The organism is Cupriavidus sp. MPR-AND1C (assembly GCF_058809705.1).
On sequence record NZ_JBXASU010000003.1, the window covers coordinates 1 to 113,324 of the forward strand.

The 113,324-nt window shown below is 61.4% G+C and carries 106 protein-coding genes and 5 pseudogenes (1 of these 111 running past the window's edge); 45 read left to right on the forward strand and 66 right to left on the reverse strand.

The annotated features are described in order from the left end of the window. Positions 1 to 132 precede the first annotated feature (132 nt). Positions 133 to 1,470 (forward strand): annotated as a pseudogene (locus tag AC1RWI_RS02485) (MFS transporter); the annotation flags it as partial. Positions 1,471 to 1,694: 224 nt separating this feature from the next. Here the strand turns inward: AC1RWI_RS02485 and AC1RWI_RS02490 are convergent. Then, positions 1,695 to 2,942: an MFS transporter gene (locus AC1RWI_RS02490; protein ID WP_492864361.1), complete on the reverse strand. Its 1,248-nt coding sequence runs from the start codon at positions 2,940 to 2,942 to the stop codon at positions 1,695 to 1,697. Positions 2,943 to 3,067: 125 nt separating this feature from the next. Here AC1RWI_RS02490 and AC1RWI_RS02495 point away from each other — a divergent pair, with 125 nt between their 5' ends. Next, complete coding sequence (locus AC1RWI_RS02495; protein WP_492864363.1) at positions 3,068 to 4,039, forward strand: LysR family transcriptional regulator; 972 nt, start codon at positions 3,068 to 3,070, stop codon at positions 4,037 to 4,039. A gap of 114 nt (positions 4,040 to 4,153) precedes the next feature. Here AC1RWI_RS02495 and AC1RWI_RS02500 read toward each other — a convergent pair whose 3' ends face one another. Continuing rightward, positions 4,154 to 6,217 carry an NAD(+) synthase gene (locus AC1RWI_RS02500; protein ID WP_492864365.1) on the reverse strand — a complete coding sequence of 688 codons (2,064 nt, stop codon included), beginning with the start codon at positions 6,215 to 6,217 and terminating at the stop codon, positions 4,154 to 4,156. Between the two features lie 56 nt (positions 6,218 to 6,273). Between AC1RWI_RS02500 and AC1RWI_RS02505 the strand changes: the two are divergent. Continuing rightward, positions 6,274 to 6,475: pseudogene (locus tag AC1RWI_RS02505) on the forward strand (tripartite tricarboxylate transporter substrate-binding protein); the annotation flags it as partial. Between the two features lie 143 nt (positions 6,476 to 6,618). Here the strand turns inward: AC1RWI_RS02505 and AC1RWI_RS02510 are convergent. The 7 genes from AC1RWI_RS02510 to AC1RWI_RS02540 form a co-directional block, all read right to left on the reverse strand. Then, positions 6,619 to 6,888 (reverse strand): hypothetical protein, encoded by a 270-nt coding sequence (locus tag AC1RWI_RS02510; protein WP_043356837.1) that lies wholly within the window; start codon positions 6,886 to 6,888, stop codon positions 6,619 to 6,621. 185 nt (positions 6,889 to 7,073) lie between these two features. Further along, positions 7,074 to 7,388 (reverse strand): hypothetical protein, encoded by a 315-nt coding sequence (locus AC1RWI_RS02515; RefSeq protein WP_043356839.1) that lies wholly within the window; start codon positions 7,386 to 7,388, stop codon positions 7,074 to 7,076. A 46-nt stretch (positions 7,389 to 7,434) separates the two neighbouring features. Then, the gene (locus tag AC1RWI_RS02520; protein ID WP_492864368.1) at positions 7,435 to 8,511 is read right to left on the reverse strand and encodes a LacI family DNA-binding transcriptional regulator; all 1,077 of its coding nucleotides are present in this window, start codon (positions 8,509 to 8,511) and stop codon (positions 7,435 to 7,437) included. 10 nt (positions 8,512 to 8,521) lie between these two features. After that, complete coding sequence (locus AC1RWI_RS02525; protein WP_492864370.1) at positions 8,522 to 8,716, reverse strand: hypothetical protein; 195 nt, start codon at positions 8,714 to 8,716, stop codon at positions 8,522 to 8,524. Positions 8,717 to 9,040: 324 nt separating this feature from the next. Continuing rightward, entirely contained in the window at positions 9,041 to 9,844 is an 804-nt protein-coding gene (dkgB, locus tag AC1RWI_RS02530; protein WP_043356844.1) for a 2,5-didehydrogluconate reductase DkgB, read from the reverse strand. Between the two features lie 84 nt (positions 9,845 to 9,928). Continuing rightward, entirely contained in the window at positions 9,929 to 10,831 is a 903-nt protein-coding gene (locus AC1RWI_RS02535; RefSeq protein WP_492864372.1) for an NAD-dependent epimerase/dehydratase family protein, read from the reverse strand. 262 nt (positions 10,832 to 11,093) lie between these two features. Next, the gene (locus tag AC1RWI_RS02540) at positions 11,094 to 11,663 is read right to left on the reverse strand and encodes a Rid family hydrolase (RefSeq protein WP_419188900.1); all 570 of its coding nucleotides are present in this window, start codon (positions 11,661 to 11,663) and stop codon (positions 11,094 to 11,096) included. Between the two features lie 134 nt (positions 11,664 to 11,797). Between AC1RWI_RS02540 and AC1RWI_RS02545 the strand changes: the two genes are divergently transcribed. Further along, a complete protein-coding gene (locus AC1RWI_RS02545; protein ID WP_043356847.1) occupies positions 11,798 to 13,027 on the forward strand; it encodes a TetR/AcrR family transcriptional regulator in 1,230 nt (409 codons plus the stop codon). 71 nt (positions 13,028 to 13,098) lie between these two features. Here AC1RWI_RS02545 and AC1RWI_RS02550 read toward each other — a convergent pair whose 3' ends face one another. From AC1RWI_RS02550 to AC1RWI_RS02580, 7 genes are all read right to left on the reverse strand, one after another. Next, entirely contained in the window at positions 13,099 to 14,139 is a 1,041-nt protein-coding gene (locus AC1RWI_RS02550; RefSeq protein ID WP_492864585.1) for an ABC transporter ATP-binding protein, read from the reverse strand. Continuing rightward, positions 14,126 to 15,109 (reverse strand): ABC transporter ATP-binding protein, encoded by a 984-nt coding sequence (locus AC1RWI_RS02555; protein ID WP_492864375.1) that lies wholly within the window; start codon positions 15,107 to 15,109, stop codon positions 14,126 to 14,128. The genes AC1RWI_RS02550 and AC1RWI_RS02555 overlap by 14 nt, the downstream gene beginning before the upstream one ends. 61 nt (positions 15,110 to 15,170) lie before the next feature. Further along, positions 15,171 to 16,868 carry an ABC transporter substrate-binding protein gene (locus AC1RWI_RS02560; RefSeq protein ID WP_492864377.1) on the reverse strand — a complete coding sequence of 566 codons (1,698 nt, stop codon included), beginning with the start codon at positions 16,866 to 16,868 and terminating at the stop codon, positions 15,171 to 15,173. Between the two features lie 34 nt (positions 16,869 to 16,902). Beyond that, complete coding sequence (locus tag AC1RWI_RS02565) at positions 16,903 to 17,838, reverse strand: ABC transporter permease (protein ID WP_043356854.1); 936 nt, start codon at positions 17,836 to 17,838, stop codon at positions 16,903 to 16,905. Next, positions 17,838 to 18,794, reverse strand: a complete 957-nt coding sequence (locus AC1RWI_RS02570; RefSeq protein ID WP_492864379.1) for an ABC transporter permease — start codon at positions 18,792 to 18,794, stop codon at positions 17,838 to 17,840. Before AC1RWI_RS02570 ends, AC1RWI_RS02565 begins: the two co-directional genes overlap by 1 nt. Before the next feature lie 445 nt (positions 18,795 to 19,239). Beyond that, the gene (locus AC1RWI_RS02575; RefSeq protein WP_492864381.1) at positions 19,240 to 20,379 is read right to left on the reverse strand and encodes an acyl-CoA dehydrogenase family protein; all 1,140 of its coding nucleotides are present in this window, start codon (positions 20,377 to 20,379) and stop codon (positions 19,240 to 19,242) included. A gap of 38 nt (positions 20,380 to 20,417) precedes the next feature. Beyond that, positions 20,418 to 21,602 carry an acyl-CoA dehydrogenase family protein gene (locus tag AC1RWI_RS02580; protein ID WP_492864383.1) on the reverse strand — a complete coding sequence of 395 codons (1,185 nt, stop codon included), beginning with the start codon at positions 21,600 to 21,602 and terminating at the stop codon, positions 20,418 to 20,420. 245 nt (positions 21,603 to 21,847) lie between these two features. Between AC1RWI_RS02580 and AC1RWI_RS02585 the strand changes: the two genes are divergently transcribed. From AC1RWI_RS02585 to AC1RWI_RS02605, 5 genes are read left to right on the forward strand one after another with little or no spacing between them, the layout of a single operon-like run. Further along, the gene (locus AC1RWI_RS02585) at positions 21,848 to 22,783 is read left to right on the forward strand and encodes an alpha/beta fold hydrolase (RefSeq protein ID WP_492864385.1); all 936 of its coding nucleotides are present in this window, start codon (positions 21,848 to 21,850) and stop codon (positions 22,781 to 22,783) included. After that, positions 22,780 to 23,454, forward strand: coding sequence for an alpha/beta fold hydrolase (locus AC1RWI_RS02590; RefSeq protein WP_043356863.1), 675 nt, complete (start codon positions 22,780 to 22,782; stop codon positions 23,452 to 23,454). The genes AC1RWI_RS02585 and AC1RWI_RS02590 overlap by 4 nt, the downstream gene beginning before the upstream one ends. Next, entirely contained in the window at positions 23,451 to 24,788 is a 1,338-nt protein-coding gene (locus tag AC1RWI_RS02595) for an MFS transporter (RefSeq protein ID WP_492864388.1), read from the forward strand. The genes AC1RWI_RS02590 and AC1RWI_RS02595 overlap by 4 nt, the downstream gene beginning before the upstream one ends. Before the next feature lie 54 nt (positions 24,789 to 24,842). After that, positions 24,843 to 26,609 carry an AMP-binding protein gene (locus AC1RWI_RS02600; RefSeq protein WP_492864390.1) on the forward strand — a complete coding sequence of 589 codons (1,767 nt, stop codon included), beginning with the start codon at positions 24,843 to 24,845 and terminating at the stop codon, positions 26,607 to 26,609. Next, on the forward strand, positions 26,606 to 28,687 hold the full coding sequence (locus AC1RWI_RS02605) for a 3-hydroxyacyl-CoA dehydrogenase NAD-binding domain-containing protein (RefSeq protein WP_492864392.1): 2,082 nt from the start codon (positions 26,606 to 26,608) through the stop codon (positions 28,685 to 28,687). Before AC1RWI_RS02600 ends, AC1RWI_RS02605 begins: the two co-directional genes overlap by 4 nt. Here AC1RWI_RS02605 and AC1RWI_RS02610 read toward each other — a convergent pair. The 7 genes from AC1RWI_RS02610 to AC1RWI_RS02640 all read right to left on the reverse strand — a co-directional run bounded on the left by AC1RWI_RS02610 (position 28,671) and on the right by AC1RWI_RS02640 (position 36,471). Beyond that, positions 28,671 to 29,717 carry a lysylphosphatidylglycerol synthase domain-containing protein gene (locus tag AC1RWI_RS02610; RefSeq protein ID WP_492864394.1) on the reverse strand — a complete coding sequence of 349 codons (1,047 nt, stop codon included), beginning with the start codon at positions 29,715 to 29,717 and terminating at the stop codon, positions 28,671 to 28,673. The two genes, AC1RWI_RS02605 and AC1RWI_RS02610, sit on opposite strands and share 17 nt — an antisense overlap. Then, complete coding sequence (gene hpnK / locus AC1RWI_RS02615; protein ID WP_043356866.1) at positions 29,714 to 30,565, reverse strand: hopanoid biosynthesis-associated protein HpnK; 852 nt, start codon at positions 30,563 to 30,565, stop codon at positions 29,714 to 29,716. The genes AC1RWI_RS02610 and hpnK overlap by 4 nt, the downstream gene beginning before the upstream one ends. 17 nt (positions 30,566 to 30,582) lie before the next feature. After that, on the reverse strand, positions 30,583 to 32,004 hold the full coding sequence (gene hpnJ, locus AC1RWI_RS02620) for a hopanoid biosynthesis associated radical SAM protein HpnJ (RefSeq protein ID WP_043356867.1): 1,422 nt from the start codon (positions 32,002 to 32,004) through the stop codon (positions 30,583 to 30,585). Continuing rightward, the gene (hpnI, locus tag AC1RWI_RS02625) at positions 32,001 to 33,278 is read right to left on the reverse strand and encodes a bacteriohopanetetrol glucosamine biosynthesis glycosyltransferase HpnI (RefSeq protein WP_082055218.1); all 1,278 of its coding nucleotides are present in this window, start codon (positions 33,276 to 33,278) and stop codon (positions 32,001 to 32,003) included. Before hpnI ends, hpnJ begins: the two co-directional genes overlap by 4 nt. A 242-nt stretch (positions 33,279 to 33,520) precedes the next feature. After that, on the reverse strand, positions 33,521 to 34,237 hold the full coding sequence (locus tag AC1RWI_RS02630) for an RraA family protein (protein ID WP_492864397.1): 717 nt from the start codon (positions 34,235 to 34,237) through the stop codon (positions 33,521 to 33,523). Positions 34,238 to 34,248: 11 nt separating this feature from the next. Continuing rightward, positions 34,249 to 35,223 (reverse strand): Bug family tripartite tricarboxylate transporter substrate binding protein, encoded by a 975-nt coding sequence (locus AC1RWI_RS02635; protein ID WP_492864399.1) that lies wholly within the window; start codon positions 35,221 to 35,223, stop codon positions 34,249 to 34,251. A gap of 42 nt (positions 35,224 to 35,265) precedes the next feature. Then, entirely contained in the window at positions 35,266 to 36,471 is a 1,206-nt protein-coding gene (locus AC1RWI_RS02640; protein WP_492864401.1) for a pyridoxal phosphate-dependent aminotransferase, read from the reverse strand. Positions 36,472 to 36,624: 153 nt separating this feature from the next. Here AC1RWI_RS02640 and AC1RWI_RS02645 point away from each other — a divergent pair, with 153 nt between their 5' ends. Together AC1RWI_RS02645 and AC1RWI_RS02650 are read left to right on the forward strand one after the other, a co-directional pair. Further along, positions 36,625 to 37,542, forward strand: coding sequence for a LysR family transcriptional regulator (locus AC1RWI_RS02645; protein WP_043356875.1), 918 nt, complete (start codon positions 36,625 to 36,627; stop codon positions 37,540 to 37,542). Between the two features lie 281 nt (positions 37,543 to 37,823). Continuing rightward, positions 37,824 to 37,943: pseudogene (locus tag AC1RWI_RS02650) on the forward strand (Dyp-type peroxidase); the annotation flags it as partial. Positions 37,944 to 37,964: 21 nt separating this feature from the next. On the opposite strand, the gene AC1RWI_RS02655 reads toward AC1RWI_RS02650, so the two are convergent. From AC1RWI_RS02655 to AC1RWI_RS02665, 3 genes are read right to left on the reverse strand one after another with little or no spacing between them, the layout of a single operon-like run. After that, positions 37,965 to 38,465 carry a TPM domain-containing protein gene (locus tag AC1RWI_RS02655; protein WP_043356877.1) on the reverse strand — a complete coding sequence of 167 codons (501 nt, stop codon included), beginning with the start codon at positions 38,463 to 38,465 and terminating at the stop codon, positions 37,965 to 37,967. Beyond that, positions 38,465 to 39,307, reverse strand: a complete 843-nt coding sequence (locus AC1RWI_RS02660; protein ID WP_492864404.1) for a TPM domain-containing protein — start codon at positions 39,305 to 39,307, stop codon at positions 38,465 to 38,467. The genes AC1RWI_RS02655 and AC1RWI_RS02660 overlap by 1 nt, the downstream gene beginning before the upstream one ends. Continuing rightward, positions 39,304 to 39,924, reverse strand: coding sequence for a LemA family protein (locus AC1RWI_RS02665; protein ID WP_043358492.1), 621 nt, complete (start codon positions 39,922 to 39,924; stop codon positions 39,304 to 39,306). The genes AC1RWI_RS02660 and AC1RWI_RS02665 overlap by 4 nt, the downstream gene beginning before the upstream one ends. A 291-nt stretch (positions 39,925 to 40,215) precedes the next feature. On the opposite strand from AC1RWI_RS02665, the gene AC1RWI_RS02670 reads away from it, so the two are divergent. The 12 genes from AC1RWI_RS02670 to AC1RWI_RS02725 all read left to right on the forward strand — a co-directional run bounded on the left by AC1RWI_RS02670 (position 40,216) and on the right by AC1RWI_RS02725 (position 53,747). Further along, entirely contained in the window at positions 40,216 to 41,397 is a 1,182-nt protein-coding gene (locus AC1RWI_RS02670; RefSeq protein ID WP_492864406.1) for a methionine adenosyltransferase, read from the forward strand. Positions 41,398 to 41,749: 352 nt separating this feature from the next. Beyond that, positions 41,750 to 44,107: a heavy metal translocating P-type ATPase gene (locus tag AC1RWI_RS02675; RefSeq protein ID WP_492864408.1), complete on the forward strand. Its 2,358-nt coding sequence runs from the start codon at positions 41,750 to 41,752 to the stop codon at positions 44,105 to 44,107. Continuing rightward, positions 44,104 to 44,325, forward strand: coding sequence for a hypothetical protein (locus AC1RWI_RS02680; protein ID WP_492864410.1), 222 nt, complete (start codon positions 44,104 to 44,106; stop codon positions 44,323 to 44,325). The genes AC1RWI_RS02675 and AC1RWI_RS02680 overlap by 4 nt, the downstream gene beginning before the upstream one ends. A 15-nt stretch (positions 44,326 to 44,340) precedes the next feature. Beyond that, a complete protein-coding gene (locus AC1RWI_RS02685; RefSeq protein ID WP_492864412.1) occupies positions 44,341 to 44,643 on the forward strand; it encodes a YHS domain-containing protein in 303 nt (100 codons plus the stop codon). A 39-nt stretch (positions 44,644 to 44,682) separates the two neighbouring features. Further along, positions 44,683 to 44,955 (forward strand): DUF2933 domain-containing protein, encoded by a 273-nt coding sequence (locus AC1RWI_RS02690; RefSeq protein WP_492864414.1) that lies wholly within the window; start codon positions 44,683 to 44,685, stop codon positions 44,953 to 44,955. After that, complete coding sequence (locus AC1RWI_RS02695) at positions 44,955 to 45,617, forward strand: methyltransferase family protein (RefSeq protein ID WP_492864416.1); 663 nt, start codon at positions 44,955 to 44,957, stop codon at positions 45,615 to 45,617. Before AC1RWI_RS02690 ends, AC1RWI_RS02695 begins: the two co-directional genes overlap by 1 nt. Positions 45,618 to 45,661: 44 nt before the next feature. Then, complete coding sequence (locus AC1RWI_RS02700) at positions 45,662 to 45,928, forward strand: DUF5676 family membrane protein (protein ID WP_492864418.1); 267 nt, start codon at positions 45,662 to 45,664, stop codon at positions 45,926 to 45,928. A gap of 145 nt (positions 45,929 to 46,073) precedes the next feature. Beyond that, entirely contained in the window at positions 46,074 to 48,017 is a 1,944-nt protein-coding gene (ftsH, locus tag AC1RWI_RS02705) for an ATP-dependent zinc metalloprotease FtsH (protein WP_492864420.1), read from the forward strand. Next, positions 47,995 to 48,801, forward strand: coding sequence for a polyphosphate kinase 2 (gene ppk2, locus AC1RWI_RS02710; RefSeq protein WP_492864422.1), 807 nt, complete (start codon positions 47,995 to 47,997; stop codon positions 48,799 to 48,801). The genes ftsH and ppk2 overlap by 23 nt, the downstream gene beginning before the upstream one ends. 40 nt (positions 48,802 to 48,841) lie before the next feature. Then, a complete protein-coding gene (locus AC1RWI_RS02715; protein WP_492864424.1) occupies positions 48,842 to 51,268 on the forward strand; it encodes a heavy metal translocating P-type ATPase in 2,427 nt (808 codons plus the stop codon). A gap of 11 nt (positions 51,269 to 51,279) precedes the next feature. Continuing rightward, entirely contained in the window at positions 51,280 to 51,897 is a 618-nt protein-coding gene (locus tag AC1RWI_RS02720) for a YqaA family protein (protein WP_492864426.1), read from the forward strand. Positions 51,898 to 51,908: 11 nt separating this feature from the next. Continuing rightward, on the forward strand, positions 51,909 to 53,747 hold the full coding sequence (locus AC1RWI_RS02725; RefSeq protein WP_492864428.1) for a DUF3141 domain-containing protein: 1,839 nt from the start codon (positions 51,909 to 51,911) through the stop codon (positions 53,745 to 53,747). A gap of 134 nt (positions 53,748 to 53,881) precedes the next feature. On the opposite strand, the gene AC1RWI_RS02730 is transcribed toward AC1RWI_RS02725, so the two are convergent. Both AC1RWI_RS02730 and AC1RWI_RS02735 read right to left on the reverse strand, forming a co-directional pair. Beyond that, on the reverse strand, positions 53,882 to 56,488 hold the full coding sequence (locus tag AC1RWI_RS02730; protein WP_492864430.1) for a heavy metal translocating P-type ATPase: 2,607 nt from the start codon (positions 56,486 to 56,488) through the stop codon (positions 53,882 to 53,884). Between the two features lie 72 nt (positions 56,489 to 56,560). Next, positions 56,561 to 56,677, reverse strand: coding sequence for a DUF2933 domain-containing protein (locus tag AC1RWI_RS02735; RefSeq protein WP_492864432.1), 117 nt, complete (start codon positions 56,675 to 56,677; stop codon positions 56,561 to 56,563). A 17-nt stretch (positions 56,678 to 56,694) separates the two neighbouring features. On the opposite strand from AC1RWI_RS02735, the gene AC1RWI_RS02740 reads away from it, so the two are divergent. Further along, positions 56,695 to 56,847 (forward strand): hypothetical protein, encoded by a 153-nt coding sequence (locus tag AC1RWI_RS02740; protein ID WP_492864434.1) that lies wholly within the window; start codon positions 56,695 to 56,697, stop codon positions 56,845 to 56,847. Positions 56,848 to 57,142: 295 nt separating this feature from the next. Here AC1RWI_RS02740 and AC1RWI_RS02745 read toward each other — a convergent pair whose 3' ends face one another. The 10 genes from AC1RWI_RS02745 to AC1RWI_RS02790 form a co-directional block, all read right to left on the reverse strand. Continuing rightward, entirely contained in the window at positions 57,143 to 57,493 is a 351-nt protein-coding gene (locus AC1RWI_RS02745; RefSeq protein WP_492864436.1) for a copper-binding protein, read from the reverse strand. Positions 57,494 to 57,564: 71 nt separating this feature from the next. Then, positions 57,565 to 58,062: a cupredoxin domain-containing protein gene (locus tag AC1RWI_RS02750; RefSeq protein WP_492864438.1), complete on the reverse strand. Its 498-nt coding sequence runs from the start codon at positions 58,060 to 58,062 to the stop codon at positions 57,565 to 57,567. A 47-nt stretch (positions 58,063 to 58,109) separates the two neighbouring features. Next, the gene (locus AC1RWI_RS02755) at positions 58,110 to 59,054 is read right to left on the reverse strand and encodes a copper resistance D family protein (RefSeq protein WP_492864440.1); all 945 of its coding nucleotides are present in this window, start codon (positions 59,052 to 59,054) and stop codon (positions 58,110 to 58,112) included. After that, on the reverse strand, positions 59,054 to 59,428 hold the full coding sequence (locus AC1RWI_RS02760) for a copper resistance CopC family protein (RefSeq protein WP_492864442.1): 375 nt from the start codon (positions 59,426 to 59,428) through the stop codon (positions 59,054 to 59,056). Before AC1RWI_RS02760 ends, AC1RWI_RS02755 begins: the two co-directional genes overlap by 1 nt. 69 nt (positions 59,429 to 59,497) lie before the next feature. Next, positions 59,498 to 59,842 carry a copper-binding protein gene (locus AC1RWI_RS02765; RefSeq protein WP_492864444.1) on the reverse strand — a complete coding sequence of 115 codons (345 nt, stop codon included), beginning with the start codon at positions 59,840 to 59,842 and terminating at the stop codon, positions 59,498 to 59,500. Positions 59,843 to 59,908: 66 nt separating this feature from the next. Then, the gene (locus AC1RWI_RS02770) at positions 59,909 to 61,201 is read right to left on the reverse strand and encodes a multicopper oxidase domain-containing protein (RefSeq protein ID WP_492864446.1); all 1,293 of its coding nucleotides are present in this window, start codon (positions 61,199 to 61,201) and stop codon (positions 59,909 to 59,911) included. A 2-nt stretch (positions 61,202 to 61,203) separates the two neighbouring features. Then, positions 61,204 to 62,634, reverse strand: a complete 1,431-nt coding sequence (locus tag AC1RWI_RS02775; RefSeq protein WP_492864448.1) for a TolC family protein — start codon at positions 62,632 to 62,634, stop codon at positions 61,204 to 61,206. Positions 62,635 to 62,648: 14 nt separating this feature from the next. Beyond that, positions 62,649 to 62,978, reverse strand: a complete 330-nt coding sequence (locus AC1RWI_RS02780; protein WP_492864450.1) for a hypothetical protein — start codon at positions 62,976 to 62,978, stop codon at positions 62,649 to 62,651. Between the two features lie 98 nt (positions 62,979 to 63,076). Next, complete coding sequence (locus AC1RWI_RS02785; RefSeq protein WP_144410047.1) at positions 63,077 to 63,463, reverse strand: hypothetical protein; 387 nt, start codon at positions 63,461 to 63,463, stop codon at positions 63,077 to 63,079. Between the two features lie 253 nt (positions 63,464 to 63,716). Further along, positions 63,717 to 64,259 (reverse strand): hypothetical protein, encoded by a 543-nt coding sequence (locus AC1RWI_RS02790; protein ID WP_492864452.1) that lies wholly within the window; start codon positions 64,257 to 64,259, stop codon positions 63,717 to 63,719. Between the two features lie 305 nt (positions 64,260 to 64,564). Between AC1RWI_RS02790 and AC1RWI_RS02795 the strand changes: the two genes are divergently transcribed. Continuing rightward, on the forward strand, positions 64,565 to 64,885 hold the full coding sequence (locus AC1RWI_RS02795; protein WP_492864454.1) for a hypothetical protein: 321 nt from the start codon (positions 64,565 to 64,567) through the stop codon (positions 64,883 to 64,885). A 220-nt stretch (positions 64,886 to 65,105) separates the two neighbouring features. Here the strand turns inward: AC1RWI_RS02795 and AC1RWI_RS02800 are convergent, their stop codons facing one another. The 5 genes and pseudogenes from AC1RWI_RS02800 to AC1RWI_RS02820 all read right to left on the reverse strand — a co-directional run bounded on the left by AC1RWI_RS02800 (position 65,106) and on the right by AC1RWI_RS02820 (position 69,160). Then, positions 65,106 to 65,888: an FTR1 family protein gene (locus tag AC1RWI_RS02800; protein WP_492864456.1), complete on the reverse strand. Its 783-nt coding sequence runs from the start codon at positions 65,886 to 65,888 to the stop codon at positions 65,106 to 65,108. A 341-nt stretch (positions 65,889 to 66,229) separates the two neighbouring features. Next, positions 66,230 to 67,981, reverse strand: coding sequence for an arsenical pump-driving ATPase (gene arsA, locus AC1RWI_RS02805; protein ID WP_492864458.1), 1,752 nt, complete (start codon positions 67,979 to 67,981; stop codon positions 66,230 to 66,232). A gap of 12 nt (positions 67,982 to 67,993) precedes the next feature. Beyond that, complete coding sequence (gene arsD, locus AC1RWI_RS02810; protein WP_492864587.1) at positions 67,994 to 68,365, reverse strand: arsenite efflux transporter metallochaperone ArsD; 372 nt, start codon at positions 68,363 to 68,365, stop codon at positions 67,994 to 67,996. Positions 68,366 to 68,407: 42 nt separating this feature from the next. Next, positions 68,408 to 68,596 (reverse strand): annotated as a pseudogene (locus AC1RWI_RS02815) (GDCCVxC domain-containing (seleno)protein); the annotation flags it as partial. 12 nt (positions 68,597 to 68,608) lie between these two features. After that, positions 68,609 to 69,160, reverse strand: coding sequence for a hypothetical protein (locus tag AC1RWI_RS02820; protein ID WP_492864460.1), 552 nt, complete (start codon positions 69,158 to 69,160; stop codon positions 68,609 to 68,611). A 312-nt stretch (positions 69,161 to 69,472) separates the two neighbouring features. On the opposite strand from AC1RWI_RS02820, the gene AC1RWI_RS02825 reads away from it, so the two are divergent. After that, a complete protein-coding gene (locus tag AC1RWI_RS02825; RefSeq protein WP_082055221.1) occupies positions 69,473 to 70,120 on the forward strand; it encodes a Crp/Fnr family transcriptional regulator in 648 nt (215 codons plus the stop codon). A gap of 515 nt (positions 70,121 to 70,635) precedes the next feature. Here AC1RWI_RS02825 and AC1RWI_RS02830 read toward each other — a convergent pair. The 7 genes from AC1RWI_RS02830 to AC1RWI_RS02860 form a co-directional block, all read right to left on the reverse strand. Beyond that, entirely contained in the window at positions 70,636 to 71,067 is a 432-nt protein-coding gene (locus tag AC1RWI_RS02830) for a hypothetical protein (RefSeq protein ID WP_492864462.1), read from the reverse strand. Positions 71,068 to 71,237: 170 nt separating this feature from the next. Then, positions 71,238 to 71,483 (reverse strand): hypothetical protein, encoded by a 246-nt coding sequence (locus tag AC1RWI_RS02835; RefSeq protein ID WP_492864463.1) that lies wholly within the window; start codon positions 71,481 to 71,483, stop codon positions 71,238 to 71,240. After that, positions 71,483 to 71,884 (reverse strand): P-type ATPase actuator domain-containing protein, encoded by a 402-nt coding sequence (locus tag AC1RWI_RS02840; RefSeq protein ID WP_492864464.1) that lies wholly within the window; start codon positions 71,882 to 71,884, stop codon positions 71,483 to 71,485. The genes AC1RWI_RS02835 and AC1RWI_RS02840 overlap by 1 nt, the downstream gene beginning before the upstream one ends. Positions 71,885 to 72,348: 464 nt before the next feature. Then, positions 72,349 to 73,188: a thiol:disulfide interchange protein DsbG gene (gene dsbG / locus AC1RWI_RS02845; RefSeq protein WP_492864465.1), complete on the reverse strand. Its 840-nt coding sequence runs from the start codon at positions 73,186 to 73,188 to the stop codon at positions 72,349 to 72,351. A gap of 39 nt (positions 73,189 to 73,227) precedes the next feature. Beyond that, positions 73,228 to 74,052, reverse strand: coding sequence for a TlpA family protein disulfide reductase (locus tag AC1RWI_RS02850; protein WP_492864466.1), 825 nt, complete (start codon positions 74,050 to 74,052; stop codon positions 73,228 to 73,230). Positions 74,053 to 74,168: 116 nt separating this feature from the next. Continuing rightward, positions 74,169 to 75,836: a bifunctional protein tyrosine phosphatase family protein/NAD(P)/FAD-dependent oxidoreductase gene (locus AC1RWI_RS02855; protein WP_492864467.1), complete on the reverse strand. Its 1,668-nt coding sequence runs from the start codon at positions 75,834 to 75,836 to the stop codon at positions 74,169 to 74,171. Between the two features lie 12 nt (positions 75,837 to 75,848). Beyond that, the gene (locus AC1RWI_RS02860; protein ID WP_492864468.1) at positions 75,849 to 76,709 is read right to left on the reverse strand and encodes an MBL fold metallo-hydrolase; all 861 of its coding nucleotides are present in this window, start codon (positions 76,707 to 76,709) and stop codon (positions 75,849 to 75,851) included. An 84-nt stretch (positions 76,710 to 76,793) separates the two neighbouring features. Between AC1RWI_RS02860 and AC1RWI_RS02865 the strand changes: the two genes are divergently transcribed. The 7 genes from AC1RWI_RS02865 to AC1RWI_RS02895 all read left to right on the forward strand — a co-directional run bounded on the left by AC1RWI_RS02865 (position 76,794) and on the right by AC1RWI_RS02895 (position 80,670). Next, positions 76,794 to 77,117: an ArsR/SmtB family transcription factor gene (locus AC1RWI_RS02865; RefSeq protein ID WP_043356922.1), complete on the forward strand. Its 324-nt coding sequence runs from the start codon at positions 76,794 to 76,796 to the stop codon at positions 77,115 to 77,117. A 10-nt stretch (positions 77,118 to 77,127) separates the two neighbouring features. Further along, entirely contained in the window at positions 77,128 to 77,562 is a 435-nt protein-coding gene (locus tag AC1RWI_RS02870) for a YeeE/YedE family protein (RefSeq protein WP_043356925.1), read from the forward strand. A gap of 1 nt (position 77,563) precedes the next feature. Next, positions 77,564 to 77,995, forward strand: a complete 432-nt coding sequence (locus tag AC1RWI_RS02875; protein ID WP_043356927.1) for a YeeE/YedE family protein — start codon at positions 77,564 to 77,566, stop codon at positions 77,993 to 77,995. Between the two features lie 62 nt (positions 77,996 to 78,057). Beyond that, complete coding sequence (locus tag AC1RWI_RS02880; RefSeq protein WP_492864470.1) at positions 78,058 to 78,876, forward strand: sulfite exporter TauE/SafE family protein; 819 nt, start codon at positions 78,058 to 78,060, stop codon at positions 78,874 to 78,876. 79 nt (positions 78,877 to 78,955) lie between these two features. Next, positions 78,956 to 79,780 (forward strand): c-type cytochrome, encoded by an 825-nt coding sequence (locus AC1RWI_RS02885; protein ID WP_492864472.1) that lies wholly within the window; start codon positions 78,956 to 78,958, stop codon positions 79,778 to 79,780. 180 nt (positions 79,781 to 79,960) lie between these two features. After that, on the forward strand, positions 79,961 to 80,161 hold the full coding sequence (locus tag AC1RWI_RS02890; protein WP_082055222.1) for a YgaP family membrane protein: 201 nt from the start codon (positions 79,961 to 79,963) through the stop codon (positions 80,159 to 80,161). Positions 80,162 to 80,322: 161 nt separating this feature from the next. Then, positions 80,323 to 80,670, forward strand: a complete 348-nt coding sequence (locus AC1RWI_RS02895) for a carboxymuconolactone decarboxylase family protein (RefSeq protein WP_492864474.1) — start codon at positions 80,323 to 80,325, stop codon at positions 80,668 to 80,670. A 340-nt stretch (positions 80,671 to 81,010) separates the two neighbouring features. Here the strand turns inward: AC1RWI_RS02895 and AC1RWI_RS02900 are convergent, their stop codons facing one another. From AC1RWI_RS02900 to AC1RWI_RS02915, 4 genes are all read right to left on the reverse strand, one after another. Next, entirely contained in the window at positions 81,011 to 81,883 is an 873-nt protein-coding gene (locus tag AC1RWI_RS02900) for a sulfurtransferase (protein WP_043356935.1), read from the reverse strand. A gap of 420 nt (positions 81,884 to 82,303) precedes the next feature. Then, positions 82,304 to 83,497, reverse strand: coding sequence for an MFS transporter (locus AC1RWI_RS02905; protein ID WP_492864477.1), 1,194 nt, complete (start codon positions 83,495 to 83,497; stop codon positions 82,304 to 82,306). Positions 83,498 to 83,613: 116 nt separating this feature from the next. After that, on the reverse strand, positions 83,614 to 84,966 hold the full coding sequence (locus AC1RWI_RS02910) for a sensor histidine kinase (RefSeq protein ID WP_492864479.1): 1,353 nt from the start codon (positions 84,964 to 84,966) through the stop codon (positions 83,614 to 83,616). After that, positions 84,942 to 85,604 carry a response regulator transcription factor gene (locus AC1RWI_RS02915; RefSeq protein WP_492864481.1) on the reverse strand — a complete coding sequence of 221 codons (663 nt, stop codon included), beginning with the start codon at positions 85,602 to 85,604 and terminating at the stop codon, positions 84,942 to 84,944. The genes AC1RWI_RS02910 and AC1RWI_RS02915 overlap by 25 nt, the downstream gene beginning before the upstream one ends. 250 nt (positions 85,605 to 85,854) lie before the next feature. Between AC1RWI_RS02915 and AC1RWI_RS02920 the strand changes: the two genes are divergently transcribed. From AC1RWI_RS02920 to AC1RWI_RS02930, 3 genes are read left to right on the forward strand one after another with little or no spacing between them, the layout of a single operon-like run. Next, on the forward strand, positions 85,855 to 87,312 hold the full coding sequence (locus tag AC1RWI_RS02920; protein WP_492864483.1) for a TolC family protein: 1,458 nt from the start codon (positions 85,855 to 85,857) through the stop codon (positions 87,310 to 87,312). Further along, on the forward strand, positions 87,309 to 88,376 hold the full coding sequence (locus AC1RWI_RS02925) for an efflux RND transporter periplasmic adaptor subunit (RefSeq protein WP_492864485.1): 1,068 nt from the start codon (positions 87,309 to 87,311) through the stop codon (positions 88,374 to 88,376). The genes AC1RWI_RS02920 and AC1RWI_RS02925 overlap by 4 nt, the downstream gene beginning before the upstream one ends. 6 nt (positions 88,377 to 88,382) lie before the next feature. Next, positions 88,383 to 91,490, forward strand: a complete 3,108-nt coding sequence (locus tag AC1RWI_RS02930; RefSeq protein WP_492864487.1) for an efflux RND transporter permease subunit — start codon at positions 88,383 to 88,385, stop codon at positions 91,488 to 91,490. A 336-nt stretch (positions 91,491 to 91,826) separates the two neighbouring features. On the opposite strand, the pseudogene AC1RWI_RS02935 reads toward AC1RWI_RS02930, so the two are convergent. Continuing rightward, positions 91,827 to 92,890, reverse strand: a pseudogene (locus AC1RWI_RS02935) (DMT family transporter). A 370-nt stretch (positions 92,891 to 93,260) separates the two neighbouring features. On the opposite strand from AC1RWI_RS02935, the gene AC1RWI_RS02940 reads away from it, so the two are divergent. The 3 genes from AC1RWI_RS02940 (at position 93,261) to AC1RWI_RS02950 (ending at position 94,644) form a co-directional block, all read left to right on the forward strand. Further along, positions 93,261 to 93,704, forward strand: coding sequence for a GNAT family N-acetyltransferase (locus tag AC1RWI_RS02940; protein WP_082055223.1), 444 nt, complete (start codon positions 93,261 to 93,263; stop codon positions 93,702 to 93,704). Positions 93,705 to 93,883: 179 nt separating this feature from the next. Further along, positions 93,884 to 94,222, forward strand: a complete 339-nt coding sequence (locus AC1RWI_RS02945) for a hypothetical protein (protein ID WP_492864489.1) — start codon at positions 93,884 to 93,886, stop codon at positions 94,220 to 94,222. A 110-nt stretch (positions 94,223 to 94,332) separates the two neighbouring features. Next, the gene (locus AC1RWI_RS02950; protein WP_082055225.1) at positions 94,333 to 94,644 is read left to right on the forward strand and encodes a hypothetical protein; all 312 of its coding nucleotides are present in this window, start codon (positions 94,333 to 94,335) and stop codon (positions 94,642 to 94,644) included. A 207-nt stretch (positions 94,645 to 94,851) separates the two neighbouring features. Here AC1RWI_RS02950 and AC1RWI_RS02955 read toward each other — a convergent pair whose 3' ends face one another. The 5 genes from AC1RWI_RS02955 to AC1RWI_RS02975 form a co-directional block, all read right to left on the reverse strand. After that, positions 94,852 to 95,187, reverse strand: coding sequence for a hypothetical protein (locus AC1RWI_RS02955; RefSeq protein ID WP_082055226.1), 336 nt, complete (start codon positions 95,185 to 95,187; stop codon positions 94,852 to 94,854). A 1,329-nt stretch (positions 95,188 to 96,516) separates the two neighbouring features. Next, a complete protein-coding gene (locus AC1RWI_RS02960) occupies positions 96,517 to 97,020 on the reverse strand; it encodes a hypothetical protein (protein WP_043356949.1) in 504 nt (167 codons plus the stop codon). Between the two features lie 21 nt (positions 97,021 to 97,041). Then, complete coding sequence (locus AC1RWI_RS02965) at positions 97,042 to 97,473, reverse strand: GNAT family N-acetyltransferase (protein ID WP_492864492.1); 432 nt, start codon at positions 97,471 to 97,473, stop codon at positions 97,042 to 97,044. Between the two features lie 123 nt (positions 97,474 to 97,596). After that, a complete protein-coding gene (locus AC1RWI_RS02970; RefSeq protein ID WP_052495195.1) occupies positions 97,597 to 98,181 on the reverse strand; it encodes a TetR/AcrR family transcriptional regulator in 585 nt (194 codons plus the stop codon). Between the two features lie 170 nt (positions 98,182 to 98,351). Then, positions 98,352 to 99,440, reverse strand: a complete 1,089-nt coding sequence (locus tag AC1RWI_RS02975; protein WP_043358507.1) for a porin — start codon at positions 99,438 to 99,440, stop codon at positions 98,352 to 98,354. Positions 99,441 to 100,616: 1,176 nt separating this feature from the next. Between AC1RWI_RS02975 and phoU the strand changes: the two genes are divergently transcribed. After that, complete coding sequence (gene phoU, locus AC1RWI_RS02980; RefSeq protein WP_043356950.1) at positions 100,617 to 101,345, forward strand: phosphate signaling complex protein PhoU; 729 nt, start codon at positions 100,617 to 100,619, stop codon at positions 101,343 to 101,345. A 5-nt stretch (positions 101,346 to 101,350) separates the two neighbouring features. Next, positions 101,351 to 102,106 carry a winged helix-turn-helix domain-containing protein gene (locus AC1RWI_RS02985; RefSeq protein ID WP_063778478.1) on the forward strand — a complete coding sequence of 252 codons (756 nt, stop codon included), beginning with the start codon at positions 101,351 to 101,353 and terminating at the stop codon, positions 102,104 to 102,106. Between the two features lie 180 nt (positions 102,107 to 102,286). On the opposite strand, the gene AC1RWI_RS02990 is transcribed toward AC1RWI_RS02985, so the two are convergent. Then, positions 102,287 to 103,030 (reverse strand): hypothetical protein, encoded by a 744-nt coding sequence (locus AC1RWI_RS02990; protein ID WP_492864495.1) that lies wholly within the window; start codon positions 103,028 to 103,030, stop codon positions 102,287 to 102,289. A 253-nt stretch (positions 103,031 to 103,283) separates the two neighbouring features. Here AC1RWI_RS02990 and pstS point away from each other — a divergent pair, with 253 nt between their 5' ends. After that, positions 103,284 to 104,351, forward strand: coding sequence for a phosphate ABC transporter substrate-binding protein PstS (gene pstS, locus AC1RWI_RS02995; RefSeq protein ID WP_043356952.1), 1,068 nt, complete (start codon positions 103,284 to 103,286; stop codon positions 104,349 to 104,351). 99 nt (positions 104,352 to 104,450) lie between these two features. Here pstS and AC1RWI_RS03000 read toward each other — a convergent pair whose 3' ends face one another. Then, positions 104,451 to 105,158, reverse strand: a complete 708-nt coding sequence (locus AC1RWI_RS03000) for a hypothetical protein (protein ID WP_144410051.1) — start codon at positions 105,156 to 105,158, stop codon at positions 104,451 to 104,453. A gap of 766 nt (positions 105,159 to 105,924) precedes the next feature. Between AC1RWI_RS03000 and AC1RWI_RS03005 the strand changes: the two genes are divergently transcribed. Beyond that, a complete protein-coding gene (locus tag AC1RWI_RS03005) occupies positions 105,925 to 106,800 on the forward strand; it encodes a CHAD domain-containing protein (RefSeq protein WP_492864498.1) in 876 nt (291 codons plus the stop codon). Positions 106,801 to 106,923: 123 nt separating this feature from the next. Further along, positions 106,924 to 107,046: a DUF3562 domain-containing protein gene (locus tag AC1RWI_RS03010; protein ID WP_236702251.1), complete on the forward strand. Its 123-nt coding sequence runs from the start codon at positions 106,924 to 106,926 to the stop codon at positions 107,044 to 107,046. Positions 107,047 to 107,591: 545 nt separating this feature from the next. On the opposite strand, the gene AC1RWI_RS03015 is transcribed toward AC1RWI_RS03010, so the two are convergent. The 3 genes from AC1RWI_RS03015 to AC1RWI_RS03025 all read right to left on the reverse strand — a co-directional run bounded on the left by AC1RWI_RS03015 (position 107,592) and on the right by AC1RWI_RS03025 (position 111,882). Beyond that, a complete protein-coding gene (locus AC1RWI_RS03015; protein ID WP_082055232.1) occupies positions 107,592 to 107,915 on the reverse strand; it encodes a hypothetical protein in 324 nt (107 codons plus the stop codon). A 259-nt stretch (positions 107,916 to 108,174) separates the two neighbouring features. Beyond that, positions 108,175 to 109,914, reverse strand: a complete 1,740-nt coding sequence (locus AC1RWI_RS03020) for a phosphodiesterase (RefSeq protein ID WP_043356956.1) — start codon at positions 109,912 to 109,914, stop codon at positions 108,175 to 108,177. Positions 109,915 to 110,277: 363 nt separating this feature from the next. Next, positions 110,278 to 111,882 (reverse strand): methyl-accepting chemotaxis protein, encoded by a 1,605-nt coding sequence (locus AC1RWI_RS03025; RefSeq protein ID WP_492864500.1) that lies wholly within the window; start codon positions 111,880 to 111,882, stop codon positions 110,278 to 110,280. A 977-nt stretch (positions 111,883 to 112,859) separates the two neighbouring features. On the opposite strand from AC1RWI_RS03025, the gene AC1RWI_RS03030 reads away from it, so the two are divergent. Next, a complete protein-coding gene (locus tag AC1RWI_RS03030) occupies positions 112,860 to 113,225 on the forward strand; it encodes a DUF3562 domain-containing protein (RefSeq protein ID WP_492864502.1) in 366 nt (121 codons plus the stop codon). 96 nt (positions 113,226 to 113,321) lie between these two features. On the opposite strand, the gene AC1RWI_RS03035 is transcribed toward AC1RWI_RS03030, so the two are convergent. After that, on the reverse strand, positions 113,322 to 113,324 hold the 3' portion of the coding sequence (locus AC1RWI_RS03035; RefSeq protein ID WP_492864504.1) for a glycosyltransferase family 4 protein. 456 nt of this gene lie beyond the right edge of the window; the window shows 3 of its 459 coding nt (coding positions 457–459); the start codon falls outside the window, past its right edge; it ends in the stop codon at positions 113,322 to 113,324.

A 113,324-nucleotide genomic window follows, 5' to 3' on the forward strand; every position in this document is an offset into this window, starting at 1 on the left:
TTCTTTGCCTACTTTCTTGGCAAGACAAGAAAGTAGGTCGCCGCCCCGCAGGGGTGGTGAAACTGCCTTTGACTTTGCAGTTAGTCCCAACCCCAAACAAAAAAACACCCAAAACCCAAAAGGAGACACCCCATGCCCCATATCGACATCCACAAACTAGCCGACGAAGCCCGCTTCAACCGCTTCCACGCCCAAATCCTCCTCTGGTGCGCCCTCATCATCATCTTCGACGGCTATGACCTGGCCGTGGTCGGCATCGCGCTGCCGTCGATCATGAAGGGCATGGGCGTGGACGCCACCAGCGCCGGCTTCATGGTCAGCGCCGCGCTGTTCGGCATGATGTTCGGCGCCATCTTCATGGGCACCGTGGCCGACCGCATCGGGCGGCGCCGCGCCATCGCCATCTGCATCCTGCTGTTCAGCGTCTTCACCGCGGCGGCCGGCTTCACCAGCGATCCGGTGACGTTCAGCGTGACGCGCTTCCTGGCCGGCCTGGGCATCGGCGGCGTCATGCCGAACGTGGTGGCGCAGATGACCGAATACTCCCCGCGCAAGATTCGCGGGACCATGGTCACGCTGATGTTCAGCGGCTACTCGGTGGGCGGCATGCTGGCCGCGCTGCTGGGCAAAGGCATGATTGAGAGCTACGGGTGGCAATCGGTCTTCCTCGCCGCCAGCCTGCCGGCACTGCTGATCCCGGTCATCCTGAAATCCATGCCGGAGTCGATGCCCTTCCTGATCAGATCGGGCCAGATCGACGCACTCAAGCACATCGCCTCGCGCCTGGAGCCAGGCTACCAGCCCCAGCCCGGCGACCGGTTCGCGCTGCCCGCCGGCGACAAAGCGGGCGACGCGCCCATCGGCAAGCTGTTCCAGGACGGACGCGGCTTTTCCACGGTGATGTTCTGGGTGGCGTTCTTCATGTGCTTGTTCATGGTCTACGCGCTCAGCTCCTGGCTGGCCAAGATGATGGCCGGCGCAGGCTATAGCCTGGGCTCGGCGCTCACCTTCGTGCTGGTGCTGAACTTCGGCGCCATGCTCGGCGCCATCGGAGGTGGCTGGCTGGCGGACCGTTTCAATATCAAGTACGTGCTGGTGGGCATGTACGCCCTGGCCGCGGTATCGATCACGCTGCTGGGCTATCCGGTGCCCACCGCGCTGCTGTTCGTGCTGGTGGCGCTGGCCGGCGCGTCGACCATCGGCACGCAGATCGTCACCTACGCCTATGCGGGGCAGTTCTATCCGATGGCGGTCCGCGCGACCGGCATCGGCTGGGCGTCGGGCATCGGGCGCAGCGGGGCCATCCTGGCGCCGATCGTGATCGGCGCGCTGGTGGGCATGTCGCTGCCGCTGCAGCAAAATTTCGTGGCCATCGCCATTCCGGCGGTGATCGCGATGATTGCGGTGTTGCTGATCGATCATCGGCGCTCGGCTTCGGCGCAGCATGCGGCGAACCAGGCAGGCAGCCCCCAGGCAGCCCCCAGGCCGCCCCGCTGGCCGCCGAAGCGCGCGCCGCGTCTTGAGAATGGCGGTTCATGTGTGCGGCGCCAGACATTCGCCGGCCGCTCCCGGCCGGACACTCGGCCTGTACGTGACTGGCCCCTAGCACCGTACCTTCGCCCCGCCACGCCCTTTCCCAGGCTGGCGGGGCTCCTTTCAGCTCCGGCAGGAAAGCCGTCAAGCCACGGATGCCATCACCGGGCCAGCCGTGCGCCCGGCCACATCCGCACCACCAGCGCCCCGATGGCCGTCGCGGTCGACAACAGCGTCACCGCCATCCAGCCCCAGCGCGCCAGCAGCACGCTGCCCAGCGCGGCGCCGGCCGCCATCCCCACGAACATGCCGACAAACAGCACCGCATTGAGGCGGCTGCGGGCGCCAGGCTCGATGCCGTAGACGATGGTCTGGTGCGCGACCAGCGTCACTTGCACACCAAGGTCGAAGCCCAGCGCGCTGGCGCCAATCAGCCACAGCCGTGCGTGCGGTGCGAGCAGCGGCGAGAGCAGCATCCCGGCGAACGAGATCGCGGTCAGCGCGATGCCCAGGCGGGTGACGAGCTCCGGGCCCTTGCGGTCTGCCAGGCGGCCCGCCAGCGGTGCGGCGAGCGCGCCAGCGGCACCGGCCAGGCCGAATGCGCCGGCCGCCGCGCTGCCCAGGTGGAACGGCGCGCCGTGCAGCATCACGGCCAGGGTCGACCAGAATGCGCTGAAGCCAACCGACAGCAGCCCCTGCGACAGCGTCGCCCGGCGCAGCGCGCCGTGCTTCTGCCACAGCTTGCCGAGCGAGCCCAGCAGCGCGCTATACGCAAGATGGGTGGTGGGCTTGAAGCGCGGCAGGCCGCGCGCGGCCACCACGCCGATCAGCGCAATGCTGGCCGCGGCGATCACGAACATGATGCGCCAGCCGAAGTGCTCGGCCACAAACCCGCTGAGCACGCGCGAGAGCAGGATGCCGAGCAGCAGCCCGGTCATCACGGTGCCGACGACCTTGCCGCGGTGCGACTCGGGCGCCAGCGTGGCGGCGGCCGGCACGATGTCTTGCGCCATCGTCGCGGCCAGCCCGATCGCCAGGCTGGTGGCCAGCAGCAGCCCGATGCCGGAGGCGGCGCCGCTGGCCAGCAGCGCGACGCTGAGCACGGCAGCCTTGGCCAGGATGATGCGCCGGCGGTCATAGCGGTCGCCCAGCGGGGCCAGCAGCAGGATGCCCAGCGCATAGCCGAGCTGCGTGAGCGTGGGCACCAGGCCGACCGCCGCATCGGACGCGCCGATGTCCGGGCCCAGCACGCCGAGCATGGGCTGGCTGTAGTACAGCGACGCCACCGCCAGGCCAGCGCCCGCGGCGAGCAGCAGGACCAGCCGTGCGGGCAGGCCGGTGGCAGGGGAATCCGCCGTGTGCGCTGTGCGCGCGGCGGCGGTGCTATGTGCGGCTTGAATGGAAGACATTGCGTTAGTCCTCAGTTGGAAAACATGGCTGGAGTTTGCCGGTGGCCCTCGGCACGTGGTAGTACTACACTTCGCACAATGGCTATACGCCAGACGCATGACCAACAGCCGCCATGCCGGAAACCATGAAAACCCAGCCCTCCGCCCCAGTCGCCGCAGTCGCTCCAGTGGCTCCGGTCAGCTCCGCCACGCCTTCCGCCGACCGTGTCGAGTTGATGCAGACCTTCGTGCGGATCGTCGAGGCCGGCAGCCTGTCGGCCGCCGCCGCGCAACTGGGCACCACCCAGCCCACCATCAGCCGCCGCCTGCAAAACCTGGAGCGCTCGCTTGGCCTGCGCCTGCTGCAGCGCTCGACCCATGCGATGAAGCTCACCGAGGATGGCGAGCGCTGCTTTGGGCGCGCCAAGGAGCTGGTAGCGGGATGGGAGGCTTTCGAAGCGGACCTGCGCGGCGCCGGTGACGAGCCCGAGGGCACGCTGCGGGTCGTGGTGCCGCATGCCTTCGGGCAGCAGCAGCTGGTAGGGCCGCTGGCGGAGTTCCTGCGCCGTCACTCGCGGGTGACGGTGGAGTGGCTGTTGTATGACCGGACACCGGAGTTCATTGCCGACGGCATCGACTGCGCCATCCACGTTGGCGAGGTGAGCGACCCGTCGGTGGTGGCGATCCGGCTTGCGCAGGTGCCCCGCATTGTCGTTGCCGCCCCTGCCGTGCTGGATGGCTTGGCGATGCCCTCGCACCCGAACGAGCTGGCCATGCTGCCCTGGCTTTCCCTGCGCACCTTCTATCGCAACGAGGTGACGCTGACCCATGCGGTGACTGGCGAAAGCCAGCGGCTGGCGTTCCGCCCGCGCGTGGGCACCGACAGCCTGTATGCGTTGCGCAGCGCGGCAGCGCTGGGACTGGGCGTGGCCGTGGCGTCGGCCTGGCTGATGGCCGAGGATATTGCACAGGGCCGGCTGCTGCACCTGGTGCCCGAGTGGCAGGCATCCTCGCTGCCGATGTACCTGATCTATCCCTACGCGAGTTTTTATCCCGCCAAGCTGCGCCGCTTTGTGGAGACGATGCGGCAATGCGTGCCGGCGACCATGGCAGGCTGAATCCTGGCCGAGCGCAAGCTGCCGCCGGGCGGCAGGTTCAGGATCGAGGTGCTCGGCATCGACCCGCCGGCCCGCTTCGGGCGATAGCCGAAGCCCGGAGCCACCCCAGCCCCATCAGATCTCGTCCGGCACCCGCTCCAGGTCCGTCATCCACACCACGGACTCGGAATCGCTCGGTGCCCGCCAGTCTCCGCGCGGCGACAGCGAGCCACCCGACCCCACCTTGGGCCCGTTGGGCACGCACGAGCGCTTGAACTGGCTGGTGCGGAAAAAACGGTCGAGGAAGATGCGCAGATTGCGCTTGATGTCGGCCACCTTGTACACATTGCGCACCACGTCCAGCCCGTCAGGCCAGTTGCCCTTGTCGCGCTCGCCCCACGCGCTCAGGGCAAGGAAGGCGATCTTGGTCGGCGTGAAGCCGAACCGCAGCGTGTAGTACAGGTTGAAATCCTGCAACTCATACGGACCGATGAAGTTCTCGGTCTTTTGCTGCGGCGCGTCGGCGGAGTCTCCCGGCACCAGTTCCGGGCTGATCTCCGTGCCAAGCACGTCGAGCAGCACGTCCGAGCCGGTATTGCCGATCTGCCCGGTCTGCGCCACCCAGCGGACCAGGTGCGAGATCAGCGTCTTGGGCACGCTGCCGTTCACGTTGTAATGCGACATGTGGTCGCCCACGCCATACGTGCACCAGCCCAGGGCCAGCTCGCTCAGGTCGCCGGTGCCGATCACGATGGCGTGGCTGTGATTGGCGAAGCGGAACAGATGGTTGGTGCGCTCGCCCGCCTGCACGTTCTCGAACGTGACGTCGTACACAGGCTTGCCGGACGCGTAGGGGTGGTCAAGGTCCTTGAGCATCTCGACGCAGCTTGGCCGGATGTCGATCTCCTTGGCCACGCAGCCCACCACCTCCATCAGCTTGCGCGCCTGGAGCAGCGTGCGCTCGCTGGTGGCAAAGCCCGGCATGGTGATGCCGATGATGTTGGTGCGCGGCAGCTTGAGCCGATCCATGGCCTTGGCGCACACCAGCAGCGCGTGCGTGGAATCCAGCCCGCCGGAGACGCCGATCACCACCTTGGACAGGCCGCTGAACGACAGCCGCTGGACCAGCGCCTGCACCTGGATGTTGTAGACCTCGCTGCAGCGTTCGTCGCGCCGCCGCGCGTCGGACGGCACGTAGGGGAATCGTTCCACCGTCCTGCGCAGCGGCAGCGGCTTGTCCAGCGCCAGGTTCATGGCGAAGGGGATCACCTTGAACTTCGCCACCTCCGCGCCATGGCGCCGCACCGAGTGGCCGAACGTGGTCTGGTGCATGCGCTCGCGCGACAGGCGCTCGAGGTCGACATCCGCAAAGGTCAGGTGCGAGCTGTCCGCAAAGCGCTCGGACTCCGCCAGCAGTTCGCCGTTCTCGTAGATCAGCGCCTGCCCGTCCCACGCCAGGTCGGTGGACGACTCGCCCTTGCCCGCCGAGCTGTACACGTACGCCGCCAGGCAGCGCGCCGACTGCTGGCTGACCAGCTGATGCCGGTAGCCGGACTTGCCGACCACGATGTTGGAGGCCGACAGGTTCACCAGCACGGTCGCGCCCGCCAGCGCCGCGAACGACGACGGCGGAATCGGCACCCACACGTCCTCGCAGATCTCCACATGGAAGCGCAAGAACGGCACGTCTTGCGCCTCGAACAGCAGGCCGGCGCCAAAGGGCACCTTGCTGCCGCAAAGCGGCACCTCGGTGGCTACCGCGCTATCGGCCGAACTGAACTGGCGCGCCTCGTAGAACTCCCAGTAGTTCGGCAGGTAAGTCTTGGGAACCACGCCAAGGATGCGCCCGCCGGCTACCACCGCCGCGCAGTTGAACAGTTGATGCTCGACCCGCAGCGGCAGCCCCACCACCAGCGTCGCGGCGATCGACTTCGACGCATCGACGATGGCGGCAAGGGCCGCCTCGCAGGCGTCGAGCAAGGCGCGCTGATGGAACAGGTCGTCGCAGGTATAGGCGGACAAGCCCAGCTCCGGAAAGGCCACCAGCGCCGCACCCTGGCTGGCGGCATCCCTGGCCAGCGCGATCGTCTCGGCGGCATTGAAGGCCGGGTCTGCCACTCGGCACACCGGCACACCCACCGCCACGCGGGCAAAGCCATGGGCGTAGATATTGAGGAACGGGTTCTTGGTGTCAGTCATGTCAATCATCCTTGCACTGCGCGGTGCAGCGCTCGCGGCGCAAGCCGGGCGGGAAAGTGGGTTGTGCGGTATATGGCGCAATTCTACGACGCGCGCGGCTGCCGGGCGAGTTGCTGAAGATCTCGGCAAGGACCGATCTGCTGCACATTCCCTACAAGGGATGCGCTCCCGCCATGACCGACGTGCTGGGCGGCCAGGCGGACGTCAGCATCAACACGCTCACCAACGCCCTGCCCTACCTGAACAAGCTGGCCCTGCGGATCGGCCTCAAGGCTGACTGATACAGTCAGCGCAAGGGCTCGGCCTGCAGGTAAGCCGCGGCCTGCGGCGGTTCGGCATCCTGGCGCCAGCGGGCACGTCGCCCGGGGTCGTGCAAAAGCTCAACCTGGAAATCGCCAGGGTCATGGCCTGAAGCCCACGGCTTTGCGGCCTGCCCGCACAGCGTCGAAGTCGCTCGCGTCCAGGCTGGCACCGCGCGCGGCGCGAAACGCCGCGTCCCAGGCCAGCGGCGCCAGGCGCGGCTTGAGCGGCACGCGCAGATGCTCGGACCAGGGATGCGGGCTCCTGTCGCAAAACCAGACCGAGGCCCGCGGATTGCCCCCCTCCATCCCCACATATGAAGCAAAGTAAGTGTCCAGATCCTCTGTTGTGAACACCGTGGTGTTTTCCATGCTGCCCCCCCCGATTGCCTGGTGGGACCCCTCTTCAGCGCTTGCCGCAGCGTGCCGGCGCCCGTGGGGGCGCGCGTGCCGTTGCGATCGTTCGCCGGATATCCCGCGCCGGCCAAGGCTGGCGCTGAATCGTTCCGGGCATTGGTGGTACGCCGTGCCTGCTGCTTGCTGGCCAGCCCTGGCTATCAGCTAGCCTGTTGGTCCGCCTTTCCAGTCTTGAGCATCTCGGCAATCTCGATGGCGGAGGCAGGTGCGAATTGCGCTACGCAGGAGCGCGTCAGCGCCAGCGTGTACGAGAACGCCATGGCGCGGTCCTCGAACGTGCGGTTGAGCATGAAGTGCGCGGCGGGCACCTGGCCGTCGGCCAGCTTTGACAGGCGGACCAGCGCTCCCCAGTTGCCATCGTCCACCTGCAGGATATCCACCTCGATCGCATATCCGGCCTCGATATACGTCCTGGCCGGGCCTGCCAGCCGGCGTTCCGGTTTGTCGAGCGCCATCTCGTTCCTCCACGATTCAGGTCGATTTGAGACAACCACGCGTGCGTCAGCCGCGCTTTGGCGCGCCCGCGCCAGCCAGCCGGTTAGCGGCCGGCGGCTTCGCGGTGGACTGGCGCACCACCAGCCCGCTGGGAAAGCACAGGCGGATCGGCGCTTCGTCCGGTTGCGCCAGCCGCAGCATGACCCGCCGCACCATGGCTTGCGCCATCTCGCCAAAAGGCATGGCCACGGAGGTCAGCGCGGGATTGGTGTACAAGCACATGCTGATGTCGTCCATGCCGATCACCGAGACATCGGCCGGCACCGACAAGCCAGCCTGGTGCAGGCCGGACATCAGCCCGATCGCCATCATGTCGTTGACAGCGACCAGCCCGGTGGGGCGCGTGCTGGTCTGCGCCAGCTGCCCCGCCAGGGCCTGGCCCAGTTCCGCCAGTTCGGCATCGCCGTAATGCGCGGCGGGCGAGCACTCTATCACCACCGCGTCGCCCAGCCCGGCCTCTTTCACCGCCGCCTGGAAACCGGCGATCTTGCTCGCGCGGCTCACCGTGCGCCCGGCGGGCATGACAAAGGCGATGCGCCGGTGACCCAGCTCGAGCAGGTGCGACGCGGCCAGGTAGCCTGCCTGGAAGTTGTCGGGCGCCACGTGATCGATGCGCGCCGGCGCGTCAGGGTCGGCGCCGCCGTCGTAGCTGACCATGGCCAGCCCCTGCCGGGTCGCCACCTCGAAATGTTGCTCGCCGGTGACCGACGACACGACGATCACGCCGTGCACGCCGAACGAGAGCAAGTCGTCGAACATGCGCGACTCCTGCTCCCGGTCCCGGTTGGTATTGCCCAGCAGCACGCGGTAGCCCGTCTGGCGCTGTGCCTCGGCTTCGATCTTCAGCGTCAGCTGGCCGTACATGGGGTTGGCGGTGGACGGCACCAACAGCCCCAGCATCGGCGTCTGGCCGGTCTTGAGCTGGCGCGCGACCTGGCTGGGCCGGAAGCCGAGCGTGCGGATGGCCTCCCGCACCCGCTCGAATGTGGCGGGATTGAGCCGCTCGGTGCGTCCGTTGAGCACGTTGGAAACGGAGCTCACGGATACATTCGCCAGTCTGGCGACATCTTGTATGGTTGCCATTATCGGGATCTCATGCCAGCGTCATCAGGCGGGATCGCCATGGCGTCAGCGATGGCAACAGGATCAAGAACAGCAAGATCAGCAGCAACAGCAACAGCAACAGCAACAGCAACAGCAACAGCAACAGCAAGACGAGGTATGTCAGCATCGGCCCCGCCATCTGCTCCGTGCGCGTGCCGGCCATCGCGCAAGTGGCGACCGGCATCAGGTATTAAGCGTCTCCGTAAAACGATTTACTAAATCGATTTACAGATCATAGGCGGTCGTGAGACAAATGCAAGGACGATGACTTGCCGAGTGCCGCCGCCATGGCGGCAGTACCCGGCTGCGCATTCGGAAGGAAGTGATTCAGGCTGTGACCGCCTTGGCGCGGCCAACGTGCATAGCGCCAAGGGGACGGGGAAAATGGGCCGGCGATGCCAGCCGCATTCAGGCAAGTATTGCGCGCAATCTGCAATCTATCCGGGCGCGCTGATCTACCCGGGCAACTACAGCGACTACAGGAACGACAGCAACCCGCCCACCGCCCTCAATCCCAGGCAGGCGCCAACCCCTGCGGGCTGGTCAAGCGTCCGCCCCGATCCAGCGCACCGATGGCAGCCATGTCCGGCTCAGACAGCCGCACCGCAAGCGCACCCAGGTTGCCCTGCAGGTTTGCACGCTTGGTAGAAGAGGGAATCACCGCATGCCCAAGCTGCATGGCCCAGGCCAGCACCACCTGCGCAGGCGTAGCCCCGTTGCGCTGCGCAATTGCCTGAACCACCGGATCCTGCAACACCTTGCCGTAACCCAGCGTCATGTACGACGTGATCGGAATCCCCTGGCTGCGGGCAAAGTCGGCCACCTTGCGATTCTGCAGGAACGGATGCAACTCGACCTGGTTGGTCGCGATGGCACCCGCCCCCACCACGTCGATCGCCTGCTGCATCAGCCCGATCGTGAAATTGGACACCCCGATCTGACGCGTCAGCCCCTGCTCGCGAGCATCGGCCAGCGCGCCCATGAACTCGGCAACCGGCACCCCATCACCTGGCGACGGCCAGTGGATCAGCGTCAGGTCGACATGGTCCGTACGCAGCTTGGCAAGGCTGTCCTTGAGGCTGGGCACCAGCTTGTCGCGCGACAGGTTCTCGGTCCAGATCTTGGTCGTCAGGAACAGCGCCGAGCGCGCCACGCCGCTCTCGGCGATGGCCTGGCCGACCTCGGCCTCGTTGCCGTAGATCTGTGCGGTATCGATGGCGCGGTAGCCAACGTCAAGGCCGTTGCGCACGGAGTCGATGACGGTCTGGCCTTGCAGGCGGAAGGTACCGAGGCCGATGGTGGGAATGGACATTGTGTTTTCCTGTGTCAGGTCATGCGTTGGCGGCCACGGCCGGCTGCGGCCATGGCCTGGATGAATGCGCGCTTCGGGCGGGCGTCAGGCGAGCGGCATCTCGTTCTCGATCCACGCCGTCACCGACACGTGCCCGGGCTGCCAGCCCAGCTCCGAGCGCGCGCGCCGGGCGCGCACGCGGCTGTTGGAGCCGAAGGAGTAGCGCGACTGGCCCTCGCCCCAGACGGGCGTGGCCTCTTCGACCGACCAGGACTGCACGGCCCCGAGGCCGAGCCGCCGGGCAATGGCAGCACCGATCTCCGCGTACGAAGCCTCGCCGTTCTCGACAAAATAGAAGGCGCCCGCGGGCGCGCTGTCGAGCACGCGCGCATAGAGGTCCACCACATCGGCGATATGCACGTTGGACCAGCGGTTCACGCCTGCGCCGACGATGCGCACCAAGCCGCTCTGCCTGGCCTGCGCCACCAGCGGCGGAATCTGCACGCTGTCGGCATGCAGCCCGGCGCCAACGCCGTAGATCATGCTGTTGCACAGCACGGCGCTGCGCACGCCTTGCGCGGCGGCCGCCAGCACCATCTGGTCGATGGCGTGGCGCGCCTGCTTGCCCGGCTCCACCACGAACGGCGTCTGTTCGTCGAAGATGCGCGGCGGCAAGACATTGCCGCCGGCGTCGTCGCCGATCACGCTGGAGCCGCTGGTATGCAGCAACGGCTTGCCCGTGCCGCGCAATCCGGCCAGCAGCGCGTCTACCGCGGCGCGGTGGTCGCTGCTGGCGGCGTTGATCACGCCGTCTGCCTGCGCGGCTTCGCGCGTCAGCAGTGCGGCGTCGTCGAGCGCGCCCGGCACGGGCACGACGCCGCGCATGGCCAGCTGCGCGGCCTGCGCCGGGTTGCGGACCAGGCCGCGCACGCTATGCCCGGCGGCGATCAGGTGAGCAGCGACGGAGCCGCCGATAAAGCCGGCCGCGCCGGTGAGGAAGATTTGCATGGGATGCTCCTGGAAGCGGGCTTGCGAAGCGCGCCGGATTGGGCCCGGGCCCGGGCCCTGAGACCCTGAGACCGTGAGGCGGTGGCCATGGCCGGATGAACATGGCCCGAGTATCCGCGCAACCCATGCAGAGAAAAACCGTGAGGCGGGCAGAACATATTTGATTCCCGCGCAAGAATGGGCGCCGCGCCCGCGCACTGGAAGTGTCTCGCTGCGTATTCGCCGTCCGGAACCTTGCCAAGCGTAACGCAACGGTGCTGCATTACGCTGCGAGCTGGCAAAAGATGGGAAAGATGGCGAAAGATCGCAAGCGGCCCCGGCGTCTACCTTGCCGGGCGCGCGTGCGCACCGGCACGTTGGGCTGCGTGCCGGTTCCGAAGTACTGGTTATAGACGCCCGAGAAACCGGTGAAATCCGGCTTGCCCGTGGCCGGGTCCGCCACGATCAGCGCCCGCATGGAGACGATGTCGCCCATTTGGTAGCCGCGCGCCCTGAGGATGTGCTCGATCTGGCCGAGCACGTTGCGGGTCTGGGTTGCGGTGTCGCCATAGGAGGCCGCGGTATCGGGCGGCGCGGAGGCATTCGACACCGTGGGCCCCACGCCGCTGAGCACGAGTTGCTCCGCGCTGGCGGGAATCTCGATCGCCTCGGCGAACTCGCGCTGCCGGTGGGATTCACGCCCGACGGCCTTCCCGTGGGCCTGCAGCTGATCGGCAGGCCCTGGGCCGAAGGTACCCTGCTTGACGCCTGCGCCGCATTCCAGCAAGCCACCAGCTGGCACCGTATCGAACCCGTGCTCAATGGCCCGGAAGTGGCCGGAAGTGGCCATCATCGCGGCGGTGCCGGACCACGGGTAAGCATCTGAAAAGGCAGGCTGGCGCGATGGTAGACTCGGCACAGCCCCGAGCCGCGCGGGCCACCTCTATAATCCGCGCTCCCGGCCAACCATCGCAGATATCTCGCCTCATGCTCAAGGAAACAGCGCAAGCCCGCCCGACACGCCGGTACGTGGAAAAACGCGAGGCGATCCTCGATGCTGCTGCCCGGCTGTTCAATCGCAAGGGCTTGCGCGGCGCCACGCTCTCGGACGTGGCGCAGGAAGTCGGCCTGAGCACCAACAGCATCACCTACTACTACCGCAAGAAGGAAGACCTTGTGGTGGCGTGCCTGATGCGCACCATCGATGAAATCGCGGGCATCGCCGACGCCACGGCCGGCGAGCCGTTGCCGCAGGCCAGGGTGCGCCGATTCATCGCGCTTTTCTTCCAGCGGCTGGCCAGGACTGCAACCGGCGAGCGCCCCGAGTTGATGAGCTTTCGCGAGATCCGCTCGCTGCCCGACACACACGCCGATGTTGCCTTCGCGGCCTATACGGACATGTTCCGGCGCATCCGCAAGCTGTTGCGCAGCGACACGCCCAAGGACCCCGCGCAACGCAGCGCCCTGAGCGCGGCGGCGCACCTGCTGCTGTCGCTGACCAGCGGCGCGATGACATGGGTGGAGCGCTATGAGCCAGAGGATTATCCGAAGGTGGCGGATACCGTCGTGGATATCCTGCTCAACGGCTTTGCGTCACCGTCATCGCAATGGGACAGCGCCCCGGCCGGGACGCCGCCGATCTCCAAAGCCGAAACCACGCAGGAAGCCTTCCTGCGCGCTGCCACGGAACTGCTCAACGAACTGGGCTATCGGGGCGCTTCCGCCGATCGCATCTCCGCGCGGCTGAATCTCACCAAGGGTGCCTTCTATCACCACAACGAGAACAAGGATGACCTGATCGCCGCCTGCTTCGACCGCATGTTCGCAGTGATCCGCGATGCGCAATCGAAGGTGGAGAACGGCCCGGGCACCGGCTGGGACAAGCTGTGCGCGATCGCGCGCGCGCTGGTCGGCTATCAGTTTTCCAGCCAGGGGCCGCTGCTGCGGCTGACCATCTACGGCGCGCTGCCCGAGGAGATGCGCAAGGAGAAGATGCTGACGATGAACCGGCTGTCGGCGCGGTTTGTGCGTTTCCTGGTGCAAGGGATGCAGGACGGGTCGATCCGGGCGCTGGATCAGTCGATTGCTTCGTTGCAGGTGAATGGGATGATCAATGCCGCGGTGGAGTTGCGGCGGTGGGTGCCGGATGCATCCGGGGAGAACGCGGCGGATTTGTTTATCCGGCCTTTGTTTTTGGGAATATTTTCGGGGCAGTGAGCGCCAGGATGCATCTTTGATGCGCCTTGATGCGTTTTAGTGCACCAACGCCTGGCTCCCCGCTTGCCGCATCACCCTTCCAGACCCTCCAGATGGCAAGCCACCATCTGCCCATCCCCCCGTTCCCTCAGCACTGGATCCTCCACCCTGCAGCGCTGCGTTGCCTGTGCGCAGCGCGGGTGAAAGCGGCAGCCGGACGGCGGGTTCAGCGGACTTGGCACTTCGCCCTTGAGCACGATGCGCTGGCGCTTTGCCTCGGCTTCGACGCTCGCCACAGGCACGGCGGACAGCAGCGCCTTGGTGTAGGGATGCCGGGGATTCGCATATAGCGCGTCCCGGCTGGCGATCTCCACGATGCGCCCGAGGTACATCACGGCGATGCGGTCGCTGATGTGGCGCACCACGGCCAGGTCGTGCGCAATGAAGATATAGGTCAGCCCGAGCCGCCGCTGCAGTTCCATGAACACATTGACCACCTGGGCCTGGATCGATACGTCCAGCGCGGAGACGGGTTCATCGCAAACGATCAGGCTGGGTTCGACCGCCAGCGCGCGGGCAATGCCGATGCGCTGGCGCTGGCCGCCGGAGAACTCGTGCGGGTAGCGGTCCGCCATATAGGGCAGCAGGCCGACCATCTGCAGCAGCTCGGCGATGCGGGCGCGATAGTGCTCGCGGTCGTTGGCCATGCCGTGCACTTCGAGCGGCTCGCCGATGATGTCGCAGACCTTCATGCGCGGGTTCAGCGAGCCGAACGGATCCTGGTAGACCATCTGCACGCTGCGGCGGAAGTTCTTCTCCTGCGCCTTGCTGAAGGTGGCGAAGTCGTCGCCATCGAAGGCGATCCGCCCACCGCTGGCGGCCAGCATCTTGATGATGGCCAGGCCGGTGGTGGACTTGCCGCAGCCGCTTTCGCCGACCAGCCCCAGTGTCTCGCCGCGCCTGAGCGTAAACGATACGCCGTCCACGGCCTTGACCGAGCCCACCTGCCGCTTGATGACGACGCCCTGGGTCACGGGGAAATGGACCTTGAGGTTCTCGACGCGCAGGATCTCGTCGCCGATCTTGCCGTGCTGGCGCGCGGCGGGCAAAGCCCGCGCTTCAGTGGTGGTCATGGTCATGGAGGAAGCATGCCTTCAGGTGATTCGGGCGCACGGCACGCAGCGCGGGGCGCGACATGCCGCATTGATCGGTGGCGAGCTTGCACCGCGGCATGAAAGCGCACCCTGGCGGCAGCGCGGTGAGGTCGGGCGGCTGGCCGTCGATGGGCACCAGCGGCTGGCGGGTATCGCCGTCGATGCGCGGCACCGAGGCCATCAGCCCGCGCGTGTACGGGTGCGCGGGATGGCCGTAGAGCTCGCGCGCCGTGGCGGTCTCGACCATGCGGCCGCCGTACATCACGGTCACGCGATCGGCATAGCGGGCCACCACGCCCAGGTCGTGCGTGATGAGCACCAGCGCCGTACCGGACTGGCTGGCCAGGTCCTTGAGCAGGTCGAGGATTTGCGCTTGCACCGTGACGTCGAGCGCGGTGGTGGGCTCGTCCGCGATGATCAACTGCGGCTTGCAGGCCAGCGCCATGGCGATCATGGCACGCTGGCGCATGCCGCCCGAGAACTGGTGCGGATAGGCGCCCAGCCGGCTCTGCGGCTCGGGGATCTGCACCTTGCCAAGCAGTTCGCCGGCAATGCCCAGCGCGGTCTTCCACGGCATGCCCTGGTGCAGGTTGATCGGTTCGGCGATCTGCTTGCCCACGGTGAGCGCCGGGTTCATCGACGACATCGGCTCCTGGAAGATCATCGCGATCCGGTTGCCGCGAATCGCACGCATTTTTGCCGGGCTTAGCTTGAGCAGGTCCTGCCCGTCAAAGCGGATCTCGCCCGCTTCGATGCGGCCCGCCGGGCTGGGAATCAGGCCCAGGATGGATAGCGCGGTGACGCTTTTCCCCGAGCCGGACTCGCCAACGATGGCCAGCGTCTCGCCGGGGGCGACATCGAACGAGACCTGGTCCACCGCCGTGACCACGCCCCGGTCGGTGCGAAAGCGCGTGGTCAGCTGATTCACTTGCAAGATGGGCTGCATCATACGGGCCTCCTTGAAAGGGACGGGCGTGGGACAGGCGTGGAGCAACGTGGAAGCAAGGAAATCAGAACCCCATCTTCTTCTTCATGTCCTGATCGACCCACATCCGCGCGTAGATCGGGCCGGGACGGACCGCGCCCGCGCGCAGCTCGGCGTTGTAGTTCTTCACCCAGGGCCACCATGCGGTGTACACGTAAGGGGTCGGCAACCAGATATACGGCGCGTCGGCGAGCACATCGCGCGTCAGCGAGCGCAAGGCCTCTTGCCGGCGGCCGAGGTCACGCATCTGGAAGGCTTCGTTTACGCGCTGCTCGTACTTGGCGTCGCCCCACTGCGCGGCGTTCCAGACCTGGCCCTTCACGAAGCTCTTGCGGATCGTGGTGGTCGGGTTGGTATGGCCGTTGCTCATCAGGTAGCCGGGCGCATTGGTCCTGGTGGTCATGGCCGACAGGAACGCGCCGTACTCCATCGGCTGGATCTCGATGCGCACCCCAACCTGCTCCAGGTAAGCGCCGATCAGCGGCAGCAGCTCCAGGTGCTCCGGCTGGCAGGCGCACACCTGCACCTTGAAGGTGAAGCCCTTCGCGTAGCCCGCCTCGGCCAGCAACTTGCGCGCCTTGTCCGGGTTGTAGGCGAACAGCTCCTTCACCGAGTCCGGCATGGCGCTCAGCGGCTCGAAGTAGCCGGCGTAGTCCGGATGCTGCGGGTAGGCGAACAGTTCGGCATTGCCGCCATAGAACTGCTTGACGATCTCCTGCTTGTTGACCGCCATGTTCAGCGCGCGCCGCACGCGCAGGTCGTTGAACGGCTTGGTATCGACGCGCAGCGCCACGTACTGGCCGTTGGTCGACAGCCAGCGCGACCACTTGAGTGCCGGCGCGTTCTTCTTGAGCTCATCGACCGCGGTCCAGCGCACGGACTCGAGCACATCCAGCTTGCCTGTGCGCAGCATGGTGTTGCGGGTGGACTCGTCCTTGACCGTGCGCAGCACGACCTTGTCGACGAAGGGCAGCTTGTAGTCCTTGCCGGCGATCTTGTCGCTATCCCAGTATTGCTCGTTCTTCGTGTAAGTGCTGGCTGTGCCCTGGACGAAATTGCTCAGCAGGAACGGCCCGCTGCCGTTCACATTCTTCCAGTTACCGGCCCCGGCGGCGGCCACTTCCTTGGGCATGATGCCGGAGTAGTAGCCCCAGCCGAAGCGGTAATCCCATTCGGCGTTGAACGCCTTGAAGCGGAAGACCACGGTGTACTTGTCCGTTGCCTCCACCTTGTTGAGGTGGTCGTAATACGTGGGGATTTTCTTGGCGCTGGTGTTCTGGCGGTTGTAGCTGAAGACCACGTCGTCGGCCACCAGTTCGCGCTCCTCCATCACGCCCGCCTTGGCGGGGAACTTCACGCCCTTGCGCAGCTTGACTTCGAGCGTCAGCGGGTCGACCCACTTCCAGTTCTCGGCCAGCTCGCCGCGAATCGCATCCTCCGGCAGCCACGCATCGGCCTGGAACGGATACTTGCCGCCATTGCGCCTGGCCTTGGAAAGGTCGGCGGCGAAGAGCTGTTCGTAGACCTGGCCGGTATCGTAGTTCTGCTTCCAGTTCCAGTCAGCCAGGTCCCACGACAGGGCGGAGATGGTGGGATACATGGAGCCGATCTCGAGATTGCCGCCGTACTTCGGCGCTTCGGCCTGCGCGCAGGCGGTGCCAGCGGCAAGCGCCAGCACCACGCCAGCCACGCCAGCCACCACTGAAGATATTGTCCGGTTCAAGCCGCGTCGCTCCATCGTCATCCTCCGTTGTTGGTTATCGCGACCCGCGCATGCGCGGGTCGAGCAGGTCACGTAGCGCGTCGCCGTAGACATTGATGGCATAGACGACAACGGTGAGGCAGATGCCGGGGGCCAAGGCCAGCCAGGGCCCCTGGAACATGAAGGTGCGGCCGTTGCCCGAGAGCATGCCGCCCCAGGTCGGCGCGGGCGGCGGCACGCCCAGCCCGAGAAAGGACAGGCCGGACTCGGCCAGGATCGCGGTGCCCACGCGCGTGGTAAACAGCACAATGATGGGCGGCAGCACGTTGGGCAGGATATGGCGCCAGAGAATGCGGCCGGTGGATGCGCCCATGGACTGCGCGGCGTGCACATACATGTTCTCGCGCACCGAGACCACCGCGCTGCGGATGATGCGCGAGCCGCCCACGCCCAGCAGCAGGCCCAGCGTGCCGATGATCTGCCAGCTGCCCGGGCCGAGCACGGACACCACCACGATCAGGATCACCAGGTCGGGAAAGCTCATCCACGCATCCACCATGCGCTGCACGATCAGGTCGAACTTGCCACCCAGGTAGCCGGTCAGGATGCCGATCAGCACCGAGATGGCGGTAGCGAGCGTGGCGGCCGACAGCCCGATGATGACCGAGAGCTGCGCGCCGTACAGGCAGCGCGAGAGCATGTCGCGCCCGAGGTTGTCGGTGCCGAAGGGGTGCGCCCACGACGGCGGCTGCAGCCGCTTCATCATGCTGATCTCGTTGACGCCATAAGGCGCCAGCCAGTCGGCAAAGACGCCGCAGAACAGGAAGATCATGCAGATCACCGCGCCGGCGGCGCCCAGCGGCTTCTCGCGGAACAGGCGGCCCACCAGTACGAAGGCTGACCCTAGCCGGCCCGGGACAGGCGTGGGCGGCGCGCCAGGGACGGCTTGCGCCGCCTTGAGCGCCGGGGCGTTTGCGATTGGACGTGCCATCAGCGATGCCTCACTTTCGGGTCGAACAGCCCGTAGCTCAGGTCCACGAGCAGGTTGATGAGCATGACGGCCACCCCGACCACCAGGAACACGCCGGTGATCACGGGATAGTCCCGCTGGTTCACGGCGTCCAGCAGGAGCAGCCCCATGCCCGGCAGCGCGAAGATCTGCTCGATCACCACGGCCCCGCCGATCAGCAGCGGCGCTTGCAGGCCGATCAGCGTCACCACCGGGATCAGCGCGTTGCGCAGCGCATGGCGCAGGATCACCAGGCGCTCGTTCAAGCCCTTGGCCCAGGCCGTGCGGATGTAGTCCTGGCGCAGCACCTCCAGCATCATGGTGCGCGTCATGCGCATGGTGATGGCCGACAGTGCCATGCCAAGGATGATGGCGGGCACCAGCATGTTACTGATGTGCCGGAGCGGGTCCTCCAGGAAGGGAACGTAGCGCACCTCGGGCGACCAGCCCCACCACACGGAAGGAAACACCATGATCATCGTGCCCATCCAGAAGCTGGGTACCGCCAGCATCAGGATGGAAAACGAGCGCGCCACGTAGTCGGCCGCGGTGTCTTGCCGGATCGCCGAGAGCACGCCCACGGGCAGCGCGACCGACAGCGCCACGAACAGGGCAAGCGCGCCTAGCGAGAAGGTGGCGGGCATGCGCGCCAGCACCATCTTCAGCACCGGCTCACCCTGCCACAGCGACTGGCCGAGATCCCCGTGCAGCACGATGTTGCCGATCCAGTGGACGTACTGGAACCACATCGGCTGGTCCAGGCCCAGCGCGCGGATCAGGTCCTCGCGGCTCTTGGTGTCGGCGCTGATGTCGTTCTGGCTCAGCATCAGGTCGACCACATCGCCCGGCACCATGCGCACGATCACAAAGACGATCAGGCTGGCAAACAGCAGCGTGGGCAGCAACGCCAGCAGGCGGCGCAGGATGTAGGCACTCATGGCGCGCCCGCTTCCGTGACGCCCGTCCAGGCCACGCCGCGCGCCCTGAAAAAAGATACCGTGGATACGATAAAAAATGCCGCCCCGACCATGCCGTCTCCTGTTCGGTGCTTCGCGTGGTCGCCAGACACACCAGACAAGCATCGCATGACACGTAAATCAAGCGACATCTTGTGCCAGCAAGGAATGCATCCCTGGGCGTCTTCCACCGAGCTGCTGTTTTTGCAGATAGCCCATTCAGCATACCCATAGTTCTAATTCATGACAACCGAACTGGCTCTTGAATGTCTAATGGATTTACCTAGGTCGGCGCCGCCGTGGCGGGCCGCTTGTGCGGCGCAAACGCGCGACGGGAAGCGCGGCGAGAAGCGCGAGGGCGAGCGCAGGCGCCACGCCTGCGCGTGGACGGCCTGCAAACACGGTTGAAGATGGTGCGCTGCGACGCTCAGTAGCCGCGCAAGGTCGCCCAGCGCTGGGCGTGGAAGTTGGTGTCGCCGAGCAGGATCTGCGCGGCGCAGGCGCGCTTCATGTAGAAGCCGATTTCGAACTCGTCGGTCATGCCAATGCCGCCGTGCATCTGCACGGCCTCCTGCACCGCGAGCATCGCCGTGGACCCGGCGCGGGCTTTGGCCGCGGATACCAGCGCGATTGGCTGCGCCGGGCCGTCGTCGAGCAGTTGCTGGCTGCGCAGCACCGCCGCGCGCGTGATCTCGATCTCGCTGAACAGATGGGCAGCGCGATGCTGCAGCGCCTGGAACTCGCCGATGATCTTGCCGAACTGCTTGCGCTCTTTCAGGTATTGCAGCGTGCGCTCGAAGGCCTCGTCGGCAATGCCAACCAGCTCGGACGCCAGCGCCGCACGGGCGATATCGAGCGCGTGCTCAAGCATGGCCGCGCCGCTACCGGCCTCGCCCAGCACCGCGTCCGCCGCCACGCGCACATCCCGGAACTGCACGCGCGCGGCATTGCGGGCGTCCGCGATCACGGTGCGCTCCACGGTAATGCCATCGGCGCCGCGCGGCACCAGGAAGAGCGTGACGCCATCACGGTCGTCTGCGTTGCCGCTGGTGCGGCCCACCACGATGAGCGTATCGGCAATATGCCCATCGATGACGAAGACCTTGGCGCCATTGAGCAAGAACCCGCCGTCATGCTGCACGGCGGCGAGCGCCTGGCGCTGCGGGCGGTGCGCCGCGCCCTCGTCGATCGCCAGCGCGGTCAGGTGCTTGCCAGCCGCGATGGCAGGCAGGAAATGCGCCTTCTGCGCTGCGCTGCCGCCCCGGGAAATCAACGAAGCGCCCAGCAAAGCGGTGGAGAAAAACGGCGTGGGGGCCAGCGTGCGGCCAAGCGCCTCCATCAGGACGCCCGCCTCCACCACGCCGAGCGCGCTGCCACCGTACTGCTCGGGTATCAGCACGCCGGCAAAGCCCAGTTCGGCAAACTCCCGCCAGAGGGCGGGCGAGAAGCCGGTGTCGTCCCGCGTGTCGCGCAGCTTGCGCAGCATCGGGATGGGTGCGCTTTCGCGCAGGAATGTCAGGGCGCTGTCCCGCAGCATCTCCTGGGTCTGATTCAATACGATTGCCATGGTCGGTCTCGAAACGTTCCAGCGTGGAGTCGGGGCGCTCAGGCGCCGGGCAAGCCGAGCAAGCGCTTGGCAACAATGTTGAGCTGCACTTCGGTCGTGCCGCCCTCGATGGAGTTGGCCTTGCTGCGCAGCCAGCCGCGCGCGGTGGCGCCATCGTTGCTGCGCTCGCTCTCCCACTCCAGGGCCTCGCTGCCCCCAATCGACATCAGCAGCTCATAGCGCCGCTTGTTCAGCTCCGACCCGTAGTACTTGAGCACCGACGAGAATGCGGCAATGCCCTCGCCCTGCCGGGCCAGGTCTAGCGCGCGCTCCCCCGCCAGGGCGAATGCCGCCTCATCGATCTCAAAGGTGGCGATCTGCGCGCGCAGCATGGGCGCATCGACCTCACCGCGCTCGTTCTGGCCGAGCGTGTCGCGGGCCAGCTTGCCCATCGGCGGGGGCTGGCCGCGCCCGCCGATGCCGCTGATCATCTCGCGCTCATGGGTCAACAAGTACTTGGCGATGGCCCAGCCGCCGTTTTGCTCGCCCACCAGGTTGGCGCGCGGCACCACCACATCGTCAAAGAAGGTTTCGCAGAACGGCGACTTGCCGGAGATCAGCACGATGGGCCGCGCCGTCACGCCAGGCGTTTCCATGTCGAACAGCAAGAAGCTGATGCCGGTGTGCTTCTGCGCCGAAAAGTCGGTACGCACCAGGCAGAAGATCCAGTCCGCCTTGTCGGCGTACGACGTCCATACCTTCTGGCCGTTGACGACAAAGTGATCGCCGCGCTCGTCCGCGCGCGTTTGCAGCGAGGCCAGGTCCGACCCGGCATTGGGCTCCGAGTATCCCTGGCACCAGCGGATCTCGCCGCGGGCGATCCTGGGCAGATGCTCGCGCTTCTGCGCTTCCGAGCCAAAGCGGAGCAAGGCCGGGCCAAGCATCCAGATGCCGAAGCTTTGCAATGGCACGCGGCAGCCAAGCGCTTGCATTTCCTGGCGCAACACCTTGGCCTGCTCGCGGGAAAGGCCGCCGCCGCCATACTTGCGCGGCCACTCCGGCACCGTCCAGCCTTTCTCCCCCATGCGCGCGAGCCAGAGGCGCTGCGCCTCGGACTGGAAGCGGAACTTGCGCCCGCCCCAGCAGATGTCGTCTTCGTTGCGCACGGGCTGCCGCATTTCGGGCGGGCATTGCGCTTGCAGCCAGGCACGTACCTCCTGCCGGAAGGTTTCCAGGTCATCCACGCTTGTCTCCTGTTTTTTGGCTTGTCTTGTTTTGTTCTGATTTGGATTCGTTATATAAGCCCGACTTGGCAACGTCAATACTCAATTTCCAAAAATGAAAACGTGGCATGGCCAAACACCGCATCATTGCTGCCATGCATGCATTTACTGCCGATGTGATAGCATTCCCGAAAACATACCGTAACCACTAAACCGGCAAGCGAACCAAGCCGGTCCGCGCCCGTGGGGCGCAACCAGGAGACAATGTGGAGGCTGAAGCCAGCAGCGCGCCGCGCTGTGCCATCCTTGCCTTTCCCGGTGCCCGGGCGCCGGATCGCTCGCGCACCGTCAGCGCCGACGGCATCCGCATCGCCGTCCATGAGTGGGGCCCGATTGACGCCACGCCGATCCTGCTGGTGCATGGCGCCATGGATTTCGCGCGAACCTTCGATGTCTTCGCGCCGCTGCTGGCCGATGCCGGCTACCGCGTGGTGTCTTACGACCAGCGTGGCCACGGCGACTCCGAGCATGCCGACCTGTACAGCTGGGTCGCGGACGAGCGGGACCTGCTGGCGGTGGCCGACTCGGTCACGCGCGAGCCGCTGATCGCAATCGGCCATAGCAAAGGCGGCTCGTTGCTGGTGCATGCGATCCAGGCGCTGCCGCACCGCTTCACCCGCTTTGTCGCCATCGATGGCCTGCCCTTTCGCAATCCGCACGCGGACAGCGCCGTGCGCGACAAGAAGTCGATGACCGCGCCCATCATCACGCACTGGCTCGATACGCGCCGGCAAAGCCCGGGCCTCGCACGCAAGCCCGGCACCCTTGAAGAACTCGCCCGGCGGCGCGCCCGCATGAACCCGCGGCTGGCCCATGCATGGCTGTGCTACCTGGCCGCGCTCGGCGCGCGGCAGGATGCCGACGGCTGGCGCTGGAAGCTCGACCCGGTGATCGGCTCCTCCGGCTTTGGCCCCATGCGCGCGCGCTGGATGACCGACCGCCTGCCGGGCTTTCCCATTCCCATGCTGGCCATCTTCGGCACGCAGCGCGAGCCGATGGGGTGGGATGCCACCGCAGCCGACCTGGCGCCGTACTTCCCGCCCTCGACCCAGGTACAGGTGATGGCCGACACCGGGCACTTCATCCATATCGAGCGGCCACAAGAGACCGCGCAACACATCCTGCCTTTCCTCCGTTCATGACCCTCTACCTGCGCCACAATCGCCTGCGCCTTGCCCTGCATCCGCTCAAGACCGGCAGCGGGCCCGCGCTGCTGTTGCTGCACGGGCTGGGCGAGCGATCGCCGGACACATTGCCGGCGGAGTACGCCGGCTGGCCCGGCACGGTGCACGCGCTGGATTTCACCGGGCACGGACGCTCGGATATTCCGCGCGGCGGTGGCTACAGCTGCGAGTTCCTGATGGCGGATGCGGATATCGCACTGGCGCACCTGGGCCCGTCGACCGTAGCGGGGCGCGGGCTGGGCGGCTATATCGCCTTGCTGCTGGCCGGCGCGCGCCCGGAGCAGGTGCGCGGGGCCATCCTGCGCGATGGCCCCGGCCTGGCCGGCGGCGGCACCGCCGCACGCAATCCGTATATCCCGGTGGTGGATACCACGCGCACCGGCCCGCCCGACCCGTACGCCATCGCCGACCTGGCAACTGACGTGCGCCCGCCGAGCTACGCGGCCAACTACGCGATGCTGGCCGCGCAGCACTCTGACACGCCGCAGCCGATCTCCGTGTGCACGCGCGAGCGCCCGGACTGGCTGAAAGCGGTGACAGAGCTGCTCTCGCTGGAGAAGGTCGAACTGGACCAGGCGCTGCAACACTACGCGGCGCAAGCGGCGATGCGTGGAGACGCTCAGGCATGAAAGCGGAACTCGCCGCGCAGGCCGCCCGTGGCACAAATGCCGGACATGGCGATGCGCACGCACTGGCGGAGGACGGCTTTCGCGCCCACGTACAGCAGCACCTGCCACGCAACGCACGCGCCTACCTGATCCACGGCATGCTGGGCATGACCGGCTTCCGGCTGGTGACCGCCCCCACCTTCGTGCCGGCCTATATCTACCTGCTGTCCGGCTCCAAGCTGGTGGTCGGGTGCGTGCTTGGCGCGCAGTACGCCGGCATGGCGATGTCCTCCATCTGGGGCGCCACGCAGATCGAGCATCGCCAGCGCGTGATGCCGCTGATCTACCTGGTGGGCTGGCTGGTGCGCCTGCAGATCCTCGGCCTGGGCTTGTCCGCCTTCCTGCTCTCGGGCGACGGCGCGCTGGCCGCCGCCGCCGGGTTCCTGCTGCTGTTCGGCCTGTTCAACGGCGTGCAGAACGTCACCTTCAACTACCTCACGTCCAAGATCATCCCGCTGGAGCGGCGGGGCGCGTTGAGTGCGTTCCGCAATTTCCTCGGCGGGCTGATCGCGGCGGCGGTGGCCTATCTGGGCGGCCGCTTCCTGGTTGGCGGCAATGTGTTCGGCAATGGCTACGCCACCACCTTCCTCACCGCCTTCGTCCTTACCAGCCTGGGCATTTCCGCGCTGACCCGCATGCGCGAGCCGGTGCTGCACGATGTACGCGTGCAATCGGGCTTTCGCCAGCGCCTGCGCGAAGTACCGGCGCTGCTGCGCGCGGACCAGCACTACGTGCGCTTCTTCGTGGCCCGCGCGCTGGTGGCGTTCAGCATGATGGCGGTGCCGTTATATGCCATCTACGTTGGCAGCCATCTGCCGCTCTCGGGTGCCACGCTGGGCTACCTGAGCATTGCCTACCTGCTGGCGCAGACCACCAGCAACCTGATCTGGGGCCGCCTGGCCGACCGCCACGGCTATCGGCTGGTGTTCCTGTGCAGCATCGGGCTGTGGGTGCTGTCCACCGCCGCGCTGCTGCTCTGCGATGGCCTGGGCGCGTTCCTGCTGGTGTTCTGCGGGCTGGGTGCCAGCTTTGGCGGCTACTTCCTGTCCGCGGACAACTTTGCGCTGGAGTTCGGCAACCGGCGCGATCGCCCGATGCTGCTGGCGGTGTCGGATACGGCCACCTACACGATGATGGCGTGCGGGCCGATCCTTGGCGGCATGCTGGCGCAGGGGGTGCGCTTCTCGCTGGTGTTCGTCGCGGCCATGCTGGTCATGAGCATCGCCTTTGTACTCGCCCTGCGGGTGGAGGAGCCGCGCCGCCGCCCGCGGCCGCAGCGCGAGGGCAACGCGTAGCGCCAACCTCGGGATTATCGGGATCAACGGGATCAGGGATCACCAGGAGACAGGATGACATTCAGGACCTATCCGGAATTCAGCACGCACTACCCGCTTGTGCTCACCACGATCATGAAGCGCCCGGTTCGGATGTATCCCAACGAGATCGGCGTCGTCTACCGCAACCCCGCCACCGGCGAGTATTTCCGCTTTACCTGGGTGCAGTGGTACCGGCGCGTGGCCCAGCTGGCCAACGGCCTGCGCGGCGAGCTCAAGGTGCAGGCCGGCATGCCTGGCGAACCTGGCGAGCGCATTGCCACGATGGCGCTCAACACCCACCGCCACCTGGAGCTGTACTACGGCGTGACGGGCATTGGCGCCACCTTGCACCCGATCAACGTCCGCCTGTCCCCGCAGCACATCGTCTACACCATCCGGCACGCGCAGGACAAGATCCTGTTTGTCGACGACACCCTGATGCCCTTGCTGGAGGGCATCTACGACCAGGTCAAGGATGTGGTCGAGCTGGTGGTCTATATGTCGGACAAGCCGGGGCTGCCGCAGACCCGCATCCCCAACATCATCGAGTACGAAACGCTGATCGCCCGCCAGGCCGAGACCATCGAGTGGCCCGCCCTGCACGAGGACGTGAACGCCACGCTGTGTTACACCACCGGTACCACGGGCCAGCCGAAAGGCGCCACCTTCACGCACCGCCAGCTCTACCTGCTGACGATCCACATGATGGCGCAACTCGCCATCGGCAACACGCCGGACCACGATATTGCCGATGGCCTGGGCACGCGGCTGGGCGAAGGCGCGGTGCCGCTGCTGAATACGCCGATGTTCCACATCCACGGCTGGGGGCAGCCTTTCGTCGCGGTCTATAGCGCGCAGAAGATCGTGCTGCACGGGACCTTTACCGTGCAGGGCTTCTGCGAGCTGGTGGAGCGCGAGAAGGTGACGTCGGTGGGCATCGTGGCGACCATCGCGGCCATGTTGCTCGAATACCCGGACCTGAAGAAGTACGACCTCAGCAGCCTGGTGCGCGTCAGCGTGGGCGGCGGCGCGCTGCCGCTCGGGCTCAAGCGCAAGCTGGAATCCCTGATCCCCACCTTCCGCATGAGTTCGGGCTACGGCATGACCGAGACCGCGCCCACCATCGTTGGCTCGTTCATCAAGAAGACCATGGTCCACCTGGACCGGGACGAGACCGATGCGGTGCTGGTCAAATCCGGCCTGCCGATTCTTGGCGTGGAGGTGGAGGTCATCGATGATAAAGGCAAGCCGGTGCCTCAGGACGACCACACGGTCGGCGAGATCGTGGTGCGCGCGCCCTGGGCAACCGGGCAGTACTACCGCAACCCCGAGAAAAGCGCGGAGCTGTGGCAAGACGGCTGGCTGCACACCGGCGACATCGCCAAGGTGGATGCCGAGGGCTATATCACCATCGCCGACCGCATGAAGGACGTGATCCGCAGCGGCGCGGAGATGGTGCCCACGGTGCTGCTGGAGAACCTGATCGCGATGGCCGATTTCGTGCACGAGGCGACAGTGGTCGGCGTACCGGATCCGGTCTGGGGCGAGAAGCCTCTGGCGCTGGTCAGTGTGCGCCACGGCTTTGAGGCCAGCGAGGACAGCGTCATTGATTTCCTGAAGGTGCACGGCGTCGAGACCGGCAAGATCACCAGGTGGATGCTGCCCAAGCTCGTCGCCATCACGCGGGACATCCCCAAGACCAGCGTAGGCAAGTACACCGCGATGACCTGGAGACATTCCTGGCCATCGCCAAGGACGTTTCGCATCGCCACCCCGACACACTGGAGTCCACACCCATGACCGCTATCAACGCAGTCGCCGATCTCGCCGTGGAAGGCGATATCGCCATCCTGACGCTCAACTCACCGCCGGTGAACGCACTGTCCGCCGCAGTGCGCGCCGGCATCCTCGCCGGCATCGAGCGCGCCATCGCCGACAGCAACGTCAGGGGCATCGTCCTGACCTGCGCGGGCAAGACCTTTATCGCCGGCGCCGACATCACCGAATTCGGCAAGCCGCCGGTTGGCCCGTCGCTGGCCGACGTGCAAGCCGCAATCGAGGGCTCGCCCAAGCCCGTGGTCGCCGCCATCCACGGCACCGCGCTGGGCGGCGGGCTGGAAGTCGCGCTGGTATGCCACTATCGCGTGGCAGCTAGGTCCGCCAAATGCGGCCTGCCGGAAGTCAACCTCGGCCTGCTGCCCGGCGCTGGCGGCACACAACGCCTTCCCCGCATCGTCGGCCCCGCCAAGGCGCTCGACATGGTGACCTCGGGCGCCCACATCGGCGCGGCCGCCGCCGCGCAGATGGGCCTGTTCGACCTGGTGACCGACGACGCCGCGCTGCGCGCCGGCGCCATTGCCTTCGCCAGGCAGGTCAACGCCGAGCAGCGCCCGCTGCGCAAGGTGCGCGACCTCAACGAAAAAGTGGAAGCCGCGCGCGGCAAGCCGGAGCTGTTCGCCGACTTCCGCCGCGCCAACGCCCGCAAGTTCCGTGGCTTCGACGCGCCCGAGTACAACATCCGCTGCATCGAGGCCGCGGTCAACCTGCCCTTCGACGAAGGCATGAAGGTCGAGCGCAAGCTCTTCCTGGAGCTGATGAACGGCACGCAATCCGCCGCGCAGCGCTACTACTTCTTCGCCTCGCGCCAGGTCTGGAACGTGCCCGATGTGCCAGCCGACACACCGGTCATCGACGTGAAGAAGGTAGGCATCATCGGCGCGGGCACCATGGGCGGCGGCATCGCCATGAACATGCTCAACGCCGGCATTCCCGTCGTGATCGTGGAAACTGCGCAGCAAGCGCTGGACCGCGGCGTGCGCACCATCCGCGCCAACTACGACAACACCGCAAAAAAGGGCCGCATCACCGCCGCCGATGTCGACAGGCGCATGGCGCTGCTGACCCCGACGCTGGAACTCGGCCAGCTGGCCGACGCCGACCTGGTCATCGAAGCTGTCTATGAAAACATGGACGTGAAGAAGGACATCTTCGGCAAGCTCGACAAGATCGTGAAGCCCGGCGCCATCCTGGCCACCAACACCTCCGCGCTCGACGTCAACGAGATCGCCCGCGCCACGTCGCGCCCGGAATCCGTGATCGGCCTGCACTTCTTCTCGCCGGCCAACGTCATGAAGCTGCTGGAAGTGGTGCGCGGCGACAAGACCGCCAAACCCGTCATCCGCACGTCGATGGAGCTGGCCCGCAAGATCGGCAAGATCGCCGCGCTGGTGGGCGTGTGCCCGGGCTTTGTCGGCAACCGCATGCTCGCCCAGCGCCAGCGCGAAGCGCAGAAGCTCGTGCTCGAAGGCGCGCTGCCGTGGGACATCGACCGCGTGCTGTACAACTTCGGCTTCCCGATGGGCCCGTTCGCCATGAGCGACCTGGCCGGCCTGGACCTGGGCTGGATCCGCGAGAAATCCAGCAGCGCCACGCTGCGCGAGATCCTGTGCGAGATGGACCGCCGCGGCCAGAAAACCGGCGCGGGCTACTACGACTACGACGAGAAGCGCAATGCCATCCCCTCGCCCGTGGTCGAGGGGATCATCCGCGACTTTGCCGCCAGGCAGGGCAAGACCAGCCGCGTGGTCTGCGAGCAGGAGATCCTGGAGCGCTGCATCTACCCGATGATCAACGAAGGCGCAAAGATCCTGGAAGAAGGCAAGGCCATCCGCGCCTCCGACATCGATGTGGTGTGGGTCAACGGCTATGGCTGGCCGGTGTACCGAGGCGGCCCGATGTGCTATGCGGACACGATCGGGCTGGACAAGGTGCTGGCGGTCATGAAGAACTTCGAGGCGACGCTCGGCGCGGACTTCAAGCCGGCCAGGCTGCTCGAGGACCTGGTTGCGCAGGGCAAGAAGTTCAGCGACCTGAAGTAGGCAGTTCCGGCGCTGCGTGCTGATGCGCCCCCTTGGCCGGCCCGGCCTTGGGGGCCATGTAGCGCCGCAACTCCACCCACTGCCACGACAGCAGCGCCGGGATGCCGAAGAGCACCTCGCGCGCGCGCTTGACCAGTGCCAGCGACAATGCCACCTGCGGGTCGACGCCAAGCAGGTGCCCCAGCAGCAGCATCACGGCCTCCTGCACGCCAAGGCCGGCCGGCACGAAGAAGGCCACATGGCGCACGGCCTGCGTCAGTGACTCGATCGCCAGCGCCTGCCAGAGCGGGACGGGATGGCCCAGCAGCCACAGCGCGAACCAGATCTCCGCCGCGCCCAGGGCAAGGCCGGCGAACTGCCAGCACAGCGCGGCCAGCAATTCGCGGCGGCGCGCATTCAGCGCACGGATCTGCGCGTCGAGCCGGGCGCCGTCGATCAGCGCGACCACCCGGTGGTCCGTGCCGAACAAGCGACGCGCGGCGCCCTCCAGCCGCTCGAACAGCGCGCTATGGCGCAGCGAGAGCGCAAACAACACTGGCACCGGCAAGGACAGCAGCAAGCCAGCCAGGATCACCCAGGCGTGGCCATCGCCGTCACCGAGCGCCAACAGCAGCAACACCACGCCGAGCGCGGAGAACAGGTACTGTGCGAACAGCGTCACCATGACTTCCACCACGATGCTGGCGGTCACCGCCGTGGTATCCGTAATGCGCAAGCGGGTCAGCCGGATGCCAACCAGCTCGCCACCCACACCCACGGTGGGCAGCAGCCGGTTGACCGCCTCGCGCACGGTGGCCACCCACCAAAGGAAGGCAAGGCCAGCGGACTCATCGGGATCGGCTGACGTCAGCAACACCCGCCAGCCTTGCGCGTCCAGCAGCAGCGGCAGGGCGTGGAAGGGCACGAGCAGCAGCAGCGGCCAGCCGGCCTGGCCAACGATGCGGCCAATGTCGGCCGCGCCTTCGTGCAGCACCAGTGCGCTCAGGGCTAGCAAGCCCAAAAGGCCGGTCAGGTAGATCAGGCGCTTCATGCGGGGGCCAGGGCACCAGGCGCGCCAAAGATGTCGGTAAAGCCGCCGCTGCGCACGCCGGCTCGCTCCAGCGTCTCGCGCACGCGGGGCGACAGCAGCGCGGCCAGCTCGTCGGCATGGCGATAGCCATGCATGCTAGGTGCCACCTCGGCGCCGGAGACCACGCCGGGATGCAGGTAGATCTCGCCCACGCCCGCCGGCAGCTCCGCCAGCGCAGCCAGCAAGGTGGCTTCGTCCATGCGGCCGCTATTGGCGATGCCAAGCACGTAGTCGTTGTGGGCAATGCCGGCCAGGTCCAGCCGCCGGCGCAGCAGGGTCAGCCAGGGCCGCAGCAACAGCGGCGCCGCAGGCTCGCTGGGCAGGCGCATGGCGCGCAGGCCGAACTCGCGGCCGATCCGCAAGATCAGGGACAGCACGGTGGGATGCAAGTGGAAATGCTTGTGGGTGTTCACGTGGTCCAGCGTCAGCCCGGTGGCGGCGAACGCCTCGAACTGGGCGCGGATCTCCGCGGCCAGCTGGCGCCGCACATGCGGCAGAAAGAAAAAGCGGAAGCCGTCGCGCGCCATGGCCGAGCCGAAGCGGCCATGCGCATCCACCAGCGCCGGGATGGCAGCCGGGGCCAGCACCGCCGGGCCGTCAGCCAGCACCACATGCAGGCCCACGCGCAAGCGCGGCAGGCGCCTGGCGCGCGCCACCGCGTCGGCGGCCGCGCTCGCGCCCACCATCAGGCTGGCGGCGTTGAGCACACCATCGCGGTGCGCCAGCTCCACCGCTTCGTTGACACCGCCGTGCAGGCCGAAATCGTCGGCGGTGATGATCAGGGCACGCCGCGCAGGATCAGACGCCACAGGATCGCTCGCCAGGGTCAGGCCTCGTGCGAGCGCAGGAATCGGAAGAACTCCACCCCTTCGCGCAGGCGGCGCTTCATCATGTCCCAGCTGCCCAGCATCTCGCGCACGATTTCCCAGATCTTGCCCGGACGGAAGTAGAAGCGCTTATAGAAGGTTTCCACGCCATGGTAGATCTCTTCCTTGCTCAGGTGCGGATAGCTGATCGCGGCCAGCTGCACGCCCTTGTCGTTGACCAGGTTGATGACCTTGTTGTCTTCCAGCCAGCCGTTTTCCACCGCCTGCCGGTATAGCGTGGTGCCCGGATAGGGCGCTGCCAGCGAGACCTGGATCGTGTGCGGGTTGATGTCCTTCGCGTAGGCGATGGTCTTCTCGATCGTCTCGCGGGTCTCGCCGGGCAGGCCGAGGATGAAGGTGCCGTGGATGATGATGCCGAGCTTGCGGCAGTCCTCGGTGAAACGACGCGCGATATCGGTGCGCAGGCCCTTCTTGATATTGAGCAGGATCTGGTCGTCGCCGGACTCGTAGCCCACCAGCAGCAAGCGCAGGCCGTTCTCCTTCATGATCTTGAGCGTGCTGTAGGGCACGTTGGCCTTGGCATTGCAGGACCACGTCACGCCCAGCTTGCCCAGCCCGCGCGCGATCTCCTCCACCCGCGGCTTGAAATCCGTGAAGGTGTCGTCGTCGAACATGATCTCCTTGACCTCGGGCATGTTCTCCTTGATCCACTTGACCTCGGCGATCACGTTCTCCGGGGAGCGCGTGCGATAGCGGTGCCCGCCCACGGTCTGCGGCCACAGGCAGAAGGTGCACTTGGAGCGGCAGCCGCGCCCGGTATAGATCGAGACGTAGGGGTGCTTCAGGTAGCCGATGAAGTAGTTGTCGATCTTCAGGTCGCGCTGGTAGATGGGTGCCACGAAGGGCAACTCATCCATGTTCTCGATCATCGGGCGCGGGCCGTTGTGCTCCTGCGAGCCATCGGGCAGCTTGTAGCTCAGGCCAAGCACGTCCTTGAGCGGCTTGCCGGCGGCCACCTCCTGGCAGGTGTAGTCGAATTCCTCGCGGCACACGAAATCGATGGCGGGGCTCGCGCCGAGCGTGCCGCCGGGGTCGACGGCGGGCTTGGCGCCCACCATGCCGATCATCACCCCGGGGTGGCGTGCCTTGAGTTCTTCCGCGAACTTGGCATCGGTGGGAAAGGACGGCGTGCTGGTATGGATGATGACCAGTTCATAGCCGGCGGCGATATCCAGCGTTTCCTGCACACCCAGGCCGTCGGCGGGCGCGTCGAGCACGCGGCTGTCCGGCACCAGGGCGGCGGGCTGCGCCAGCCACGTCGGGTACCAGAACGATTTGATCTCGCGCTTGGCTTGGTAGCGCGAGCCGGCGCCGCCGTCAAAGCCATCGAAGGAAGGCACCTGGAGGAAGAGGGTTTTCATAGCAGCCTCGGGGGATTCAAGCCGTTTGTCGAACGGGACGACTGGCGTTCCGGCACGCCATTGTCTGTCCCCTCCGTCATCAAGGGAAGGGGGCGACGCGTTACGCGAGCACCCTGGTAAGGTTCCATGGCCGCACGCGCCACCGGCGCGCGCGGCTGCGGCGGCGCGTCGGCTGTGGGCGGGTCTCGCACCGGCAATATCCGATCGCGCCAGCGCACCTGCGAACCAGCCAGTGCAACCGCCCACTCCACGAGCAGCAGGGTATCACGCAGCGGCGCCATCAGCGCGGCGCCGATGCGCCCGGCCAGGATGCTGCGCGCCAACCCGCCCACCAGCACCGCGGCCAGCACCAGCGGCTGCGGCGAAAGCCAGGCGGCCAGCGCCAGCATCGGCCAGGTGAACGTGATGAAGGTGAAGGCGAAGCCAGCCGGATTGAGCGAGCGGATGGTGCGCATCCACCGCAATTCATGCGCCCAGAGATCAGAAAGACTGGATTCCGTCACATCGGTGGTGACCATCTCATCCGACAGCACTGTCTCCAGACCCCGCCGCCGAACCAGCTCGCCCAGCCAGAAATCGTCAGCAAGCCGGTTGGAAAGCGCTTCGAACCCGCCAATTGCGGCCAGCGCGTCACGCCGCATGGCAATGGTGGCGCCAAAGCAAAAACTGCGGGAGCCGCCCGCGTGGGCGATCCGCACCGAAGGCGCGAACCAGTGGTCGATAAATCCCGCCCCCAGGCGCGACCAGAAGCCGCCGACCGGATGGCCGCGATACAGGCAAGTCACCACACCGACCGGGGCATCGGCCAGGGGGGCGGTAACGCGTGCCAGATAATCCGGCGCCACGGCAATGTCGCTATCGGCGACCACCAGCCATGCGTGGCGCGCGCTGGCGCAAAGGTTGATCAGGTTGCTGGCCTTGAGATTGCTGCCATGCACCCGGGGATCGATGACCAGGTCGATCTCGCAGGCGGGGAAATCGGCGCGCAAGCGCTCCACCACGCCAATGGCAGGATCGTCGGCGGCGCGTACGCCAAACACGATCTGGTAGGCGGGGTGCTGCTGTCGGCACAAGGTGGCCAGGTTTTCGTAGAGACGAGGCTCGGCGCCGCACAGTGGCTTGAGCACGCTCACCGGGCGAAGGCTCGCGCTATCCGGGGCTACGCAGGCGGGGGCTGGGCCGGGCGAGGACCGTCGGCTGATCCACGCCGCCGCCACGGCATATCCTGCCGCGAGCCATGCCACTGCCGGACCAGCAAGCCCTCCCAACGTCATCTCGGCCAGCCCTCAAATAAGGTTTTGACTAAAGTTGTACGGTATAGCGCAAATACTTAAGGAAGTATTAAGGTGAAATATGACGTACAGAAGTTATTTCGTCCACTAGTAAGATCGCGGATGGCGTGGGGACAACGTGGAGTACCCAAAGTGGACGAGAAAGATATTGATAACAATTCTTGTTAATTCCATTTTTATCGGAAGGACCAGGCCCGGGGACAGGCCCTGAGCGCCAGCTACGCTCAGAGCGCCTCGCCCTCCTTGAGCACGCCCGCCGCCCGCAAGGACGCGTCGAGCCAGGCCGGGCGCAATGCCTGGCCTGACCGGATGCCGTCGATCCGCTTTCGCTCCGCCGTCACCTTCTCGGCCGCCCTCCCGATCAGCCCGGCCACCTTTTCGCGCTCGATCACCACCACGCCATCGGCGTCGCCGATCACAAGATCACCGGCCCTGACCGTGACGCCGCCGCATTGAATCGGATGGTTGACGCGGCCGGGCACAAGCTTGGTGGGACCATTTGGATTTGTGCCAACGGAATACATCGGAAAGCCCAGTTCACGAATCTCATCGGCGTCGCGCGATGCCGCGTCCAGCACCACCGCCGCCACGCCAAGCGCCTTGCACTGGTTCGTCATGATGGCACCCATCAGCGCGCACGACTGGTCGCCCTTGCCGTCCACCACAATCACGTCGCCTGGCTTTGCGAGCGCCATGGCGGCGTGAATCATCAGGTTGTCCCCCGGCCGGACTTCGACCGTGAGCGCGGTCCCGCAGAAGCGGCTCGCGCGGTCGAGCGGTGCGATGCGCCCGTGCATGCCGCCCCGGCGCCCCGCCACATCCGCGAAGATCGAAGCGGCGAACCGAGACGCCTGCTCGATCAGGTCCGGGCGAACACGCTCGAAGTCCCGGACCATATCCGGCAGGCTGCCCTCGACGTCCATGTCGATGTCCATGTCCATGCCGTGTCTCCTTAGTTCAACGTGACGTTGGCTTCTTTGATCACGCTGACCCATTTGCGCTTGTCGGTGGCCAGGAACTCGCGGAATTTATCCGACGTGCTGCCAACCACCTCCATGCCGTCCTGGCTCAGGCGCTGCGCAATCTCCGACTGGCGCAGCACCTGCGCCACGTCGTGCTGCAAACGCGCCACCACGCTGGCCGGCGTGCCCTTGGCCGCGCAAAGCCCGGTCCACGCCACGGGGTCAAACCCCGGCACGCCCGACTCCGCGAATGTCGGCACGTCGGGCAGCGATTGCAGGCGCTGCAGCGACGCCACGCCAAGCACGCGCAGCTTTCCGGATTTCGCGTAAGGCAATGAGCTGATGGGCTGATCGAAGATCAGGGAGACCTGGCCGCCGAGCAGGTCCGTCATCGCCTGGCCCGTGCCCTTGTAAGGCACATGGACAATGTTGATGCCGGCACGCAGCTTGAGCATCTCGCCCGCGAGGTGGCCCGCCGTGCCATTACCGGACGAAGCAAAGTTCAGCTTGCCCGGATTGGCCTTGGCATACGCGATCAGCTCCCTGACGTTGTGGATGGGCAGCGCCGCGTTGACCAGCGCGATATATGGCGTGTTGGCGATCAGGGACACCGGAATGATGTCGGTCTGCGGATCGTAGCTGACCTTCTGCAAGGACGGCTGGATGGACAGCATCCCCGTGGTGCAGATCATCAGCGTGTGGCCATCGGCTGGCGCCTTGAGCATGGTGTCGGCCGCGATGTTGCCGCCGGCGCCGGGGCGGTTGTCGATCAGCACCTGCTGGCCCAGGGCCTCGGACAGCTTGGGCGCAAGCAGACGGGCGACGATATCGTTCGAGCCACCAGGAGAAAAGCCCACAAGGATGCGGATCGGCCTCGAGGGATACGCGGGCTCGCCATGGGCAGCCGTGGCAAGCAGCGGCAAGCCCGCCGCGACGAGGCGAAGACACTTCAGCAGAAAGTTCATGGTGCGCCCTGGTGGATGGAGTCAAGGAAGGTCGTGCGATGCCTAGCGAATCAATGCGGCGGCCGCGGCTTCGATCCGGCGGCAGCCCTCGTCCAGTTGCGCCATGCTGGCGGCAAACGAAAGCCGGAAGTGCGTATCGACGCCGTAGGCGGAGCCCTGCAGTACCGCCAGATCCTGCGAGTCCAGCACCCAGTTGACCCAGTCGTCGCTGGACCGGATCACCGAGCCGTGCGGCGTGCGCGCGCCGATCAGCGCTTCGCACGAAGCAAAGACATAGAAGGCGCCGGCTGGCGCCTGGCAGTGAATGCCGTCGACCTGCCCGAGCGCGGCAACGACCCTGTCCCGGCGCGCCTGGAACACCGCCTTGTTGGCCGCGATGAAGTCCTGCGGGCCGTCCAGCGCCGCGATCGCCGCGGCCTGCGCCACCGAATTGGCACCGGACGTGCTTTGCGATTGCAGCTTCACCATCGCCTTGATGAGCGGCGCCGGCGCGCCGGCGTAGCCGATGCGCCAGCCCGTCATCGCGTAGGCTTTCGAGACGCCGTTGATGGTCAGCGTGCGCGCCTTCAGTGACGGAGCGGCTTGCGCCAGCGTGACAAAGGCGGCGCCGTCGTAAGTGAGGTGCTCGTAGATGTCATCCGTCATCACCCAGACGTGCGGGTGACGCTCCAGTACCTCGGCAATGGCAACCAGCTCCGTGCGGGTATAGGCGGCGCCGCTGGGGTTGTTCGGCGAATTGAGGATCAACCAGCGAGTCCGCGCGGAGATGGCACGCTCGAGCTCCTCGGGCGTGAGCTTGAACCCGTTCTCCGCCTGGCATGCCACGAACACCGGCACGCCACCGGCAAACAGCGTGATATCCGGGTACGACACCCAGTATGGCGCGGGCACGATGACCTCGTCGCCCTGTTGCACCGTGCACATGAGCGCATTGAAGATGACCTGCTTGGCGCCGGTGCTGACGATGATCTCGCTGGCCGCATAGTCGAGACCGTTCTCCCGCTTGAATTTTTGCGCGGCGGCGTGGCGCAGCTCGGCCGTGCCCCCCACATCGGTGTAGCGCGTCTTGCCGGCTTGCATCGCACTCCAGGCGGCTTCCCGGATGTGGGCCGGGGTCTCGAAGTCCGGCTCCCCGGCGGTGAGGCCGATCACATCGCGCCCCGCGGCGCGGAGCTCCCGCACGCGTTGGCCCGCCATGGAACTGGGAGAGGGCTTGATTCGGTTGAGTCGGTCGGTGAGCGAAAGCATGCGGCGTGGCCATGGAAGGGATCTTGCGAGAAAGTATCCGCCACCGCGCCGGCCCGGCAAAACGAGAAATCGGATTGCGCCGGTATTCCATTTTTTCGTGATGATGGCATCGTTGGTGCGAGAATATGTCGCCGCACAGAATCGGGAAATCCAATGTCAGTCACGTTCAAGCAACTCGAAGCCTTCTACTCCTGTGTGACGCATGCATCCTTCAGCTCGGCGGCGACCAAGCTCCACGCGACGCAATCGGCCATGTCCAAGCGTGTCGGCGAACTGGAGGCGATCCTGGGCGTGCAACTCGTCCACCGCACGCCAAAGGGCCTCGTGCCCACCCATGCCGGCAGCCGGCTCCTGACCCTCGCCGAAGACGCCATGCGGCTGCGCGAGCGGATCAATGCCGAGGTCGGGCAGGTCGACAAGCTCACCGGCACCTACCGCATCGGCGTCACCGAGCTCATCGCGCTGACCTGGCTGACCAAGCTGCTCAAGGAACTCAAGAACCGGCATCCAGACCTTCAACTGGAACCGGTGGTCGATGCGGGCATGAACTTGTTCGAAGGCCTGGAGGCAAACAAAATCGACCTGGCGATCCTGCCGGGCACGTTCTGGGGCGAAGCCTACAAGACGGTGGAGGTCGGCCGCGTGGAAGACCTGTGGATGGCAAGCCCCAACCTCGCGTTACCCGACAGGCCGCTGCGCCCCGAAGAATTTGCCCGGTATCCCGTGCTGGAGCAATCCATCGGGTCCGCGAAGAACACCTTCTACGGCGCCTGGCGCCGGGAGCATGGATTCAGGTTCAAGAAGGTATTTGCCACCAACAGCCTGACCGTATTGAGAGCACTGACCATCGAAGGACTCGGCATCAGCCAGCTTGCCCTGGACTACTTCGCCACGGATATCGAGCGAGGGCTCCTGCGCGTGGTAAAGAGCGACCCCATGCCACCGCCCCTGGTTTACTCCGCCGTGTACCGGGACGATGCCTTCAGCGCGGCGCTGGATGTCATTGCCGAGGTCGGCCGGCTTGTGTGCGACTTCTCGCGCGGACCGCATGATCTTGCGGTGACGCGATGAGCGCCTGTTGCGCCGTCAGTTCGATGCGCTCGCCTGCTGCTGTAACCAAGAGACGCTATCGCTTCCGCAGGCGTGATTGCTCGCCCCCCCCCTGAACCGCTTTGCGGTTGGGCAGCCAGGCAAGAGGTTCGGAAGCGAATCATCTCCTTCGCCCCCGTCGGGCCAATATGACGGCGCTCGGACGGGAGTATGTCCCTGGCAAGCCTTCAATGCTCACTCTCGATGTTCAGCAACCGATTCGATCTTCGCTTGCATCAATAACCACAGAGGTAGACTTCGTTGAACTCGACGCCGAAGTCAAACCGTCGTCATCGCACAGCTCCCTCACCACGCACGACGAAAACGGGCAAGAAGTGAAAATCCTGAGCGACAACATGCCGTTCGGCCGCCCCGGCGCGGGCCCGAGGCGGCATTCCTGCGGCTCAGAGAATCATTGGTCTGTCGCTCAACTCGTTCTTGCCGCTGGCCTGCGCGGGAAAATGCCTGCCCAGATGCCGGCTGATGGCCTGAACGCCGGCGATAACACCACGTTGATACTCAGCGCGTCGGAAGGCAGCCTCCATTTCCCTGCAAACGACATCCCACTCACCGGGCTCGACCTTCGCGTGGATGCCACGGTCAGCAACAATTTCAACGCTGCGATCTGCCAGCAATAGGTAAATCAGGACACCATTGTTATGTTCTGTATCCCAGACGCGCAACTGAGAGAAGACTTCGACGGCACGCGCGCGCGCCAGCCCCCCCTTGAATAGGCTCGTGAGGCTCAGCGCCCCCTCCACCGCAAAACAGAGCTGTCCGATATGTGTCGACTCGCTTTCTGCAATGGCTTGCTCGATTGCGCGCAGGGTCTCCTGCGGGAAGGCTTGCCTGACCTGCCAGTGAGTCATCAGCAGATGCCTAACGATGCGTTTGACGTTTTCCATCACCACTTGCCCGAGGCACCGCCGCCGCCAAAGCCGCCGCCACCGCCACCGAATCCCCCAGAGCCCGAGCGGCCACCCGAGCGGCCCCCGATACCCAGCAAGCCCATGTGCCCGCCGCCCAGCAGCGTAAACAAGAGCGCGATTGCCGCCGCAACGATGGCAGCAAAGATGGCGCCGGAAAGCATCCACGCGACCACACCGACGGCGCCACCGGTCGCGACTGCACCCGGGAACCTCCCCAGCATGGACCGCAATACCCCACCCAGAACCAGAGTGAGCACAAGAAGGATTGGCATCAGTTGCCGGACAGTATCCCCCCTATCCCCTGCCGTTTCCTTTGGCGGTGGCAGTGGCTCCCCTCCGATAACCCCAAGCATGCGGTCAACGCCTGCCGCCACGCCGCCGTAAAAATCGCGCTGCTTGAATCGAGGCACGATATCCTCACTGATGATGCGCTTGCTCGCAGCGTCAGTCAGGACGCCTTCGAGGCCGTAGCCCACCTCAATACGAAGCGTGCGGTCATCCTTGGCAATGATGAGCAGTGCGCCGTCATCTACGCGCTTGCGTCCCAGCTTCCATTGCTCAACCACGCGAAGAGAGTACTGCTCGATGGTTTCAGGTTGGGTGGTGGGAACGATGAGAATCGCAACTTGCGTTCCCTTCTTTGCTTCGAAGGCCTGCAGCGTCTGGTCCAGGGACGCCTGCTGCTCGCGCGTGAGCGTGCCAGTCATGTCCGTCACTCGCGCGGTCAACGGCGGAACAGCAACATCTGCAATGGCCCCGAGAGACGCAAAGGCTGTCAGTGCTAGAAGCAGGCCTCGTGCTGCTGAGAGCAGGTTCACTTGGCACCCCCAGGGGCGCTGGCCGGCGTCGCACCGAATCCAACTTGCGGTGGCTTGGCGATGCCCGCTTCGTCGGCGACACTGAAATTTGGTTTTACCTTATAGCTAAACACCATCGCCGTCAGATTCGAAGGAAACGCACGCACTGTCACGTTGTAGGCCTGTACGGCCTGAATATATCGATTTCGCGCAATGGAAATCCTGTTCTCAGTGCCTTCGAGCTGGGCCTGCAGGTCGCGGAAACCAGCATCCGCCTTCAGTTGAGGGTAGTTCTCCGATACGGCGAGAAGCCGGGACAGGGACCCGGAGAGTTGTTGCTGGGCGGCCTGGAACTGGGCAAACGCCTGCGGGTCGTTGAGCAGCGCGGGCGTGGCCTGGATTGAACCGACGCGAGCACGGGCTTCAGTCACCTGCGTCAGCACTTCCCTTTCGTGGCTTGCGTAGCCTTTGACGGTATTCACCAGATTTGGTACCAGGTCCGCGCGACGTTGGTACTGGTTCACCACCTCGGACCAACCCGCCTTAACCTGCTCGTCCTGCGACTGGATGGTGTTATAGCCACATCCTGTGAGGCTAGCTGCGAGCAGTACAACAAGCACTGACCATATTCTGCGCACGAGACACCTCCTTCCTCTGGCGGCCCTTCTGACAAGCCGCATGAGTCTGCTAATCCACTAAAACGCCCCCGCGATGAGCACGCGCCGCCGCAAACCGGGTTTCTACATTCATCCTAGGCTGCGTGGATGACAGGTATGTTGATTTCGCTCAACAACGGGGTAGTCGCTCACACCGGGGCTTCCAGGACGACGTGCCAATTACATTCAGGTTCGCCGAACCACGTGCTTGGGCACCTCAGGGCGCGGCATAGAATGAGTACAGGGTGACCGACCGCGTGAAGGAGGTTTGGCATGCTGACCTCGGACAATATTGCGCTCTCCGTCTCGAACGCGCCATCACAGTGGGACGCGCGCACTGAGATGTGCGAGCACAAGGGTATTGGTCATCCGGACAGTATTTGCGACGGGGCGGTCGAGGCTGGCGCCCGCGCCCTATGCCGGGCTTACCTTGAAGCGTATGGGTCAATCCAGCATTTCAATCTCGACAAGGCGCTGCTGATTGGCGGCATGAGTGCACCGAAATTCGGAGGCGGTGAGCTGCTCCGCCCAATGCGATTGATAGTCTCCGGCCCGGTGACCAAGCTGCCGTCGGCCACGGCTGAGGCAGTCGTTGAGCAGGCCATTCGCGAATACCTGACAGCGAGCTTAGGCGGGATTGGCAATACGATTCACATCGAGCTCGTTCTGCGCCCTTCGGCTCCGAACCTCCGGCGGGTGACCGGCTCCTCCGTCCCTCTGTCCAACGACACGTCCTTTGGTGTCGGCTATGCGCCATATTCCAGCCTCGAAAGTTCGGTGCTGTCTGTCGCGCACCTCCTCAGTTCAAGTGGATTCAGGGACGCTTTCAAGGCGGCAGGCCATGACTACAAGGTCATGGGAAGTCGACTGGATGCGCACCACCGTCTCACCATTGCTCTCGCGTTTGTCGACCAAGATGTGCACCGCGTTGAGGAATACTTCGCGCTGAAGAATGAAATCACGTCGCTAATTGCCAGGCACATCCGTCCATTATGCGAGATTGAAATCAATACCCTGGACGACCCCGCTGCACGCGACGAAAGCGGACTCTACCTGACCGTCACAGGCCTGAGCGCGGAACACGGTGACGACGGTGAAGTTGGTCGTGGGAACCGGGTCAATGGCTTGATTACACCCTATCGCCCCATGTCGCTGGAGGCTGCGGCAGGGAAGAACCCGGCTTCGCATGTCGGCAAGCTCTACAACGTGTTAGCCCATCGGCTGGCAGCGCATATTGAGGCCAACGTGGATGGCGTGGATGTCGTCTTCGTCCGGCTCCTGTCTTCGATTGGTCGCCCAATCGACCAGCCGCAACTGGTCGCAATCGATGTGACCGCAGCAGATGGGCTCTCGGCCACCCGACAACAGCAAATCCGTTACCTCGTTGGGCAGCAACTGGCGGAGCTCCCCGCCTTGGTAAAGGAACTGGTCAGCGGGACGGCGCCAGTCTTTTAGGTCCGCAATCCCGGCCGAGTCTGCTTGCCATCGGTGCCGGCACAACATCCCTAACGTCGTCTTCCCATTCTTGCGCTGTTCCGCGTTCAACGCCGCCGCACCCACGACACTAAATCATCGCAGTTGCATCATTTCTTGATTAGCATCAAAAGGCAAATCCGATGGGAGCCGATACTGAGAATGCTAATCATGCGTTGCAGGCTGCTACTCGCCATAGGCAGAGGATGTGATGCCCACGAGCTCCGCTAGCCCCTATGGGGACAAATACGGCGTTACCGATGCGCAGACGGTCCCGGCGACCGCCCAAGGCACAGCCGCGCCCCCGCAACGGGTGCGGGACCCGGTTTGCGGCATGGAAATCTCACCCGGGGAAGCCGCTGCCAGCACGGAGGTCGACCAGAAACGCTACTGGTTCTGCTCGCATCGCTGCGAACAGGTCTTCCTCGCCAACCCAGCGCAATATATGCCCCGTCCGGCGGATGAGCGTAGCTCGCCAGGTGACACAAGCACTGCAACCCCACTTGCAGTCGCCCCTGCAGCACCAGCGACCACATCGGCTTCCAGCGGCGCGAAGCAGCTCGCCAAGGACCCCATCTGCGGGATGATGGTCGACAAGGCGACGGCCCTGTCGACCGAGCGTGGCAACCGCAAGTACTACTTCTGTAGCGAGAGCTGTCTGCGCACTTTCGAGTCGCCAGAGAGCGAGATGAAAGCCATGAAGACGCGCGTGACCATCGCTCTCACGGGCGTGCTCGCGCTGGCGGTGCTACGGGCAGGCGCCTTCCTGGCGCTGGCGGCAGGCGCGACCCTCTTGACGTGGGCGCCGATTCCCGCCTTACCGTGGTTCACTTGGGGCATGTGGCTGTTTCTCCTGGTCACCCCCGTCCAGTTCATTGGCGGATGGAGCTTCTACAAAGGCGCGTGGAACGCAATACGCACGCGCAATATCAACATGGACTTCCTTATCGCGCTGGGCACCTCGGTCGCGTACTTCTACAGCGTGGTCGTGCTGTTCTTCCCTTCCTGGCTGCCAGTCAAGATTGCCGAGCGGGATGTCTATTTTGAGGTGTCGGCGGTGATTATTGCCTTTGTGCTGCTGGGCAAGTACATGGAGGAAATCATCAAGAAGAAGTCTTCCGCCGCAGTACGCCGTCTGCTCGACCTTCGTCCTGCAGTTGCCCACGTGCTTCGCGATGGGAAGGAAGTGGAGATTCCTGCCGAAAGCATCATGGTCGGCGAGCCGGTCATCGTGAGGCCAGGCGAGAAGATTCCCACGGACGGAAAGGTTGTAGATGGGCAGTCCAGCGTCGATGAGTCGATGCTGACTGGCGAATCCATGCCGGTTGAGAAAAAACCAGGCGCCGCCGTGATTGGGGGCACGCTAAACCGTAGCGGTGCCTTTACCTTCCAGGCGACAAAAATCGGGGCCGATACAGCGCTCGCACAGATTGTCAAAATGGTCGAGGATGCGCAGGCCAGTACCGCGCAGATTCAACGGCTGGCAGACCAGGTGACCGGGTACTTTGTGCCGGCGGTCGTCTCCGTCGCGCTGTTAGCCCTGGTCGGGTGGACGGTGGCCGGCCACTTCCCGCAAGGGCTACTGGCGTTTGTGGCCGTCCTGATTATCTCCTGCCCATGTGCGCTAGGCGTGGCAACACCCGCCGCGTTGATGGTCGGCGTCGGCAAGGGGGCGGACGCCGGCATCCTGATTCGCGGCGGTGAAGTGCTCGAGCGCGCTGAAAAGCTGACCACAGTCGTCTTCGACAAAACGGGGACCATTACGCGCGGCGAACCAACAGTGACCGATATCCTCCCCTTCGCTGGCCGAGAGGAATCGGAACTACTGGCGCTCGCTGCGGCAGTGGAATCTGGTTCCGAGCACCCACTTGGTGAAGCGATAGTCCGCGCGGCCCAACATCGTGCCATTGTCATTCCTAAAGCGAGTGCAATCAGTGCACTCTCTGGAATGGGCATTCAGGGTCTGGTTGACGGCAAGCAGGTGTGGCTCGGTAACCGAAGGTTGTTTGCACGCCAGGCGATTCCAACCGACGAGGTGGAAGCGGCCCTGGTCAAACTCGAAGCCGACGGCAAGACGGCCATGCTCGTCGGTTGCGACAAACAGTTATTCGGCGTGGTTGCCGTCGCGGACACAGTGAAGCCTGAGGCCGCCGAGGCGATAAGTGAATTGAAGGCGCGCGGCGTCAAGGTTGTGCTGCTTAGCGGTGATAACCGCCGCACCGCCGAAGCCATCGGGCGGCAGGTTGGCATCGACCGGGTCATCGCCGAGGTGATGCCCGAAGACAAGGTGGAGACCATACATACCCTGCAGCGGCAGGGCGAAGTCGTAGCGATGGTGGGTGACGGGGTCAATGATGCGCCGGCACTGGCGGCAGCCGACATCGGCATTGCTATCGGCTCTGGCTCGGATGTTGCCAAGGAAACGGGCAGCATCATCCTAATCCGCGATGACGTGCGGGACGTGGCTGCTTCCATCCAGTTGTCGCGTGCGACGATGCGCAAAATCAAGCAGAACCTGTTCTGGGCGTTCATCTACAACTCCATCGGCATCCCGGTGGCGGCCCTCGGTCTGCTTAACCCAATCCTGGCGGCGGCGGCAATGGCGCTGTCGTCACTAAGTGTGGTAGCCAATTCGGCATTACTCAAACGTGTAAAGCTTGGACCCGCCGCCACGCCCCAGGGGGCGAGATGAAACACGTGGTTGCATGGATTTGCGCCGCCCTTGCGACGCTGCTGGCGGCAGCCATCGTGTACTGGTTTGGGATTTCACCACTCACGATACTGGTCGCGCTACTCCTGCTTTCCTGCCCCGTCGTGGTGGTCTGGGTAAGCCTTCGACTCTCACGACAGTGCGAACAGGACATCCGAAACGCAGTAGAAGGTGAACTCAAAAGCCGCGACAAACCTTGAAGAGGAGGTCCATCAATGAACTGGCTTACACAGAATTCGGCATGGCTCCTCATTGCTGCGGCATTGGCGCTACTGATGTGGCGTCGATTCATGGCTCGCCGGAACAGCGAGAATAGCGATACCTCGCACACAAGTCAGGGGACCAGGCACGATACACACGACCCCGTCACGGGCAACAAGGTCGATGCCACCCACGCCATCACGGCGAATTTCGAAGGAAAGACGTTCTTTTTCGAATCCGAGAGTTCGCGCACGGTGTTTCAGCAAAACCCTGAACGATTCGCCCACCAGCACCATCGCCACCACGGCTGCTGTTAGCCGGAACCGTCAATAGCATCCATTCCACCAGAGGAAAGTATGAACCACGACCACGACAACCATGAACGACCGGAGCATGCCCAACGAACGGTTTCAAGGTCCAAGGTCGTTACGATTGGCTTTCTACTGGTAATTGGATACTTCCTGTGGACTGAACACCGGGCGCACTTCATTCAGTTCCTGCCTTTCCTCCTGCTGGCCGCCTGTCCGCTAATGCACCTCTTCATGCACGGCGGCCATGGTCACGGTCACGGTCAAGGCCATGGAAAAGATGAAACGCCGAAAGATATGAATACTAAGGGAGAGCGCTGATGCAACACGACACGCAACCCGGGTACGGCCTCTGGTCGCTGGTGATTATTAATTCCGCCATCTTCATCATCTTCGCGTTCAGCTTCACAAAGCCAAAGACCGAGCGTGACTGGCGTTCCTTTGGCGCTTTTTCTGCCTTCATTGTGGCGCTCTTTACCGAGATGTATGGATTCCCCCTGACCATCTATTTCCTCTTGCCATGGCTTTCGGCGAAGTACCCCGGCATCGACTTTCTTTCCCATGATGCCGGACATCTTCCTGAAATGCTCTTCGGTTGGCGCGGCAACCCGCACCTTGGGCCCTTCCATCTGATGAGCGATATTCTGATTTTTGGTGGCTTCATCATGCTCTCTTCCGCGTGGCGGGTACTGTATCTGGCGCAGCAGGAGCGTCGCCTGGCCAGCACCGGGCTCTATGCCCGCATCCGGCACCCGCAATATGTCGCGTTCATCCTGATTATGCTCGGGTTCCTCCTGCAGTGGCCGACCATCGTCACGCTTCTCATGTTCCCTGTGCTGGTCTGGATGTACGTTCGACTTGCCAAGGCGGAGGAGCGCGAAGCCCTTGCGGAGTTCGGCCAGGAGTACGAGGAATATTGCAGACGCACACCACCGTTCCTTCCGCACTGGGGCAGCGATACACCGCGAACCACCCCACATTGAGTTCACTGCAGAACGGAGACTCTAACCATTATCTGGAGCTTGCCATGAAGCCCTTCAAAACTGGCGTGACGCTGTCGGCCACAGTCGTGCTCTTCTACGCACTGTGCACGATAGTCTGGATGGCGGCCCCTGAGCCGTTCATGAATTTCATGAACGTTCTTTTTCATGGGCTCGATTTCCGGCGCCTTCAGACGGGTCAACCGCTTACGTGGTGGGCGGTCATCTATCCGGCCATCGTGTTCGCGGTCTGGTTCTTCGCCGCCGGCGCATTCTTTGCGTGGTTACAAAATATGCTGCGAGGAAACGACTGACCCCAGGAACCGGAACTGCTGCCACGGCAAAGGTACAGCACCCAGCACGTTTGCCGACCTGGCCGCACCTCCGAACTGACTCCCCGCCGCCGCCCGGTTTTGGACGTCGGACTCTGCTGTTTGCGAAGAAGATAAAAGGCCCCCAATGGAACCGCGTCAACAACAGTTCTCCCTCTTGTACGTACTTGCGGCAGCCGTGATGATGCTTGCCATACAGAGCTACATAGGCACCTCTCATATCGAAACTCTGCCATACAGCGATTTCAAGGTCCTGCTCAAGGCTGGCAAGCTCAAGAACGTCGCGCTTGGGGAGGCGGCCATCACGGGTACGCTCAGCACCGAGGGCATCGATAAATTTCTTCCCAAGCAGCAGGTCGACGAGATGCTGCGCGAGGGGAAAGGCGACCATCAGTTTTCCACGCTCCGGGTCAATGACCCCAATCTGGTTCAAGACCTCGAAGCGGCCAAAGTACGCTTCGTCGGGGAAGCCGATAGCAAGTGGATTGGCGTCCTGCTCTCGTGGATTGTGCCGGCGCTCCTGTTCTTTGCAATCTGGAGCTTCATGATTAAGCGTATGGGCGGGGCCGCCAGCGGGATGATGGAAATAGGCAAGAGCAAGGCCAAGGTCTATATGCAGAAGGAAACTGGCGTGACCTTCGCCGATGTCGCTGGCATCGATGAGGCCAAGGAGGAGCTCGCCGAAATCGTGAGCTTTCTGAAGGACCCCCAGAGCTACCGGCGCCTGGGCGGCAAGATTCCAAAGGGCGTATTACTGCTGGGCGCTCCAGGGACTGGGAAGACGCTTCTCGCGAAGGCCGTTGCCGGGGAGGCTGCTGTGCCGTTCTTCAGCATGAGCGGCTCCGGCTTCGTTGAGATGTTCGTCGGCGTGGGTGCCGCACGGGTGCGCGACCTGTTCAACCAAGCCGAGAGCAAGGCGCCCTGCATCATCTTCATCGACGAGCTAGACGCTCTGGGCAAAACCCGAGCGTTCAACGCAATGGGCGGCAACGAGGAGCGCGAGCAGACGCTGAACCAGCTGTTGGTGGAGATGGACGGCTTCGATACCAACAAGGGGGTCATCATCATGGCGGCTACCAACCGTCCTGAAATTCTGGACCCGGCGCTGTTGCGTCCCGGGCGGTTTGACCGCCATGTCGCGCTCGACCGTCCAGACCTGAAAGGCCGCGAGCAGATTCTCAAGGTCCATGTCAAAAACGTTGTCCTCGCCCCCACCGTTGAGCTAACAAAGTTGGCGGCGCGCACACCTGGATTCGCCGGAGCCGACCTCGCCAACCTGGTCAATGAGGCAGCGCTGCTGGCGGCTCGCAAAGGAAAGGATGCGGTGGAGATGCCGGACTTTGACGAGGCGCTGGACCGCATCGTAGGCGGCCTGGAAAAGAAGAACCGTGTGATGAATCCGCAGGAGAAAGAAACCATCGCCTACCACGAAGCGGGTCACGCCATCGTGGCGGAGTCGCGGCCACGCGCTGACCGCGTTTCAAAAGTCTCCATCATTCCGCGTGGTGTGGCCGCGCTTGGTTACACGCAGCAAACACCGACGGAGGACCGCTATCTACTGAAGCAGAGCGAACTGTTTGACCGACTTGATGTGCTGCTCGGTGGCCGCGTCGCCGAGCAAATTGCTTTTGGGGATGTGTCGACCGGTGCACAGAACGATTTGCAGCGCGCCACCGATATGGCGCGCCAGATGATTACCCAGTTTGGGATGAGTGAACAGCTTGGACTAGCAACCTATGAGGAAATGCGAAATCCCATGTTCATGGGCGCTGGCATGATGCCACGAGAGCGCAAGGAATACAGTGAAAGCACGGCGCAGATGATTGATACCGAGGTCAGACAGATTCTGGCCGATGCGAACGGGCGAGTGAAGCAAACACTGCTGGCAAATCGGAACAAACTCGACGCACTGGCCAAGCTACTGCTCGAGCAAGAGGTCGTAGACCGGTCTGCCCTCGACTTGCTGCTATCCGACAAAGTTACCCCGCTGACGCCGGGAAAACACGCTGTAGAGACTGCCGAAACACCAGACCCACGGACGCGGAACAATGAAGAAAACGAAGGCAAATAACCAAGGGGATGACGCTGAAGTCAGTTCCATTTCGCATGGCGAATACGAAGAGGAACTGCATTTACTTCAGATTGAGCTGGTGAAACTGCAAAGGCACTTCCTCTGCTGCAACGACCGGATACTGGTCATTTTCGAGGGGCGAGATGCCTCCGGGAAGGACGGAACGATTAAGCGCATCGTGGAACATCTCAGCCCGCGCGAAACGCGAGTGGTTGCGCTCGGGAAGCCATCCGACCGCGACCGAGGCTCATGGTATTTCCAACGATTTGCGGCGGAGTTGCCTGCTGCCGGAGAATTCACGCTCTTTAATCGCAGTTGGTATAACCGGGCAGGTGTCGAGCACGTGATGGGCTTTTGCACTGACGCCGAGCACGAGGAGTTCATGTCTAGCGTCCTTGAGTTCGAAGGCATGCTGGTTCGTTCTGGCATTCGTCTCATCAAATACTACCTGGACATCACCAAGCCGGAACAGAAGAAGCGACTTGAGGACCGTCGGCGCGACCCGCTAAAGCAGTGGAAGATAAGCCCCATCGACGAGCAGGCAGTCTCGCTTTGGAATAAGTACAGCAAGGCTCGAAACGAGATGTTTGCTCGCACCAACGCTGTCGTGCCTTGGAACGTCGTCAGCGCAGACGATAAACGCCTGGCGCGCCTCAATGTCATCAAGGATTTGCTGCATCGTCTTCACTATCCGGACAAGGATGAGGAGCTGATTCGCCCAAGTCGGCAGATTGTGTTTCCTTATGCTGACGAACACCTGCTGAGCGGAGCCATTGCAAAGTGAACCGATCGCCACACATGGCAGTGCCTGCCTAGGGGGCAAGATGAAGACCAGCATCATTGAAGTCGGCGGGCTCTTATCCGTCCTGAGTGCGCGTGGGGTGGAAAAACAGTTGTCCCGGCTACAAGGGGTCATCAGGGCCGAGGTCAACGGCGTCTCTGGCAGCACCACAGTGAAATATGATGAAACTGTCACTAATCTGACCGCAATTAAGGAGAGGCTGGCGGAGTGTGGCCATCATTGCCGTGGCGAGTTAGTGCCTCGGCATGTTTGCGTGCCAGAAGACCCACCTGGCGACCTCCCAGCCATCGCCTTGAGCGCGGAACGGATTGGCACGGTACCCCTGCGAGCCGAGCCCGGCAGGCAGCCGCAACATGCCCACCCGGCCACTCACGATGCCGAGGGAAAGCCTGCAGGGCATGAGATGATGGCCCATGAGATGGGCCACGGGGCCGGCATGGACATGAAAGAGATGGTCCGCGATATGCGGAACCGTTTCTGGATTTGCCTGGTGTTCACGGTTCCCATCTTTCTCTACGCGCCAATGGGAATGCAGATTCCCATGCCTGCACCGCCATTCGGCATGGCACTGAATACGTGGCTGTTCCTCCTGGCGAGCGCGGCAATCCTCTACCCCAGTTGGCCTTTCTTTGTGTCCGCCTGGCGAGGACTCAGGAATGGCGCCCTCAATATGGCGACGCTGGTCGTACTATCAGTCGGCACGGGCTACCTGTTCAGCGTCGGGGCAACGTTCCTCTTCGCCGGTGAGCAATTTTACGAAGCCTCCGCCGTACTGCTGGTATTCATTCTGCTTGGACACTGGCTGGAGATGCGCGCACGAGCGGGCGCGTCCGACGCCATTCGCACGTTGATGGACCTGGCGCCCCCGAAGGCTACCGTCATGCGCAACGGGCGCGAGGTTGAAATACCGACTGCAGAGGTTAAATTGGGGGATGTCGTCATCATTCGGCCCGGCAATAAGATTCCCGCCGATGGCGAGGTCATAGACGGTAGTTCGCAAGTGGACGAATCGATGCTGACCGGCGAGTCCCTACCCGTGAGAAAGGGGCCAGGCGACAGCGTCATCGGCGCCACGATTAACAAGAGTGGCAGCTTCCGCTACCACGCCACTAGAGTCGGCAGCGACACCGCACTGGCTCAAATCGTCAAATTGGTGCAGGAAGCACAGAATTCCAAAGCACCTGCGCAGTTGCTGGCGGACCGTGCCTCGCAATGGCTCGTGCTCGCCGCTCTGGGCATTGGCATCCTGACCTTCATCGCCTGGTATTGGTGGCTAGGCCAGCCCCTGCTGTTCGCCTTGACGCTCACCATCACCGTCTTTGTCATCGCTTGTCCAGATGCCCTCGGACTGGCGACCCCGATGGCCGTGATGGTCGGAACGGGGCTCGGCGCGATGAATGGAATTCTGTTCAAGAATGCCGCTGCCTTGGAGGACGCAACCAAGCTCAATATTGTCGTCTTCGATAAGACAGGAACACTGACGATGGGTCAGCCTGAAGTGGTGGATATATTCACGCCCCGAGATGTGAACTCGGACGCGATGCTCGCCCTCGCAGCGTCTGTCGAGCAGGGGTCGGAGCACCCGCTGGCCCAGGCAATCCTCAAACGGAGCGCCGCACTCGCGAGGTCGGCGACCACTGGTTTCACCAATATTGATGGCATGGGTGCAAAGGCGGAGGTAGACGGGCAAACCGCACTGCTCGGTAACCGGAAGCTGATGGAGGCGCAGCGCGTAGATATGAACGGTCTTACCGAGAAGGCCGACCAGATGCAAGGCGCCGGACGGACGGTCATACATGTTGCACATGGAGGGAGGTTGATTGGCTTGATTGCAATCGCCGATGCGCCACGGCCAACCTCGGCCGCCGCTGTCAAGAAATTGCGCGAGCGAGGTGTGGAGGTGGCGATGCTGACCGGAGACAACAAGGCCACGGCAGAACGTATAGCGGCCAGTCTGGGCATAGGCCTGGTGCTTTCCGATGTGCTTCCCGGGCAGAAAGCGGAAAAGGTCCGTGAGCTACAAGCGCAAGGCAAAAAAGTGGGGATGGTGGGCGACGGAATCAATGACGCACCTGCGCTAACCCAGGCGGACGTCGGTTTCGCCATCGGGGCAGGCACCGACGTCGCCATGGAGAGCGCCGACATCGTGCTGATGAAGAGCGACCCGTTCGACGTGGTGGGAGCCATCGAGCTATCTCGCGCCACTTTGCGGAAGATGCACCAGAATCTCTGGTGGGCGGTGGCATACAATTTAATCGCATTTCCGCTCGCAGCAGGCCTACTCTACCCCTTCACATTGAGCCCCGAGATAGCGGCGCTCTCCATGTCAGGCAGTTCTGCCTTGGTGGCAATCAATGCACTCTTGCTGAAGCGGACCAAGCTCGCCGGCATCCGTGCGCCATCGCCACCAGTATCGTCCGCAGATGTGGCGGCACCGATTGCGGGTTGAGCATATCCGCCATGGATACAGAGGCTAAACGCCAGCAGCCAGGCCCACCCGCTCGCGGAAAGGCACGCACCCCTCACACGAAAAAACTCGCCCGACTGGTCTTCGCCAGTGTCCTCGACTTCTTGAACAAGCGAGCCGACCGAAGGGCCTACCCAGTCTTGGTTGGAGGGCTGGCGTTCCTTGCTACCCTGAGCATGTGCGTACCTGTGGTTCCGATATTGTCAGCAGCCGTACTGTTTAATGCGCGGCGCTGGAAGGCAGTGGCGCTATTTGCTGCCTTCGGAAGCGGCGCTGGAGCGCTCATCCTCTACGTCGTCTTCCACCATCTCGGCTGGGTGCAGTTGCTCGGCTATCTGCCCGAGCTCATGCGCTCTACCAAGTGGGTCACGATTGCCGGCTGGACTGAGAACTATGGCCTCGCTGCACTGCTGGTTATCGCCGCCTCACCATTGCCGCAAACACCAGCGCTGGTCGTCGTCGCGCTGGCTGAGCTTTCGCCATTTGCTGTATTTTCCGCAATTTTCGGCGGCAAACTCGCAAAATATGGTTTCACCGCATGGCTTGCTGCCCGTGCCCACGATTCTATGCATAGTGACACAGAGGGAATTTATGCGTTTCACAGAAAGTGACGAGGTGCGCCATGGCTGAAGGCACGTTACAGCGCAGGCCACGCACCGCGCGGACAAAATCGAAGTCGGGTGCGCCTGGAGTGGTATCCGTCGCCCTGCCAATGGTCGAAGATGCGTCGCCGCAGGCGGAGCCGGCAGCGCCCCTTACTCGTCAGTGGTGGGACTACTCGGTAGATTTCGCACAACGTTGGATGCTCTTCGTCGATATCCTGCGGCAGCGCGCTAACAATATGCTCGCGCACGAAGAAGCCGGGCTACCACCCCAGCTTCATTTCGACTATGAGTTGCTGCTCGACGCACGCAACTTTGAGCGCCCGGCCAATTACGCGCTGTTGCGCATCACGCGCTGTGGCACGGACCATTTGGAGCAGCGTCTACGACCTGGGGCCGCCCCCGTCATCGTCATTGACCCACGCGCAGGCCACGGCCCCGGCATCGGCGGCTTCAAGCGTGACTCCGAGGTCGGCATGGCACTCGCCGAAGGCCATCCTGTCTACTTTGTCAGCTTCTTCCCGATTCCATGCCCCGGACAGACCCTTGGCGACGTACTCAATGCCCTGCGTTGCTTTGTCCAGGAGGTCGCGCGACGGCATGATGGCTCAGCACCCGTGCTCTATGGAAACTGCCAGGCCGGCTGGGAGGTCGTGCTGCTATCGGCTCATTGCTGCGAGCACGTCGCGGGCCTCTCCGTGCTGAATGGTTCCCCGCTGTCGTATTGGTCCGGTGAGGCAGGCGTCAACCCGATGCGCCTACTAGGGGCATTTTGTGGTGGTGTGTGGGCTGCGAATTTTCTCGCCGATTTGGGGAACGGTCGCTTTGATGGAGCATGGCTGGTACAGAACTTCGAGACGCTGAAGCCAGAGTCGGCTCTTTGGACAAAGCTATATACCGTCTTCGCCAACCCGGACGGTGAAGGCAAGCGATTCCTGGATTTCGAGCGCTGGTGGAACGGCTTTTACTTCCTAAGTCGCGAAGAGCTGGTCGCAACGGTTCAAGACCTTTTTGTGGGCAACAAGCTGGAAGTCGGAGAAGTCCGTGTGGATTGTGACTGCACCGTCGATTTACGCCGGATTCGCAAGCCACTCGTCATCTTCGCGTCCTATGGTGACAACATCACGCCCCCACATCAGGCTCTGGGCTGGATTCCCATTGTCTACAAGAACACAGAGGACCTCATGGCCGCCGGCCAGCGGATTGTGTACCTGACCAACCCGCACGTTGGCCATCTTGGCATCTTCGTCTCCGCAAGCGTGGCGCGCCACGAGCATCGGGCAATCTTGCAAAGCCTGGAAGCTATTGAAGCGCTGCCCCCCGGCCTATATGAAATGAAGGTGCCCGGAGGCCCGGGTGAATCGCTAGTGGACAGTCCAAAGTTTAAGGTCGCGTTCGAGCCACGCCGCGTCGAGGACATCCACTTCCCCTACCCACATGCCGTGTTTGAGCGCGTGCGGGCAGTCTCGGAATTCAATGAAAAGGTCTACGACCAGCTATTGAGTCCATTTGTCCGTGCGATGGCGACGCCGTGGGGGGCGGAGTGGCAGAAATGGGCCCATCCTATGCGCTCCTCTTGTTACGCGTGGTCGGAGCGATTCCAGCCCTGGTTGTCGCTCGTGTCGGTAACGGCCGAGAAGGTCCGGACTATCCGGCAAGAGGTGCCCGCAGACAACATATGGCGCTCAGCGGAAGAGGAGTTCAGCACGATGCTCACCCACGCACTCCAAGCGACTCGGATAGCGCGTGATTTGGCGGCTGAAACTGCGTTTCTATGGCTCTATGGGCAGCCCATGCCGTACCCACTGCCTCAGTCAGATGTACCGGATGTACCGGTAACAAGTAACTGTGGATGTTGAGATTGACAAGCCTGATGTTCGCCGTAGTGGTCTTGTATCGACGCCCAGAACCTTTCCTGTGTCGAACGGCCTGGGCGGTTCGGGAGACGCAACGGAAGAGCCGGTGCAGGTTAGCCCGCACCGGCACGCATGCATTAAATCTTCGCCTTCCGCAGCCGCAATGCATTTGAGACTACCGAGGCAGAACTAAGACTCATCGCCAGCGCAGCAATCATGGGAGATAGCAACCAACCGGTAGACGCGTACAACACCCCCGCGGCAAGCGGCACCCCCAAGGCGTTGTAGACAAAGGCAAATCCGAGGTTCTGCTTCATGTTCCAGATTGTTGCCTCTGACAACTCCCGCGCGCGGGCAATGCCACGCAGGTCTCCTTTGACAAGCGTCACTTGCGCACTGTTCATCGCGACATCGGTGCCCGTGCCCATGGCAATGCCCACATCGGCCTTCGCGAGCGCCGGCGCGTCGTTGATGCCGTCGCCGGCCATCGCAACAACTCTGCCTTCCGCCTGGAACTTCGAGACCAGCGCCAGCTTGTCGGCCGGCTTCACCTCGCCGTGGAACTCATCAATACCCAGCTTTGCGGCCACCGACTTGGCTGTCACCACGCCGTCCCCAGTGGCCATCACAACCCGAATGCCCACCTCTCTCAGCCTGGCGAGCGCCTCGGGGGTAGTGGGCTTCACAGGGTCTGACACAGCGAGAATCCCTGCTAGCTTTCCGTCGACGGCAAGATACATGACGCTGGCGCCCTGGGCGCGTAGGGTGTCACCATCGCCGGCTAGGGAATCGGTATCGATACCCTCGGCTTGCATCAGCGCCGTGTTGCCGAGTGCTAGCTTCCTGCCCGCAACAATCCCTCGAACCCCGATGCCCGTGCCAGATTCGAAGTTCTCTGCCTTCTCGAGTGCTAGGTTGCGTTGGCGAGCCGCCTCAACAATAGTAGCGGCAAGAGGATGCTCGCTGCCCTGGTCCAGACTTGCGGCCAGCCGAAGAGCTTCCTCTTCCGTGAAACCGTTCGTGCCAATCGCGCGTTCGAAGGTGGGACGGCCCTCAGTCAGGGTGCCGGTTTTGTCGACAATCAGCGTGTCCACCTTTCGTAGATTTTCAATGGCTGCCGCATCACGGAACAGAATACCGTTCGACGCACCCTTGCCGCTTGCCACCATGATGGACATCGGCGTAGCGAGCCCAAGCGCACACGGGCATGCGATGATGAGCACGGCGACAGCATTGATGAGGCCATACACCCAACTCGGCTCCGGACCGAAGAAGCCCCAGGCAAAGAAGGTAGTGAGCGCAATACCGACCACCGCCAGAACGAACACCCCGGCCACCTTATCGGCCATCCTCTGCATCGGCGCCTTGGAGCGTTGGGCCTGAGCGACCATCTGAATAATTTGCGACAGCACTGTCTGAGAGCCGACTTTCTCGGATTTGATGACGAGGCTGCCGGACGTGTTCATCGTCGCACCAATGACGTGGTCGCCCACCCGCTTGGTAACAGGAATCGGCTCCCCGGTAATCATCGATTCATCCAGCGAGCTCGAGCCCTCGGTCACAACGCCGTCCACCGGCACTTTCTCGCCTGGCCGTACGCGAAGCGTATCCCCAACATGGACGTGTGTCAGCGGCACGTCTTCCTCGGTACCGTCCGCATTGATGCGCCGTGCTGTCTTTGGTGCCAGGCCGAGCAGCGACTTGATAGCAGCCGACGTTTGCGACCGTGCCTTCAACTCCAGCAACTGGCCAACCAGCGTCAACGAAATGATGACGGCGGCGGCCTCGAAATACACACCGATTCGACCGTGGGCCGCGAAGGCCTCGGGAAAGACGCCAGGAGCGACCGTTGCAATCACGCTGTAGAGATACGCGGCGCCGGTGCCAAGTCCAATCAGGGTCCACATGTTTGGGCTGCGATTGATGAATGACTGTATGCAGCGCTGGAAGAACGGCAGCCCCGCCCAGAGGACCACGGGAGTGGCGAGAAGCAGCTCCACCCAACTCTGGGTAGACACTTCCATCAGGTGAAGCCGATGCCCGAACATCGCCAGGACGAACACCACGACCGTCAGCGGTAGCGTCCACCAGAAGCGATGAGTGAAATCCACGAGTTCCGGATTTTCCTCCTCGTCCAGACCTGGGATTATCGGCTCCAGTGTCATGCCGCATTTCGGACAGTTCCCCGGGTGGTCTTGGCGAATCTCCGGGTGCATCGGGCACGTGTAGATAGTCCCTTCTGGGGCAGGCGTCGCCGAGGCGTCTACGGCGGGAGCAATGTGCGCCCGACCTGGGATTACCGGCTTAAGTGTCATGCCGCACTTCGGACAGTTCCCTGCGTGGTCTTGCCGAATCTCCGGATGCATCGGGCAAGTATAGATAGTGCCTTCTGAGGCGAAGGTAACCGAGGCGTTCACTGCGGGAGCGATGTACTTAAGAGGCTCGGCCTCGAATTTCTTCTGGCACGATTCACTGCAAAAGAAGTAGCGGACCCCATCGTGCTCGTTATGGAAATGCGAATCCGATGTGACCGACATACCGCAGACCGGGTCTTTCAGTTGCGTCGCGGCATCCGGGGCGGCGTGGCCATGGTTGTGCTCACACCCCACGTGGCTTTCATGCGCGGAAGGGTTCGAATTGCCGTGCTGATTATGAGAGCATGGGTCATGCTCGTTACCCAAAGATTGCCCACCGCCCGCATGTTGATTGTGGGAGTCCGTATCCTTACCGCGTTGGTCGCTCATCTGAAATGCTCCAGGTCATTCGTCGCGCCGTCCGTCAACTTGCTCGCCCCTCGCCGTCGCCAGCCTCGCGTTTCAACTACGACCGGCATTACCACCGTGGAACAGATGCATGAGCTTGCACAGCAAAATTAGAGCATACGGCCACGACGTTACAATATGATTCGAATATTCGCGTCCGACAAACATCATGGATTCCGTTAGCCGACGTGCGCACCCAACTTGCGCGCCCGGCGTTCAGCCGAATATCCGAACTCGGCATTCGCTACGTATCCTATACCAGCGTTCAGGAAAATCGCGAAAACATTGCCCGCTTCGGTGTTGGCATAAAGCCAATCAACGCGATTGCCAAGGAACGCTGACTCGCATTGAGAGTTGCCGGGCCGTGCCACATCCGAAGCGATGCTAGGCTCGCTTACGCTGCTTGCGGCGATTTCCGCGCACTTGCGCTGTCCGCCTAGGCACCCCGGGGATGCCCAGGCCCATGTCGGCGTCGCAGATACAATGCGAAGCAGCAGATGGCAACAACTGTGAATATCGACGTCACTATCAGCGCACCGAGCGCGCTGCGCGGGACATCCAATATGGTGATACGGTTCACTGCCATAGGAACAAGGGCTTAGCCTGACGCTGCAAGTTCGTCGAGCCCGGCCGAGGTTACTTCAACACTTGCAGGGTAGTGACGGTCAGAGCGCCGTTCACCTTCTCGGCGACGAACTTAATCTTGTCTCCCTCTTTCACTTGCGTCAGCATTTCCGGGTCCTTCACGCGAAACACCATCGTCATTGCGCCCATGTCCAAATTGGTCAGGGGGCCATGCTTGATGGTCAGCTTCCCAGCCGAGGCGTCGATTTTCTTGACCTCCCCTTCGGACATGGACTCTGCGGAAGCATTGGACATACGTGCCTCTTCGCTACCCTTGAGCGCCTGAGCGTGCGCTGCAATGCCAACTGAGCCAAGCATTGCAGCCACGTAGATGGTCATAGCAATCTTCTGAATCGCCTTCATCGTCACTCTCCTTGCTAACGCACAATTTCCGAATAGCATTGACTTATTGCTGCGGATGACTATCCGCAGATTTACTCGACCACCACTGAGCCCTTCATTCCAGCGTCATAGTGGCCAGGCAGCAGACAGGCGAATGGCACGGTACCTGACTTTGTGAACTGCCAGATGAGTACGCCGGACATGCCGCCATCGAGCGTAACGACGTTAACCTCGGCATGCGCAATTTCTTGCATTTTCTTCATCATCTCATAGCGCTCCTTCAACTCGCCTTCGGTCCCGAGTACCATCTCGTGCTTCTCTTTGCCTGCGTTCTTGACGTTGAAGCGAATGGTCTCTCCCCTCTTCACCGTAATCACGGTGGGGGTGAAGCGCATATCGTCGGTCATCTCAACATTGATGCTCCGACTCACTTTTTTCGGGTCCCCTGGCTTGCCGAACGCTGTCACCCCACCACCACCGTGCCCATGGCTGTGCCACCATGCCGGCTGGTCGCCGGCTGCGAACACCACACCTGACAGCGCTGTGGCAGCGATAAATGCTGCCAGTTGGAGCTTCATCGATAGCTTCATTGAACCTCTCCTTCAATTGATGCCTGATTGTGAAAACACAGGACAACTTAGGACGTACCTGGCAGCGGGCTCGCTACCAGCACCGTAGCAGCAACCAATACCCCTGCTAGCACCCACGACTCCACATATAGAATGGCGGCGAAGCGCCTGATTTGGCGAGCGAGAGACACGGATGACCCGCTTTTCAACGAGGCCAACAAACGAGGCATTTCAAAGAACCGATTGTGCCCCCCGAGAGCGGCAGCAGCTACCACGAGGGAAACTTTCAGCACGAGCAGTTGCCCGTACGCCGAGTCGAGCAAATTGCCGGGCGGACCTACTCCTCGCCACCCGTTATAGGCTCCGGTGACAAAGAGCGCGATAAGCGCGTACGTGGCCGTATCGGATAGCGATTGAATGAAAGACGCACCGTTCTGGTGGTCACCCTGTGAAGCCTCGGCCATCTTCGGCGCCACCATGAACGCGGCGACCCACACGATGCCAACCCAAGTGCTAACGGCCAGAAGGTGAACCCAGTCAGCCCAAACGGGCAGGCTGAAAACTCCGGCGTCCACCGGATGGCCCGAATGGCTGCGGCTCAGCGCAAAACCCGCAAGCCCCAGCCACAGAGTCAGTTGGCAGCCAAAGGCTTTCCCGGTCCAGGGGAGGAACGAAATGAGGGTGACAAAAAGCATGAAGGCAGCGCCAATACCCCAAGCGCGACCGAATTCCGTTTCCGAAAGCATCGAGCGCACCGCCGGCCAGGCGTCAGCCAGCGAAGACTCGCTCATCAGCGCGCAATGTATCCAGAAGGCGAGTACGCCCGACAGCAGCGCAACGATGGCACTGCCCCTGAATGCCCGTACCAACCTTCGGCTGACGTCGGCTTGCCACGGCGACGGGGAGCGAGCCAGCCAGCGCTCGCTCAACAAGGTACCGACGAGCAAGGCAAAACTGAGGTTCTGCAGTGCCGTCAATGCAAGCCGCAAGATGCCAAGGAAACCGTCATTCATCACTTCACCGTGAATTTATAGTCGCCCTTGACCTTGTGCCCGTCGTGCGTCATGACGGTCCAGTGCACGGCATAGGAACCCGACGACAGTTTCGGGACAGCAACCGTCAGCACACGCGGATTCGACGCGTCGACTTTGGCTTTCTCCTTGCTAACCACTGTGCCGCCGGCGTCGGCAACACTCACATTGCTGAATGCCGGCTCCAGGTCTTCATTAAACGTCAGTCGAAGTGGACCCGCCAGCGCGTCAACCGTGCTACCAGCAGCCGGGTCAGCGCCTTCGAGTTTGCCGTGTGCAAATGCGATGGCGGGCGACAGTCCGATAGCGGCGGCGGTCGCGAGGCCCATCAGGGTTTTCTGCGTCAGTGCTTTCATGTGTATTCTTCCTCTATGATTTCGGGCAGGTCATGGCAGCCGGGAGCCGGCCGCTTTTCGCAGGAGCGCTTACTGCACCTGAAGCTTGGTGACAGTCAGTGCACCATTCAAATCCTCGGCAACGAAGTCAATCTTGTCGCCAACCTTTACTTGCGAAATCATGGCCGGCTCTTTGACCCTGAAGACCATCGTCATCCCTTCCATCCCGAGGTTTTCCAGCGGACCATGCTTGATGGTGAGCTTCCCGGTAGCGGCGTCGACCTTCTTGACCTCGCCGTGCGACATGCTCCCGGCGGTTGAACTTGCCTTGTGACCTGAGCTACCGCTCATGTCCATGTCGCCTGCGCCAGCAAACGCGGAGGCCGAGCACGCGAGTGCCAAGCCAACAACAATCGATACAAATCCCTTCTTCATGACCCTTACTCCAATAGTTGAACGATAGACGCGAACCGGACATGCTCCGGCCCGTTGAAATCAGCGTTACGGCAGTTCGCCGGTGTACTCATAGGCGACTGTTCCTTTCGGATGCTTGTACCAACCCGGGTCTTTGTAGTCATTCCGTCCCAAACCTTCGCGCACCTTGAGTACAGTGAACATGCCACCCATCTCAACCGGACCGAAGGGACCTTGCCCGGTCATCATTGGCAAAGTGTTGTCTGGCAACGGCATCTCCATTCCCCCCATGTCAGACATACCGGCTTCTCCCATCGCCATGTAATCGGGCACGAGCTTGCTCATCTTCTTGGCAAGGTCCTTCTGCTTAACCCCGATCATGGTGGGGACCTGGTGCCCCATGGCGTTCATGGTGTGATGCGCCTTGTGGCAATGGAAAGCCCAGTCACCGGGGTTGTTGGCAACGAACTCAATCGCGCGCATCTGCCCGACAGCAACGTCGGCCGTCACCTCGGGCCAGCGAGCGGCCTTGGGGACCCAGCCGCCATCCGTACCGGTCACTTCAAAATCGACCCCATGCAGGTGAATCGGATGATTCGTCATGGTGAGGTTGCCGATGCGGATACGCACACGGTCGCCGAGACGCACGGGCAGGGAGTCAATGCCGGGGAACACGCGGCTGTTCCACGTCCACATATTGAATTCAGTCATGGTGGCGACACGCGGTGTGTACGAGCCCGGGTCGATGTCGTAGGCAGACATCAGGAACACGAAGTCGCGGTCGACTCGCATGAACGACTGGTCTTTCGGATGCACGACGATAAAGCCCATCATGCCCATCGCCATCTGCACCATTTCATCTGAATGGGGGTGGTACATGAACGTGCCGGACTTGCCCATGACAAATTCATAGACAAAGGTTTTGCCCGGTTTAATGTGTGGCTGCGACAGTCCACCCACACCATCCATACCGGAAGGCAGGATGACACCGTGCCAGTGAACCGTGGTGTGCTCTGGCAGCTTGTTCGTCACGAAAATGCGGACCTTGTCTCCTTCCACGCATTCGATGGTCGGCCCCGGACTCTGCCCGTTGTAGCCCCAGAGATGGGCTGTCATCCCTGGTGCGAACTCACGCTCGACTGGTTCGGCAATGAGGTGAAATTCCTTCCAGCCATTGCGCATGCGCCAGGGTAACGTCCAGCCGTTGAGCGTTACCACGGGGTTATAGGGGCGGCCTGACGAAGGAGGGAGTGGGGGCTGCGTGGCAGCGCCGGATTGCAGAGGTGCTTCCGGCAGCGATGCCGCACCGGCTTTGGACACCACGGCGGCGCCAAGCATGGCGGCGCCGGAGCCTTGTAGGAATTGTCGACGGGAAACCATGGTTACTGTCCTTGTCCGTTCGGCACGGTCATCTGTTTGTTCTGTGGCGCGGCTACCGGCTCGCCTTGCACGGGGAGCGCGCCCCCAAGCGAGAGTTGAAGGTCCGTCTCGGCCACCCAATAATCGCGAAGGCTGCCGATGTAGGTATTGACGCCGTCCACCTGCGCGCGCGTTTCGACCAGAAGCTCAAACACGCTAGCCAGCATGCCGTTGTAACGCAGCATCATTTCATCAACGATGGCCTTGCGTACCGGCACGACTTCATCGCGGTAGTGCCTGGCGATGTCGTAACTGGTCTGGTAGCTCGCATAGGACTCGCGAACTTCCGAGCGCGCATTGATTGCCGTTTGCGCGAGTTGGTTTACAGCGAGCATATAGACCGCTTCGGCACGCGCCACACGGGCGCTTCCCCAGTCAAACAGCGGAATCTGCACGCTGATTTCGTAACCTATCTCAGGCGGTGTATTCGATAGACTGTTGCGCAGGTATCCCACGTCCAGGACGTTGATAAAGCGTGTGGCCTTGGTTAGTCCGAGCGACGAAGCAACGCTCTGCGTCTGCAGCTTGCCGGCCTGAATATCGAGGCGGTTCTGCATGGCGTAGCCTTCGAGCTCCCCGAGTTCTGGCCGTTCCTTTGGCAGGTCCGGCAAGCGGTCTGGCAGCGTGAAATTCGCGCCGGTGCCCCACAATCCAATGGCGCGAACGAGTTTTTCCCGGTCGGAGATGGCTTGACGCCTGGCCCGCGCAAGCGCACCGGCGGTATCGGCGTAGAACGCCTGCTCCCGCGCCAGGTCGAGCTTGCTGAAGTTGCCAGCGGCCGCCAGGCGTTTGGCAAATTCTGCCCCCGCTTCGGCGCTCTCATTCACTTGTCCGGCGTACAGCGCAAACTGCTGTGCCGCGACCGCGTTGACGTACGCTTTGCGCGCTTCCGCTGCGACCCTCACGGTCTCATTGGCCACCAATAGCTTCGTCTGCTCATAACGCTTGCCTTCAATCTGTGAGATGAAGGGTAAAGTCAGAACGTTAAAGAAGGCGAGAGTAAAGGTTCGCTCAATCGACAGGTCGTTCCCTGCGTGCTTGCGGCTGAAAGTAAAACCAGGATTAGGCAAGCGGCTGGCTTGCACATAGTCGGCCTCGGAAATGCCAAGTTCGGCATAGGTGGCCTGCAAGCCTCGGTTGTTGAGCAGCGCCAGCTGTACTGCGCCATCCATCGTCATAGGCTGCGCAAGCAATTCCTGCGAGCGTTTGTAAACGCTGTCCTGGTCCTCTTCTGACCTGACCCAAGCAGCGTCTTTGCCGAGCCGCTCCTTGGCAACAGAGGAGACGGAATTGAAGCCGCCGTCCTTTGAGAACGTGGCACAACCGCCCAGGAACACAGAAGCGGCCAGCGCCAATGCGCCAAGCCTCAAGGCTTGTATTCTTCTAGTTGACATTGCAAGTCCTTGCATCACATCTTGTGGTCCGAGTGGTCGGACTGCCCCGCCGGCATGGAGCGGACCGGCGCAGCCCCAGCGGGCGCCGGCTTGGGCATCTTCATCGTGCCCATGTCGCTTACTCGGGCGCCGCTCGCTGGAGAGACAGCGGCATTGGTGTCTTTCCAAGGCACCACCTTCGGCTCCTTGTAGGGAACGTATTCATCGAAGGTGCGAGGCACCGTGAGCGTCGTGGTGGGCGCGTTGGGGTCAAGCGGGTCCGGTCGCGGCGACGACGCCTGCGCAAAAACGGACGCCCAGACGACCGCCAGGCTGGCGCCAGCCAGCATGCGTGTCAGAGACATGTCAAACCTTGTGAGTGTGAAGCTTTGAGTGCCGCGTTATCCACAATTCTGTGGCAACGCACGATGAGTGCGCCCAAAAAATGGACGCACCTAGGGCATCAGACGACCGAGGCAGGCGGACGCTGGAGCGCGTCCGGGATGTGACTGACAAAAGCTTCCATCAGGCTCGAAGGAACCTGTGCTGGCGCATTGTCGAGGTGAACAAAAAGAGGGAATGCATAGGGGACGACCGAGCAAAGCGAACAAGCGGCGCAGCCTGGGCACGCATGACCTGCATGCTTTCCAGATTTGCCCTGCTGCTTAATATCCGCATCGCTCATGTGCGCGATGCAGTGGTCGTCGTCTCCATCGGACGATACCGTGATGACGCCTTCATGGACAGCAGACTGGACCCGCACTGCGCTCGCATAAGCCTGCGTCGCGCCTTTTACCATCATCGTGGCCGCAGTCACCCCTTGCAGCGGAAGCGCTGCAATCAGGAGCAAGAGAAGGAAACGTGAGACCAGTCGAAGCATCGGGGGCGATAACGGCCTTATGGCTGCAGACCTCTAGTTTAGCGGATGCGCGCTGCCGCTCCAATAGGAGTCGCCTGCGAGACACGACTTGCCCGCTAACGAAAAAGGGGTTGACCCTGCCATAGTGGGAAGGTCTAAGGCGGCGCAGCGCACGGCCGGCCATCAAAGGTCACTCCCCCGCGGCAGGTCAATTGGCCGACATTACCCAGAGCAGACCGAGCTACTACGGCTTCATCATGCCGCCGCCCATCCCCTGTCCGTCCATCATGCCGCCGCTCATCCCCTGTCGGTCCATCATCATCTGCATCATTTCCTGCATCATCTCCATACGCTGGCCCATCATGTCGTGACACATGCGCATGTGCTCCGCCATGTCCGCCTGGTTCATCGGCATTTTGCCGTCCATGGCGCCACGACCCTGCATCATCGGCATCGTGCTGTGCATTAGCGCCATACTCTCCTGCATCACCTTGGCCTGCTCCGCCATCAGTGCCTGGCGCTCTTCCGGCGTCTTGGCCCTCGACAGGCGTTCATGCAGTGCACGCATATGAGCAATCTGCGCGTCCATGTCCGCATTCCTCTGCGCGGCATTCTTCGGTGCTGGGTTCTTCGGAGTTGCTTTCTTCTGTGGGGCGGTAGCGGCAGCCTGCGCATGGCTATGGTCATGCGCAGCATCGGCTGGCTGCGGACCAGCCGAAAGCGCTAGCGGCGCCCAGATAAGCGCCGAAACCGCGATAAGAATGGGGGCTGATAGATTTTTGGACATGGTGCCGTTCTCGCTTGGTGGGTATCTAAGACGCGATAGCGCGTGTCTTTTAATCTACTCGCATATGCCAAAAGGGCCTTGATTGATATCAAGCTTGAGAAACCTGAGCACAACATGCGCGAGTCCGGACTCGGTCAGAGGACGCCCGAAAACAGTACTTGACCTTACCTCCATGGGGACGTCCATATTCGCAATACGGAGTCCGGCATGTCATTTGAGAATGGGCACCGTGTTCATCGCGGGTAGACCCTGCCAAATCAGACACCCCCAAGGCATAACGGTGGCTCTTGTCGGAGACAAATAGAATGAGCACCATTAGGCACTCGCCACATGAGGACGTATTTGCGGTGTTCGAAAGAGCTTGCCATGAGAAGGAATTCGAGTTGGCCGACGACATTCTCCTCGCGCTTGAAAACATAGCGCGCCGGCGGAAGGATGCGCAGCAGCTCGACCTTGCCTATCTCCTCCTCGCCGCGTCCTGCCAGGAGGGTGACTTACCTCAAAAAACGCCATCATCGTGCGACGGGAAATCGGAACCACCAGTAGGCAAGTCGGCCGAGGAGCGGTTGGTTTCCATGCCATCTCGCCCGGAAGGGGATGGGACGAACGATACAGACAGAGAATGAAGCGATTTTGGCGTGTGGATACTTGCAGCTGCTCTGCGCTATGGGCGTCCGTCATGCCATCTTCGGCATCTTGCGCTGCTAGCACGGCGGATTCGCCCCCTCCTCAAACGACACGCTGGCGCAAGGCCTTAGCCGACCGTTGAACTTTACGAGTTCTGCATTTTGATTTTTACAGGACTCTTTCTGAAGGAGAAGTTCTTGGTAAACGTAGATATCGGGTTTATCCCTTTCCCACCTGAGTTACCGCTTTCCGGCCAGATAGTGTCGAGAAGATGAGGAACCCGAGCGGGACCAGCACCAGGCTGTAGCTGAGCCATATCCCGTACACACCCTCCGGACCATAGGGCTCCGTCAGGTCATGCCAGTGTTTATTGTTGACGAGCGGCAACCTTCCAGCCTCCGAAAACTCATGTACGGCATAGATGGCCAACTGAATGGAGAACAGCACCATGAAGACGGCCGTGACCTGAAAGAACAGCGAAAGATTGACGCGTCGTCCGTATCGGCTCCACGCCCAGGCCAAGGCACCCGCGCAAGCCAAGCCCAGCAGACCACCCAAGGCCAGTTGACCCGTGGCCGCGCCAGCCGCGAGGGAGGCAATCATCGTGGCCGCCTCGACGCCTTCACGTCCGACCATCAGGAGCACGAAGGCAAAAACAGCAAGCCAGGGGCCCGCCGCCTTCTCGTCAGAGACTTGGGAAAGCCGGTTTCGGATTTCTCCTGCCATGGCTTTGCCGTGCCGGAGCATATGCCAAGTACAAGAAACCACGAGGGCACCAGCCAACAGCGCCAGCCAGCCCTCCGCGAGCGGGCTGATGCCACCTACGCGGAACAACACGAGCCCAAGTACGGCCGACATCACAAGGGCAGCGAGGACGCCAGTCTTGGCCGCGCCCGCAAGGTGCTGGCGCCCGGTCTTCTGCAGGAATGCGAAGGTGATAGCGGCAATAAGAAACGCCTCCACACCTTCTCGAAAGGTAATCATGAGCATCGCGAACATCATGGCCCTCGTCCGGCATCGCAAACAATAACAAGAATCATTCCAATATAGCGCAAACGAAAAGTCTGTGTGGAATAAAGGAGGACGGGGACACACCTGCGTCAATGTTATTTTTGCGGCACATCACACCCAACAAAACCCGCAACAACCCGCACAGGTCGGAGTAATGAACCGTTTCCACGCCAACGCTGCTGCCTTGACCAACGTGTCCTCGACAGGTGCGTGCTCTGCGCTCAGGAAGGAGCCACCGTGGGGCCACTCACGTGGAAACAAGATGCGGTTGGTAGATTCCATGGCCCCAAAGAATTCCGTTAGGAATGCAGGACTGAGCAGCGTGATGGCTCCTATGAAACAACCTGCTCAAGACCGTGGTGACCGACTGGTGCTTCAGCCAACCAGGGAATGAGCGCACAACGCGTCGCGAGCTTGTCTGCGACACGCCTGACAAACGGCACCTCATACGCTCCACGCTGGCAAAGCAGGGGGTTGTGTGTACCGCTGGCCAGCAGGGACTGATTAATTACCCATGCAAATGGCTCAATACCAGCCCGCGCAAGGTCACCTTGCAGGCGCTCCGCTTCATGGACGGGTGTCGCTTCTGGCAGCGTCACAATCAGAACCCGCGTGTACTTTTTGTCGCGCAGGCGCGGGAGTAGTTGGCGCACTGATTCTGGCATATCGCCTTGAGTACGCATGACTTCCCGATGATAGGCTTCAGCCGCATCGAGAAGCAGGATGGTGTGGCCTGTGGGGGCGGTGTCGAGCACGACAAATCCATCCTTACCTTCATCCACGGTCCGGGCAAAGGCTCTGAAGATGGCGATCTCCTCCGTGCATGGCGAGCGCAAGTCCTCCTCCAGCATTGCGCGACCGCCAGCATCCAGGCTCTTTCCCGCCTTCTCCAGAACCTCACGCGTGTATTGTGCGACTTCGTGCTCAGGGTCGATGCGAGTCACCGTCAGCCCGGGAACGTCGCCATCCATGGCTGCTGCCACATGCGCGGCTGGGTCGGTCGTCGAGAGCACGACCTTGCCTCCCCGCTTCGCAAGCGACAAGGCAATAGCCGCAGCCACCGTGGTCTTTCCAACGCCGCCTTTACCCATGGCCATGATGACACCGTGGCCTGCCTGAGCAATTTCCTCAATCAGACTGCCTAATCCGGGGGGCAGCGGTGTCTGCGGCATTGTCTCCGAGGTTGCAGCAGACTCTGCACGCTCGGGATGAGCCATCAGTCGAAGGGCGTCCAATCCAACCGTGCCTTTAGGTAGGAAGGGAATCGTTGTTCTGGTCAGGCCAGCCAGCGTATCCGGCATGTTTGCGAGCGCCTCCCTGGCACGCTGCGACATAGCCAAGGCAATAGCATCGTTCGTTTGTTCTGTCGTAAAGAGCCCGTTAATGGCCAACGTGAGATTCCGAACCCCCAGTTCGGCCAACTCCCCACGGGTGCGATTGGCTTCGCGAAAAGAGGACACTTCCGGTCGGCTGACCAAAACGACGGTGGTTTCTGCCGGATTCGATAGGCGCTCCACCGTCGCCGCGTACAACGCCTTTTGCTTCTCCAGACCCGCTAGCGGCCCGAGACAAGAGGCTCCCCCCGTCGAGGAACCGATAAACTCGTTCCACGCGGTTGGCAGCGTCAGAAGGCGAAGCGTATGCCCGGTGGGAGCCGTGTCAAAAATCACATGGTCGAATTCCGCCGTTGCCTGGGGGTCTCCCAGAAGCTTCGAGAACTCATCGAATGCCGCAATTTCAACCGTACAGGCGCCGGAGAATTGTTCCTCCATGCTTTGAATCGCTGCGGCCGGCAGAACGCCCCGATAGGGGGTCACCATACGCTCTCGATAGGCGCGGGCTGAGGCTTCCGGGTCAATATTCAACGCAAAAAGACCTGCTGCGCCTGGAATGGCGGTCGGCACCTGGCTCAACGCAACACCCAATACCTCGTCCAGATTGGAGGCCGGGTCGGTGCTGACAATCAACACGTTCTTCCCAGCTTCGACCAAGGCGAGGCCCGTGGCACAGGAGAGCGAGGTTTTGCCGACGCCGCCTTTGCCCGTGAAAAACAGATAGCGCGTTGCGGTATTGGGCAATGTCATTTGAATTCCCGCTCAGCAGCAACCGGATTTCGGGTTGCAACCAGGGCTGCCCACTCTAATGTGCGGTTTCTCCGCAGTTGTGAGGGCGATGCCCAACTTCTGCGCGAGTTGCTGGCGGGATGGGTACATCCCGGTGGCGACGATGTGGCCATCAACTGAAAGTATGGGAAGGCGGTCCATGCCCGCCTCCATTTCCTTGACCACAGCCGGATTGGCGGCGAAGGCCTGTGGCTCCTGGCCCAGATTGTGGCGCTCCACGGCAATACCATGTTGCTCCACCCACTTCAGGTCGGCGGCAAACTGGGCAAGTATCGGGTCGACCTCAACGCCACAAACACCTGTCGAACAGCACATGGCAGGGTCAAATACTTCAAGTTTCGTCATGATCTTTTCTTTCGTCGGAACTGAACGGCAACCTTCGGCCCGTTGAACCGGCGGACACGGTACGTCACCGTAGGAACAGAAGACACAACAATCGCCGGGCTTTGGTTTCACAACAGCTTTGCAACCGAGACACGCATAGAACCATTGACAGGCTTCGGTCGGCATCGTTTCCCTGCTGCCATGGCCGCAACGGGGACAAGTCAGCGTAGACTCAAGAATCACATCCATCATTTGTAGCTCTCGCTATTGGGATGGCTGGCGGGGCGACTGCGGCTGCATCCACATGTGTTGGTGTTGCATCATGTTGTCCATCATCATTTGTTGCATGCCCATGTACTGGTCCATCATGTACTGCCGCTGCTTCATTTGCTCAGGGGTCAGTTTCGAATAGGCGCCCCCCATCTGCCCCCAACCCATCATAGGACCGCCCATCATGTGGCCGCCGGGACCACCAGGGCCACCCATCATGTGGCCTCCCCTCACTGGCCCGCCCATCATCCCTCGGCCCCACATGCCATGCATCATGCCCATCGTGCTCTGCATGGTTGTCCAGTGTTCCTCAAGTAACTTCTGGCGCTCCTTCGGGTCCTGCGTCTGGCGGATTTTTTCCATCTGCTCCTGCATCTTCTTCATGCTTTCCTGAACCTGCGCCATCTGCTTGTCGAACTCGGCGACATTAGGTTGCTCTTGTTTCGCCGGAGTCGCCTTCGCGTCTGGTTTAGCTTGCTGGGCAAGCGCCGGCATCACTGAGAGGACGGCTGCGGATAACACCGCCACTATGATTTCTCTCTTCATCTTGTCTCTCCTCTATGGCAAGTAACGACCTTTCCGGCAAGGCCCAGTCGAGGACGGCGCCGGTCGAACTCAGGGAAGACGCCTGATTTGAAATCCGCGCGACAAGTCATGACGCGCGATAGCAAGGCCCCTTTTCTATGGCAAGGATAGTGCGCCCCACTTGGGGGGCATTGACGCAAGACAAGAGTTCGGAGGGTTGCGCGCTCTCGGCCATCGGTAATGCGGATTTACTGCCGACTGGCAAGCAATGCATCGCGAAATCTGTCCTGACCGCGCAGGGAGCGCCAGGCTCTTGGCCTTTCGCAGAATGCAATGCCACAGGATATGATTGAAATCATACGCATCACCCCATTCATTGACATGATTTCATCAAAGAGACAAGGCTTTCCTGCCGCCCTGCGACCAAGCTCCGTCCGCACTACATATGAGGCTGGCGCCGCCATTTTCCGACTGGGCAGTCCGGCCCATTCAGTCTTCTTCGTTGAGTCTGGGGCTGTTCGTCTGATGCGACTCGGTCGCTCCGGCGAGGAGGTGATTCTTCATGATGCACGTGCCGGTGAATTTTTCGCCGAAGCCTCTCTCGACAGCCCTAAGTACCACTGCAACGCAGTGGCAAGTGAGCGCACTGAACTTCTGCAGGTACCCGCTTCGGCGCTGCGCGAGTTGCTCGACGCCGACCGGGAATTTTCCCGTCAGTGGGTCGCACTGCTCGCACGACAACTGCGCGCAGTCCGGACTCGTGTCGAACGCCTCTCTCTGAAGAGCGCGGCGGAGAGGGTCCGTCACCTCCTTGTTTCAGAGGGGCACGGCCCCCATTGCGAGGTAACTCTGGACGGCACGTTGAAGGACCTCGCGCGCAATCTGGGCCTCACACATGAGGCACTCTACAGAACCCTCGCAGCGATGGAGAAAGAGGGGGTCATTGAGCGGCGGAACTCGGTCCTGCGCCTCTTGCGTTGAGGCTCAACGCATATGACTGAAATCATATGCCCGTGAGCAATATGAGTTCACGATGATAGGGGCTCTGTATGTGGCTTTATCCCGCACATTGGTTGCCTGTACCCTTAACGCCTAAGACGACACATATCCCATGACGAAGAACCTCCTGCCCACGATACTCGCTGGCCTCATTTGCCTGCCGTTCACGTCGCAGGCCGCTGATACCCAACGCCAAGCCGAAGTCGCCAGACTCGGCGCGGATGTGATGCCGTTTAGCTTAAACGCGACGACTCACATTTTCACCAAGACCAGCGACGGTGGAACTCAGCGTGTAGTGGCGAAGGATGCGTCCGACATGCAGCAAACCAAACTGGTGCGGCAGCACTTGCATGACATCCAGACCCAGTTCCTGAAGGGAGACTTCTCTGGGCCATCGCACGTCCATGGCAAGGGGATGCCTGGCCTTGCCGAACTGCAGAGCGCAACACCTGGCCAAATCTCCATCAGCTACGAGGAGGTGGACGGTGGGGCGGAGGTCACGTATCGGACGGCTGACGCCAAGTTGCGTCTCTGCGCTCCACGCTTGGTTCGATGCCCAAGTCGCCGACCATGGGGAAGATGCAGTGGCGGGCCAAGAAGGCAATCACGCACATCATGGTCATATGCCAATGTGACCGCGAGGAGTGTCTTTGCTGCCATTGCGCAATCGCGCGTGCAACAGGCAGTGCATCCCCAGTGAGCATCTTGACCTGGATACCGAGCCGGCGAAGTTCATCGATAAGACTACGCGAATCGGGGCGCGGCGCACCGTACAGATAGGCAAGACCGACCAATTGCAATGGCGCCGCACCGTCGGCCTTTGCAACAGCCAGTACACGCTCCCCCTTCTGGGCTCCCGAGTTTGCCCGTTCCTCCAGTTCGTTGATGTCCTGAGGACTGCGGCCCGCCGCCTGCGCAACAGTTTGCAAGGCGCCCTTTACGCACCGTACTGTTCGGTCCCCGATGCCACCACCGCCTCGGTACGTCGGGTAGTCGCAGAGAACGGCTGGAAAGACAGTGTCCTGGTGGCAACGCTCGCTTGCTTCGCTACTGCGGCGCGAAGAAACGCTAGGTCAATCGGGTCCGCATTCGCTTCGTTCTACGCAAGAGCTGCGACCTCGATAACGTCGTCCTCACCAAAGCCAGGCTCGGCCTGCACCAGCTTGAGGGAAAGCTGGTTCATGGTGAGCGTACCGGTCTTGTCGGCGCAGAGCACGTCCATCGTCGCAGCATCCTCGATGCCGCTCAGCTGCGTAATGAGTACACCATGGCGGGAAAGCTCCATGGAGCCCAACGCCATGCTTACCGTGAACATGACAGGCAAAGCGACGGGCATCGCGCTCATCAGCAATACCAGCGCGATAGGAAGCGTTTCGAGCAGTGGCAGTCCTTTGAGGTACGAGAGACCACTAGCGTCAGCACCACGAGCGCACCCACAATAATAAGCAGCCAGCAAACCACGCGTGCGACGACCTCCTCGACGTGCAACTTCGGGGGCGCGCTGGCGACGAGCTCCGTAGTCCGGCCGAAATAGGTATGGGTCCCGGTTTCAACCACCACCCCATTCCCCTCGCCCCGGCGTATCGTTGCGCCGGCATACAGGGTATCGCCCGCGTTCATTTCAACTTCGCGCGACTCACCGGTGAGTACAGTGGCTCGCCGCATACTGAAAAGGTAGACGATGAACGTAAACAAGGAAGAAGAACTCGCACGCTGGAAAGGCGAGTGCCCAGTTTGTTGATGCACGACAGAAATCCGTCGACGCCCCCGGCAGACGGGGTCAGGCTGGCAATGCAAAGAAGACGCAATAAGGACGCGAAACCGACGAAATGACTTACAGGCATGACAATCGAAGATCCGGCGGCGCGGACACGTGGCCCATCGATATCGTTTTGAATGCAGGCAGCGGCCATTTTTTAGGTGGGCGCAACGGATGTCGTCCTGTGCGAACGAGCTACGCCCGGGAGCATGTACCGCCCGCCCCCGACGTTCACAAAACTGCAACAATTTCGGGTTAGCGTGCCTACCCGGCACACAGGTACATACTCCGTTGGGGGTGACGATTTTTGACACAATCCGTATCGGTGTGCCCCACCCACCAATCTCACTGACATCCGAGGACAAGCGGCTGGCGCTCAGCAGGTTAGCAATCGCGCTTAGCGGCCATAGGACCGCTCCGCCGCCCTGGCTAACGGATGTTAAGACGCAATTCAGCGCGGGCCGAGAACCCCAGCCATAGCAGACTCAGGCATCCCTTGGCGTATATCTAGCTGTCCATTGGCATCGCGCCACAGGATTGCGGGGGTAGCCTGCAGACCCAATGAGGCCATCAGCTTCTCGTTAGCATCGAGCTTTGCCTTCACCGCCGGCGGGATGCTGGCGAGCGGTTTTAAGCCACTGTCATCCAGCGGTTTGGCGTGACCGCCCGCGAGTGCGGTGTCGTTAGCCCGCGTGTGCCCCTGTTCGTACGCACCCAGGGCGGCCCCGGGGTTTTTATCCGCCAACAGTGCAGCCGCCTTCCCTGCGCTGCTCGGTGTAAGAATGCCAACCAGGATATGGCGCAACTGCACTTTGCCGCTCTCCACCCAAGGTCTGGCGTCAGACCAGAACTTATTGCAGTAGGGGCAGTTCGGGTCAGTAAAGACATACAGCTTGCGGGGCGCATTGTCTTGCCCGTCGGCAATCCAACTCGCCTTCTCGAGTTCCTTCCAGGCGCGCTCGGACATCGGCTTGCGCACCGCCTCTTCCAGCGCGGCGCGGGTAAGGTCTTTGCCGTTGGCATTAAACAGGGTCCCGGCAATCACCTGCTTGCCGTCCGGCGTGAGGTAAAGCGCTACCGGTTGCTGGTCCATGTACCCGGCGTAGGCTGTGAGCCCTGCCGTTGAGGCCATTTTCCCTACGATGGTCAGCCCCTGTTTTTCCAGGGCGCGCAATGCTGCCGGCGTGTCCTGGCCGAAGGATGGCGCGCACGCTAGCGAGAAGGCCGCTGCCGCAAGCCAAATAGGCATAGCGAGGCGAAAGGGCTTAGAGGCAATTAGGGCAATTTGCATTGTGGGAGCTGGTAGCAAGGGGGCAATGAATTTCAACGACTAGCCGTGGACGCCGCCGACTTGAGCGGGTAGCGGCCTGCCGGCCTTCTTCGAACCCTCCGGTGCCCTCAGGCGGGCAAGACGCTCGGCTAACGTGGCGGCGGACAATTCACCGATGCGAACGTCAATCAATCGCCCCGCAGCATCGAACAGGTAGGTGGTTGGGAAGGCGACCTGCCCAAGGGAAGCAGCGGTGTGGCCCTGCGGGTCGAGAAGTAAATTGGACAGCGCGAGGCCATGCTCCGCGAGATAGCGGCGTACCTGCTGGGCATTCTCACCCTGGTTGACAAAAACAAAGTTGATGTCCGGATGGTTTGCTTGTGCCGCGCGAAGGATTGGCATCTCGCGTCGGCATGGAGGACACCAAGTGGCCCATAAGTTGAGCACGGTCGGCCGTCCAGCGAAATGTGCCAGCGCAACGGGCTCCCCCTGAAGCGAGGTCAGGGGATACTCGGGAAGCCTGCCTTCAGCGAGCCTGGCGGAATCCAGGCTATGGACGAAGAAAGACCCCACGCCAAATACGCTGAGGCTCGCCAGCATGGCAACGGCTAGCGGTTTGCGCAAAGGGGCCTCGCGCAAGCCAAACCAAAGTGCGAAACCGCAGCCGACACCCAGGCCAGCGACCGGATTCCATCCGCCGTCGCGAATGTCCAGGATGCTCAGCGGCGCGGCCGGATAGGCAGTGCGCCACTGCCAGACGAAAGCCAAGCGCGCACTTAGCGCCCCCGCCAGCATGATGGTAACGACGCTCCTGTCAATATCGACCTTCTCGCGGCGGCCAAGCCACAGGGCAATGGTCTCACCAAGCAGGACGGCGGCGAGCACGACAACGACTGTTGGAGATAGCATGCTCTAACGGGATAAGAACTGCGTGCGGCGCCGTTCCCTGCGACCTGCCGCAGTTGCGAAACCAAAACCACGACGAATCAAGACTGCCATTGTTAGTCCACCAGCGCCGGCTGCGCCATCCATTCGCGACCTTTAAGCATCCCATCCCAGTAAAGTGGCGGCAGGATGCGCTCTTTGAGAAACCATGCGGCGCGAGACGGCTTGGTGCCATCAATGAGCCAGGCCGGGAAGCTGGGCGCAACCTTGCCTCCGTACAGAAACTCGGCCAGCACCACCTTGCCTCGCTCCACCGTCAGCGGGCACGAGCCATAGCCGTCGTACTGCGCCTGGCCTACGGCGTAACTCAGGCTGGCGAGTATGTTGTGCGCGACCACAGGTGCCTGCTTGCGAGCAGCTGCTGCCGTCTTTGCGTTCGTGGTATTGCTCACATCACCGAGGGCGTAAATATTTGTGTAGGTCTTGTGGCGCAGGCTGGCAGGGTCAACATCCACCCAGCCGGCGGCATCCGCCAGCGGGCTGGCGCGCACAAAGTCCGGGGCCGTCTGCGGCGGCACCACGTGAATCATGTCGAAATCGGTATCGACCATCTCCTTGCTGCCATCTGGCATGGCCCGCATGAACGTGGCACGCCGACGCGGGCCGTCAATCCTCTTGAGCGTATGGCCAAAGCGCAGGTCGATGCCGTAAGCCTTCACATACTCCATCAGCGCCGGGACATAGTCTGGCACGCCAAAGAGCACGGCCCCGGCATTGAAGAACTGAACCTGTGTGTCTTGCAGCGTACCGTTGCGGCGCCACGTATCGCACGAAAGATACATGGCCTTCTGTGGCGCACCGGCGCACTTGATGGGCATCGGAGGCTGCGTGAACAGCGCCTTGCCACCGTGCAGCGCGCGAACCAGTTCCCAAGTGTATGGCGCCAGGTCAAATCGATAATTCGACGTCACGCCATTTTGCCCCAGCGTATCAACCAGGCCGTCGATACCGTGCCAGTCAATCTTGAGGCCCGGGCATACCACGAGGCGCCGATAGCGGACCACCCGGCAGCCCTCAAGGACAACCGCATTCCTCTCTGGCTCGAATGCCACCACGGCGGCCTTGAGCCAGCGGACACCGGCAGGCACGCGGGAGGCCATCGTGCGGGCAGTGGACGCAGCCTGGAAGACGCCTGCGCCGACCAGGGTCCAACCTGGCTGGTAATAGTGCACGTCGGCCGGGTCGATGATGGCGATGTCAAGTTCGGGCTCACGTGCGCGCAGGCTGGACGCGACCGCGATGCCGGCAGCACCGCCGCCGACGATGACTACCGTGTGCTCAGCGTCGACGACTTCCACCGGCACCTTGCCAGCGTTGGCAATGCCCTGCACCACGGCTTTAAGGTCGAAACCCGCTTTAGCCGCGCGCGCCTGTATCTCTGCGATGGGCAGCTTGTCAGCTTGCGACAAGGCCCAGAGCGTTGCCGAGCGGGTTCCGGTGCGGCAATACGCCAGGATAGGCTTGGGAAGTCCCGCGCACAGCGCCGCGAATGCCGCCGCCTGCTCGGTCGAGGCATGTCCAGGCACCACGGGTTGATGAACCGCTTGCAGGCCTGCTTGTTTCGCCGCTTGCGCGATTTCTTGAAAGTTTGGCTGGTCGGACGCTTCGCCGTCCGGACGGTGGCACACGATGGCGCCATAGCCGAGCACCTTCAGTGAAGCTACATCAGTGGCGCTGATTTGCGGCGATACCGAGAGGTCCGGCGTAAGGGGACGCGGATTCATGGTGTACTCCCCTCAGATAGCGTTAAGCGGAATCTTCAGGTACCGAATGCCGTTCGCGTCGGCGGGCGGCAACTCCCCGGCGCGGATATTGACTTGAACGGCCGGAAGAATCAGTGTCGGCATCGCCAGCGTTGCATCGCGCGCCTGACGCATGGCAAAGAACTGTTCCTCGCTCACGCCATCGTGCACGTGGATGTTGCATTCACGCTGGGCGTGCACGGTCGTTTCCCACATGGGTCCACGGCCTTCAGGCGGATAGTCGTGACACATGAAGAGGCGGGTATCGCCTGGCAGGTCCAGCAGCTTGCGGATGGAGCGGTACAACTCGTGTGCATTGCCACCGGGAAAGTCACAGCGGGCCGTGCCGACGTCGGGCATGAACAGCGTGTCGCCGACGAAGACGGCATCCCCGATCTGGTATGCCATGTCAGCAGGTGTATGGCCGGGCACATGCAGCGCCTTGCCCGTCATGCCGCCAATGGCGAATTCCTCGTTTTCCTCGAACAGGTGGTCGAACTGTGAACCGTCGAGCCGAAACTCCGGCTCCAGGTTGAACAGCTTCTTGAACACGCCCTGCACGCTGCGAATGTGCTGGCCGATGGCAATCTTGCCACCCACCTGGCTCCGGAGATAAGGCGCGGCCGACAAGTGGTCAGCGTGCGCATGCGTTTCCAGAATCCACTCGACCTGCAGTTCATGCTCACGCACGAAGGCAATGACCTTGTCAGCACTCGCCGTCGACGTCCGCCCCGCTTTGGGGTCATAGTCCAGGACGGAGTCGATGATGGCGCACTCTGGACGCCGCTCCTGATAGACCACGTAGGTCACGGTCCAGGTCGCGGGGTCGAAGAACGCTTGAATGGTCGGTTGCATGCGGGCCTCCTTGGCTGCAACACATTCTATTCACAAATAGTTTATTTTTCAATATACTATCAGCATCGAAATTGAAGGCGAACCATGAGCGAGTCCCATCCCGCCATTGACCTGGGCACCATGCAGGCTGCTGCAGCGCAAGCCTGCGCGCTGCTCAAGGTGCTGGCAAATCAAGACCGGCTGCTGCTGATGTGCCAGTTATCCCAGGGCGAGTTGTCCGTCGGCGAACTGGAAGAGCGGCTCGCCATCCGGCAGCCAACGCTTTCCCAGCAGCTCGCCGTGCTCCGTGAAAACGGCCTGGTGACAACGCGCCGAGAGGGCAAGAGCATCTTCTATTCCATCGCGAGCCAGGAGGCGCTTGCCGTGATGGCTGTGCTGTATGAGCAGTTTTGCGCCAACACCAAGTAGGGGGCCCGATATGTTGATTGACCTGGGTAACTTCACACCTGGCCTGTCGCTGGCCGGAGGGCTCATCATTGGCGCAGCGGCTGCCGTGCTCGTCCTGTTCAACGGCCGGATTGCGGGCATCAGCGGCATCCTCGGGGGGCTGCTCGGCTTGCCGCGCAACGACATGGCATGGCGCGTGGCCTTCCTCGTCGGGCTGGTCGGCGCCCCTGTCCTGGCCAGCCTGCTCGGCAAGCCGGCGACGCCCGATATTCAAGCGAGCTGGGGGGAAATTCTGGTCGCCGGCTTCCTGGTCGGCCTCGGTACCCGCTACGCCAGCGGCTGCACGAGCGGCCATGGGGTATGCGGCATCGCACGCGGGTCCATCCGCTCGCTGGTCGCGACCATGACCTTCATGGCGGCGGGCTTCCTGACCGTCCTCGTACAACGACACATGATTGGAGGCTGACATGACCACCGTCGCTGCATTGCTGGCCGGCCTGCTTTTCGGCATCGGCCTGATGGTTTCCGGCATGGCCAACCCGGCAAAAGTACTGGGCTTCCTCGACCTGACGGGACGCTGGGACCCGTCCCTGGCCTTTGTCATGGTCGGGGCAATAGGCATCGGCTCGCTCGCCTTCTTCATCGCCAAACGTCGCAAACGCTCGTTACTGGGACTGCCCGTCCAACTCCCGGCCAGCACCGAAATAACACCGAGGCTTGTGCTGGGCAGCACCGCGTTCGGCATTGGCTGGGGTCTGGCAGGCTTCTGCCCGGGCCCCGCACTGGTTGCAATGGGTGCGGGCTATCCGAAGGCCGTGGGCTTTGTCGCCGCCATGGTGGCAGGCATGGTCGTCTTTGAGGTGCTTGAGCGGATGAAATCCGGCATGCAGCGGGCTTAAGCTCGCCGCACGCGGCAGCTTGTGGGACTTGTCGATGCCAACACCAAGTAAGCGATGAACAGATGGAGAGCATAATCGCCAGCAGCGCGGCGCTGGGCGCCGTGGTCGGACTCATCCTGGCACTGACCGGCGCCGGTGGCGCCATCCTCGCCGTCCCCCTACTGCTGTTTATCCTGCACCTCAGCGTCGCGCAGGCCGCGCCCGTCGCACTCCTTGCTGTCGGCCTGTCTGCAGGTGTCGGCGCCGTTATCGGGCTGCGCGCAGGCATCGTCCGCTACCGGGCCGCCGCACTGATGGCTGTGGCCGGCACGTTGTTCTCCCCCGTCGGCTTATGGCTTGCTCACCGCTTGCCGAACGGTCCGCTGACCTTGCTATTCGCGGCTGTACTGGCCTTTGTGGCATTGCGGATGTTCAAGCAGACGACCGCGCCGAAGCCGCATCCAACCGAATCTGGCCACCCTTTGCCGCCGTGCCAACTGAATGCGGGTACCGGACGCTTTGTCTGGACGGCGTCCTGCACCCGCGCGCTGGCACTCTCTGGCGTCGGCGCCGGCTTTCTCTCCGGGCTGCTGGGTGTTGGCGGCGGCTTTGTCATCGTTCCGGCGCTCAGGAAGGCTACCAATGCCCCGGTGCAATCTATCGTGGCGACATCGCTGGCAGTGATTACGCTGGTATCCGCTTCCGGCGTCATCTCGACCGCCCTTGCCGGTCGCATGAACTGGCAGGTGGGCGTGCCGTTCGCCGCGGGCGCCATCACGGGCATGCTGGGCGGACGGCTTGTCGCCAGCCGTTTAAGTGGACACAGGCTGCAGCAGGGCTTTGCGCTCGTCGCAGGCCTTATCGCCTTGGGCATGGTGGCGAAGGTCGCACTGGCTGCCTGAATAACACGGACTGCCAAGTACAACTACCCAAACGTGCAAACACAAATCAATCGGCACACCCATCACCGAGGAGACATAATTGAAAATCATCAAACTGCGTACTCTGGCCCAGGCTCTGGCCATGCTGTCGGCAGTTAGCGCGCCGGCACTTTCTCAACCGACGACGGTGCCCATGCCCGTCCCTGACGAGGCCTCGATTCCCAAGGGACCGATGGGCGATGCCATCAAGCGCGGCAAGGCGTTGCTGACGGACACCCACAAGCAACTTCCCGGCAACGTCGGCAATGGCTTGAACTGTACGAGCTGTCACCTCAATGCCGGGACAACAGCCTATGCCTCGCCCTGGGTAGGCCTCACCGCCGTCTTTCCGGAATACCGGTCCCGCAGCGCCAAAGTCAACTCCCTTCAGGAACGCATTAACGACTGCTTCCAGCGCTCGATGAACGGCAAGCCGCTGCCATTCGACTCGGCTGAGATGAATGCCATCCTGTCTTATATGAAGTGGCTGTCCACCGGGGTCCCGACTGGCACGAACGTGACTGGCCGAGGATTCGAAAAAATAGAGACCTCGCTGGTGCCAGACCGCGTGCACGGCAAGGCGGTGTACGCAGCGCAATGTGCCTCATGCCATGGGGCGGAAGGCCAAGGGACCAAGAACCCGCAAGGCGGGTACATCTTCCCGCCAGTCTGGGGCAAGGATTCGTTCAATGTCGGTGCTGGCATGGCACGCATGTACACGGCAGCCGCCTTCGTCAAACACAATATGCCGCTCGGCCAGGGCGGAACGCTATCGGCACAGGATGCCGTGGATGTCGCGGCCTACTTCACCCAGCAGCCGCGACCAGACTATGCGGCCAGGGTAAGGGACTGGCCCAAGGGCGACCGACCGAAGGATGCTCGCTAAACGCGCGAAGACGTGTCTCAGGGCCACAGATTCACAAGAGATTGCGCTACATCATTGTGCTGCATCCCGCAGCCCGTAAAGTTAGCGAGTTAGTGTTTGTCTTACAAGCCCGTGATGCCGGAAAGTTACCGCAATCCAGCATCCTCATTCGCATGATTTTTTCCTGATAAGGAGCCTGCCATGCAAGCAAACGTTGGAACCGTTGACCGAACGCTGCGGATTATCGTTGGGCTAGTCCTGATTGGCTTGGCTGCGACAGGACGAGTTGGTGCGTGGGGCTGGATTGGCATCCTTCCGCTCGTAACGGGCCTGATGCGCGTCTGCCCTGCCTACAGCATTCTCGGTGTGAAAACGTGTTCGTCTGAACCCAAGACCAAGTGAGCAACGCTAATTCAGCCTTGGTCTATTGAGGTGGACCAGGGCGCATTGGTACATCCCCAGGCGGAGACCATTGACCGTTGGCAGGCTCACGTTCGTCAGCGTTGCAGAGGCCTTGGTGCTGTTCAGCTTGCCGGCGCACGCATCTAATCGAAGGAGATGGCATGAGTGGTGTCCCTGAGTTCAAAGACCTGACCAAGGAAGTCGCAACCCAGATGCGCGCCTTGCGGCAAACGCAACCGGATTTGATGGCTGCATTCGGTCAACTAGCCGTTGCTGGCACCAAAGAGGGAGCGCTGAGCAAGAAGACGCGGGAACTGGTGGCATTAGGTATCGCCATCGCATGCCGCTGCGATGATTGCATTGGCTTTCACGTACAGACGCTTGTTAAACTGGGAACAACGCGAGCCGAATTGGAGGAAGTGCTGGGCACCGCCGTGTATATGGGAGGCGGGCCTTCGATGATGTACGCCACGCATGCATTGAGAGCATTTGAGGATTTTTCGGTCTAAGCGAAGCGTTCGATGTGAATAATCAGGATGCCCCTCGACTGCAACGGAACGGAGTACAGCTTTGTGGCTGATGCCAATGGCAACGCCGTCGTGACCACGTTTCTCCTAGCACGATTACGTACGACAACGCGGTTCTAGTCGTCTACCACTTCGTGGGGGAGGGCGATTGGCACCAACGCGCATCATCAGCTGATAGCACGGCCGTAGCCAATGCATGAAGCCTGCCGGGGGTTCTGCCCGGTAGACCGATTCCTCAATCGGTTGACTGATCTGGCTAGCCAAAGCGAGATCAGTCCTTCCGCGGAGCGCGCGGGGCATCCTCCGTCATCTCACTCGCCTCTCAAGCCGTAGTCTCATACGGCAAGCCTTCCTCAATGGGGAGCGAGGGGTCTCGCGACCATTCGTTCCAAGAGCCGAAGTAAAGTCTCACATTCCTAACACCCGCCTCCTCCAGCGCAACAAATGTGTTGGAAGCCCGCGCCCCCTTGAAGCAGAAGAGAACAACTGGTGTGTCTCGACTAATTCCCACGGTTGCACACTCCGCCAAGATTTCTTCACGGGACTTGAACATCTGGCCCTGTGCCGTTGGCTTCATCATCCGATACCACTCGAGCCATACCGAGCCGGGGATTCGGCCTTTTCGCGGGCAAAAATCCTTACCATACGGCGACGAGCTTTCCCCAATCCACTCGTCGACATCCCGGACATCGAGCTTCACGACCGTCTTGTCCGCTACAGCGGATTTCATCGCCGCCAGGTCAACGAGAATGCTGCTGGCCTTGGGGTCAACCGGAAACGTCGCGGGACCAGGCGTTGACGCCTCAGTCGTGCTGGGGAGGCCCGCTGCACGCCAAGCGGCGTATCCGCCATGAAGTACCTTAATCTTATCCCGAGGGTATCCAAGATAGCGCAACAACACGTACCCTCGGCATGATTGTCCGAACCCGGTTGTCATGGACTGCTCATAAATGACTGCCATTTCTTTCCCGGACAACCCCGCATTGCCAAAGTCCTTGGAAAACGTTTCCCGTAAAGCCGCCAGACCTTCCGATGTGGATGTCGCTAGGTAAGTGAATATCTCATGAATATTTACAGCGCCAGGCAGATGAGCTTCGGCATAGCTGGCTGCATCGCGTGTATCAATAAGAACCGCCGCCTCGGTCTTCAGCACTTCCGACAGCTCAAGCGGAGAAACGAGGACCTTGTCCGTCATGATTCACTCCAGTAAAGTACTGCCTCGGGGTGGCAACGGACGATGGATTCCCATCTGTATGGGCAGAGCCAGAAACCCAGCACCCATGATGTCATGGGCTATACCGGCCCCTCTAGCCGAGCGCGCCTCTTGCCACTGGATTTCAGAGTACGCCGTTGCCATGCCATTGACTTGATGCCGGTCAGCCAACGCTGCGATATCTCCGCTACGCGCCCAGTTAGCTGGTCCGCGCCTCCCCGGTTCCACAGCGGGGTATGCGAACCAAATGCTCTCGCATCCACCTGACGTTGAATCGCGGGTAACAACATGTCAGAAAATCGCCAAACGCGCCGCAGACGGCACTTAACGTGGCAGTTCACAGAATCCGTGGAGCAACGCACATCGGCGTACGAACGCGATCCCGTTAAGTCACAGCTACGCTTACCCACCTCTACTGCCTTTACGGCTGCCTAGAATCAACAGCATAGTTGCCACGGAGAATGCTGCACCGGCATAGAACGTGAACTCCGCACCTAGTCTGTCCCAGAGCCAACCGGCGAGCGCACTTGCAACCAGCAGGGCCAGACCACTGGCAAGATTGAAAACACCGAATGCAGTTCCGCGCAGTTCCACTGGCGCCGCATCAGCCACCATCGTTGCGAGCAGGCCTTGTGTCATGCCCATATGCAGGCCCCAAATCGCGACCCCGAAGAGCGTAACTGCCCAATGCGAGCCGGTCGCCAATACGATATCCGCGAGAATCAAAACTAGTAATCCCCAGACCAGAAGCTTCTTATGACTTAGTTCATCCGACAGCTTTCCGAATGGGTAGGCTGAGAGCGAATAGACAAGATTCATGGCCACAAGAACCAGTGGTGCCAAGAATAGTGGCAGGCCCAACTGCTGAGCCCGTAGCACGAGGAAGGCTTCGCTGAATCGAGCCAATGTAAAGAAGGCACCGATGATAACCACGAACCAATAGGCTGCGTTCAGGCGCGCAAGGTTCGTGCGCTTGATAGGGCTCGCCCTCCTTGCGCCTTGGCGCGCCTCTGGCTCGCGTACGCCGAACACCAGCAGTGCAACCGACAGGGCGCCGGGGATGACCGCTACCCAAAAGATAGCCCTGAAGTTGTTCGCCCACAGCAACATCAGCCCGATGGCAATGAGAGGCCCCAGGAACGCTCCTACGGTATCGAGCGCCTGCCGTAGGCCAAAAGCGGCGCCGCGCAAGTGAGTTGGAACGATGTCAGCCACGAGCGCATCGCGCGGTGCGCCGCGAATGCCCTTGCCGATGCGGTCCACCAGTCGCGCGCCGAGCACTGTACCGACACCTGGAGCAATCGCGAACAGAGGTTTGGACAGCGCGCCAAGCGCGTATCCGACGACCGCCAGTCCCTTGCGCTTTCCCAGGTAGTCGCTCAGCGCGCCCGAGAACACTTTCACAATGAGCGCCGTGGCCTCCGCCGCACCTTCAATGAGACCGACAGCCAGAGCGCTGGCGCCGAGGGTGGTCACCATAAAGACTGGCAGCAAGCTGTGAATCATTTCAGACGATACATCCATCAGCAGGCTAACGAAGCCCAGCATCCAGATTCCCGTTGGAATCTGACTCAACGTGCGGGCAGGAGCGGTCATTGCCAATCCCTCTGTTCCAGGCAGAGCCAAGCCGTCATTGAGCTCGGCATTGTTGTCGACCTGCCTTTTGATTTCGTGCTATCGCTCGGATTCGACCACAAGCGGCAAGCTCGCTCTTAATCGCTGGCGACGGGCTGGGTGTACACGAACCGTAATCCCGTTTTTCCGCCTGACATGATGGTATGCAGACTGACTCGGCCACCAAGTCGCCCCGCTGCGCTCCGGACAATCGCCAGCCCAAGCCCACTCCCCGGCTGCCCCGACCCGACGATTCGATAGAACGGGTCAAATACTCGGGCGAGTTCGCACGCGGGTATCCCAGGCCCGGAATCCTCCACCTCAAATATAATTTCGTTACCCTGCTGATAAAGGCAAACATCTACTTTCCCCCCGGACGGGGTATACAAAACTGCATTATCAACGGCATTGCGAACCACAGCACGAAAGTCCTGCTCGTTCCCGCGAATCATCAGCGCCTCGCTAAAATCCATGCCGAGGTCGATACCCTTGTAGTCTGCGAACGGAAACAGCTCGCCAAGAACGTCGATGATCACGGCGCGGGCATCCACGTCGCAGCTGACTGGCGGCGGGCCGGACTCCTGTTCTGCCAAGAGCAATAGCTGCTCAACAAGAGAGCGCATACGTGCGATGCTCTTCCCCAGTGGCGCGAGGCGAGCCAAGACCGCCTCGGTAGCGGCCTCCACAGTCATCGCGTTCTCCAATTGCAGGGTCATCGCGGTAACCGGCGAACGCAGTTCGTGCGCCGCATCGGCTACGAACTTGCGTTGTTGGGCAAGGGCCGACCGCAGTCGGCCAAGCAACCGGTTCGTCGCATTGACGAAGGGAAGCACTTCCAACGGAACGCCGACCGTCGGGAGCGGCGCCAAATCCGGTTCGCCTTTCCTGTCGACATCAGCAGAGAGCTGCTGCACTTTCCGTAGCAGTATTCGGATAAGAATCCCCGCCAAAAGTATCAGGATAGGTATCACGGCCAGCAGCGGAATCAGAGTGCGCAGTGCACTGTCACGCGCAATCTCGTCTCGCGCCGACGTTCGCTGGGCGACGGCCAGGCCGAATTCCGCACTGATCGGCCTGATGTAGATACGCCACGATTCCCCGTGCGAATCAATGGTGTGCAGACCATCGGATAGTTCTCCGGGCAGGGTCAGCGACAGGTCTGGCGTGACCACTCGAGTGGCTAGCTTGGATACCTTCAGCACCCAGATTCGCATCTCCGGCTCCTCGGCCTGGACGAACCCGCCCTGGGAGGAGAGGAACCTGGCATCGCCGGGCGAGACCAGCCAGGCAATTTCCCGCAACTCGTCGTCCTGCAGGTCGCGCGCCTCTTCAAAGGCGAACCAGAACGACGCCGCCGCTGCCACGAGCCCAACGACCAGAATCGTGCCGCATATCGAAACAGACAACATCCATAGGAGTGACCGGTTCACTCCGCCCTTGGCACCATCCATCCCACCCCCCTGATATTCTTGATGACACTCGCATCAAGTTTCTTCCTGACTCCGTGGAGGAGGAACTCTACGGCATTGCTTTCGACTTCCTCGTTCCAGCCGTAGAGGCGCTCTTCGAGTTCACTACGGGAGAGAATGATGCCGGGCCGGAGCAAGAATTCGCGCAAGAGCGCAAATTCGCGAGCCGATAGCTGACGTTGGATGCCCTGATACCAGACCTCGTGACTGGCCTGGTCCAGCAAGAGCGTGCCGTTTCGAAGGATTGGGGAAACCTCTTGGCCTTGCCGTCGCGTGAGTGCGCGGAGTCGGGCCAGCAACTCCCCGATATGAAACGGCTTCACCAGATAGTCATCCGCGCCGAGGTCCAGGCCAGCAATGCGGTCTTCTACCGCGCTGCGTGCCGTGATAACAAGGACCGGCACCGCGTTTCCTTGCCTTCGTGCCTCGCGTAGTACCTCGATGCCATCTTTTCCGGGAAGCCCCAGGTCCAGCAGAACCGCCTCGTAGCGCTGAGCGAATAGAGCCGTAGCGGCCTGACGGCCATCCGTCGTCCAGTCCACCGCATATCCCGCGTCCCTGAGAGTCTGGCATATGGCCTCCCCGATAAGGGAGTCATCTTCCACCAGTAGCGTTCGCATCCGCTCCCCAATTCAGTTGGTTGTCCATGCTTGCCCATGCCAGCCCGCGCGCAGCGTGTCAGTGAAGACTTAGCGGAGCCTTAGCGGCGATTGCCGCATAAGTCACTTTGAAATGAATCTGCTAAGTACCCGCTAATTTTCGCCGCCTATCCTCGCCCCCGCCTGTTGCCAATCACTATCCCCAGACCAACAGCCATTCACCCCATGGGGGTCTGAATTGGACTGCGGAATCGACTAGAGGAGCCGAGGAATGAATGTCGCAAATGCCACGCTGACGGCAAGACCGGGCTGGATGCCCCGGATTCTAGCCTCGTCTCGGGCATGGCTCCTCGTTGTCTGCTGCGCGACCCTGTCAGCTTGCGCGTTCGACCACTATGACGCACGCCCAATCTCTGCCAGCGCGATCGTCGACACGATTAACGAGCGTTCGCTTGCCTCGGCGGACTTGCGCGACTTCATCGAGCGGCATGCCATGCGCGCAAGCTCGGACTGGCCACCAACCCGCTGGAACCTGGATACGCTAACCCTTGCCGCCCTTTACTACAACGCGGACCTGGACACAGCGCGCGCCAGGCTGGCGACCGCGCAAGCCAGCATAAAGACCGCCGCGCAGCGCCCGAATCCGTCCCTGCAGTTGCCGTTTCAACGCACCCTGAATCCCAAGGGCGGAGACTCGCCATGGACACTCGGTATTGCGCTAGACATCCCGATTCAGACTGCCGGCAAGCGCGGCTACCGCATCGACCAGGCTACCCATTTCGCCAGTGCGGCGCGCCTGGATGTCGCCAATATTGCCTGGAGCGTGCGAAGCCAGCTACGGACACAGCTATTGAATCTGTGGTCTGCTAATGCGCGCACGGATCTCCTCAAGCAGCAGTTGGAGCTGGACCAACGCATGAATACGATGCTGGAGAAACGCGTCCTCCTCGGCGACGCTTCGGCATGGGAGCTGAATCAGCAGCGCCTGGCTCTCATCCAGGCGCAGGCGGACTTGCTGAATGCGCAGCGCCAGACGTCAGCCGCCAGAGTCCTGATTGCCAATGTGCTTGGGCTACGGTCCGGCGCGCTCGATGGCCTGGATATTGACCTTACGGATTTCGGACGACCTTATGCCTCGCTTCCGGCCCCGGAAATCCGGCTACAGGCCCTGTTGAACCGGGCCGATGTGCTGTCCGGCCTAGCGCAATATGAAGCCAGTCAAGCCGCGTTGCAGTTGGAGGTCGCCAAGCAATATCCGGACATTCATCTTGGCCCGGGCTATACCTTTGACCAGGGCTTGCACAAGCTTGGCCTTGACTTTACCAATCTCGTGCTGCCAATCTTCCATCGCAACGAAGGGCCAATCGCGGAGGCACGGGCCCGGCGACTGGAGGCGGAGGCCCAGGTCAGGCGGCTCGAAGCCCAGGCGCTGGGTGAAACCGATGGCGCCATCACCGCGTATCAAGCCACGCGAAGCATCGTGAAACGGAATGAGGAGCAGGTCAGCATGCAAGGCCGCCAGTTCCTGGCAGCCCGACGTTCCTTCGAAGTGGGACAAACCGACCGGATGGCGTTGACGCTTGCCGAACGGACCGAGCTTGCGGCGCGACTTGCGCTGCAAGATGCCGAATTCCAGATGCAGCAGGCCATCGGTCGGTTGGAAGATGCCATCCAGCGCCCACTCTCCGACCCCGATGCGGGCGCCAATCCGAGCAACTGGGTCAAATGACTATGAAAAGAAAAACGATACTCAAGGGCATCCTGCTCTTGTCGCCAGCGATTCTGGCCGCGCTCGTGCTTGGCGGATTCCTGCTGAGCAAGGGCGAGCAGGACAAGGAAGCCGAACGCGAGGCGCCGGTCTCAAGCTCGGTCCGCATCACGGTGGCGGATGGCTTCACTACGCTGATGGTCGACACCGCCATGCAAGCGCGCAGCGGCTTCCAGGTGGATGCGCTGGCGCCCGCAAGCGCTACGACCGGCCCCGCCGCCTATGGCATCGTTCTCGACCTGCAACCCCTCGTCGAACTGGCGAGCCGCTATGCCTCCGGCGTTGCGGACCTGAACGCCACCCAAGCAGCGCTCGACGCGTCGCGCGCAGACTATGAGCGACTCCAGACCCTCAACGCAGACGCAAGCAATGTGTCGCTCAAGACAGTGCAAGCAGCGCGCGCAGTGCTTGCTTCGGCGACGGCAAAGGTCAATGCGGCACGCGTGGGCGTCGCCGCCATTGCCAGCGCAGCCAGGCAACAGTTCGGACCGGCACTGTCGGCCTGGGCGTCGACACCGGAATCTCCCGAGCTTGTCCCCTTCGTGGCACGCCGCGAAGTGTTGCTGCGGGTTGTCCTGCCGGCCGAGCCATCGGTAACAGCCCCCGCACTCCTGAAGGTGACGACGGATGGCATCCCCGCGTTCGACGCCCGCCTGGTTTCGCCGTCGCCCCAGGTCGACCCCGGTATCCAGGGACAAGCCTACTTCTATCGCGCCGCGGTATCGCTGGCTACCGGCATGCGCGTGACCGCACACATCCCGGTGTCGTCGGGACAAAAGAACGGCCTGCTGGTGCCCGCCGGCGCCGTGGTCTGGTATGGCGGTCAACCCTGGTCCTACGTCCAGTCCGACAGCACACACTTCCAGCGCCGGCCCGTCGACCCGCGCTCGCCTCAAGATGGGGACTTTGTCGTCACCGAAGGATTCAAGCCCGCCGAACGGGTCGTGGTGCGGGGCGCACAGCTATTGCTTTCCGAAGAATCCCGAGCGCAGCTGGCCGGCCAGCAAGGCAACGACGCACGCTGACCTGACATGCTGACTTCCATTGTTGATTTCTCTGTCCGCCTGCGCGGCGTCATCTTTGCGCTCGCCTGCCTGCTGCTCGGCTACGGCACCTATGCTTTGCTCCAGAGCAAGCTCGACGTCTTTCCGGAATTCACACCGCCCCTTGTTACCGTCCAGACTGAAGCCCCTGGGCTCTCCGCAGAGCAGGTCGAACTGCTGGTCACCCAGCGCGTGGAGAACGCCTTGGGCGGCTCGATTGGGCTCGAATCCATGCGGTCCCAATCGATACAGGGGGTATCGGTCGTTACCCTCACGTTCAACGGCCAGACCGATATCCGCCGCGCCCGGCAGTTGGTGGCGGAGCATCTGGCAACCCTCACGGGCGAGCTGCCAGCGGGAGTACGCGCGCCGAAAATGACCCCACTGAGCTCGGCGACCAGCATTGTGCTTGGGATAGGGCTGACGTCGGACACGCGTTCGCCGATGGAGCTGCGCACTTTCGCCGAATGGACGCTAAAACCCCGGCTACTGAGTCGTGCCGGGGTCTCGGACGTGAGCATCTATGGCGGCGAAATCAAGCAATACCAGGTCCAGGTCGACCCGCAAAAGCTGGTTCGCCTTGGCCTATCGCTGCACGACGTGGTCAGCGCGACGCAACGCGCAACAGGCATCCGTGGTGCGGGCGTGCTCGAAACCCCGAACCAGCGCATCGTGCTCAACACCGTCGGCCAGACCACAACCGCCGAGCAGTTGGGCCAGGTTGTCGTGCTACAGAAGAACGGCGCCTTGGTCCGGCTCGCGGATGTCGGCAAGGTCGTACTTGGCCAGGAATTGCCGGTCAGCGGCGCCAACGTCCAGGGCAAGCCGGGCGTCGTGCTGATGGTCAGCAACCAGTTCGGCGCGGATACCGTGTCGGTGACCCGGAACGTCGAGGCAGCGCTGGCAGCCTTGCAACCAATGCTGGCGGCCAACGGTATCCAACTGCACGCCGACATCTTCAGGCCCGCCAATTTCATCGTCGCCTCGACCGACCACTTGCGCACGGCGCTGGTTGTGGGGGCGGCGCTGGTGGTCAGCGTCCTGTTCCTCTTCCTCTTCAACGTACGCACCGCCTTCATCTCAGCCACCGCCATCCCGCTCTCGCTGCTGGCCGCCGTCATGGTATTGCATCACTTTGGCGTCGCGCTGAATACGATGACGCTGGGCGGCTTGGCCATCGCCCTTGGCGAGATGGTGGACGATGCCATTATCGACGTCGAGAACATTTACCGTCGCTTGCGCGAAAACCGCCTCTTAGCGATGCCGCTGCCCGCCATCACGGTGGTTGTCAAGGCATCCACCGAGGTGCGAGGCGCGGTGATATATGCAACATTTACCGTCGCCGCAGTCTTCCTGCCGGTGCTGAGCTTGTCCGGCGTTGCCGGCAAACTGTTCGCGCCGCTGGGGATGGCCTATATCCTAGCCATCCTGTCATCGCTAGTGGTCGCACTCACGCTGACCCCGGCGCTGTGTTATGCATTGCTGGCCAACCGTATCAGCGACGCGGAGGAGCCGCGCGTCTACCAGTGGCTCAAGGCCCGTTACGCAGCCATTCTCACCCATGTTGAGCAGCGCTGGATTGCCGTCGTCGTGGCGTTTGCCGGCCTGGTGCTGGCTACCCTGGCAACGCTACCCTTCTTCAGCACGGCGTTTCTGCCGGAGCTGCGCGAAGGGCATTTCATCGCCCACATGCAGGCGGCACCGGGCACGTCGTTGCAAGAATCCCTGCGTATCGGGGAACGCGTCAGCCACGCGCTACTGGAGGTGCCGAACATACGGAGCGTGGCACAACGGGTTGGACGAACCGCGCGCGGCATCGATGTCTTCGGCCCGCAATATAGCGAGTTCGAAATCGACCTGAAGCCTGGCTTAGACGCGGAGGCACAGGAACAGACGCTGGCCGATTTGCGCGACAAGATGGCGGGCTTTCCCGGCTTGACCTTTGCGACCGAAACCTTCTTGACCGAACGGGTCCAGGAAACCATTTCCGGCTACACGGCACCGGTCATCGTCAACGTGTTCGGCAATGACCTCGATATCCTGGACGGCCTGGCGCGGCAGGTGTCGCGCACGCTCAGTGCCATTCCGGGGGCGGCCGGAGTGACGGTACAGTCGCCTCCCGAAATCCCGCAGCTAACCATCCGTCTGCGGCAAGACCAGCTGACCCGCTGGGGCTTTGCACCGCTGGACGTGATGGAAGCCATTCAGACCGCTTACCAGAGCGCCGAAGTCGCCCAAGTCTATGAGGCAAACGCCGTGTTCAATGTGGCGGTGGTGCTCGGCAGCGCATCGCGTCGCAGTCCGGCGCAGGTGGGCGAGTTGCCGCTGCGCAATGCCGACGGCGTCATGGTGCCGCTAAGCCGCCTTGCGGACATCACGCAAACGACAGGCCGCTACCTCATTCTGCACGAGGGCGGCCAACGGTTGCAGACCGTGACTGCGCATCTCAACGGTCCTTCGCTCGGTCAGTTTGTCAGTGAGGCCCAACGTCGCATTGCCGCTGACGTGAAGTTTCCGAAGGGCTACTACTTCGCCCTATCGGGCGAGGCGCAGGCCCAGGCGCAAGCACAGCGGGACTTGCTGGTCTATTTCGCCATTGCGGCCGCCGGCATCGGCCTGCTTGTCTACCTGGCATTGCGCAGTTGGCGCAGCCTGGTCCTGGTCATGGCAAATCTGCCGTTCGCGCTGGTGGGCGGCGCGCTTACGGTGTTTGCCACGGGCGGACTGCTGTCGCTAGGGTCGATGGTCGGCTTTGTGACCCTGTTCGGCATCACGTTGCGCAACTCCATCATGCTCATCTCCCACTACCAGCATCTGGTGCAGGTCGAGGGCCACGCGTGGAATTTGGAGACGGCAACCCTGGGAGCGACCGAGCGGCTGGCCCCCATTATGATGACAGCGCTCGTTACCGGGCTGGGCCTGTTGCCACTGGCGCTCCAGTCCGGCGAGCCGGGCAACGAGGTGGAAGGGCCGATGGCGATTGTCATTCTGGGCGGCCTCTTCACATCGACCGTACTGAATCTCTTGGTACTGCCTACCTTGGCGCTGCGCTTCGGCAAATTTGACCGCGGAGCAAGCGAGAATGCAGGCCATTGATTCCAGCTTGCCCCACCCATTGGAAGCCGTTACTCACTTGGTTACCCAAATGCATGTGCACTTTCTCAGCCTCCACCACCGACATAGCCATTGACTACGTAGCACCGGTCATCGAGAGCCGTCACGCTGTCGAATTTCGTCCAGACTCCGACGGTCCTGGGCCCGCCAATATCGCGGTCCACCGTTTCGATGTACGGTTTGCTGTTGAAGAGCACGCGGACGTGCGTTCCGCCAGACTCGGCGCGGCGAGCTTGCCAGACAATGTCGGCAACGCATTAGGCTGAGCCAGTTACGGTCCTCCGGACGCGATGGGTCATGTCCGCGCGCGCTGTCACCCTATTGTAATTTTTGGTGAGGGTGTCTGTGGTGGATGTCCGGGAAATGGGCATGTGTGTGCGTAATCGGCGCATGCCGATGAGGGTGCGTGTGCGGCTCCTGTCCGTCCCAGTCGAATTCGTGGACGTGTGATGATGCTCGTCGTGCCGGTGCCGGTGGGTATGCTCCTGCGCCTCATGGGTGTGCTCGTGCCGTTCGCGCAAATGCAGCCATACACCTAACGCCATCAGAACGAAAGCTAACCAGAACAGGATGTTGGGCATCTGTGGCCAGAGTGCAAGTGAGATGATGACGCCAAAGAGCGGTGCCACCGAGAAGTACGCGCCGGTTCTGGCCGTACCCAGATGGCGTAGCGCCACCACGAAGAGCGCAAGACTCAACCCATTGCCTGCGAAGCCCACTACCATTGCCGACACGAGAAGTACTGCGCCCGGCAACTTGACACCGGCAATCAGCGCAAACGCGGTGTTACACACGCCGGCAACGAGCCCCTTGAAGCAGACAATCAAGACGGCGTCGTTGGACGACACCTTTCGCGTCAGGTTGTTATCTACGGCCCAGCAGATGCAGGCCGCAGCTATCAGCAGTGCACCTGGCGACAGTGCCGCACCCGCTGGCTGCCAGGAAAGCAAGACCCCGCCGGCCACGATGGCGACCATGCCTAGGACAATTTTCCTGTCTGCGTTCTCCTTGAGGACCATCCAGGCAATGAGCGCCGTGAACACGCCCTCGATGTTCAGAAGCAGCGATGCCGAGGCCGCGTCGGTCGCGACCAGGCCCGTCATAAGAAATGCCGGTCCCGCAACCCCTCCAGCCAGAATTGCGCCGAACAGCCACGGGAGTTCATGCCTGGGAATTGTCGCCTGGTGTTCGGCTTGCCCGCGAGCTTTTCCGGCCAGGCGCCTTAGTACCAACAGCAAGCCCAGACCAAAGCCGCTACCCAGGTAGAGCAGGCCTGCAAGTAGCAATGGCGGAATGGACCCTGTAAGGGCTTTCGCAAGAGGGGTGCTTGCGCCAAAGAGTATCGCGGCGATAAGGGCCGGGGCGGCTGCTCGGACAGACATGTTTGCAAGGTCGAGGGATTCAACGGTTACCAAATCTTCGCGGCGACTGCGGCCAGAGGGCGACTGGAGGCAACGCCAGCGTACCTTGGCGAACCGTGAGGCGAGCTTGGCAAAAACAAGATTGTCACTAGCAGCTAGGCAGGGCGCGAGTGGGGAAAACGGCACCGCGAGTGGTCTCACAATCGCTTACAAGCCGATTGCGTGTTCGATGATAGGCTCACCACCATGACAGCCGACGGCGGTGCATGACCATCGCGCTGCTAAGTGAAGAAGAAGAAGAAGAAGAAGACAGACATATGACTTCAACATTACTAGCGCGTGCCGCAGGCTTCTCTTAGCCTAAGGAAGCGCAAGATGGAGACCCTTCCTCATGTTGACCGACGTTCAACTACGTTCGGCGTCGCACTCAGACTTGCAGCAAATTGTTGCATTGCTCGAGCGCTGCAGGCTACCTGCCGCAGATGTTGTCCAAATTATCGAGAACTTCCATATTGCGCTGTGTGATGGCCGCATAGTTGGCTGCGCAGCGACAGAGCACCATGGCACGTCCATCCTCATCCGCTCGGTAGCGGTTGAACCTGCATACCGCGAAAGAGGCATCGCTAGCAGATTGGTCGAAGCGCTCCTGATGCGGGCACGAGGTACAGAGGTGCGAGACGCCTACCTCCTGTCTACTGTAGCCCCAGCTTATTTCGCGCGCTGGGGATTCTCCGTTATCCCTGCTGAAGAAGCACCACCGGAAGTCACGGCTTCAAGCGCATTTCAACGGGCCACGCAAACGTCTGCTCGCTGCATGCGATGCGAGTTGCGCTAGCTCAGAGAAAGCCGATAGACGGCCACGTTACCTCACGATGGCGGCGTGTGTGTATCTGCGGGCACATCAGCTTCCGGCACCGCCGTCTTGTTACAGGTAGTAACCCCTGTATAAACCCACAAATACGGTCCCGCCGATTGGCAGCCTAGAGTGCCAGTAGAAACGTGCGGAGCATCATCATGCAAAAAGCCTTGGTCATTTGCCTATTGGCTGCAGGTGCCACCCTGACCTCCGGCGTCGCTGAGGCGCGCGTGGATGTGGGAATTGGGATTGGCCTTCCCGGGCCAGCGTACGTGGTTCCACCGCCTCCCGCCTATTACCCGCCGCCTCCCGTCTACTACGAGCAGGCGCCGGTTTATGTCCAACCGCCGCCGGTTGTCGTTGCGCCCGGCTATTACGACGATTGGCGAGCCCGTGCATGGGAACAACAGCAGTGGCGCGAAAGACGCTGGCGCGAACACGAGTGGCGCATGCACCATCGGGGTGGTCCACACTGGCGAGGCGATGAAGATGATTGAGCCAGGCGCAAACGTGCGCTCCGATGATGCGAGTTCACAAGCGAACATCATCCAAAGGACAAGGTTGCGTCCATAGAATTGCGACCACGAAAAACCAGGAGAAATCGGGAATGAAGCACCGTGCAATCGGTGGGGCCATTGTCGGCACGCTATTCTGCGTCGTCTCGTCCGCCTTTGCCGCAGCGAATGTCGATATCGGCGTTGGCGTTCCTGGCGTCGCACATGCGGAACCCACCCCGGTCTATGTTGCGCCCCGGCCTGTCTATGTTGTTGTTCCAAGCTCTCGATACTCACCCTATAGGGGTGAAAGCGAACAACGGGAGGAATACTGGCGTGAACGGAGGTGGCGCGAACAGGAAGAGCATAGTGACCAAGGCCACCGCAGCCGTGAAGAACACAGCCAACACGGGCACGCAGGCTGACACGGTCCTGCAATCGGAAGAGCTCTCGAGGCTTTCACGCGGGGCAATGTGGCAAGCTTCCCACCACGAGAAAACGACCGAAGTAGTACTGAACTGGCCGTCGTCAGCGTACCCGCGATTTAACTCGCAAGCATGACCGACATCGAGCACGGTGTTAGAGCATAGAGAAAAGCCGGCGTGTTGCCGGCCTTTCACGCAGATGGGAGATTATTTTCCGGCTTCCGCTTCGCACTTTTTCATAAACGACGCCTTTGCAGCTCCAGCAAGTGGCTTACCGTTCTTCCCGACTGCCTTGGCTTCGCAGGTGGCTGACGCGTTGCCTTTGTTGCCACTTTCGCACTTCTTGATTGAGGAAGCCTTAGCGGCTCCTGCTAGCGGTTTGCCATTTTTGTCAACCGCCTGCGCTTCGCAATTCGAGGAAGCAGCCGGAGTTACAGCAGCGGGCGCTGCAGGCTTGGTGGCGGCCGCTGGTGCAGCAGTTTGTGCGTACGCAAAACCTACCGAAAAAAGCGCTGCAGCGGCAAGCGCACAGAATCTTTTCATCACGATACCCCTCCTCAGAATATAAGGCACACTGCCTCGCCCTTATAAACGATTCTGCGGCAACATCGTTGACGTTACTTGTTCCTCATATGAAAGTACTCCTCGCCAAAAAACCGCATTACCCACGCACCTCACCGTCAGCAGATGATTGCGTTACATTTTTTTACAGTTGACGCGCAAGGGTTCCCGGCGCGAGCCGGCACAATAACTCCCGTTTTTTGATAGGGAACAAATGAGACAACTTCCATTCTTTGGGGTGCTGGCCGGCACACTGCTCGCAATTGCATCGACTGCCCAGGCACACGTGAATGTCGACGTTGGCATTGGGGTCCCGGGTGTAATCTATGCTGAACCTGCTCCGGTCTATGTCGCTCCGCCTGTTTATGTTGCACCGCAGCGGGTGTATGTCCCTCGACCGGTTGTCGTAGCGCCAGCTCCCGTGTATGCCCCTTACTGGCGGGGACGCGATGATGACGACGACCAGGGCGAGCGGAGGTGGCGCGGGCGTGGCCACGGGGAGCACGGTGAACATGGTGAACACGGCCACCATGGACACGACGACTAGTAATGGGCAATCGCGGACACCCACGGCACCACACCGTGTTCGCCAATCCGGGGAAATTATGACAGCAGCAGAGCGGGTCAAACATATTCTGACTAGGTTCGATTGTCTGGCATCCCAAGCTGGGAGCATTGAGACGAAGCTCCTGATTGAAGCGCTAAAACTGCATTCCGAATTGGTGAACCTGAGGCTGGCTGAGATTGAGCAACAGTTACCCGATGCCAACAGGGCCCAAGAAGATTGAGGAAGTAGCTCGCATTGCGCGAACCGCCGGGGCATCTTGAACGCTCAGCAGCGACAACCCTGACGCTGCGTTGGTAGCAACCAGTCCCATCACCTGCAGGCCGACCAGCCATGGCGTCCGTGTCTATTTCGCCCAATTGTTACGGGAACCCGTGCATATGCATCGCTGCACGCCCGGCACGAAGGATCGCCAATGTACACATGTTAATATTTTCCCTCTACGGGACGGGGGAAAGATGGAGTGCACCAAGCGAGTTGGGTATCACGACTTCAAAGCCTACGCGGAACAGCTCGCAAGCGGGAAGTATCAAGGCTTCGTGCACGTAAGACACCACAAGCTCGTCGGGACCGTGCAGACGGTATTCAGTGCTGGGCGCCCCGTGATGGATGAAGCTGAGGCGTTTGCAAACGCGGAAGCGCGTATGGCCGATTTGATTCGCCTGGTTACAGCCTGACGGCCTCCGCGTAGCTCTGGGGAAAGTGGAATGGAAGCAGCGGCCTGCTAAACGGACTTGCATCTGATTTCAGGTCTCTTCACTATGGAAGATGAGGAATATCGTCAAGATTTGCCGAGTACGTTTCCCGCCTTTCTCCATGGCTCGTTGCCACGTTTTCTCGATGAAGCTAGCGTGCCGTAGCCAGTTCGCTTCCAGTCCTAGGATGAAGTTGAGGACGCGGATGTCATTGCGTACCGGCTCGGATAGCGCAAGCTTGCCGTAACGAACATAGAGGCCCCACGCCTGAGCCAGCCAGGTCGGAGTGAGCGGCAACTCGATGAGAACGTTTCCGATGCAAGCGGAAACGTTCTCATCGAGTCCCGGGTTCAGTTGCGCCATGCGGTCGTGTAACCGTTCAACATTGAGAACGTCGAGCCGCCCTATGCCGATAAGCAAGCGTTCAACCACTGAACTTGAAAGCATGGGCATCAATTGCACGACGGAGAGAGCCGGCTGGAAGCAAGTAGGCGCAATACCACCGTACAGACGGCGGTGACAGGCCGAGCGGAGGACAAATACGGGCGCGAACATAACAATTCTTCTGCCGAGACACTAGAGTTCCACCTTCAGGAATCGTGTACCGTTGATATTCGTGGCCAAAAACTCCGGAGAAGCCCGTAATTCCGTTGGTAATGCAGCAAGCTCGACTGGCGCGAATCCAAGACGGGAAAAATAGCCAGCAGCTGTATCCGTACTGACTACCAGGGACTCAATGCCACGTAGTCGGACATCCGAGACCAGCGCCGAGAGCAGTAGCCCAGCCAAGCCCGCACGCCTTGCACGTCTTGCTGCGGCGAGTCCCCTTACTTGAGCGACGTTGCCACCGAACTCCTCGATGCCGGCGCACCCAAGAAGGCCCTGCCTGTCTCTGCTGACATGAAAATGCACCGTTTGGCTGCGTATTCCGCCAGAGGGCAGCGAGCAAGACTGGCGTAGCGCCTCCACGTCGGATAGGTCGGCATTGGTTGCATGACGGGGGCGCATGTTGCTACTCGGGAATCTAATAACGATGAGAGAGCAGGAAGCGAGTGCTGCGGTCTGCGTTTGTGAGCTGCCAGGGAGCTACTTCACTTCGCGGAGGGTCGGCAGCCGAGGCTTGTCCTCTTGCTAAGCCGACGTGTCGTGCTGGCAATGGGCGGCCAGGCCGGCGGTTAGGTTCTCGATAGCGGGCGCCAGTTGGGACGCAGAAAACCCGGCCTTGGCGAGCACGCGTAGCCCAGCGATAGTAGTCACAATCGCGAGCGCGCTCTCAGCCGGCTCAATCTCCGATTTGAACGCCCCAGACAACTGCCCCGAAATCACGAGCAACTCAAATGAATCCAGGATTGATTGAAAGCCGGAGCGAACCAATTGTTGCACCCCGCCGTCATGTAAGCCGAGCTCTGAGGACATATTCACGAGAAGACATCCTCTGCCTCCATCATTGTCTTGCGCAATATTTAGCAGCAGAGCGCGCAACTCTTTTAGCGGGTGGTCGGAACCGGCTGTCTGCCGGATGGCTGCGACTCTTGTGTCGGTGTATGCAATGACGGATTCGATGAGAAGGTCTCGTTTCGAACCAGCCGTATTGTAGAGAGAAGACTTCGACACCCCCATTTCTTCCGCGAGGATGTTTGTCGAAAGCGATTCGTACCCGTAATGCCAGAAGGCATCGACGGCCCGCATCAGCACTTGGTCTCTGTCGAACTCCATTGGCCGCGCTGCCATTTTCCGCTCGCAATATATTTTGGACCGACTATATCAAGAAAAAAGGCCGGCATATCTGCCGGCCAAGCGTCCTTGCACCCAGTGAACAAGGCAAGGTCGATATGACTTTTCTCCAGCGCGCCACAACAGCGCGCCGGTCGGTGTCGCGAGCGACATTAGAAGCGGTGACGCACGCCAACCATGGCGCCGGTCTGGTTCTGACCCGGCAGCGTGTTCTGCGTGCTGGTCACGCCATACTGCGCGTTGCCGTGGTTCTTCACATAACCGAGCAGCAGGTAGGCATCGGTGCGTTTGGACAAGGCGTAGTCGGCATTCAGCACGAACATCAGCGAGTCCTTGTTGTCGGTGCGGGCATCGGTGTAGTAAGTCGCTCCGGTCACGCTGAAGGCCGGGGTGAACTTGTACAGTGCGCCGAGCCAGTACAGGTTGTCATGGCGGGCAGCGACAACGCCCGTCGAAGCGGCATTGAGTTCATCGCGCAGCCAGCGGTAACCGCCAAACAGCTTGGCATTGCCGAGAACGTACGACGCACCAACAGCGATGCGCTTGGCGGTGGCGTCAGCCGCAGCGATGCTGCTGCCTTGGTACTGGTCGTAGGCAACACCCACCGAGAACGGGCCAGTCGCGTACGCCAAGCCACCGCCGAAGTTCTTGCCAACCTTGAATTGCCCTGGCACTTCGCTACCGTTGGCGATATTGCTGTCGCGGCCGGTGCTGTAGAAGCCCGTGGCGGTCAGGCCACCGAACGTGCCGGTGTACTTGATGGCATTATCGGCGCGACCGTTAAAGCCATTGGTGTCGACGGCGTTGAGCGAGTAGCTGTTACCGACTGCCATCGGGTCGTATTCGCCAAACAGCTGGAACAGGGCGTTTTGCTGGCGACCCAGCGTGACCGCACCGAAGTCGCCTTGCAGGCCAACATAGGACTGGCGACCGAACAGGCGGTTACCTTGCGCCGACGTTCCGGTATCGATATTGAAGCCGCTTTCCAGTACGAAGATACCCTTCAGGCCGCCGCCGAGGTCCTCCACGCCACGGATGCCCCAGCGCGAGCCGGAGAGACCGCCGGACGTCACGCCAAACAACGAGCCGCCCTGGCCCGGGACGCTTTGCACGTGGCTCTGGTAGCTGACGCCGGCATCGGCAATGCCATAGAGCGTCACGCTGGAGGATTGGGCGAATGCGGCGCCGGATGCGCTGCATGCTGCGGCTGCGGCCGTCAACGCGAGGAGAGTTTTTTTCACTGTCAATTCTCGGTTACTGTTTGAGCAAGTAGGCTTCTGCACTGGAACGACTGAGTCATGCCTACCGTTGAAGAGGCCGAATGATGAGACATTTATGTGACACTAATAAGTAAACGGTTGCGCAATTACAACACGAATTATTTACCAAATAGCAACAATCAGATTCCATGACGTGCATATGTCAAGGCATCGCCCCTCAGGCACGGTGTCGCATAGTCACCATCTTGTGGAGAGCAGGCCTGACCAAAGACATTGCCCCCAAAAGTACGCTTACACCACTTGACATCCCAGTCAGGTGGCCCCGGCAGACAACCCGGACAGAATCCGGGCTGTCAGTGTCGGCATAACGGTGCACTTAACACCACTGCTCTCCCCCAATGGCCGAGGGAGAGATGGAGACATCAAACGTGTCGGGTATCACGACATCAAAGCCTATGTGGAATAACTCGCGAGCGGGAAGTATCAAGGCTTCGTGCACGTAAAACACCACACGCTTGTGGGGACCGTGCCGACGGTATTTCGAGCGGGCGGCCCGTGATGGATGAAGCGGAGGCCGGTGCAAGGGCCGGAGCACGCATGGCCGAGTTGATTCGCCTCATCGCCTGCTGAAGGCCTTGCATGTTTTGGGACTTGAGGCTCCTGTGGACCAATTGTTGGTCCACAGGAGCTGGCCAAATCTGGAGCTTGATGGCGTGCTCTCAAGTTGGCATCAGTCGATAAGGTGTCTCGGCTGCGCTGAAATTTGTGCCTCTAGCGACGGCCTCAGCAGCAACCTTCACCCGTCTCGAGGTCCAACCCACTAGACGCCTGCACTTACCAGAACCAGACGCCACTGCCGTACAGAATTGCGAGGCGGGAACCACACGCAAGCGGCGACAGGAACACCCCTGGGCTCATAAACACGTCGGAATCCGGCCGGCCGCCTGATTGACATGAATTGACATCGCCTTGTCACATGATGAATTCATGATTTCCGGTTTTTCCAAATGTAGCCCTCCGTGTGACGTCTTGCCACCAGTGGCTCACCGAATGTCGCGATGCGCTTCACCCGCATGGTTTGGGCCGGCCTAGAAATCCTCGTTGTCCGCAACGGCACTGCACCCGTAAGCAATTTCCCCTCAATGGAATCCCATATTCTTGGCCAAGGGCAATCTAGGCGAAACTCATAGGAATCCCGTGCCAGAAAAACACCTTTCCAGGCACTATGACAGCGACCTTGACAAGCTATTGAGTGAGGTCCTGGAGATGGGCGGGCTGGTCGAAGCCCAGCTGCAAATGGCCATTCGCGCGGTGGACACCCTCAGCCTCATCTATGCGGAAGAGGTAATTGCCACAGAATTGCGGGTCAACAGGATGGAAATCGCCCTTGACGCGCACTGCAGTAATCTCATTGCGCGTTGGCAACCCGCAGCGCGAGACTTGCGTTTTCTGATGTCCATCCCCAGAGCCATCTCAAACCTGGAGAGGGTCGGCGATGAGGCTTACAAGATTGCCAAGCGGGCGCACCGCATTATTCATAATGAGTCCAGACCAGCCGTCGAGTTTCCAGAAATACCTCGTGCCGCTGCGCTGGCCCTAACTCTACTTAGCCGCGCATTAGACAACTTCGCAAGGCTTGACGCAGTCTCTGCCGCAGAAGTCGTGCGCGACGACCGTGCCATCGATAACGAGTATCGTGGCTTCGTCGAAACGATTATGAGCTACATGGTAGAAAACTCAAGACTGACTTCCATGTCGCTTGACTACCTTTTCATCGGCAAGGCCCTTGAGAAGGTGGGCGACCATGCCAAGAACATCGCAGAACTAACTATCTACATTGCGAGCGGCACCGACATTCGCCATAGTCCGCAAACGGTCGATGTGCCGGAGAGCAACAAGGAATTTCTCCGGACGACCCTGCCATGAGAAGGATGGCACGCAAGACTGTGCTCGTTATTGATGACGACCCGGCAATCTGCGAGATTATCGCTATCAACCTTCGGGCCGCCGGGCTAATACCACTAAGTGCACACGATTCGCTCGCGGCAAATCGATTAATTTGCGAGGCAAGCCCGGACCTGATACTTCTGGATTGGATGCTCCCCGGCCAGCCCGTCTTATCGTTTGCACGAGAACTACGCAACAACCACCACACCAAGAACACCGGCATCATCATGCTCGCCGCCAGTTCTGAGGAAGCGGATGTCATTGCCGGCTTGGAGGCCGGGGCGGACGACTACGTCACCAAGCCTTTTTCGCCAAGGGAACTGGTCGCGAGAATTCGAACACTGTTGCGCCGACGAGCACCAGAGTGGACCAACGACGTCACGGTCATCGGTCCGTTGACGCTTAACCTGGCGTCCCGTCGGGTCTTCGTGGCAAGCGAAGACACAGAGGAAATTCTGGATTTCGGCCCGACTGAGTTCACGTTGCTGCACTACCTCATGAACCATCCAGAGCGCGTCCACAGCCGCGCTCAACTTCTAGACAGCGTGTGGGGTGACCAGCGTTATGTCGATGACCGGACGGTCGATGTGTACATCAAGCATTTGCGAGCGCGCTTGTCAAAGGTGAATCTGTCGGACCTTATCCAGACCGTTCGAGGTGTGGGCTACCGCCTGACGACCGAAACGTTTCACGAGAGGCGCACACCACGACAACCTATCACCTCAGACCTGCCTGTTTGAACGAATCGAACGGACGCATCGTTGGCCCGGCAAGGTAAGTTCTGCAAGCCCAAGTGCGGCGGCGCGCGCCGTACACATGACAGAGCGCGGACCCCGCCTGAACGCTCAGGGGCATGTCCGGCCATCTCGAGCCCAAGAGGCAACTGTCTCGTACAACCACCACAGAGACTCGCTGATTTCTCAAGTTGCCTCCGAGGCGCCGCTGATTCCGACGCCATGCGCCTCTGGCATAAGGTCGCGAAAGGAGGTTTCCACATGGGCAACCATGGAGGGCGTGGCAATTTCGCGCATGATAACCAGGCAGTCCTCAAACGCCCTAGCTAATGAAGGTGTGTCCGTTGCACTTTTCAGTAGCGCCCGCACAGGATGGTCAGAAGCGCCAAGCATGCGCTCCATTACATCAATAAGGTACAGCCTCGCCAAGGCAAGTGAGCGGCGCTTGCTCTGCTTCAAGGACTCGGCCTTCGGCTTCGTATCGTACGCCGTCGCCGCGTCTGCCCTCGTCTCGTCGGCTGCCTGAACTTGGATTGAAGCGCGACATCTGATATAGCCGTCGCGCACCAGGCCCATCAGGTCATCCACCTTCGCCCCAATCTTCGTGGCATGCGCGAGCAGACTCAATGGCTCGACCTTCGTCCCACCGTCTATCGGAGCGGCTCCCCCAATCCCGTCGGCTGCCCGCTGGCCCTCCACGGAAGGCACCTCTTCCCTAATTGGCCTGATATAGCCGTCGCGCAGCAAGACGTCCAGGTCACCTACGTTCGCACCGATTTGCGCGGCACGCTCTAGCAGCGTCTTGAAGTCCGCTTGACCATCTACCATGATGAGCAGCGTACGGGTGCGTCTTTCAAGAGCAGAGGTCCTGACACCAACCTCTCGCCGACCTGCCTCTGTCTTCTCCAGCACCCGCCCCGCAAACTCCATCGCTCGCCCTCCGTTAACTGCCTAGTAAGCTAGTCTCGTAAAGTTACAAACATTTGAAGGGAACACCCAACTTCGGTGGGGTTTCACAACGAAATATTCACGAGGCGAGGACATTCCAAAGCCTTCCAAATACGTGGATGCCGCGTCACGCGCATAATCTTCCAAGTGATAATTCAAAAAAATGCCGGGGCCAGCACTCTCCTTTCTAGACATCACATATACAATTTCGCATTCTTCTCTGCTTCTAATCAAAATGCTCAAGCACACCGCACTGGCCATACTTATCGTGGCCCTTATCCCTTCGGTTGCTAACTCTTCGGAAATTCACGGTGCAGGCTCAACAGCCGCCGCTCCCGTTTATCGCGTTTGGTCGACCGGATATGCTGCGACTGCCGGCGCTCAACTCAAGTATGAGGCCGTAGGGTCAAGTGAGGGCATCCGGCGCATTCGAGAAGGTCGCGTCGACTTTGGTGCATCCGATGTCCCCCTGTCACCGCAAGAGGCAAGCAAAGCCGGGCTGATTTGCGTTCCGTCCGTGGTGACAGCGGCTGTTCCCGTCGTCAATCTACCATCGGTCCCTCAGGGCCAGTTGAAGCTAACGGGAGACCTGCTGGCGAAAATCTTCCTCGGGAAGCTAGACGCTTGGGATTCACCCGAGATTCGTGCACTCAACCCGGGAATTTCTCTGCCAAAGCTGAAAATTCAACCGGTCGTGCGAACCGATGGGTCGGGAACCACCTATCATTTCAGCGACTACCTGAGCGCGGTGAACGCTGATTGGAAATCCGCCTATGGCGCAAAATCCACTCTCCCGTGGCCCGCAAACTTCTCCGGCGCGAAAGGTAGCGGCGATGTTGTCAAAGCCCTCCAGAGCATTCCCGGTGCAATTGGCTATGTCGACTACAACTATGTTCTAGATGCCAACCTGAATTCTGTCCAACTGCGTAATGCCGCCGGAAATTTTGTCACTGCGAATGTCGGTGGATTCCGCGACGCGATTGTGCACAGCAACTGGAATCGGAAAGGCGACTTCACTACTAGCCTGGTCAATCAACCCGGTGCCGACGCATGGCCAATCACCATGGGGACGTTCATTGTTATTCCTGTTGTCAGTAATGCGGGTGAGCGCACACTGGAGGCAATGAAGTTTCTCACCTGGGGTTATCTCCATGGTGACAAACTAGCTCGCGAAGCGAAATTTGTCCCGCTGCCAGACCGAGTGCAGGCTAATGCGTACCGTGAGTTGGCTCGAGTCACGGATACCACCGGGAAAACAATCGGCCTGCAAAGCATGACCTCACAGACGGTCAAAGCGCCGTAAGCGCTCCAAGGAATCAACGCAGTGTCATTTCTACTTTCAGGACCTCGTTAACGCATGCAGTACACCGTGCGATGTGCAAAGCGCAGTCCAATTTACATACTATCCGCCCGTCTTAGAGGCATTTATCTTCCCCTTTCCAGCATGAAGTTTTTGCGCTGACACGGCCTCTTCACACTGCCGCATCAGTTCCTTCGCTACATCTCGAATATGCGAAATTTTTCCACTACCTGACGCTTCAAACGTAAAAGGCACTTCAGTTGCATACGCGGAAGTCACTCGATAGTTGATATCCATGCTGTCGTGCATATGAAACCATTCGTCGTCGTCAGATATCTTCCGGGACCACTTGGCTCGGAAATAGCCAGAAATCTGCTTAGTCCATGGCTCGCTACCAATTTGCAGCTCTATCAACGCAGGCGGAACATGGGCCCGGCAACTTTCACGAGGTGAAGCCTGATTTTCAGATTCACATTCAGAAAGAGTAGTTCGGAATGCCCGCTCGTATCTCTCCGCAAGATTTCTCGAAAACTCCAGGTCAGAGTACGAAATATGCCCGCGCGCCAAGTCATACTGCAGCGTAAACTCAGTCTCCCTATCCGGATTTGTCGTTGCAACACACGACGGCGCAATAGTCTCCTCGCTCGGAACCGAAATGCCGATTTTCCAACCAGGTATTGCCGAACGCTCCTTGCTAGTACCTCCATCAGCCGAAGGCGGAACCGACTTCTCGCTCTTAATGCATCCAGTCGGACCCAGCAGCATTACAGGCAGAACAAAAATCATCGCCAATGTACGCACTGTCGCCATACCAAATTCCATCAAAAATTGAATACCTATTCTACTGAGGATTCAGTGGCCCCAGCGACGGAAGGGCAGACATTTCTCACGCTCGCTTCTCGAGGCCACCACATGGAAAAAATCGGTCTGCAAAGCATAGTCTCACGGACGAGCAAAGCGCCGTAAGCGCCCCAAGCTCCACAAGCTCCACAAGCTCCACAAGCTCCACAAGCTCCACAAGCCCGCGACAAAACAAAGAGCCATCCGTTCAGGATGGCTCCGACAACCCCCAGCGACAATACGCCCAATGAACACGGCACCTGCAGCCGAACACTCTATGGCGTCCGTGCCGTCCTAAAAAGATGCGTTTATTGGACGTGCAATCAAATCGGCGTATGGCCCACCCCAATGGTCCAAACGCGATGTGCTTTCTCAGAATTCTTTAGCTGCGACTTGATTTGGCGAGATGATAAGGCTCTTATATTGCAGCAATAAGACATTCCTGAAGACAATATTTGCGAAATCGCGTGAACTCAATGGTCGCCCACACGCCTCGACACGCCCTATTAGTGTCTTATACACCATGTCACCGCTAACCTTATAGCCACGCCGAGCGCCAGTGCCCTGCCTGCCCGGACCGGCTAGGCCGGTACAAGAAACCTTGCTCGCGTAACACGGACACGCCATTTGGCGCACATCGGCGGATTGCACGCCTATCGCTCTGGAAAACTCCGCACGCACTAGTAGACTACTAGCTCGGCCGGACACTGAGCTTGAGCCCTCCTTGGGGACGCCGATGGTTAGCTGCACAGAGCCTTCTGAGTTGCGAGCGCAAGCTCACGCACTCACGGTGCTTCCGCACCTAGCATCCACTGATGTAGCGACATTAGAACATTTAGCCTCAGACTTTCTCGTAAGCAATGACCCCGAGGTAAGCCATCAACTACGGGTCGCCCTTCGTAGGCTCCGTGTGCTGCTGTGGGCCTATCAGGACTTGCTGCCAGATGCACTCGCCAAGCATTGGCGACAACAACTTGGGGAGATGGCAGCCCAAATCAGCGCCCCACGGAACTGGGATGTCATCATTGATGAGCTGCTGCGCGCCGCAATCCCGCCAAGCCATCCATCTGTTCTGATATTGCTGGAAACCTTGGAGGGCATCAGGCACAGAGCTCGCGAGGAAAGCCGCAGTGCCTTCAGCCTCACAAAGCCCCGCCTGCTTATTTCCGCCTTCACGGTCGCCCTGGACCAAGTTGCCGGCGCGCGACCCGATAAGTCCGAAACCGTTGGTGAGTTTGCGCGGGCCCGTGTGGAAACGGCATCCCGCCGCCTGAATAGACAGCTGGGCCGTGCCATGGACGGGAGCTTCAGAGAACTCCACCAGACCCGCATCCAAATTAAGCGGCTGCGCTATCTACTTGAATATTTCTCGCCTGTGCTCACGAAGGCAGACCGCAAGCGCATCAGGCGGCTCACGGCGCTTCAGGGCGCCCTGGGCGAGTTGAATGACGTCGTCGTTGCAGCAAGTTATATTTCTGAGTTCCCGACGGAACCCGAGCATGCACCGACGCAGAAACTTTTCCTCCGATGGCTATCGGAGGAAAAGAAGACCAGGCGGCACAAAGCCGTCATCGCGCTTCGACAACTGGTGCGGAAAATGCCGGAAGCTTGAAAGCAAGGACAGGTGGACCCTTGCTCGAACTACAAAAGAGACATAGGGGAGCGATGAGAACCCAAAGCCACGACGAACGAATTGCCAGAATCGCTGAAGAACTTGGCGCCCCCCCTGCATGTAGTGAAGCAAGCCTACCTTGATGCATTGCGCGATTTGAGCGCCGACGCGCGAGTCCACGACTACCTGCATTTCTTCGTGGTGAAGCGTGTCATCACCACGCTCCGTAACCGCCGTACCGAATAGCGAACGCGCGAGATTTGCCGCCTGCAGGTATCGTCACGCACTTCAAACTAAGCCACCTTACTTGGCACAGCCGCTCCCCGCCTTGCCAGGGCGGGCCGCCTTGGCCGGTTCGACGTCGCCAACAACCGCGAGTACTCTTTACTCGGAAAGCTCCCCCAGTAGCCTGACACCTGCTCTCAGCAACTCACTCTTTCTTGCCTGCACCCCAGCGATAGACACCATTCCTTCAGCCCGGTATGTTTCTGGTAATCCGATTCCGGCATCGTGAAACTATCCCGGACAACCTTTGCCCTCTTCGGCTTCTGGTCGGTCAGCGTCACGGTTAATCCACACATTCATTGATATCAGCCTTCTTGCGCCGACGGCGGAAAGGTTGCTCGCTGGACGGTTTCCGGCTGCATCCCGGCGTCGCCTCACGAAGCAGCACACCTGCGGCGGGCAAGCCAGGTACAGACCACGGAAGTCGGCTCGAAAATCTGTTGCATGGCAAAACAAGTTTGCTTCAGCAGGAGGCGATTCTGCTGCACCTCGCGAACGCGTCAGGCCTAATCACCCTCCGGCGACAAGTACTCTGAACTCACATCTTTGGATTTAGTGACGCCATTTTGCGAAGCACAAACCTCCCAAACTAGTTCGGCATCGCTATCGAAGCAAGGCCAGCCAGACAACAGATACTGACGCCCGCTTGCGGTCATCCCTGCCCTTGCTTCGGCATCGAACGAAACGATTGCGGTGCTCACACGGCCCTCGCAGTTCTCGAAGCAATAGCCGACGAAATGACGTTCGCCTCGACTTGTCTCATAGACACGCCAGCGTTCGAGCGTAATGTGCGGTTGGTAATCTACAGGTGCAACAGGCCAGATAGGCATGACGTTATCAAAATCTTTCCAAGAAATGCATTTGCTACCATCGGCGGGCCTAGGGTGGAGCAACTCGTCTCCGACATCGGCGGTGACAGGGCGCCGCTTTCGCGTGACCACGCAGCAGGACCTATGCCGTGTTCAAGTACCGCGTGAGCCGAAAGCGGCACTGCTGGGGCCGTGCAGTTCTGTGTCCACTCAAGCCAGGGCGCCGGACACGAGCGCGCAGATGCGTCAGCTCCAGTCAGGCGCAGCAATTGGTATCAGGTCAATTGTTACGACAGACATAAAAGTTGTCGCCAGACCGCTTCGCTTCACGTTTCGCGGCAGCAGCCAGAGTGGCAATATCGTCGCAACCAATATTTGAACATAGGCCAACCGGGACAACACCTACTGCAATTGTCACAAATCCATAGAAGCGCAAATCTCCATGGCGGTCCTCACTCTGGATGCCACCAGCCTCGATATCGACAGGTGCATAGAGTTGTACTGCGCTCGCGTTGAATCGCTTCATCGCTGTGCGGACGCGTGATTCCCAGTCCTCGGTCTGAAAAAGGATAAGAAAATCGTCCCCTCCCACGTGCCCAAGGAAATCCTTGTGCTGGTCGCACGCCTCGCTCAGAACGCCCGCCGCCAGCTTTAGCATTTCATCCCCCAGCCAGTAGCCATAATGGTCATTGAAGGGCTTGAAGCTGTTGAGGTCGCAATAGCATGCATGAAAGGGGGCACCACTCTCAACCAGTCTTCTGATATGAGCATCGATTGGCATATTGCCCGGCAGGAACGTCAGCGGGTTGGCATATCTCGCCGCCTCGATGCGTACTTCCGTGACGGCGCGCACCAAGTCTTCCCCTGTCGCCAGACCGACATACTGACCCTGCTCGACGATGACCAGCCCATCAGACAGATAGCGTTGGTCCTCGCTAGTCAACAGTTGGGCCAACTGCTCCATCGACGCGTTCTTCTCCACCAGCATTGGAGAAGTGTTTGCGAACTCCATGCAACTCCTCCTGCCAAAGAGTTCCCGATGATAAGGAAGCGCGTAGGCGTCAACAAAAGTCCGCCGATTAATCAGACCGATGGGCCTACCACTCTTCACAATAGCGACAGCATGCAGACTCGGATGCCTCGTCAAGATATTTAGGACATCGTCGTTACGCGTTGCCGGCGCTACGCTTGGTGCGTTTATCAAGAGCCTACTCGCCGAAAACGCGCGAGGTGCCAACTTGACCGCTTCTGGAAACACCGATATCGCATTGGCACCAATGGCGGCCCGTGCTTGCGCCTCAAGCTTTACGCTAGGCTTTGGACTTGGCTTGCCAAGCACGAACCCCTGCGCAAATGTAATGCCAATGTCACGGCAGACCGTCAGGTCTTCCACAGTCTCAAGGCCCTCTGCTATCAATATGGCGTTGCCAGCATTGGCGAGCTCCTGCATACACCGCAGCGCAGCAAGGCGAAAAGGAGATTTTGCGACACCGTTGACGATGGAGCGGTCAATCTTGACGTAATCTGGCCGCAAGGCAATCCAGAGACCGAGATTAGCATTGCCCTGCCCATAGTCATCCAGCGCGAGTTGGGCCCCCGCTTCTCTAAGCACGCGAAGGGAGGATTCCAGGGACTCCAGAGGCTCCGGACTAGTCTGTTCGGTGAGTTCGACGACTATCCGTTCAACGGGAAATCGAACCGCGCCCAAGAATTGGCGAACATCGATTTCGCAACTGACCATCTCGCGGATGGCCTCCGCACTGAAATTGAGAAATAGTTTTCCTGGCAGGCCCGCTCGCGCAAAAGCAGCAATGCATACCCGGGCCGCGAACCGCTCCAGCCGAACCATGCGACCCTCGCGTTGCGCCTGCTCGAAGAGTTCCTGAGGACTCTCTAGAGCCGACCCCACGGGGCCTCGAATCAATGCCTCGTATCCCAGAATCTCTCCCGAGGCAAGGCACCCGATAGGCTGGAAAACCGCTCTTAGCAGCTCCTGCTCTATGCATTCTGCAATGGACATAGTCACGGAAAATACCTAATACACCTACGAATTTCTATCCACCTGAACGCCACCGCAAGTACACCAACACGTACTGACTCCCTGGCCACATCAGAATGGTGTCTGACTGCATGACTCTGACATGTCCGGCGAACTCCCAACTAGGCGCGCGGACGTTAACAGAGAAATATGACATTGCGATGACGAGATGCTTACCAAATGCAGCCACGCCGGCAAGAATGACCGGCGCGTGGAGCGTCCAAGACAAATTTCGGGCTGTGCTGGACGGGCCATACTGATATCGGATGCCCCCGGTAATTGCGGTTTAGATGTATCCCCAACAGCGCAGCCAGCCGTCGAGCCAATCTGAACTAGCCGAGTCGGTCATGCTCGGGTAAGACCAGAGACGTCAAGCTTGAAAGTCGCCACATCGACAGAAAGACCTTCAGCCTGTTGATGCAGCATGCTTGCCGCAGCGGCGACTTGCTCGACCAACGCGGAGTTCTGCTGTGTCGATGCGTCCATCGCATGCACCGCTGTGCTGAGCCTTTGAATCTTGTCCGCCTGACTCTGACTAGTCGCCTGCATCGCGGTAGCGAACGCTACTGTCCGCTCAACCGATTGCCGTACGCCGGCCATTGACACAGTCGCGTCGCGAGCCAGAGCCGCACCTGCATCCACGTCCGCTACGGTTCTTGCGATGACTCCACCAATCTCCTTTGCAGCGGCGGCACAGCGTTGAGCCAGCGTTCGCACTTCCGCAGCAACGACCGCAAAGCCGCGCCCTTGGCTACCTGCCCTGGCAGCCTCCACGGAAGCGTTCAACGCCAGTATGTTCGTCTGAAAAGCGATAGTCTCGATAAGCTGCACAATCTCAGCAACCGAGCGGGAATGGCCATGCAAGTCGGTCATCTTTCCGGCGAGGCGCTCTGTGACCTTGCTTCCATCTGTCGTCGCTTCCAGCATGGCGGCCGCGATTGCGCTGGACTCCTTCGCTTCGGCCCGGGCGTGGTTGACATCTTCAAGCAGCTCTTGCATTGACGTCGCTGCCCGCTCGAGCAAGACAGCCTGCTGCTCAGTGCGCAACGACAAATCTTGATTGCCCGACGATATCTCCTTCGTCGCGACCGAGACCGAGGCTGCGGCATCCTTAATACCAGACAGAATGTTCCTGAGCTCCAACTGCATCTTGGCCAGATTTGCCAGCATGCTGGAGGTATCCCCCTTTCGTACTGCAATGGCCAGGCTGAGGTCACCGGCAGCGATACGGTCGACGACGCGCGTCGCGTCCGCTGGCTCACCACCAAGCTCGGTCCTCACTTGCCGAGCAATGGCATAGGCCATCGCCACCGAGGCAAGCAGGCTGATGGCAAGCAGTCCCACCATGATGAGTTGGGCTGAGCTTTGCGACGCCGAGGCAGAAGCCATCGTAGCCTTCGCCTGTGCCAATTGCTGGTCTTTGAGCTTCCGGACCGTCACCGTGAGGCGTTGCAGTTGCTCCGCAAGGAAATGGCCATCCACGGATACGGTGGCGTCGAACTGGATGGCATCAAGCGGCTGCCGCAGCATCAGCTCGATATAGGCGCTGGCCATCTCCTTCGCCTTCTTGTGTTCGCTGCGCGCGTCTGCAACGACGCTGTTTGTGGTGAGGCGGGTGTCGGCAAGCAGGGTGTCGAGTGTCTTCATCCCATTCAACATCTCCTGTTTTGCGACCTCACGTTCCTCCCCGCTCGTGGCGGCCGTCAATGAGAGTTGGGCACGGGCGGTCTCGGCGATGGCGGATTGCGCTTGCTCCGCAATCAAGGCGCCACCCAGGTCGTTATCGTACAGATGGTCTGTGGTATGCCTGACAAATACGAGGCTTCCTATCCCGGTCACACCGACGGCTGCACCGAATACATAGACAAAAGCGAGCGCGAAGCATAGCCGAGCGATGAGCGACAGTGAGCGGAAGCGGCGCAAAATGGGAAACTGGGTAGGAAGAGACATGCTTGGACCTAATGAGGGGAGTCCGGCCTTTAACGCCATGGCTTCCGCAATCTTTAGGGAGCATCACAAAAGCTTCATAAAACTCCCTCACCCCGAGCATCATTCAAGGCATCCGCCGACGCTGACAGGATGCTGCTGAAAAGAGTTGAAAATAATGATGTGAGTGCGCCCGGCCAAGGAGCATTTTCCGCCCGCAGAAAATTTCACAAAATTGCAACAATTACGCGCTAGGGTGTCCACCCGGCACACAGGTACATGCTCCGTTGGGGGTGACGATTTTTGACACAATCCGTATCGGTGTGCCTCTCTTCCCGCTAACCTCGCCGACATCTAGCCAGCTTCGAAACTGAGACGTCCTCGCGTACATAGCTGGCAATCGTACTTGGCCGCCGTCAACTCCCATGACGGCTGTGGCTGATGACAAATATGGCTCCATCCAGCGCGGCCCGAGTACCCCGAGTACCTTAGCCCTAGCACATTCAGGTACCCACTGGCGCATGTCGCGTGTTATTGGCATTGAGCCCCCTCATTGCGGACGTAGCCTGCAGACCACTTGTGGAATCGGCCTCCCGGCGGCATTGGACTAGGCGATGAATCTCTTTGATGGCAATGGACCGCTCACGGAGCAAATCCCAGGACCAGTTGGCACCTCAAAGGCGACATGCAGCTCGCCTCTATGTCGGAAATTCAAGGCAACGCGTAAGACTGGGCACCTTGCCAACAAGCGTTGGTCATGTTTTGCATGTGTCGTAATCTCACCTCCAACGAGCGTCGGCGGCGGAAACACACTCACCTCAGCAATGGCCCTAAAAGTTGACTAGAGTAATAAACCGTCCCTACCGGCGGCGCACCGCCTCGGAGGTGATGGGCTTGAGGAGAAGCGGATGCACATGGAGCCCTGCCGTCACATCGAATTGATGGCAAAGAGCAGTACAGCGCTTACGCCCGTTGGCCGCCCAAGAAGAAAGTGGGGAACTATGAAAACAGAGGACCAAGACCATCTAGTCGTAAGAATCGCGATGGAGACAGGCTTCCCCGCCGAGGTCGTCCGGGAAACCTACCTCGCTGCTTTCCTAGAACTAAGCGCCGATGCCCGAGTTCACGTCTATCTGCCTTTGTTCGCAGCAAAGCGCGCAATCGCTCGGCTGCGCAATGTCAACGGCGAGTCCGGAATTCAAACACTCTCCTCCGGCTTGACGGCACAAGAGGCCCTTATGGACTTTCAGGCAGAAGTGGAACCTGAGCTCCGTGCGAACCGCCCCGCCGCGAGCGAGGCCGGAGTTGCGAGCCACCACTCTGCTCACGATGGCGCAGCATTGGTACCGAGCGCTATATGTGGGTAGCTCGACGCGCCCTATTGTGTCCGAATCTTATGGCACCGCGCAACGGGCGCGAAATAGTCCGTGTCGACTCCGTGCAGAATCGTTGTGACCGGCACCTTA

Coding starts and splice junctions, on each gene's coding strand:
- AC1RWI_RS02490 (WP_492864361.1), bottom strand. CDS start 2,942: ATGTCTTCCATTCAAGCCGCACATAGCACCGCCGCCGCGCGCACAGCG.
- AC1RWI_RS02495 (WP_492864363.1), top strand. CDS start 3,068: ATGAAAACCCAGCCCTCCGCCCCAGTCGCCGCAGTCGCTCCAGTGGCT.
- AC1RWI_RS02500 (WP_492864365.1), bottom strand. CDS start 6,217: ATGACTGACACCAAGAACCCGTTCCTCAATATCTACGCCCATGGCTTT.
- AC1RWI_RS02510 (WP_043356837.1), bottom strand. CDS start 6,888: ATGGAAAACACCACGGTGTTCACAACAGAGGATCTGGACACTTACTTT.
- AC1RWI_RS02515 (WP_043356839.1), bottom strand. CDS start 7,388: ATGGCGCTCGACAAACCGGAACGCCGGCTGGCAGGCCCGGCCAGGACG.
- AC1RWI_RS02520 (WP_492864368.1), bottom strand. CDS start 8,511: ATGGCAACCATACAAGATGTCGCCAGACTGGCGAATGTATCCGTGAGC.
- AC1RWI_RS02525 (WP_492864370.1), bottom strand. CDS start 8,716: ATGCCGGTCGCCACTTGCGCGATGGCCGGCACGCGCACGGAGCAGATG.
- dkgB (WP_043356844.1), bottom strand. CDS start 9,844: ATGTCCATTCCCACCATCGGCCTCGGTACCTTCCGCCTGCAAGGCCAG.
- AC1RWI_RS02535 (WP_492864372.1), bottom strand. CDS start 10,831: ATGCAAATCTTCCTCACCGGCGCGGCCGGCTTTATCGGCGGCTCCGTC.
- AC1RWI_RS02540 (WP_419188900.1), bottom strand. CDS start 11,663: ATGATGGCCACTTCCGGCCACTTCCGGGCCATTGAGCACGGGTTCGAT.
- AC1RWI_RS02545 (WP_043356847.1), top strand. CDS start 11,798: ATGCTCAAGGAAACAGCGCAAGCCCGCCCGACACGCCGGTACGTGGAA.
- AC1RWI_RS02550 (WP_492864585.1), bottom strand. CDS start 14,139: ATGACCACCACTGAAGCGCGGGCTTTGCCCGCCGCGCGCCAGCACGGC.
- AC1RWI_RS02555 (WP_492864375.1), bottom strand. CDS start 15,109: ATGATGCAGCCCATCTTGCAAGTGAATCAGCTGACCACGCGCTTTCGC.
- AC1RWI_RS02565 (WP_043356854.1), bottom strand. CDS start 17,838: ATGGCACGTCCAATCGCAAACGCCCCGGCGCTCAAGGCGGCGCAAGCC.
- AC1RWI_RS02570 (WP_492864379.1), bottom strand. CDS start 18,794: ATGAGTGCCTACATCCTGCGCCGCCTGCTGGCGTTGCTGCCCACGCTG.
- AC1RWI_RS02575 (WP_492864381.1), bottom strand. CDS start 20,379: ATGGCAATCGTATTGAATCAGACCCAGGAGATGCTGCGGGACAGCGCC.
- AC1RWI_RS02590 (WP_043356863.1), top strand. CDS start 22,780: ATGACCCTCTACCTGCGCCACAATCGCCTGCGCCTTGCCCTGCATCCG.
- AC1RWI_RS02595 (WP_492864388.1), top strand. CDS start 23,451: ATGAAAGCGGAACTCGCCGCGCAGGCCGCCCGTGGCACAAATGCCGGA.
- AC1RWI_RS02600 (WP_492864390.1), top strand. CDS start 24,843: ATGACATTCAGGACCTATCCGGAATTCAGCACGCACTACCCGCTTGTG.
- AC1RWI_RS02605 (WP_492864392.1), top strand. CDS start 26,606: ATGACCGCTATCAACGCAGTCGCCGATCTCGCCGTGGAAGGCGATATC.
- AC1RWI_RS02610 (WP_492864394.1), bottom strand. CDS start 29,717: ATGAAGCGCCTGATCTACCTGACCGGCCTTTTGGGCTTGCTAGCCCTG.
- hpnJ (WP_043356867.1), bottom strand. CDS start 32,004: ATGAAAACCCTCTTCCTCCAGGTGCCTTCCTTCGATGGCTTTGACGGC.
- hpnI (WP_082055218.1), bottom strand. CDS start 33,278: ATGACGTTGGGAGGGCTTGCTGGTCCGGCAGTGGCATGGCTCGCGGCA.
- AC1RWI_RS02630 (WP_492864397.1), bottom strand. CDS start 34,237: ATGGACATGGACATCGACATGGACGTCGAGGGCAGCCTGCCGGATATG.
- AC1RWI_RS02635 (WP_492864399.1), bottom strand. CDS start 35,223: ATGAACTTTCTGCTGAAGTGTCTTCGCCTCGTCGCGGCGGGCTTGCCG.
- AC1RWI_RS02640 (WP_492864401.1), bottom strand. CDS start 36,471: ATGCTTTCGCTCACCGACCGACTCAACCGAATCAAGCCCTCTCCCAGT.
- AC1RWI_RS02645 (WP_043356875.1), top strand. CDS start 36,625: ATGTCAGTCACGTTCAAGCAACTCGAAGCCTTCTACTCCTGTGTGACG.
- AC1RWI_RS02655 (WP_043356877.1), bottom strand. CDS start 38,465: ATGGAAAACGTCAAACGCATCGTTAGGCATCTGCTGATGACTCACTGG.
- AC1RWI_RS02670 (WP_492864406.1), top strand. CDS start 40,216: ATGCTGACCTCGGACAATATTGCGCTCTCCGTCTCGAACGCGCCATCA.
- AC1RWI_RS02675 (WP_492864408.1), top strand. CDS start 41,750: ATGGAAATCTCACCCGGGGAAGCCGCTGCCAGCACGGAGGTCGACCAG.
- AC1RWI_RS02680 (WP_492864410.1), top strand. CDS start 44,104: ATGAAACACGTGGTTGCATGGATTTGCGCCGCCCTTGCGACGCTGCTG.
- AC1RWI_RS02685 (WP_492864412.1), top strand. CDS start 44,341: ATGAACTGGCTTACACAGAATTCGGCATGGCTCCTCATTGCTGCGGCA.
- AC1RWI_RS02690 (WP_492864414.1), top strand. CDS start 44,683: ATGAACCACGACCACGACAACCATGAACGACCGGAGCATGCCCAACGA.
- AC1RWI_RS02695 (WP_492864416.1), top strand. CDS start 44,955: ATGCAACACGACACGCAACCCGGGTACGGCCTCTGGTCGCTGGTGATT.
- AC1RWI_RS02700 (WP_492864418.1), top strand. CDS start 45,662: ATGAAGCCCTTCAAAACTGGCGTGACGCTGTCGGCCACAGTCGTGCTC.
- ftsH (WP_492864420.1), top strand. CDS start 46,074: ATGGAACCGCGTCAACAACAGTTCTCCCTCTTGTACGTACTTGCGGCA.
- ppk2 (WP_492864422.1), top strand. CDS start 47,995: ATGAAGAAAACGAAGGCAAATAACCAAGGGGATGACGCTGAAGTCAGT.
- AC1RWI_RS02715 (WP_492864424.1), top strand. CDS start 48,842: ATGAAGACCAGCATCATTGAAGTCGGCGGGCTCTTATCCGTCCTGAGT.
- AC1RWI_RS02720 (WP_492864426.1), top strand. CDS start 51,280: ATGGATACAGAGGCTAAACGCCAGCAGCCAGGCCCACCCGCTCGCGGA.
- AC1RWI_RS02725 (WP_492864428.1), top strand. CDS start 51,909: ATGGCTGAAGGCACGTTACAGCGCAGGCCACGCACCGCGCGGACAAAA.
- AC1RWI_RS02730 (WP_492864430.1), bottom strand. CDS start 56,488: ATGAGCGACCAACGCGGTAAGGATACGGACTCCCACAATCAACATGCG.
- AC1RWI_RS02735 (WP_492864432.1), bottom strand. CDS start 56,677: ATGATGTTTGTCGGACGCGAATATTCGAATCATATTGTAACGTCGTGG.
- AC1RWI_RS02745 (WP_492864436.1), bottom strand. CDS start 57,493: ATGAAGGCGATTCAGAAGATTGCTATGACCATCTACGTGGCTGCAATG.
- AC1RWI_RS02750 (WP_492864438.1), bottom strand. CDS start 58,062: ATGAAGCTATCGATGAAGCTCCAACTGGCAGCATTTATCGCTGCCACA.
- AC1RWI_RS02755 (WP_492864440.1), bottom strand. CDS start 59,054: ATGAATGACGGTTTCCTTGGCATCTTGCGGCTTGCATTGACGGCACTG.
- AC1RWI_RS02760 (WP_492864442.1), bottom strand. CDS start 59,428: ATGAAAGCACTGACGCAGAAAACCCTGATGGGCCTCGCGACCGCCGCC.
- AC1RWI_RS02765 (WP_492864444.1), bottom strand. CDS start 59,842: ATGAAGAAGGGATTTGTATCGATTGTTGTTGGCTTGGCACTCGCGTGC.
- AC1RWI_RS02770 (WP_492864446.1), bottom strand. CDS start 61,201: ATGGTTTCCCGTCGACAATTCCTACAAGGCTCCGGCGCCGCCATGCTT.
- AC1RWI_RS02775 (WP_492864448.1), bottom strand. CDS start 62,634: ATGTCAACTAGAAGAATACAAGCCTTGAGGCTTGGCGCATTGGCGCTG.
- AC1RWI_RS02780 (WP_492864450.1), bottom strand. CDS start 62,978: ATGTCTCTGACACGCATGCTGGCTGGCGCCAGCCTGGCGGTCGTCTGG.
- AC1RWI_RS02790 (WP_492864452.1), bottom strand. CDS start 64,259: ATGTCCAAAAATCTATCAGCCCCCATTCTTATCGCGGTTTCGGCGCTT.
- AC1RWI_RS02795 (WP_492864454.1), top strand. CDS start 64,565: ATGAGCACCATTAGGCACTCGCCACATGAGGACGTATTTGCGGTGTTC.
- AC1RWI_RS02800 (WP_492864456.1), bottom strand. CDS start 65,888: ATGATGTTCGCGATGCTCATGATTACCTTTCGAGAAGGTGTGGAGGCG.
- arsA (WP_492864458.1), bottom strand. CDS start 67,981: ATGACATTGCCCAATACCGCAACGCGCTATCTGTTTTTCACGGGCAAA.
- arsD (WP_492864587.1), bottom strand. CDS start 68,365: ATGACGAAACTTGAAGTATTTGACCCTGCCATGTGCTGTTCGACAGGT.
- AC1RWI_RS02820 (WP_492864460.1), bottom strand. CDS start 69,160: ATGAAGAGAGAAATCATAGTGGCGGTGTTATCCGCAGCCGTCCTCTCA.
- AC1RWI_RS02825 (WP_082055221.1), top strand. CDS start 69,473: ATGCCACAGGATATGATTGAAATCATACGCATCACCCCATTCATTGAC.
- AC1RWI_RS02835 (WP_492864463.1), bottom strand. CDS start 71,483: ATGAGCGCGATGCCCGTCGCTTTGCCTGTCATGTTCACGGTAAGCATG.
- dsbG (WP_492864465.1), bottom strand. CDS start 73,188: ATGCAAATTGCCCTAATTGCCTCTAAGCCCTTTCGCCTCGCTATGCCT.
- AC1RWI_RS02855 (WP_492864467.1), bottom strand. CDS start 75,836: ATGAATCCGCGTCCCCTTACGCCGGACCTCTCGGTATCGCCGCAAATC.
- AC1RWI_RS02860 (WP_492864468.1), bottom strand. CDS start 76,709: ATGCAACCGACCATTCAAGCGTTCTTCGACCCCGCGACCTGGACCGTG.
- AC1RWI_RS02865 (WP_043356922.1), top strand. CDS start 76,794: ATGAGCGAGTCCCATCCCGCCATTGACCTGGGCACCATGCAGGCTGCT.
- AC1RWI_RS02870 (WP_043356925.1), top strand. CDS start 77,128: ATGTTGATTGACCTGGGTAACTTCACACCTGGCCTGTCGCTGGCCGGA.
- AC1RWI_RS02875 (WP_043356927.1), top strand. CDS start 77,564: ATGACCACCGTCGCTGCATTGCTGGCCGGCCTGCTTTTCGGCATCGGC.
- AC1RWI_RS02880 (WP_492864470.1), top strand. CDS start 78,058: ATGGAGAGCATAATCGCCAGCAGCGCGGCGCTGGGCGCCGTGGTCGGA.
- AC1RWI_RS02890 (WP_082055222.1), top strand. CDS start 79,961: ATGCAAGCAAACGTTGGAACCGTTGACCGAACGCTGCGGATTATCGTT.
- AC1RWI_RS02895 (WP_492864474.1), top strand. CDS start 80,323: ATGAGTGGTGTCCCTGAGTTCAAAGACCTGACCAAGGAAGTCGCAACC.
- AC1RWI_RS02900 (WP_043356935.1), bottom strand. CDS start 81,883: ATGACGGACAAGGTCCTCGTTTCTCCGCTTGAGCTGTCGGAAGTGCTG.
- AC1RWI_RS02905 (WP_492864477.1), bottom strand. CDS start 83,497: ATGACCGCTCCTGCCCGCACGTTGAGTCAGATTCCAACGGGAATCTGG.
- AC1RWI_RS02910 (WP_492864479.1), bottom strand. CDS start 84,966: ATGGATGGTGCCAAGGGCGGAGTGAACCGGTCACTCCTATGGATGTTG.
- AC1RWI_RS02915 (WP_492864481.1), bottom strand. CDS start 85,604: ATGCGAACGCTACTGGTGGAAGATGACTCCCTTATCGGGGAGGCCATA.
- AC1RWI_RS02920 (WP_492864483.1), top strand. CDS start 85,855: ATGAATGTCGCAAATGCCACGCTGACGGCAAGACCGGGCTGGATGCCC.
- AC1RWI_RS02925 (WP_492864485.1), top strand. CDS start 87,309: ATGACTATGAAAAGAAAAACGATACTCAAGGGCATCCTGCTCTTGTCG.
- AC1RWI_RS02930 (WP_492864487.1), top strand. CDS start 88,383: ATGCTGACTTCCATTGTTGATTTCTCTGTCCGCCTGCGCGGCGTCATC.
- AC1RWI_RS02940 (WP_082055223.1), top strand. CDS start 93,261: ATGTTGACCGACGTTCAACTACGTTCGGCGTCGCACTCAGACTTGCAG.
- AC1RWI_RS02945 (WP_492864489.1), top strand. CDS start 93,884: ATGCAAAAAGCCTTGGTCATTTGCCTATTGGCTGCAGGTGCCACCCTG.
- AC1RWI_RS02950 (WP_082055225.1), top strand. CDS start 94,333: ATGAAGCACCGTGCAATCGGTGGGGCCATTGTCGGCACGCTATTCTGC.
- AC1RWI_RS02955 (WP_082055226.1), bottom strand. CDS start 95,187: ATGAAAAGATTCTGTGCGCTTGCCGCTGCAGCGCTTTTTTCGGTAGGT.
- AC1RWI_RS02960 (WP_043356949.1), bottom strand. CDS start 97,020: ATGTTCGCGCCCGTATTTGTCCTCCGCTCGGCCTGTCACCGCCGTCTG.
- AC1RWI_RS02965 (WP_492864492.1), bottom strand. CDS start 97,473: ATGCGCCCCCGTCATGCAACCAATGCCGACCTATCCGACGTGGAGGCG.
- AC1RWI_RS02970 (WP_052495195.1), bottom strand. CDS start 98,181: ATGGAGTTCGACAGAGACCAAGTGCTGATGCGGGCCGTCGATGCCTTC.
- AC1RWI_RS02985 (WP_063778478.1), top strand. CDS start 101,351: ATGGCACGCAAGACTGTGCTCGTTATTGATGACGACCCGGCAATCTGC.
- AC1RWI_RS02990 (WP_492864495.1), bottom strand. CDS start 103,030: ATGGAGTTTGCGGGGCGGGTGCTGGAGAAGACAGAGGCAGGTCGGCGA.
- pstS (WP_043356952.1), top strand. CDS start 103,284: ATGCTCAAGCACACCGCACTGGCCATACTTATCGTGGCCCTTATCCCT.
- AC1RWI_RS03000 (WP_144410051.1), bottom strand. CDS start 105,158: ATGGCGACAGTGCGTACATTGGCGATGATTTTTGTTCTGCCTGTAATG.
- AC1RWI_RS03005 (WP_492864498.1), top strand. CDS start 105,925: ATGGTTAGCTGCACAGAGCCTTCTGAGTTGCGAGCGCAAGCTCACGCA.
- AC1RWI_RS03015 (WP_082055232.1), bottom strand. CDS start 107,915: ATGCCTATCTGGCCTGTTGCACCTGTAGATTACCAACCGCACATTACG.
- AC1RWI_RS03020 (WP_043356956.1), bottom strand. CDS start 109,914: ATGTCCATTGCAGAATGCATAGAGCAGGAGCTGCTAAGAGCGGTTTTC.
- AC1RWI_RS03025 (WP_492864500.1), bottom strand. CDS start 111,882: ATGTCTCTTCCTACCCAGTTTCCCATTTTGCGCCGCTTCCGCTCACTG.
- AC1RWI_RS03030 (WP_492864502.1), top strand. CDS start 112,860: ATGAAAACAGAGGACCAAGACCATCTAGTCGTAAGAATCGCGATGGAG.